Below are 115,078 nucleotides of genomic sequence, written 5' to 3'. Positions count from 1 at the left end.
GCTATTCGCGGTACTGAGTCGGGGTCGGCGGTGTGCCACGCCGTCTGACGGTGGCCCGCAATCACAACTGTTAAACGCGACGGTGGCTTGCCTCAAAATGCGGGCCGGTGGGGTAGCTTGGTATCCTTCGGCCTTCGGGTGGCCGTAACCTCAGTTCGAATCTGAGCCGGCCCATATTCTCCCCACCTTTCACAACCCACGAGCGATAGCGAGTGGTCTGTGGTCGGAGATGGTGCTCGGAAGTGTGCTAAGGGCACGCGCCTGCGGCGCGAAAAACGCAAGCTGACTCCTTCGACCGTCGCTGTTCCAAATCAAGCAAGCGAAACGTTGGTTTGACTCCAAAGGTATTTCACTCCACCACAAGGTTACTACGACAAGAAGCCGTACTAGCGGTTTGGGTTAAATAAATGGTCAGCGCTGAATTACTGCCTTTGGCCCTGCTATACGTGGATAACCAGCGCGCCATCGAAGGGATAACTCGACTTCAGAAGCTAGTTTTCTAGCACAAGAAGAGAGTTCTTTAGAAATTGGCTACGAATACGAGGCTGACAAGTACGGGCCGTTTTCAAAAGAACTCTATGGAGCCCTCGACTCTCTGGAGTCTCGGAACCTGATTAAACGTGAGGTTGAGACGACACGTAGCGGGAATGAGAAATATACGTATCTACTCACCGATCGTGGAAGAGCGGTAATTAAAGAAATACTTTCGAATGAAGAGTATGAGCACGCTCGAAAGGTGTTCGAAGAGGCGCATTCGATTAAGAAACAGCACAACCAAGAGCCGCTTGACACTTTACTTCGTTATGTCTACCGGAAATATCCCGATTATACGGAGAACAGTACGATCAAGGAAGACTTATTCTAGCTATTCTTCGTCTTCATCCTCGACGATTGAACCCGCTATGTCTCTGATCTCTTGCTGAGTCTCGGTATCAACGTCCTTCTCTTCGGTGGTAAAGTCATCAAGTTCCGATTGTATAGGGATTCCTCCGAGTATTTCTTCGAGTATGCCTTCGAGTTTTTTCGGACTCTCATAGCCTTCCGTTTGGTCGATAGGACCATTCTCTTTCTCTTCTGAAATAGCTTGAGTACGCTCTTGATCGGGATCTTCGATTGTAAATATGACCCTAGAAATCGCTTCTTCCCTTAGAAGGATGCTCCGACCAAGATCATGCTGAGTGATACGCTCACCCCCATCCTGTGAGTAGACAACCTCATACGGGTTATCTAAGAACAACTCTCTACGATTCTCGTCCCAAGCTGTTTCGTTAAACTCGCCTTGAATTACCGTTTCGTCGTTCATTACGACTTCAATCTCTTCGCCGTGACTGGGTACTTCGTTGAATGCATAATGCCAAGGTTGGCGACGGTCCAAAGAACGTCCTCGGTGGAGTATTTTATCTACGCCAAGTCCAATAAGTGCGCTTCCCCCACTTGAAATTACAACATGCAGTAGGTAGAGCGTGAGAAGAACTGGTAAAGTAAGCGCAAGTATCTGCTCTTCTGAGACGATGTTGAGATTTGTAGCGGTATCAGTCGCTAATCCATCTATGAATTCGTAGTACAGTGGGCTTGCAAAATACAGCGTAAGAAGCGAGATGATACTGACGAACGTACTGTATACTACCCACTGAATCCGGGTAAGCGATGCATTCTTTTTTGAGAGCAAATAGTAGAACTCGATACCGAGAAGGCCCGGTACTACCAGTAACAAAATAGTTAGTAGGCTTACTGGTAGTGTCCCCAGTGAGGCCATCATAACTACCGTCTGAATGGTCTCTGAAAAAGATATCCTTATTTTAGATATCTTCTTTATTGAAGATCTGTTGTGGTCTGATTTTTGCTTGCTTTGACTCCAGATGACTTCCAAAGTCGCAGAACGATGATTTTAGACTCCCCCCACCTTCGCGGTTCACACATGAACAACTCGAATACCGGGGCCTAAAGCTTTGGAGAGCTCAAATACTAGATCCCCCTCACAGCTACGGGTCTTCGGTGGTTCCTTTTGAATACTCGAAATCGTCCGGCCTTCCCACTCCCAATACATTAGGCCAGCCTAAACAAGCGGGAGAAAAGTATCGACGGCCCACTGTCGTCCGAGAACCGAAGCAATTATCTATTTTAGGCGGGCCTAAAAACTATGGAGCACGACGAGACGCCACGGACGGGACTGACGCGGCGCGACTACGTGAAGTACGGCGGCGCGGCGGTCGGCGGCGGGCTGCTCGCCGGCTGTACCGGGGGAAGCAATTCGGAATCGACGGCGGACGGCGAGACCGACGCCCCGACGCAGACCGCGACCGAAGCGGCCACCGAAACGGGGACCGAATCGCCCGCGGACGCGTCGTACTCAGTGACGATGTCGCCGGTCGGCACCGTCGAGTTCGACGAGCCGCCCCAGACCATCTTCACGCGGCTTTCCCACCACGCGGGGATGGCGTTCGCGCTCGGCCGCGGCGACGACGTCAACGCGGTCAACGGGCCGGCGTACTACGACGCGACGTGGAAGCAGTTCACGGCGCGGCTCCCCGGCATCGAAGTCGACTGGGCCGACCTGTACCCCTCGTGGGAGACGAGCAAGGAGAAGCTCTACGAACTCGACAGCGACGTGCATCTGGCCGACCCCGCGTCGGTCGTCCAACTCGAACAGTGGGACATGGGCGACATCGAGGAGGTCGCCGAGAACATCTCGCCGTGGTTCGGGAACTCGCTGAGCGCCCGTCACGCGTCGCCGACGGACGAGTGGACCGGCGACTACGAGTACTACACGCTGTGGGAGCAGTTCGAGAAGGTCGCGCAGGTGCTCGGAGAGGAGGAGCGCTACGAGGCGCTTGCGGCCGTCCACGACGACGTGCTCGCCACCATCGAGGCGGGGCTGCCGCCGGAAGACGAGCGCCCGAGCGTCGTGTTGCTCACCGCATCCGACATCGAAAAGCAGGTGTGGGCGTACACGGTCGGCAACCCCGGCTTTATGACCTCGCACATCCGGCCGCTCGCACCGCACGACGCGTTCGAGGGCTCCACCGAGTCGGGGTCGACCGTCGATTTCGAGGCGCTGTTGGAGGCCGATCCCGACGTTCTGCTCTTCCTGAGCGGGATGCAGCCGAGCGTCAGCATGAATGACCTCCGGGCGACGCTCGAAGCCGACCCCGTCGCCGCGGAGATTTCGGCGGTCCGGAACGGTCGGGTCTACCCGCAGGGCGCGCGCTATCAGGGGCCGATTCTCAACCTCTTCCAGCTTGAGATGAGCGCCAAGCAGTTCTATCCCGAGGCGTTCGGGGAGTGGCCGACCTCGGACGGCGGCCCGTACCCCGAAATCCCGGAAGACGAACAGCTGTTCGACCGCCAGCACGTCGCCGACATCATCAACGGCGAGTTCTGAGGGGTCTCGCCGCCGCTTTTTCGGCCAGCGACCGGCCCCGAACCCGCCGGCATCCCCGCCCGGCACAAGAGATTTGGTCCGTCCTCGACTCCACCAGCTAGACAGATGACGGACCGACCCGCGGTCGACAGACGGGCGTTCCTCGCCGCGCTCGGGAGCGCCGGCGTCGGATCGCTCGCCGGCTGTTCGGCCCTCGGCAGCGACGCGACCGAAACCACCAGCACCGCCGCTCCGACCGCGAGCGTCGATGACCACGTCGCCCGCGACCTCGCCGCGCGGTTCGCGCCGACGCTCTATTTCGACGCCGACGAGACGTGGTTCCCGACGGACCCGCGGTCGTACGCGAGCGACCGGGACGGCGAGACGGTCGTCGACGGCTTCGACGCGCTCGACGGCTACCACGCGACCCGGCGGGAGACCGGCGAGCGAGCGCCGGAACCGACGGTGTTCTACAACGTGGTCGGCTACGAGGACTCGTCGCTGACGGCGGTGCAGTACTGGTTCTACTCGGTGTTCGACCAGTTCACGACGAACTTCCATTGGCACGACTGGGAGGTGTTGCACGTCTTCGTCGATACGGCGGGCGACGAGCCGGTCCCCCAGCTGTACGTCGCGAGTTCGCACTCGCGGTCGGTGCCGAACAACGAGTTTCTCGACCCGGACCCGGCGCGCCCGCCGCGGGTGCTGTCGGAACTCGGGTCGCACTCCAGCGCGCTGTCGCTCAACGACCGCGCCGACCGGTTCCAGCGACTCCCGACCGGCGGGACGTTCGCGGACATCACGAACCGAGCGCTCGACCGCATCGAGGACGCCGCGGAGATACCCATCGCCTACGGGCTTCCGCGAGACGAGGGCGCGCGCCTGCCCTACGTCGTTCCGGAACTCGACGGCGCACCGGTGTACGAAGACGAGCGACTCCCGTCGGTCACTCGCGAGTCTCTGGTCGGCGAGGCGCTCACGGTGCGGTCGTTCGACGCGCTGTCGTCGCCGCCGACGGACCTCCCGGCGCGGGCGACGGGGCTGGTGTTCGCCACCGAGACGGCGGACGCCGCCACCGACGCGGGCGCGGACACGACCGCCGACGCGGACGCCGCCACCGACGCAGACATCGAGTACGCGCTCGTCCCCGCGGGTGAGGTCGAGCACATTACTGAGTTCACCGGGCCGCAACTGAGCTTCGAGTTCGCGGTCCCGGGCTTCGTCGAGGACGCGATTGCGAGCCACCTCACGACGACGAGCGCGCCGTGGAGTCAGCCGCGCTACGCCGACCCCGCGGCCGACATCACCGACCCGACCCACCGGAGCGAACTCGCGGACCGATACGACGCCGTCGACGACCCCTCGACGCTCAACACGCTGTTCGTCCGGGTGACGGAGGCCGTCACCGACGCGGACGCGCCGGACGGCGAGGGCGTGACGACCCGCGAGTCCGGCGTCGAGTCCGTCCTCCTCTTAGAGAGCGACCCGGAGGCCGCGCCGACGTTCGGCGGTCTCGGCGTCCTTCGGGACGTGCCCGCGGGCGAGCACCGACTCACGGTCAACGGCGCGGGGTCGGCACCACACAGCGAGTCGGTTCGGGTCGGTGACGCGGGTTCCGGTTCTGCGTCCGCATCGGAGCCCGAACCGTCACCCGGCGGCGGCGATGCGGGCGAAACAGTCGTCACGGCCGGTGTTGACGGCGAAATCCCGCTCGTCGCGCGGGAGTCCGCGACGAAAGTCGAGGTCGACACCGACGGGACGGACCGCGACCTGACGGCGCTCGCGCTCGAAGACGATTTCGGCGGCCGACTGTACGACGCGCCGCTGTCCGGGCCGGACGCCGTCTACGTCCACCGCGGCGGCGCGTACACCGTCGAGGTCCGCGACAGCGACGACGAACTCGGCGCGTTCCGGGTGAATCCCGACCCCGACCCCGACCCCGGTCCTGACTCGGATGGGTCGGATGCGGATTCGAACGGCGACCCCGCGCCCGCGTCGATTCCGAGCGTCCGCATCGACGAACCCCGAACCGGGAAAGCGTCGCTTGCGACATTCCTCGCGGACATCTCCGCGGAGACGGCCGCGGCGGTGGCGGCGGCCGACGGTGGGGGCGACGACAGCGACAGCGACGATTCGGACGACTCGGCGGACACGACCACCTCGGACGGCGCGACCCGAACGCCGACGGGTGGCGGGCAGGCGAACGCGGTTCGCGGGCTGGCGCAGGCGCTCGAATCGGTCGCGGAGGCCGCGCGCCGGGCCGCCGAACGCGCCGAGTCGGGCGACCGCGGGCGGGCGGACGAGAGTCTCGACACCGTCGCCGCGCGACTCGAACGCGTGGCCGAGCGGTTGGCCGAGGCTCGCGGAGAGCTTCCGGGGTCGCTCTCGCGGGCGACGGACCGCCGGCTCGAACAGGCGCGCCGTCGCTCCGAGCAGGCCCGCGCGGCCGACACGCTCTGAGTGGCTCGGGTCCGTGGTTACCTGACCGCGAACGCGTCGCTCGCCGGTCGAATATACGCAAAATGTAAGTTATCGTTCTGCCGCGAAACGCGGCGTACTAAATTAGTTTAAAGGCGCGTGAGGTTCGTCGCGCGGGGGCCCTTGGGGGCCTGCTCGATGTCGAACTCCACATCCGTGCCTTCTTCGAGGTCCGGGCCGCCGATGTCTTCCATGTGGAAGAACACGTCGTCGTCAGCATCGTCCGTCGAAATGAAACCGTAGCCGCCAGTGTCGTTGAAGAAATCAACGTTTCCTTTCGCCATTGCTTTTGAACACACACGCCCTTTACGGATAAGACTTGTGAGGGTCGTGTTGTCACGGGGTTATTTTATTGAATATATTTCTGAATCGTAGATGTTTGTAGACAAATGTTCTGGTATGTCGGTTCTCGACGCGCTCACCTAGTGGTTCGACGGCGATTGCGGGATTACCTGTGGTATCGACAGTTCTGTTCTCCGAGACAGTCGGGCGCGGCCGACGAGGCTTTACGCGTGGCCGGACGGTCTCCGACACCGTGGATGCTAACGACGTTCGTCGGAAGTGGGCAGACCGGTCGGGAGAGTTCTCGCCGGAGTACTACGCGTACTACGGGCCGAACGAGACGAGCGAGGCGATTCGGCGGGTGTTCGACGAGCGACTCGACGCCTCGGCGTCGATTCTCGAACTCGGTTGCGGACCCGGCCGACACCTCTCGCACCTCCGCGAACACGGCTTCGAGAACCTCCACGGCGTCGACATCAACCCCGACTGCTTCGAGGTGATGGCCGACGCCTACCCCGACCTCGACGACTGCGGGACGTTCCACGCCGCCGCCATCGAGGAGGTCGTCGAGGCGTTCTCTCCGGGGCAGTTCGACGCCGTCTACTCCGTCGAGACGCTCCAGCACGTCCACCCCGACGACGCGTGGGTGTTCGAGGCGGTCGCTCGGAGCGCGAGCGACTACGTCGTCACCGTCGAAAACGAGGGCGACCGGTCGGTGCCGCCCGAGGACCGCGGCGTCAACGACGAGGAGTACGACTTCCCGCTGTACTACCGCGACTGGGCGGCCGTGTTCGAGCCGTTCGGGTTCGAACAGGTCGCCTGCGAACACGGCGACCGCGACACCCGCCGCGTGTTCCGCCGGGTCGACTGAGCCCGCGAGCGCGGCCGCCCCGCGTTCACCTCAGAAGCCCCCGTAGCGGAGGTACACCATGTCGGCGATGAGGACGAGTTGGAACACACCCTGCACGCCGCCGAGCATGGCGTTCTGTTTTCCGATGGCCGAGATGACGCCGGGGTCCGGGTTCTCGGAGGTCATCTCGAAGTACATCCGTATTTCGCCGGGCATCAGGAAGCCGAAGCCCTGCACCGAGAGAATCGTGACGACCACGAGCGCGACGACGATGGCCGGAGTCGTCATCCGGAAGTCGCTGATGGTGGTTGCGACCCACGCGAGCGACCCGACGGTGGCGACGGCGAAGGCGACCTGCCAGCGCCGGTCGCGCCACGCGTTCAGCCGGCGACCGAGCAGGAGGCAAATCGGAATCAGGTTCGCGGCGGTGAACAGCGCGAGCCACGGTTCGGCGTGGGGAAACACGCCGAGTCGCTGGGCGAGCGTGATGCCGCCCGCGATGGTGACGAGCGCCATCGACGGGAGGAAAAACGAGGTCTTCGGCGTGAGGCGCTCGAACACCGCGGCGCTCTGTTCGTCGCTCAGGCCGCCGATGACCGGCCCGAGAATCGCTCCCATGAACAGGTCGGTGCCCGTCCAGAGCAGCCCCGCCATGACGTGGACGAACGTGTGTTGCTGGAGCGACCCGACCGTCACCGCGTAGGCGAGCGCGACCACCGAGACGGCGACGATGCCGCCCGCAAAGGCCGGGTTCGCCCGTCGTGCCATCCCACCGATCGTCCCACCGATCGATGCCCTGTGTTGGCTCATCACATTCGAGACGCGTATCACCGATGATAAATCCGGCGACGGACGCACTTATCCCCTCCAATCACCACCGTCCGACCATGACTGACGCCCTCTCGTTCGATATCGCGAGCGTCGACGACGTTGCGGCCAACCGCGACGAGGTCGTCGCCGCGGTCGAGGCCCACGCGGGCACCATCGCGCGCGAACTCGCCATCCTCCAGGGCGGCGACTACGGCCAAGAGACGTTCAAGACGCGCCGCGGGACGTGGACGCTCAAGTACGAGGCGGGCGCGCTCCAGTATCTCCGGTTCAAGGGGAAGTCGGGCGGCGAGACCTACGTCGTCTCGACCAAACAGCCGCCGGAGCCGAAGGCGCTCGCGACGGCGATGCAGGACTACCCGGCGTTCGTGGAGGCGTACAACGACCACGTCGAGTCGCTCGACGGCGTCCTCGACGACGTGCCGACGGCGTTCCCCGCGGTGACGACGACCGAGGAAATCGTCGCACAGCGGGACCAACTCGTCTCGACCATCCGCGAGGTGGCCGACACCATGGCGGGCGAACTCAACCGCTTCGACGGCGAGTACGGCACCTTCACCCAGCGGGTCGGCGGCACGCGCTGGGAGCTGAAGTGGGACGGCCCGCAGGCGTCGTACCTCCGCGTCGGCGGCGAGGGCGGCATCTACCTGCTGTCGCAGTACGAACCGCCCGCCGCGCCCGACGTGCGCGAACTCGCCGGCGACTTCGCCGCGTTCGTGGAGGCGTACAACGAGTACGTCGACGACCTCGAAGCCGACCTCGCGACCGTCTCGTTCGACGACGCGGGGTAGCGGGGTATCGCGACGCTTTTGGAAACGCCGCCGTCACCTGATGCTATGAGCGACGACGACCTCGCGTGGGAGACCACCGACACGCGCATCGACTACTCGTGTCCCGGCTTCGACATCCGCATGGACGACGTTCGGCTCCCCGACGGGACCGAGACGGACTTCCACTACGTCGACGAGCCGGCGGCGGTCGTCGTCCTCCCCTTCACCCCCGACGGCGACGTGGTCGTCATCGACGAGTGGCGACAGGCCGTCGACCGGACGAACCGCGGCCTCCCCGCCGGCGGCACCGAACCGGACGACGACGACTACGCCGCGGCCGCCCGGCGCGAACTCGCAGAGGAGACCGGCCACGAGGCCGAGACGGTCGAACCGCTCGTGACCGTCGAGCCGGCCAACGGCATCGCCAACTCCGTCCACCACTACTTCGTCGCGCGCGGATGCGAGCCGAGCGCCGACCGGAACCTCGACTTCAACGAGAGCATCCGCCCGACGACGGTCGGCTACGACGACCTCAAGGGGGCCGTCCTCGCGGGCGAGGTCCGCGACGCTAGGACGGTCCTCGGCGTTCTCTACTACGAACTCGCCGGCGAGTAGCGCGGTCACTCGCGCGCCCGCGTTCGCCCCTCGAACCCCGTTCCGAGGCGAGAAGGATTTTGACGCCGGCGCTCCAACTGGTCGCCTGTGTCTACTACGACGCGTTTCCCCGACCTCGCTCGGTCCTTCCTCGCAGCTATCGCCCTCGGCGGCGGCGGTCTCGTCGTCGGCACGATACTCGTCTTTATCACGCAGTTCGCGGCGGCGAGCGCGGGCGTCGAACTGACGCCCCTCGCGCTCGTCGTCACGTCGCTCATCCTCTTGCAGGGCATCGCCTTCGGCGGGGTCGCCCTCGTCTACACCAGATACCGCGGCCTCGACCGCTCGTACTTCGGCGTCTCGATGCCGTCGCTCCGCGACCTCGTCGCGGTCGTCCTCGGCTACGTAACCGCGCTCGTCGCGGCGTTCGTCGGCGCGTTCCTCGTCTCGACGTTCGGCGTCCAAGCGGGGTCGAACCAAGTGACCGAAATCGCCGCACAGGACCCCGAAGTGCTGTTGCTCCTCGTCCCGGCGTCGTTCCTCCTCATCGGCCCCGGCGAGGAACTGCTGTTCCGCGGGGTCGTCCAGAACCGCATCCGCGAGTCGTTCGGCCCGGTGCCGGGCATCGCCCTCGCCAGCGCCATCTTCGCGGCGATTCACTACGTCGCGCTCACGGGCGGCGCGGGCGGCCGCCTCGTCACAATCGGCATCCTGTTCCTCCCGAGCGTCGTCTTCGGCACGGCGTACGAACTGACCGACAACATCGCCGTCCCGGCACTCATCCACGGCGCGTACAACGCGACGCTGTTCTCGCTCGCGTACCTCGTGTTCAAGCTCACCGAGATGAGCCCCGGCGGGGTTCCGACCGAACTGCTGTTCTGAACCGTCGCCGATACCAGCCTTTTTCCTTCGCTATCCCCTCCGTCAGACGTGTTCTTCTCCACACTCGTGTCGGCCGTCCAGGGGCTTGTTCCGGCGGCCGTCACGGTGGATATGCTCGTCGTCTTCGCGCTCATCCTCCTCTCTCTCGTCTTGTTCGCCACCGAGTGGCTCCCCATCGACGTGACCGCCATCGTCGTGATGGTCCTCCTGATGGTGCTGGAGCCGTGGACGCAAATCACCCCGCAGGAGGGGCTCTCGGGCTTCGCCAGCCCCGCAACCATCACCGTATTGGCGATGCTCATCTTGAGCACTGGCGTCAACCGAACCGGCATCGTCCAACACATCGGACGAAAGATGGCCGCGTTCGCCGGCAACAGCCAAACGAAACAGCTCGCCGCGACGATTAGCGTCACCGGCCCGGTGTCGGGGTTCATCAACAACACGCCGGTCGTGGCCATCCTCGTCCCGGTCGTCGCGGACCTCGCGCACAAGGGCAAGACCTCGCCGTCGAAGCTCCTCATGCCGCTTTCGTTCGCCTCGATGCTCGGCGGCACCCTGACGGTCATCGGCACATCGACGAACATTCTCGCCAGCGACATCGCGGCCCAACTCGGGCGGGAGTCGCCCGGCCTCGGCCTCCACGCCTTCGGCATGTTCGAGTTCACCAAACTCGGCGTCATCGTCTTCGCGGTCGGCTCGGTCTACCTCATGACGGTCGGCGTTCGTCTGCTCCCGAAGCGGGTTCCCGCCGAGGACGACCTCGTCGAGGAGTACGCGCTCCAGGAGTATCTCGCCGACGTGGTCGTCCCCGCCGATTCGTCGCTCATCGGCCAGACCGTCCAAGAGGCCCTCGGGAACGACGACCTCGATATCGACGTGTTACAGCTCATCCGCTACGGCGAGCAGTTCTTGGAGCCACTGGCCCGCAAGGAGATTCACGAGAACGACACGCTTCGGCTCCGCACGAACCGGGAGACGCTCGAACGAATCATGCGCTCGGAGGGGCTCACGTTCGTCGGCGGCCCCCGCTCGGAGAGCGAGCTCCACCCGGGCGAAGAAGAGCCGGTCATGGTCGAAGTCGTCATCCCCTCGGGTTCGTTTCTCGTCGGCGAGAGCCTCGCCAGTTCGACGTTCCGCCAGCGCTACGACGCGAACGTCCTCGCCTTCCGGACCCGCGGGAAGGTCGTCCGCGACCGGTTCGAGGACATCGATATCCGCGTCGGCGACACGTTACTCGTGCAGGCACCGCCCGACAGCCTCACGCGGCTCGTCCAAAACGAGGATTTCATCGTCGCCCACGAGTTCGACGACGCCGACTACCGAACCGAGAAGACGCCGTTCGCCGTCGCCATCATCGCCGGCGTCGTCGCGCTCCCGGCGTTCAACGTCCTTCCCATCGTCGTCTCGGCGCTCGGGGGCGTGGTCGCGATGATTCTCACCGGCGTCCTCAAGCCGAACGAACTGTACAAATCGGTCGAGTGGAACGTCATCTTCCTGCTGGCGGGCGTCATCCCGCTCGGCGTCGCGCTCCAACAGACGGGTGCCGCGGCGCTCCTCGGTGACGCCGTCGCCTCGACGGCGACGTTCCTCCCTGCAATCGGCGTGCTGTGGGTGTTCTACCTCGCGACCGGACTGCTCACGAGCGTCATCTCGAACAACGCGAGCGTCGTGCTCATGATTCCGGTCGCCGCCAGCGCCGCCCAATCAATCGGGGCCAACGCGTTCTCGTTCGTCCTCGCCGTGACGTTCGCGGCGTCGACGGCCTTCATGACTCCCGTCGGCTACCAGACGAACCTGTTCGTCTACGGCCCCGGCGGCTACACGTTCTCCGACTTCCTCCGCGTCGGCGCGCCCTTGCAGTTGCTCCTGTCGGTCGTCACCGTGGCCGGCATCGCCTTCTTCTGGGGCGTCGGCGCGTAGGCGCGTAGGTGCGTGACCCTCGTTGTGCGAGTCGGCGGAAAAACATCGGGGCGCTCGCGCGTGCGCCGGTCGTCGGTCAGTTCGGTCGGTCGTCGCCGGCCCCGTCGGCCCGCATCGCTCGGTTCGGGGCCGAAGCCGCGGGCGTCGCTGTCTCGCCGCCCGGTGCGCCGCCCGTCGCTCGCCCGGAGTCGAACTGCGAGACGAGCGATTTGAGCTGTTGTGCGCGCTCCGAGAGCGACGAGGACGACGCCGCGATTTGCTGGGTCGCCGCCGTCTGCTCTTCGGCCGCGGCGGAGACGTTCTGCGCCTCGGACGCCGTCTGGTCGCTGAGGTTCGTTATCTCGTCCATCATCGTGACGACCTCCTGGGTCGACTGCGCCTGCTCGTCGGTGGCGCTGCTGATGGACTGGATGGAGTCGTTGCTGTCTTCGATTTTGTGGACGATTTCCTCGAGCACCTCGACCGTCTCGCCGACGGTCTCGCGGCTGGATTCGACCTCGGATTGCGTCTCGAAGGTGTCCTCGGCGACGTTCTCGGTCGACTGCTCGATGTCGCGGATGAGCGAGTCGACCTCTTGGGTCGCCTCGGCGGTCTCCTCGGCGAGCGTCTTCACCTCGCTTGCGACGACGGCGAAGCCCTCGCCCGCGTCGCCCGCGCCCGCCGCCTCGATGGAGGCGTTGAGCGCGAGGATGCTCGTCTTCTCCGCGATGTCGTCGATGAGGTCGACGACCTCGCTAATCTGCGTGACCGACTGCTGGAGTTCCTCGACCTCGTCTACGGTCTCGGTCGACCGCGACTCCAACTGCTCCATCTTCTCGATGGTCGAACTGGCGGCCTCCTGGCTCTCCTTGGCGCGCCCGACGGTCTGTTGGGACTGTCGCGCGATTTCCTCGGACGAGGAGGCAATTTCCTCGATGGTCGCAGAGAGGTTGCTCAGTTCGGACTCCGCGGCGTTGAGGTTCCGGTGTTGGGTCTCGTTGCCCGCCGAAATCTCCTCGATGCTGTTGGCGACGTCCGTGCTCGTCGTCTTCACGGCGTTCGCGCTCGCGGTGACTTCGGAGCTTTCGTCGTCGACCTGCTCGGCGAACGTCTGAATCTGGACGATGACCGAGTCGATGGCTTCCAACATCTCGTTGAAGCCTCGGCCGATGCGGCGCATCGCGTCGTTCTGGCTCTCGGCGTCGACGCGGACGGTAAGGTCGCCGTCGGCGGCCGTCTGCATCGCGTCGCCGTAGTTCTCCGCCTGTCGTTCGAGGTCCGTCGTGAGCGCGTCGAGTTCGCGCCGCCGTTCGTCGGCGTCGTCGACGAGTTCCTTCATGTCCGCGACGATGGCGAGCGTCGCGGTGCCGCCGATGGCGAAGACGGCGACCGTGGCGGTCATGAGCGGCGAGGTCACGAGGTTGAATATCTCGGTGTAGAACCCGAGTTTCTCCATCGTGAGGCTGAACATCCACAGAATCGCCAGCACGGAGGCGAACGCGTACGTCAGCCAGAACGACGCTTCCGCGTCGGTGTCGCGGTAGTTGAGCCACGCTAGCACCGCCGCGCCGATGAACCCGAGGGTCCCGATAGCGTCGAACAGCGCGTCGATTATCACGAGGCGTCACCGCCCTTGATGACGTTTTTCCGACGGAGGTACGCCGCCGCGAAGAAGGTGACTCCCGCGAGGCCGATGCCGAACGCGTGCTCGACGAAGTTGAGCACCGACCCGAGGAACAGCGCCTCGAGGTTCGTCGCGACCATCCCGACCACGAGCAGGACGTACCCCGCGGCGAACAGTTTGGTCTCCTCTCTGTACTGCGTGATAACCGGTATCAGCCCGACGAGGGCGACGGCGAGCGCGGTTACTTCGAGTGGTGATAAATCGGCTAACATCTATCTTCTCGGTTGAATCAATCTCTTTGTAAACTGTTCGCCTAAAAAATCACGTTTGATATCCCTCCTGTCTATTTTTCTAGAATATTTTGATGAATGAACCGGTATGTCGTCGTACGTCTATTTTTCACCCCGGCGACCGGCCCGCGAACGCAACTCTTACCGCCGCCCTCGGGAAACGACAGTCCATGCGCGACCATTTCGAACTCCGCGACGGGGACCTCGCCGGGCGCATCGGCCGGCTTTCGGTCCCGCGTGCGGGGGTCACCGTCGAGACGCCGGCGCTCCTGCCGGTCGTCAACCCCAACATCGACACGATTTCGCCCGCGCGACTGGCGTCCGAGTTCGGCGCGGACATCCTCATCACCAACTCCTACATCATCAAGACGAACGAGCACCTCCGCGAGGAGGCGCTGGACGTGGGCCTCCACGAGATGCTCGACTTCGACGGGGCCATCATGACCGACTCGGGGTCGTTCCAGCTCGCCGAGTACGGCGAAATCGACACGACGACCGAGGAGATTCTGCAGTTCCAGCGCGACATCGGTACCGACATCGCCACCCCGGTCGACATCCCGACGCCGCCGGACGTGGCCCGCGAGCAGGCCGAAACGGACCTCGAACTCACGAGGCAGGCCCTCGCCGACGCCGAGGCCGCCGACACGGGCGAGATGCTCGTCAACGCCCCCGTTCAGGGGTCGACCTATCCGGACCTCCGCGAGGAGGCCGGCCGCCACGCCGACGCGACCGACCTCGACGTGTTCCCCGTCGGCGCGGTCGTGCCGATGATGAACGCCTACCGCTACGACGACATGGTCGACGCCGTCGCGGCCGCCAAGCGCGGCCTCGGCGTCGACGCCCCGGTTCACCTGTTCGGCGCGGGCCACCCGATGATGCTCGCGCTCGCCGTCGCGCTCGGTTGCGACCTGTTCGACTCCGCCGCCTACGCCCTCTACGCCCGCGACGGGCGGTATCTCACCGTCCGCGGGACCGAACACCTCGAAGACCTCGACTACCTCCCGTGTACCTGTCCCATCTGCACGGAGTACTCGCCGGACGACCTCCGCGAGAAAGGGTCGAAACGACAGGAACAGCTGCTCGCCGAGCACAACCTCCACGTCACGTTCGCGGAACTCCGCCGCATCAAGCAGGCCATCCGCGACGGCGACCTGATGGAACTCGTCGAGGAGCGCGCCCGCTCGCACCCGGCGATGCTCGACGGCTACCGCGCGCTTCTCGACCACGTCGACCAGCTCGAACGCGAGGACCCCGCCTCGAAGGGCGCGTTCTTCTACGCCTCCAACGAGAGCGCCCACCGGCCCGAGGTCGCGCGCCACCACGACCGCATGGACCGCCTGACCGCCGAGGGTCACGTCCTCCTCACCGAGGGCGGCATCCCCTCCGGCGACGACTTCGACGCGACGTGGCGGGTCGTCCCGCCGTTCGGTCCGTTCCCGCGGTCGCTCTCCGAGACGTACCCGCTCACCGCCGAGGTCCCCGAGCGCCTCGACCGCGACGCCTACGAGCAGGCCGCCCGCGGCGTCTCGCGACTGGTCGAGGAGAACCCCGACGCGGCGTTCACGCTGGCGCACGACGACTGGCCCGAGTCGGCACTCGCCCGCGTGCCCGAGTCGGTCGAGTTGGAGTCGCTGTCGGCGGTTTCGGAGCGATTGGGCGACGAGGCGTCGGAGGCTGACGACGAGAGCGGCGTGGATGACGGCAACGACGCGAGCGACGACGGGCGCGTCGAGGGCGACGCCGCCGGACTGTCGGACGAGTAGCGCCGACCCGGTCGGTCGCGTCCGTGCCTGTCGGTCGATGCTCTTAGGTTCACCCGACGTATCAACGAACACGATGGAGGCTGTCCTCTGGTACGTGCTCACGGGAACCCGCGGGGGCGAAAACCGTGTGCGTATTCTCAAGACCGTAGAGGAGCAGCCGCGAAACGCCAACCAACTGGCCGAGACGCTCGACCTCGACTACAAGACCGTCCGGCACCACCTCGACGTGCTCATGGACAACGACGTGGTCCAGCGAAGCGGCGACGACTACGGCGCGGTCTACCTCCCGTCGCCGCGGTGTCGCGCCAACTGGGAGACCGTCGAGACCATCGTCGAGCGGATGGACTGAGCATGCGAGTCACGGACGCGGTGATTATGGAAAGATTTGGGAAAGCGTATATCAGGATGACGGGGAAAGGAGAGAACGAATGAGTATCTGGGTGGACGTCGCGACGGTCTCCTCGGGCGTCAACGTCGTCGTGCTTCTCGCACTGTCGGCGGTGTGGGCCCGAAACTACCTGACCTTCAGGTCCAAACACGCCGTCGGTCTCCTCGTGTTCGGCCTGTTCCTCCTCGCCGAGAACGCGCTGGCGTTCTACATGTACATCCTCGACCCGACGCTCTCGGGGTGGTTCAGCACCGACGTGCCCGTCATCGCCTGGCGGCTGATGATGCTGTTGCACGTCTTCGAGACGTTCGGCCTCGTGTTCCTCGCGTGGATCACGTTCGACTGAGGCCTCGCACTCCCGGTTGCTTTCCTTCTCGCCTCCGCCTGCTCCGCCCGCTCAGTCGCGGTGTTTCCGCTCGTGAGTCGGATGTTCCGAGATGTAGACGCTCGTGTGGTCCGGCACGTCTTCTGTGACCCACGAGTTCGCGCCGATGCTCACGTGGTCGCCGACGGAGACCGCGCCGAGCACTTTGGTCCCCGCGCCGATGACGACGCTGTCACCGATGTCCGGATGGCGTTTGTACCCCTTCTTGAGCGAGTGTTCGTCGTCTTCGTCCTCCTCGAAGTGGAGCGCACCGAGCGTCACGTCCTGATAGATGCGCGCCCACTCGCCGATGGTCGTCGTCTCGCCGATGACGACGCCGGTGCCGTGGTCGATGAAGAAGTAGTCGTCGATGGTCGCGCCGGGGTGGATGTCGATTCCCGACTCCATCTTCGCGTACTCGGTGAGTTCGCGGGCGTACGCGGGCGCGCCGGCCTCGTAGAAGGCGTGTGCGACGCGGTGGACGACAATCGCCTGTACGCCCGGATACGACCGGATGATTTCGACGTAGCTGCGCGCGGCGGGGTCGCCTTTGTACGCCGCCTCCACGTCTTTCTTCAGCCGCTCGCGGATATCGGGGAGTCGCCTGACGACTTCGTCCACGATGGGCGCGGGGTCCTCGTCTATGTAGGGGTCGATACCGGAGTAACAGAGCGCGCCGAAGTTGGCGACGCCGTCGCGGAGGAGTTCCTCGTCGCCGACCCACGGCCCCGCGTTCCAACACCGGGGAAACAGGAGGCGCTTGATGAGGTCGACGTCCTCTCGCAGGTGGTTCCGGCGCGGGAACGAAAGCGACGTGTCCGTGGGGAAGGGGTCGTCGTCGGCGCGGTAGGACGCCGCGAGCCCGAGATGCGCGTCGCCCGTGTAGCTGTAAGACATCCGATAGCGATAGTTGGTGGACGAGCGGTATTTAACCCCGTCTCATCGGGCCCGATTCGCCGCCTTCGAGTCGCGGATCGTGTGTTCGAACTGGCGCTCGACAGCCGGCGCGTTCGCTCTGCCGACCCGGCGTGAGCCAACCGCCGGATAAGGATTCTGGCCGCCGAAATCGGGCGACTGGGGACACATCGGGGAGAGATTTGGGTGACAGTTCGGAAAATCTTCTTTTAAATATTCCTCCCCCTCTGAGACATGCGACGCACACTCGCAGTGTTGATGACACTCGTCGTGGTCGTCGGGGGCATCCCGGCGGCCGCAGCGGCACAACAGGAGACCACGGCCGTCTCCTTCGAGAACCAAGCGACCGGCGGCACGACCGTCACGGTCGACTCCGTCACGCTCCCCGAGGGCGGCTTCGTGACGATTCACGACGCCTCCGTCACGGACGGCAACGTCCTCGGGAGCGTCGTCGGGTCGTCGGCGTACCTCGACGCCGGCACCCACGAGGACGTGACCGTCCGCCTCGACGACCCCGTCGACGAGTCCGGCACGTTCGTCGCCATGCCCCACATGGACTCCGACGGCGACCGCGTCTACTCGTTCGTCGCGGCCAACGGCGAGGCCGACGGCCCGTACACGGCCGACGGGAGCGCCGTCGTCGACACCGCGACGGTCAACGCGAGCGCGACCGTCTCGATGTCCGACCAGCCCACGACCGGCGACTCGGTCGTGGTCGACCGGGTCGAACTCTCGCAGGGCGGCTTCGTGACGATTCACGACGGCACTGTCACCGAGGGCGCGGTGTTCGAGAGCATCCGCGGCACCTCCGCGTACCTGCCCGCCGGCGTCCACGAGAACGTCCGCGTCGAGCTGGACGCGCCCGTGACCGAGAACACGACGCTCGTCCCGATGGCGCACATGGACACCGACGGCGACGAGACCTACACCTTCCCCGAGTCGGAAGGCGAGACCGACGGCCCGTACACGGCTGACGGCAGCCCCGTCGTCGACACCGCGATGGCCATGCCGTCGGACACCGCGAGCGTGAACTACACCGCGCAGGCCACCGGCGGCTACTCCGTCGTCGTCGACTCGGCGTACCTGCCAGAGGGCGGCTTCGTGACGATTCACGACGCGACGGTCACGGAAGGACAGGTGTTCGAGAGCATCCGCGGCACCTCGATGTACCTCGAACCCGGCCTGCACCGCGACGTGCGGGTCACCCTCGACTCGCCGCTGAACGAGACGACCACCGTCGTCCCGATGGCGCACATGGACACCGACGGCAACGAGACGTACACCTTCCCCGAGTCGGAGGGCGAGGCCGACGGTCCGTACACGGCTGACGGCAGCGCCGTCATCGACAGCGGCGAGGCGACCGTCTCCGCCAGCGTCGACTACACGATGAAATCGTCTGACGGCGCGACCGTCGTGGTCGACCGGGTCGAACTCTCCGAGGGCGGCTTCGTGACGATTCACGACCCGTCGCTGTCGGGCGGCGCGGTGTTCGACAGCGTGGTCGGTACCTCGATGTACCTGCCCGCCGGCGTCCACGAGAACGTCGCAGTCACCCTCGACGAGCCGATTCGCTCCTCGCAGGTGCTCACCCCCATGGCGCACATGGACTCCAACGACAACGAGGCCTACGACTTCGTGACCAGCGAGGGCGAGTCCGACGGTCCGTTCACCGCTGACGGCGGCGCGGTCGTCGCCAGCGCCCACACCTCGGTCAACGCGGTCGTGACCGCGATGGACCAGTCCGGCGACGGCGCGACCGTCACCGTCGAGTCCGTCACGCTCCACGACGGCGGCTTCGTGACGGTCCACGACGCGACGGTCACGGAAGGACAGGTCTTCGAGAGCGTCCGCGGCACCTCCGCGTACCTCGAACCCGGCACCCACGAGAACGTCGAAATCAGCCTCGACGCGCCGCTCGAGGAGTCCGGAACCGTCGTCCCGATGGTGCACATGGACACCAACGGCAACGAGGCCTACGACTTCGTGACTGGCGAGGGCGAAAACGACGGGCCCTACGTGGCCGCCGGCGGCGCGGTCCTCACGACGGCCGACTACACGGTCGACGGTACGATGACCGAGACCGCGACCGACGAACCGACCGAGACGATGACCGACGAACCGACCGACTCGATGACCGACGAACCCACGACCGAGATGACGGACGAGTCGATGGAGACGACGACCGAGTCGTCAACCGACGCGCCCGGCTTCGGTCTCGTCGTGGCCCTCGTCGCGCTCGTCGCGGCGGCGCTCGTCGCCGCCCGGCGTCGGTAATCCCGCTGACGACGCACCGGCCACCTACCACACAGAGGCACCCTTTTTCGTACGCCGCGCGGGCCAGAAAAGCCACCCCCGCGCGGCACGCGCCCCGCTTTGGGGTTATTTTGCGCTGTCACACGTCAGAGAGCGTCCGCGTTCTGTCTAGCTAACAGATAGCTCTCCCTTTGTCTGCAAGACAGCCGCTGTGTTCTGGTGAGCCTCATTCAACTACGTCGGTTCGTCGTTGCACCCCAAAACGCATACGAGACGAAGAGCGAAATTACGTCGATGCGACTGCCCTCCCGCAGAGTCGTTCTCGCCGGTCTCTTGGCCGGTCTCGTGCTGGTCGCCGGTTGTACGTCACCGCTCTCCGACGATGAGTCACAGATTCTCATCGAGAACGAACGAGAATCAAGCTACTCGGTTACGGTCTTCCAAAGCGCCCACGAGACCCCCGAGAACCTTCGCTTCGACGTTACCACGGGGGACGGTCGCCAGAAACTCGTTCGGGGAGCGGAACTACGGACCGAGGCGAACTACACCAACGTCACTCTCCACGACCCGGTCCGTTCAGACCGTGTGCCGACCGTTCCGAATGGCAACAGTACGGTGTTTGTCGACGATTGGAACGAAAGCCAGACGACTGTTTACGTGGTCGAAACACACCAAAACGAACTGTTGGAGGTTCACCTCATGCAGTGTGGTCTCGACATGGCACTCACGTTCACGGCCACGCCGGACGGGGAGTTTAGAACCACTTCGCGCTGCGTTCAGGATGTCCACGGGTGATTACCACGCGCAAGTCCCGACTGCTTGACTGGCCCCGACTGCATACACACTGTATTGGCCGCACAGCGTCCGGTCACGTTATCTTCTGAGGTTTCAACGGATCCTCCGATTTCGCTACGCAATCAGTAACCGGGGAGTTCACTAGCACCGACTACTCCGACGAACGCATCCGCGCCGCGTAGTCCCACGTATGCAGCCGCTCGGGCCGAATCCGAATCACGACCTCGTCGCGCTCGGGCGAGAGCAACCGCTTCGCCAGTTCCGAGTCGGTGTCGCCGAGATACCGGACGATGAGTCGCCGCAGCACGTCCTTTTCGGCGTCGGGTTCGACGGTCGCGGCCCCCCGGCCGCGGACGCCCCGGTACGGCGGGTCGTTGGTCGAGATTTCGAACGCCACGTCGTCGCGGGCGCGGAGGAACCGCACCACGTCGGCGTCGGCCGAAGTGGCACACCGGAGTTCGGACGCTTCGGGGTCCCACTCGTACCACAGCGAGAGCATCCAGAGGTCGTCCGACGGGGTGCGACACGAGAGCCGGACCGGGACGGTCGACGCGGCGAGGAAGTCGTCGACGCGGTCGCGCGACCACGGGCCGGTGGGGTCGGAGGCGTTCATAGTGGCTGTTCGGGCGGGACGGGCTAAACTCGGTAGGCTCGGTGGAAGTAGAGCGGTCGAACTGGTGGGCTCGGTCGCCGCCGAGTTCGCCGTGCCACCAGACATACGAGTGTCTGGACACAACTGCCCGCGATGACGGACACAGACCTCGGCACGGCGGTAATCGTCTACGACGACCCCGACGAGGGAACCGTCGAGAAACGCGTCGAAAACGAGAACATCGCCTACTTTCAGGACCACTGGATCGTCAAACTCGACGAGGACGCCGGCGGCAACGACGTCGTCCGCCGGGTTCCGATTCAGCGAGTCCACTACGTCGAGCGCTCCGTCGAGGAGTTCGAGACGGAGGTCAAGACGCTCCGAAACCAGGTCGAGTCGTTCGCGAAGAACCTGCAATCGTCGCTCCTGGGCGACCGTGACGACGCCGACGCCGACGCGCGAACCGAAGAACCCCAGCGCATCGAAGTCGAAGACGGTCGGTCAAACGAGTAGTCCGTTCGGTTCCGCTGTTTTTCGCGTGACTCGCCGTTTGCGAAGGCCCCCTGCGTCCCACCGGTTTCGGCGCGCCCGCAGAAGACAAGTTAATTGCCTATCGGGGGCCGAAAGCGGGTATGACCGACTACTTCGAGGTTCACGCCCGCGACGGCGCCGCCCGAATCGGGGAGTTGCGGCTCTCCGACTCGGTGACGACGCCGGCGGTCGTGGACGACGTGCTCGCGGACGCCGGCAGTCTCTGGGCGGCCGAGCGCGAGCTTCCCGACGGCTCCGACGACGTGCTGACCGTGCTCCCCCACCGCTCGCTTCCCGCCGGGAGCGCCGACGAAGTCCGCGAGTCCTTTTCGGTGGCCTACCCCGACGTGGACTTCCCCTCGGCCGCCGTCGTCACCGCCGACACGGCCGACGATTTCGGCGCTGACGCCTACATCCTCTCGGACGCGCAGGGCTTCGTCGGCCACGCGCGCGCCTTCCGCGACAACGTCATCGAGGCGAAGGAGAACCTCCCCGCCGACACGGCGCTCATGCTCTCGGGCGCCGCCACGCCTCGGAACGTCTCGCTTCTCGTCTACGCCGGCGTCGACCTCGTCGACGAGAAACTCGCCCGCGCCCGCGGGCTGGAGGGCTTCTACCTCACGAGCGACGGCGAGTACTTCCTCGAAGACCTCGACGAACTCCCCTGCGCCTGCGAGGCCTGCCGCAAACCAGCCTCCGAGTTCACCCGCGCCGACGCGGCCGACCACAACGCGAACGCACTTCGCGCCGAACTCGCTCGCGTCCGGCGTCGCGTCCGCGACGGGCGGCTTCGGGACTACGTCGAGGGGCAGGCCCGCCACGACCAGTGGTTGACCGCCCTGTTCCGCCGGTTCGACCAGCAGTACAGCTTCATGGAACAGCGGGTTCCCGTCATCCGCGACTCGGAACTCACCGCGGCGTCCGAGGAGTCAATCGACCGCGTGGAGATTCAGCGGTTCGCCGACCGCGTGACCAAGCGCTACCGCAACCGCTTCGACAACCCGCTCGTGCTCCTGCCGTGTTCGGCCAAAAAGCCGTACAGCGAGTCACAGAGCCACCGACAGTTCCAGGAGGCCGTCCAGTACCGCGCGCACATGGTGTCGATGACCTCGCCCATCGGCGTCGTCCCGCAGGAACTCGAACTCACCTACCCCGCCCAGCACTACGACTCGGTCGTCACGGGCGACTGGTCGGAAGACGAGAAGTCGTTCGTCGCCGAGGTGCTCCGGCGCTATCTGGAGCGCAACGACTACCCGCGAATCATCGCGCACGTCCCGCCGGGCGCGTACACGGACATCGTCGAGCGCGTCGCCGGCGACTTAGACCTCGACGTGGAGTTCACCGTCTCCGAACACCCGACGACGACGGAGTCCATCGGCAACCTGATGCGGACGCTCGACGACGAACCCAAGTTCACCCGCGAGGAGCGCGAGCACAACGTCGTGAAGGCCCTCGCGGACTACCAACTCGGTCCGGACGCGGGCGACGCGCTCTTTTCGGACGTGGCGTTGGAGATGACGAGTCGGTACCCCAAACTTCAGGTGTGGAACGACGCGGGCGTGCAGTTGGCGACGATGGTCCCGCAGTACGGCGTGCTCTCCTTTACGCTCGAAGGCGCGAAGGTGTGGCGCGACAGCGACGCGCCGACGAAGACGGTCGAAATCGACGGGTTCGTCCCGCACGGGTCGGTCCTCGCGCCGGGCGTCGTCGACGCCGACGCGGACATCCGTCCGGGCGACGAAGTCGTCGTCGAGGGACCGAAGGCGTTCGCCATCGGTCGCGCGGAGATGGGCGGCCGCGAACTGGTCGAATCCACGCGCGGCATCGGCGTCGAAATCCGCCACGTCGAAGAGCGGTAATTCGGCCCCGGTTTGGGCGAGAGGTCTCCGACTCGACCGAACCCAAAACCGTCTGACACGTCGAGGCAATTCTCAAAACAACACTTCACTGACATTTTGATTCGTTGTGGTTAATCAGCCTTTGAATGCCGATAAATGGACCGTTACTCGGTTTTCTATACACCGGTCTATGGCGGAAATATCACGCCACTACAACTTTAAGTAGCATCACGGCCCAAGGTGGGCAATGATGGCAGAACGACAGGAGGGAGAACGACCTGAGTTCGACGAGCTTCCCGACGAGGGGGCGGTAGACTGGACGATTACCCATGCGCTGTTGGCGGCGAGCGATTCGACCTCGCGGGCCTTAGAATCGCATCTGTTGCAGTCGCAGTACCACGGTGACGCCGGTTTCGACACGGCGGTGACGGCGCGTCACATCGACGACGCAATCGACCGACACACGCGAATTCTCGAGGATTTACGCCTCGCGCGCGACGCGCTCGACCACCGGTAACTCGACCCGAGACCGCCGCGTCGTTGTCCCTCGCCGCGCGAACCTGACCGGACGCCCTCCCACATAAGTTGTTTATTTAACAGCGGCTACGAACACCCGTGTATGAAGTTGGCCGTCCCAACTGACTTCGACATCCTCGAAGCGCTTTCAGATCGGAGGCGAAACACCGCCGTGAACCTCTCGTATATCCTCGATAAGAACCGCTCGTACATCAACACGCGACTGCCGATTCTCGCGGACTACGGTCTGTTGGCGCGAGTCGGGCCCGCGCCGAACTCCGGGCTGTACGAAATCACCGACAAGGGGCTGGTCGTCCTCGACAACCGCGACCAGTACCGAGCCGACGGCGTCGACTTCGACGCGCTCGTCGAGTCCGAACTCAGGGCGCGGACCGACGAGGCGAACGCCTAACAGGGAGCGACGCGCCGCAACCGAAGGTCGGGACGGCCTTCGGAGGCACCCCGGCGCGCTGTTCCTCGCGCGGAGTGGCAACGCCGCTCAGCTCCGCGTTGTCGACGGGACCGTGGCGTCGGGAGTCACCGCGCTGTGCTGCGACCGTCGCCGCCTTTTTGCCGCTTTGCCGCCCAGTTCGAGGTATGGCTATCGAACCACTCTCACTCGGCGTTCCGAAGCCCATCATCGACTCGCTGCCGGAGGCGGACGGCACGGCGGCACAGGACATGCAGCGCGCCGTCGAGGGACTCGAAACGCGACTGAACCGCGCAATCGAGGACGCCGACACGGAATCCGAGGCCGCCGGCTACGTCGTCGACGCGCTCGAACGGCTGGAAGGCCACTACGAGCGCTACGACGAGTTCATCCCCGAACTCCGCGCGTGGGGGCAGTCGCCCATCTACGCCATCGCGTGGCGGAACCTCCAAGCGGACCTCATCCTCCAAATCGAGGAGTACGACTGGCTGAAACCCCACATCGACCGCGAACGGAACCTCAGACTGGTCGAAGACGGCATCAGGTACGGCAAGTAGGTACGTCGCCCGCGGCGTCGACTGGGTGCCGTTTCCGGAACGAACGCTTGTTCAGTTCTAGTAGACGTGTGGATAAAATACACTATTGTGGTTAAATCCACCACATATAGAATTTATTTACTAAATATAAATACTTGTATTTTGATTATAATAGTAGATTACATTCTACTATGGCCATATAAATCGAATGATGTCGTGGATATCGGCAGATAAATCTCCATCTTGATATTCTTGACTTGGTTCCTGTTCTTCGATAGTATTGTCTATTTAAAACACTATTATCTCCCGAAATTCGCCCTCTCACCTGTGTTCTCTCGTTCGGCGGTGGCGGCGGGCTCGACCCGACCCGTCCGAGTGATTCATATGACAGCTATCCGGGACGACTTCCGTCGGAGTCGAAGCACCTCGTTCGCGCCCGTCCGTTCGACGTCACCGACGCTCTCTGGAGAGACACAACAGCACAGTCGCTAGTGAGAGTCAGTAGTCGCGCCCCGTAAAGGGGTGACCGAACCTAATGGGGAAGGGGGGAAGGGGGGATGAGTTCGGTCATGTGGATGCGTCCGAGGGGTTACTCTGTACGGTGTTGCATCCAATTGAGTACAACCACTTCGGATATATAAATCATTCTGATTGTCAGTCCAGGGGACAGTATTGGGGTTGGTATAATAGGTGTAATAGTGTTATACACGATGAAACGGCCATGGTGCTCGGTGACGTAGCCAGACACGGCGGAATCTTCTTCCACCCATCGTTAACGACACCTTCGACGGGGCCACCGCTCACGTCGACCGCGCCGAAGAGCTCCTGTGGGAGTGCGTTCGCGGCGTCCCTTCGAGTTCCCAACGACCGACGACTGACCGCGGTTCGCCTTCGGGCGGGTTCGCCGGACTGGGGTTCGCTACGCTGCCTGCTTCTCTAACCACTCGCTCGCGTCGACGACGAGGTCGGACAGCGCCTCCTCGACGGACTCGTCGCCCGCGAGGCCGACGCTCCAGGTGACCTGCGACTGTATCGCTTGCAGGCTGAGCATCGTGTTTTGGACCCGCGACGCCAGCACCACCGGCACTGTCGCGTCGAACCGACGGATACCTTTGACCGCTTCGATGCCCTCGAACGCCGGCGGGGCGTGGAGGCAGATAACCAGATGCACCGGTCTCTCGGTCAATCGCTCGAACAACTCCCGACTCGACCCTACGAACTCGACGTTCACGTCGCGCTCTCCCGCCCCCAACCCCTCGGGCTGTGGGCCGTAGGCGAGAATGCGCGGCGTCGCCGCTATGCTAGTCTCGGACACGCATTCGACTGTTCGTCGAGAGGGTATTTGACAGTTTCTCCGACCCGAGTCCACGCCGGACGCCGACGGCGGTCGCACTCGGCGTCGGACCGCGGGACCGGCGGGGGCTATCGTCGAGGCGGTCGGGTCAGAAAAGCGAGTCGAGGCGGTCGTCGACGACGGCCTCCGTTCCGTCTTCGCGGTCGGCGGCGTCGCTCGCGCTCCGTTCGCGGCGGTTCTGCTCGGCCTCGACGGCGGTCGACCGAATCTCGGCCACGCGGTCGCTCCGCGACACGTCGCCGAGGAGGACGAGCACGCCGACGTGGTTCGACTCCGACAGCGGGTAGTCGCCCCCGCGGACCTCCATGCTCCCGGTCTGTTCTTCGACCCACGTCCGACTCCGCTCGACGGCCTTCCGGTTGAGCCACTCGGGCGGGCCGCTGACGACGACCAGCCCGCGGGAGGCGGAGTCGACGTCGCACGGGAGGGTGAGCTGTCCGAGCACGGCCTTCCGCGTCTGGGTCGTGATGCGGTTGATGGAGTCGAGTTCGTCCGTCGACGACGAGTCCCCGCCCAAGAGCCCCTTGATGCTGAACCCGCCGCCGCCGTCGCTCTCGGGGAGTTCGCTCGCCGCGTAGCCGATCGTCGAGATGCCGCCGCCGCGGAGGGTGTTGATGACCTCCGAAGAGTCGACGACGCTCTCGGCGACCGTCCCCGACTCGGCCACTTCGCCCGAGGCGAAGAGGATGCCGAGGCGTCGCACGAGCTCCTCGTTCATCGTGTCGTGGGCCTGCGCGACGTCTTCGCCGCTTTCGGCCCACGCCCCGTTGTCGAACGCGAAGACGTGGTCGGTCACGTCTACGAACGCCCTGAGCGACCTCGCGGCGTTGCGCGAGTACAGCGCGCCCTCGTCGGCGGCGGGGAGGATGCCGACGCCGTAGATGGGCTGTTCGTAGATGCGGTTGAGATGCTTTGCGAGTACGGGGGCCGCGCCGCTGCCCGTCCCGCCGCCGAGACCCGCGAAGATGAGAAACGCGTCGGCCGTGGAGGTCGGCGCGCCGTCGGTGCCCCGCAGAAGCTGTCGGCTGTCGCGCTCGGCGAGTTCGGCGGCGAGTTCATTGTCCGCGCCGACGCCGTGACCGCTCACCTCGTCCGCGCCGAAGAGAATGCGGTTTTCCTCGGGAACGAGGTCGAGGCCGCGGAGGTCCGCCGACGCGGTGTTGTACGCGACCGCGTCGACGACGTAATCGGCGTTCGTGCGCTGTTCGTACCGGAGGAGGGCGTCGAGGACGTTCCCACCCGCTTGTCCCATTCCGAAGCAAAGGACCTTCATCGTCTCTCTTTGACACGTCATCAGTGGTGAATCTTCTGTTAGTTGCCTGCCACACCGAGTCGAACGCGTCGCCGGGGACGGGGTAGTTCTATACGACCCGGGCGAGAATCATCGGCAAACTGCATGACTTGTCCGCGGTGTTCACAGCCACTCTCGACGCTCTCGTTCGACGGTCGCGCGGCGCGCTACTGCGAGCGCTGCGGCTTCGTCGGCGTCGAGACCGTCCACGAGCGCGACGCGCCGAGCCGAGAGTCGTGGGACGACGCCATCGCTCGCTTCCACGAGCGGGCGCTCCGCGAGGCGCGCGAGCGGGACGACGGCGCGGGCGGTACCGGCGGAGCCGACAGCGGCGAGGCAACCGACGGCGACACCGCGGTCGAAGCCGAGCGCAACGAGGCCGGCGCGGAGGACGATGAGACGCACCCAGCGGACGATGCGACCGACACGGCGGACGACGCCGAAGCCGAACACGGGAGCGGCGACACGACTGAAGACGTGGCTGCTGCCGGTGACGACGAGGGCGACGACGAAGCCACCGACCGCGAACCCAGTGACTCGCAACTGAAAAACGGGGAGGACGGCGACCGCGGGGACCGCGCTGACCGCGCGGGCGACGAGTGACGCGCGCTCGCGCGTCGCCGGCGGCGCGTCGACCTCGGTCGTGACGTACTGTCCGGCCGGTGTGTCAGCTCGGGCCGGCGCTCAGTTCGATTCCGGCGCGGCTTCAGCTTCCGGTTCGGGGTCGGAGGCGCTCCCGTCGGATTCCTCTTCGGAGCGGGCGGCGACGAGCGACCCGCGGGCGACGCTGTACAGGGGGCGGTCGATGCTCCGGACCTCGTTGACCGAGAACGGAATCGTCGAGTCTTCGAGGTGGTGTTCGAACAGCTCCTCGAAGCCCTCGGGGCTGGAGGTGCCGCCGGTGACGACGACGGGCACGTCGAGGCCCTCCTCGATGTCTTCCTCGTCGACCTCGCGCTCGATGTTCTCGATGACGTAGTCGAGGAGGTTCTCGTAGTAAATCGACAGCGCGCCCTCGACGCCGCCGACGTCCGTGCGGAAGTCGAGCTGGAAGTCGTCTTCCTTGATGGACGTGACCTTGTCGACGGCCGTGCCGGTGGCCTGGGCGGTCTGCTGGTCGATCCAGTCGCCGCCGCGGGCGATGGAGAACTGCATGACCGGCACCGCGTAGTACGCCAGGCAGATGTTCGTCATGCCCGCGCCGAACGAGACGCCGAGGCCGGTGAAGTTGTTGTCGGCGAGTTCGCTGTAAATGACCGCCATCCCCTCGTTGATGGGTTCGGGGTCGTAGCCCATGTCGCCGAGCATCGATTCGAGCGTCTTGTCGTGATACAGCGTCGAGAGGTCGGAGTCGATGGGGTCCGCCGGACTCGAATAGAACAGGCGCTCGTTCGGCCGGGAGGGCGAGCCGACGACCTGCTCGATGATGAGCTTGATCATCGGAATCGCGGAGGACTCCTCGCTGGAGAGGATGCCGTGTTGCATCGGCCGTCGCGTCTCCTTGCCGAAGATGTTCGCGAAGTTGAGCGCGTCGTCGCCGACGACGTACACCTTGTCGTCCTTGCGGATGTGGAGCACGTCGCTGCGCGAGAGCATCTGCTCCGCCATGTCGCTGTAGTCGATTTCGACGAACGAGTTGCGCTGCTGGACAAATACGGTCTCACTCCCATCCTGACTCGCGGACAGGATGTTCATGGTTCCTACGTCAAGGCCTTTCGCCATACCTCACGCGTCGTAGGGCTGTCGCATAAATCTGTATGCGCGTTTGCGATTCGGTTCGGCCGGGACCGACGCCGAGCCACCGTCGCGTCACTCCCTGACCGACGCCGCGTCAGTCCCCGCCCGCCGGCCCGCGACGGCTCAGGAGAACAGCCCGCGAATCCGGTCGACCAGCCCCTCGGCGTCCTCGCGTTCGGCCTCCGCCTGCTGTTGTTTCCGTAACTCGGCCAGCGCGGCGGTCTGGTCGTCCGTGCTGTCACCGACCGCCGTGTCCTTCTTCCCGCCGCGAAGCCCCTGGAGCCCCGCGACCGCGTCGTCGACGCCGCCACCGCGCGTCTCGGTCGCCTTCGCGTTCTCGAAGCTCGCGCGGTCCGCGTCGTCGACGGCGGAGGTGTCGAGCTTCAGGCGGGTGGTCTCGGTCTTGCGGACGCCGCCCCACGAGAGTTCGGTGTTCGACAGCGCCTCGTCCATGTCGCGGCGAACCTGCGCGGAGACGGCCTCCTCGTCTTCCTCGTCGGTCGCGTCGGCTTCTGCGTCGCTCCCGGCGGCGGCGGGGGCGCTCGTCCTCGCGCGGGCGAGTTGGAAGCCGACGAGCGACGTGCCGCTCGCGGCGACGACCGCCACCGCGCCGAGCGAGTAGATACCGACGATGCGGCCGCTCCGGTCGGCGTTCGCGGCGACGTTCCAGTTGTGGGGATACGCGCCGACGAACTGGACGACGGCGACCGCACAGACGAGCAGCCCCGCGCCCGCGAGGAGCTTCGGAAACCGGTACTGCGAGGGAAGCAAGACCACGACTGAGGCGAGGAGGAGGGGAATCCCGAGCGCACCGGTGACGCCCGCGACCTCGCGGAGTTCGTACTTGAAGATGTTCTCGGGCGGGATGCCGCCGCTCCACACGACCGCCGCGAGCGCGACGGCGAGCAGTCCGATAGCCGTAAAGAACAGTGCGAAGCCCGCGTAGACGGTCGTCTCGTCGGGGTCGGCGTCGACGTACCGTCGGTAGAGGGCGATGAGGGTGTTCTGCCCGTCACTCGACATACCTCAGACCATTCCCCCGCGCGACATATAATGTTCGCCGGACTCGGGTCGAACCGCGGCCGGGCGTTCGACTCGACTCGACTCGCCCCGCCCCGACCCACGTCACGAGCCGCCGGCGGGCTCGACGGAGATGTCGTAGGCCGCGACCGTGTCGCCGAGGGCCGCCTCGGTGAGCGAGGGGTCCGCGTCGAACCGGGCGCTCGTGAATCGGGCGGGTCCGTGGACGACGGTGTCACCGAAGGCCGCGGCGTCGGTCACGTGCGTGTACGCGAAATCCAGTCGCCCCTCGATTTCGACGCCGAACGTGAGCGTCCCGACGGTACAGTCGGAGAAGTCAACGTCGCGTCCGACGCGGACGCCGGAGCAGAATAGCTCGTCACCGAAGCGCGCGTGGTCGCAGATGACGCTCCCGTCGACCGTGGTTTCGACCAGTCGAACGGGCGAGTCGGCCGAACAGACCGCGTCGGAGAGGTCGAACTCCCCGTCGACGGTCGCGTGGACGAACGACGCCGGTCCCGACTCGAACCGGGCGTTCCGGAAGCGGAGCGCTCGGCCTTCGACGGTCGCGTTGTCGAAGTAGACCGGCCCGTCGAACGCGCTGTGCGTGAAGTCGACGGGGCCGTCGCGGGCGGTCAGTCCACCGCAGTCGACCCGGCCGCCGAAGGCGGCGGTCGTCGCGTCGATACCGCCGCCAACCGTGAGCCGAGTCGCGTTGAGTTCGCCGTCGACGACCACGTGTTCGAGCGAGAGTCCGCCCTTGACGGTCGCCGACGCGGCCACGACGCCCCCGCGGATGCGGCAGTGCGCCAGCGAGAGCCGGTGGTCGCACGCGGCGTTTCCGAGGTCGAGGCGGCCGCCCAGTCGAGTGTGGGAGAACCACGCCGGCCCGCCGAACCTCGATTTCGCGAGCGACACGTCGTCGTCGACGACGCCTTTCCTGAACGTCGCTCCGCCCTCGAAGCGCGCCTCGGTCGCCACGACGGACCCCGCACTGAAGCCGGTCGCGTCGAAGCGCTCGCCCAGTTCGGCCTCGCAGAGCACCCAGCGGTCACCGACTTGCAGGTGGCGACAGGTGACCGCTCCGGTGGCGTCGAAGCGCTGCATGCACACCGCGCCGCCGACCGAGACGCGGTCGAGCCGGAGCGCGCCGTCGAGCGTCGCATCCCGGAGGTCGATATCCGATTTCACCATCGCGCCGCGGAAGTCCAGCGGCGCGTCGGACGGGAGCGTCATCCCCGTGAGGTCGATGCGTTCGAACGTCGCGCCGACGAACGCCGAGGGTCGCCCGTCGTCGGTGACCGCCTCGCGGAGCGCCTCGGTGACGGCCGCGGGTCGCGTTTCTTCGACGGGGCGGTGGAACAGACAGCGGGTGGACCCGTCGCTCGCGGGATGCGGACACCGCCACACCGACGACGACTCGTCGGCACCCGTCTCGTCGGCGGCGTCGAAGACGTGCTCGTAGGCACAGCGACTGTGTTCCACGTCACCTGACCATTCATTGTCTTAACATAAATAGGTTGTCACTAAATCGGATGTCGTCGTCATTCTCCTCACACCTCCCGTCTCGTCGCGTCGCTCGAATCAGTCTCCGGCGAGCGGTGCGCCGACTTCGGCGTCTCCGACGACGGCCGAAAACGTCGCCGCGAACTCGAAGTCGCGGGCGGGAAGCGTGATCAGTCGAACCGTCTCGCCGGTGCTGTCGTGGAAGCCGACGATGGTCCGCTCCGGTTCGAGTTCGACGGAACAGCCGGCGAAGACGGGGCGGTTGAGCTGTATCGTCCGTACCTCCCGGACCTCCTCGGGGTTCGCCTGCCCGCCGTCGTGTCGAATCTGGACGAGTCGCGTCTCGGTCAGGAGCACCGTCATCTCCTCGTAGTGGCTCACCGACCGGAGCGTCTCGCGCTCGCCGACGAACTGATGAATCGACTCGTAGAGACTCATACGCCGCCTACTCGGTCCACTCGTATCAACGTATCTACAACAGTTTTCCGCGACCGCCTCGCGGCGTCCCCGCGGACTGCGTGTTCACAGCCCGCGGTCGAATCGCCGGACCGTCGACCGCCCGTCAGAGGCAACCGGGCGGGACGGATAGGCGTGATTGGGCAATCGTGCTGTCCACATCCTGACTAACTCGACTGCCCGCCGTACAGTCGGCGTTCGGAGTATATCAACGTTGTCCGACGGAGCGGCCAGTCGAGAGCGAAGTCGCCGCGGTCAGTCGGCGGCTTCGAGCGCCGGATCACCCGTCAGGACGACGATGTCGGCCATCCCCCGTATCCACTTGAACGGCACTCGGACGCCGCGCGGGCCGACTTCCAACCCCTCCGGGGGGTCTTCGACGGAGACGAGAAGCGCGGTCACGCGGTCGGCGTCGAGGTCGACACAGAGGTCGACCGCCTCGCCCAACCGCTCGCCCGAGGCGGTGTACACGGGGCGGCCTTCGATACTCGGAATCGGTTCGATGCCCGTCGGTGACTGGGGGACCATACCTCCGGTATCGGACGTGTCAATAAAAAATACCTCGGTCGGCGCAGGCCGTGTCGGCTCCGCGGTTTCGACGCCTACGGTGCGCTCGGTCCGGACGCGGTTTCCAGTTTCGGCGTGCGCCACCGTGACTGAAACGCCGTTTTAGGCGCTCGTGGAGCCGTGAACGGCGAATATCCACAATTTCCGATACGTATTTAGGCTCACCTAACAGATATCTATCTGGTCAGGATAGCTGGGCCTCGGTGTTCCTTCCGTAGACCCACCACCACTACCGGGGCCTCTGGCCACATTCCGGTCTCCGAAGTCGCCCGCGAGCGCTTTTTTCGGGCATCTGTTGGCCGTCGCGGCGGCCGTCAGCGGTGCCGTACCCTCTCGGGTTTCGTCGCTCTCGACTCCGTGCTCGACGCGGTCACCGTCTGGAATTATCCGGCCGCGGTCGGCGTGATGGTCGTCTGCGCGGTCGTCAGTTGGCTGACCGACCTCCCCGGTATCCCGTCGAGCGAGTTCGGAGGCAGCGGGCGGCAAACCGCCCGGAACCGACCTCGGAAACGCGACTCGCCTCCGTCCGACTGCGCTGCGGTCAGTCGTCGTCTCGCTTCTCGTCGGTCGTAATCATCGACTCGCGGATGTCCTGTAACCGTTCGGTGCCGCGGAGTTCGGACATGTTCACGCCGAGGGCGTCCTCGTCCTCGTCGGTGGCGACGCCGCTCGTGAGGATGCTCCGGATGCCCTCCTCGACGGTCATGTCGATGTCGTACACGTCGTCGGCGGGGATGTAGGTGAGCAAGCCGCCGGTGACGGGGTTCGGTGCGAGCGGGAGGAACATCGAGACCATCTCCTTGTGGCCGGTCGACTGTTCGATGGTCGCTGGCGACCCCCCCGTCTGGAAGCCCAGCACGTACACGTCGTCGTCGAAACACTGGACGAGTTTCACGTCCTGGAACTCGTCTGCCCCCTCGTCGAGAACCACGTCACCCATGCGGCGGAAGCTCTTGTACACCGTTCCGACGCCCGGAATCGACGAGATTACGAGGTCGAACACGCCGATTATCTTCTCGCCGTACTGGTTGCGACCGACGGTTCCCACGACTGCGACGATTGCGAAGAGGACCAACAGCGCGACCAACTCGGTGAAGAAGTCGACGACGAACGAGTAGACGCCGAGGTCGATGAGGAGGCTGATGAACTCGACGCTCTCGAAGCGGCTGATGACACCCGCCCAGCGCAGGAGTTCGATGAACGGTTCGAGAGCGTTTCTGACGAAGTCGATGCCGACGCGCAGGACGTACAGCGTGATGACGATGGGAATCATAATCGCCACGCCCGTCAGCAGGGTGTTGTACGCCCGTTCGTACAGCGACTGACCGGTTTCCTTAGCGCTCACGGCGAGTGTACCCGGCGAGCGCGGAGGGTCTGCGGAGGACACGCCCGGAGATTCCCGTGGGCGGTAAAAATAGTACTGGCAGTCGAACTGTCTGTGTTTCAGGCGCGTGTCGGCGCGGACGCTCTGCGAGCGTCCGGCGAGAAGCGAGTCCGGCGAGCGCGACGAAGACGGGGGCCACAAGCGGGCCGAGAAGATGCGGGTACGGTAACCGTGAGCGACGACGGAAGGCGAGACGGCGGCCCGTGCCGTCCCGAACGCGGAGTCAGGAGACGACTTCGAACCGTCCGACCGAGAGGTCGACCGCGAGCTGTTCGCGCGGGTAGACGAACTCCTCGTCGTCGTACATCGTCCGGACGGTCTCGTCTTCGATCTCCACCACCGTCTGTTCCGTACACAGCGTCGAATGCCGGATGGTCGACCCCTCCGTGATTACGTGCGGGGCGACCTCGAGTGCTTGCGTCATCGTTTCACTAACGGGCGGTGAATAGTATAATTCTTTCGCAGGTACCGGTGTCTGGTATCCAAATGTAGCTATATAGTGGTATTGTCGGGTGGATTGTGCACTTTCTGTTGCGGTCGCCTTCACACCGATACGAGTCACTCTGACGGACTCGTAGTCGGATGATGACGGCAGTCGGGAGCGTCAGACGCGCAGCTATCGGGGGCGTCACCACTCGCGGACGGGACTCGCATGACTCGACTCGCACCGCGCCTCGGCGGTTCTTCCCGGCGCGCTACTCGCCGTCGAACGGGTCGCGCTCGGGGAGTTCGTCGTCGAGGACGGCCGCCACGGCGTCGACGAACGGCTCGTGGGCCGACAGCGCCTCGCGGAGCGCCTCGTAGTAGGCGACGGTGTCGCCCGCGAGGAACTGCGAGTCGACCCGCCAGAGCGTCCGCCCGGTGCCGAACTCGCCGGTCGGGAGGTCGTCGTGTTCGTCGCGCGCCTCGTCGAGCGCCGCGACGAGTCGGTCGCGGAGCGCCGCGTACGGCGAGTCGCCCGAGAAGTCGGCGTCGCCGTGGATACCGTCTTCGAGGTGGAGTTCGAGCCGGAACTGCCCGCGCTGGAGGGCGCGCGGCGTCGGGTAGTGCTCGAAGTGGAGGTCGTAGCCGCGGTCGCGGCCGCGGTCCCACGCCGCGGGCGTGACGCGACCCCACGGCTTGCCAGAGTCGAGGGCGTGCCACGCGTGGGTGCCCCCCGGGGACGACGCGCGGAGGTAGTCGGCCCACTCGTACTGGAGGACCTCACGAGCGAGCTTCGCTACGGCGTCGCGGGTCGCATCGACCTGTAGCTCGTAGTCGAAATAGAAGCTCGTTTCGTCCGCGGTGTCCGGGCCGTTCATACCTCCCTGCCTAGACGCCCACACGGATAAAGATTCGACACGGACCCCCGAGCCCCCGTGTTCGTTCAGTTCTCGCGCCGTACTCGGCGTCCGACCCCGAACAGGAGCGCCGCGATGGCGACGACCGCGGAAGCGACGCCGAAGCCGGGGACGCCGGTCGCCGTGGTCCGGGACTCAGTCGTCTCGGTCGCGGTTGCGGACTGCGAGGGCGACTGCTGCGTGGTTTCGGCGCCGTCAGTCGTCGGATTTGGCGACGCGGTAGACGTGGGCGGCTCTGCCACCCCGTCGTCGAGGTCGGCGTTCAGCACCGCCGACTCGAAGTTCTCGTACTGGCTCGAATACGCGCTGTCGGTGTAGGCGACGTAGAGGTCGACGCCCGACCCCGATGCGGTCACCGGCGTCTCGAAGGCGTCGAGGTCGCCCGTCGGAACCGAGACGGTGACGGTGCCGCTCGCGTCGTCGTAGGCGACGGTCGTCGTCTCGACGTAGCCGCCGTTCCGGTCGGCGAAGGCGGCGGTTCCGCTCACGCCGGTCACGCGCGATGGCGCGTCGATGGTGACCGTCGTCCGGCCGTCGTCGCTCGTCACGTCGACCGCGTCAGTGTCCACCGCCGTATCGACCCGACGCATCCGGTCGTCGGATTCGGTGTCGACCTCGGCGGCCGCGATGGTCGAGCGGTTTTGCAAGTAGGCGACGACGCCGTCGGCCATCGTCGTCTCGTTGTAGACCGTCACGCGCGGCTTGTCGGCCAGCGGGTAGCCGCTGCCGCCGCCGGCGATGTAGGAGTTGGTCGCCAGCGTGTACGTCGCCGAGTCGTTGACGGGTTCGCCGTTCACCGTCAGGTCGCGGATGGTCCCGTCGCCCTCCTCGGGCGACGAGCTATCGCTGTGGGGTACCCACTCGAAGGTGGCTCCGCTCACCTGCTGTTGTGTCTGGGTGCCGTACTGGTTGTCCATCCCTAACGGCGTTATCTGGCTCTTGACGACCTCGCGGAGCTCCGCGCCGGTCACCTCGACCACGACGATGTGGTTGCCGAACGAGAGGGTCGAGGTCACCATTCCCCGGGTGACGGTGAACTCCTCGCCCGCGGCGTGGTCGCTCGGGTAGAGCGTGTCGCGGATGCCGCCGGCGTTCGTCACGGCCACGTCGGCACCGGTGTAGCCGCGGACGCCGTCGGTGACGAGGTGGCCGGTCGCGGAGTCGTCGGTGTAGCTGGAGCCGACGCCCGTGTGCTCGGGCATGACCGCCGTCGCGAGCTCCGTGCTGAGGTACTCCTCGCGGAGCGGGTTGATGTACGTCTGCCACGAGTCGTTTCGGGGCACGTCGGTCGTCACGTTGACCAACTCGCCGGAGGCGTCGGTGACGTTCCCGTCGTCGACGGTCAGCTCCATCCGAATGATGGCGTTTGCCTTCCCGGTGGTCTCACCGATGAGGACGCCGTTCGTCGTCTGTGGCGGGTAGCGCTGTTGGTCGTCGCCCGAGATGAGCGCGTCGATGCCGTCGACGTTCCGCGCGAGGTTCTTCGAGTCCGGAATGCCGACCGGAGCCAGCGCGACGACCACGTCGACATCCTCCTCGGTACGGAGCGTGTCGACGGTCCGCCGGGCGGCGGTCGTCGGGTCGACGACGGTGTAGCCGTTGCGCTCGATGACGCCGTCCGACTTGGCGTTGATGGCTTCGTCGGTCAGCCCGAAGAAGCCGACCCTGACGCCGCCGCGTTCGACGACGGTGTAGTTCTGCGTCCCGGGGAGGTTCTCGCCCGTCTCCTCGTCGACGACGTTGGCGAGGAGCCACGGGTAGGTCGATTCGTTGGCGACGGCCTCGAAGACGGCGAAGTCGTTCGTCCCCGCGTCCTCGTCGTAGTCGAGTTCGTGGTTCTGGACGACCTCGGCGTCGGGGTCGATGAGGTTCATCGCCGTCACCGGTGGCTCGTAGCCGTGCTCCGAGCCGTCGTAGTTGCGGAGGGCGTGGGGGCTGAGTTCGTCGCCGCCGCCGGCCACGAAGACGGGGCCGGAGGCGTTGGCGCGCTCGCGGTCGATGAGCGTAATCATCCGGCCGAGCTTGTCGTCGCCGGAGCCGGCGGCCGCCTTGCCGATGTCGTTGAAGCCGACGAGCGTGACGTTCGTTCCGTTCGCGCTCGCGGTGTCGTTACCGGCGTCGCCGTCGGCCTCGTCCGACTGGAGGGTGGCGGCGGTCACGTCCGGCGAGGCGGACGCCTTCGCCGCCGACTGGACGCTCGCATCGAGTGCGCTCGCGTCCCCCTCAACCGCGACGCCCGCCGCACCGGTTGGGAGCGTCGCGGTCGTGAGTACTAACACTAGTACAACCGTTATAGTACGCCTGAAACGTGTTCGTGGTGTCATGTGCGGAAACACAACAACTCGCACTAGGGTGGCTGTGATAATCGCTGGTAAGACCTATATGTAGATAAATATATTACTATATACTGACGTGTGTGGCGTAATACGACCCGACGTGAAGACGGGAAACGCTCACCGAACTCGGGCGGAAGTCGCGTCTCGAATTTTAGCACAAATCTGATAATAGCTCAAAATTACCCAATATACGATAGTTAGTCGAAGCGGTTAGCCGGGGACCAACTGAACCAGATGGTGCAGACGCCGGCGCTCGCCCGAGAACCCCCAAGAGACGCCCGGCGTCGAGTGTAGGTGTCGCGCCGTCGGCGGGCGGTCAACGATGCTGGGCTTCGTTCTCAGAACCCCGTCATTCCGCCACTTGACCGTGGAGACCCGCGAAGACGGGCGGAGATGTTCCGCGATGACCTCGGGAACGGCGGCGAGAGATGGAGGCTCTCGTAGGCCGTATCGGCCACCGCGAACTGTCCGTGCGAGTCGCGCGTCGCGTTGTTCGAGTCGCGTGCCGTTCGCATCGCATGCTCGTGGGTCCGGGCGGCACGCGGCCGACTGTCGAACGTTCTGGCTGGCCCGGCCGGACGTGTCTCCCGGGCGCGCTCACTGACATCGGTGAGCGCGTTTCCGGCCGAGTTGCGGCGGACACCACGGCCGCATACGCAGTAAATATACTATTTCAATCATACTTTGAAATCAAAGATGTTCCGTCGTCGCTCCCGGTGGGGCGGCGTCTCTACCGGCGTCTCTCGTCGCGCCGAGACTCGTCCGGCCGAGTCACTCGGCGTTCTCATCGAGCGCGGCGCACACTCGGGTTCGAACGTCAGCGGGACTCGCCGCCGACGCGTCGCGCCGGGCCATCCGTCCGGTGACGAGGTCGAGGAGGTCCAGCGCGGTCAGCGCCTCACGGACCTCGGCGCGGTCGAGTCCGAGGCGACGCTCGACTTCGTACAGCGTCTTCGCGCCTGCGACGGCCGCACACACGTCCGCCGTCGAGCAGTCGAGCGAGGACAGCGACGCGGGAAGCGACGGGAGGTCGGTCGCGGTCGGCGGCTCCTCGGTCGCCCCGCTCGTCTCGTTGGCGTCGACCGCGACCGACTCGGCGTCCGCGTCGGCGTCCGGGGCCGCGTTCGATTCCGATTTGGGAGACGGTTCGGGAGCCGGTTCGGACTCGGTCGTGTCCTCCGCGTCGGCAACGCTCGGCTCCGAGTTCCGCGCCTCGCCGTCGCTCGTTCCGCCCGAAGACGCCGGTTCGGACGACGGGCCGTAGCTATCCGGCTCGTGAATCCCGCGTTGAATCATCTGGTTGCGGACGGTCTGTGGGGTCACGTCGACGCCGAGGGCGTCGGTCATCTCCTTGAACGTCTCGCAGGTCTCGTAGGCCTCCCGAAGCCGAACCGGGTCGTGATGGGCCGGTACCGTCTCGGGTTCAGTCTTCGCGTCCGCGTCCGTGCCCGTCGCTGTCTTTCGGCTGGCGACCGCGTCCGCCCCCGCGTCCGCCTCGACGGCGTCGTCAGCCGATTCCGCTGCGCCCCGGTCGCGCTCCGGCGCTCCGTCTCTCACCGTCGGGACCGCGGACTCCATCGTCGGCGGCGACGCGCCGGGGGTGACGGGTGGGTCGACCGACGAGTTGCGCGTCCCGGAGCCGTCGGTTCGGGCGACCGGCGACGCGGTCGGTTCGGGGTCGTCCTCGCCGGCGCGTCCGGACGGCATCGGTTCCGGTTCGGCGGCCCCGCTTCCCGGGGGCGCGAGCGTCACGTCGAGTTCGAGTCGAAACAGGCCGTCGGTAACCGCCGCCGCGGGCGACGACACGCGGAGTCGGTTCGGGTCCACCGCGCACTCGGATGCGAGGTCGTACTCGACGGTGACGGAAGCCGAGACGCCCGCCGCAGTCGAATCGCCTCCGCTCGCCAGTTCAACCCCGGCAACCGCGCCCGTCATCTCCGTCAACTGTTCGAGAACCGCCGTGAGTTCTCGGACGTTTCTGACCACTTCCATATGTGAGTGTCAACTGTCCCACATCGGATATAATTTCTTGCCGCCTACATCATCTAGTAATATATATTCTATACAGGTGTCTATTCCCCCGATTCCCGGTGTCGCGGGCGGTCTGTGGCCCGCCGTCGCCGCGTTCGGCCGCCGCCGTAGCTGTTTTTATCGTTGTGCCGTGATTCCACGGATGTAATGGACGTGTCTCCGCTCCACGGCGTCGCTCCGTTCAGCACGGGACAGCGTGCGATGCGAATTCTGCTGGTCGACGATGACGAAGCGATGGTGGACCTGTCCGCGACCTTCCTCGAACGCGAACTCGACGATGCCGAGACGGAGACGTACACCGAGCCGGGGCCGGCGCTCGACGAACTCACAGACGGAGAGTACGACTGCGTCGTGAGCGACTACGACATGCCGGGGATGGACGGGCTCGAACTGCTGACGGCGGCGCGCGAGCGGTCCATCGAGATTCCCTTCGTCCTCTTTACCGGCAAGGGGAGCGAGGAGATTGCGAGCCGCGCCATCTCCGCCGGCGTCGACGAGTACCTCCAGAAAGGCGGTCCCGAGGAGTACCCGGTGTTGGCGAACAAGGTCTCGAACCTCGTCGAGAAGTACTGGGCCGAGACGCACATGCGACGCGGCTTTCTCGCCATCGAATCTGCCGAGGAGGGAATCGGCATCATCGACGACGACGGCGTCTACCAGTACCTCAACGAGGCGTACGCCGCGCTCTACAACCGCGACCGGTCCGAACTCATCGGCGAGCACTGGGACATCCTCTACCCGGCCGACGAGGCGCGACGCTTCCACGACGAAATCCTCCCGCAGCTCGAATCGGAGGGGTCGTGGCGGGGGCTTTCGACCGGTATCACCAAAGACGGCGAAGCCGTCCCCGAGCGCCTCGTTCTGACGCAGATGGACGACGGGGGCCACGTCTGCATCGTCCAAGAGCTCACCGAGGTCGACGCGCTGCGGGCGGAAGCCGAGCTGAAAGGCCGGGTACTCGACGCCGTCGAAGTCGCCATCGTCGTCATCGACCCTTCGCGGCCCGACAACCCCATCGTCTATCTCAACGCGGCGTTCGAGACGCTCACGGGCTACGACGCCGAGTCGGTGACGGGGCGCAACTACCGGTTCCTCTGTGGTCCCGAGACGGACCCGGAGACGGTCGCCGAGGTTCGGCGGGCCGTCGACGCCGGCGAGTCGATTTCGACCGAGATTCGCAACTACGACGCCCACGGCGACCCCTTCGTGAGCCGCCTCGATATCCGTCCCGTCCGGGACGACAACGGTGCGCTCGACTGTTCGATCTGCTTTCATCGCCCGGCCGACCGCGACGGCGACGGCGACGGCGACGCCGACGACGCGGGGTCGTCCTGACGCGGCGGCCGACGGCTGTCGGCACCCAGATACTGGAAACGGTGGGGTGTCCGTCCCCGGTGTGAGTAAGAACTATGTTCGCGGCGGGTATCAGCCGCGACCGTGTCGGCCCACGTTCGACTCTATCAGGTCCTCGCCCTCTCCGCGTTCGGCTTCGCGACGTACCGGTGGTTCGATGACTCGCCGCTCGTCGCGGCCGGCTGGACCGCCGTCGGGCTGTGGTATCTGTACGTGCTCCGGTTCGGACCAGACCGCATCGACGAGTATGCCGTGGATACGTAACAAAAAGACGGACCGGCTGCGTCCGGTCTGTTATTCGTCCGAAGCGCGCTTGAAGAACGCCAGCGCCGCGCCGAACAGCGTCAGGTTCTGGAGGAACGACGTGAGCTCCTCGTCGCGGGCGTCGTCGTCGACGGCCCAGAAGTCGTGCATCGTCGGCGTGACGCCGGCGAAGAACGCCGCGATGCTCGCGGAGGCGAGCCGGGGAAGCTTCCAGAACCCGACGCCGAGACTCCCGCCGAGAAGCAGGCCGGTCGCCGCGGGAACGAGTCGGTCCGCCTCGGGGACGCCTTTCGCCTCCGCGTAGGCGATGCGGCCGTCGAGGTCGGTCAGGTTGCGAATCGCCAGAATCGCGAGGCCGCTCGCGAAGAGGGCGCGGGCGAGCCGAGATGGCGTGCTGCGTTCGGATTCGTCGGTGTCTGTCATCACCGTTTGAAAGCGGATTGCTAATTATAAGCGCTCTGGTTACAGACCGCCCGGTATGCTTTTCATCGTTCGGCGCTCAGTCCGCCGACTTCGGCCGCTCTCGCGTCGCGGACACCGCGAGCGCGCACGGCTGCGTCGGCTTCGCCCGGCACCACCATTATGTTCTCTTGGCGTTATCTACCATCGCGTATGGACTCATCTCGTGACGTGCCGCGTTCACTCTCGAAACCGGCGTCTATCGCCGTTCTCTACGTCGGCGGCGGTTGCGATTTCGCGGCGCGCTTGGAACGCGAGCGCGAGCGCTTTACGGTCCATACCGAGTCGGACCCGCGGGCCGCACTCGATCGGATTCGGGGCGGTGACGCGGCGTTCGACTGCGTCGTCTGCGACTACGATCTGCCCGCCCTCGGCGGCCTCGACGTGCTGGACCGCGTCCGCGCCGAGTTCCCCGAACTGCCGTTTATCCTCGTTACCGAACAGAGCGACGACGAGGTCGCGAACGAGGCGATTTCGGCGGGCGCGACCGACCACTTTCGCAAGCGCGACGATGCGGCCCGACACCAACTCCTCGCCGCCCGCATCGAGAACGCCGCCGAGCGCGCCCGAACCTCGCGGGCGCTCGAATGGGGGCTCACGGCCGTCGAGACCGCGCGCGACGCCGTCTGCATCCTCGACGAAGACGGGACGGTTGAGTACGCGAACGCGGCCTCTGCGACGCTGTTGGGCTCCGACCGCGAGGGCCTCGTCGGTCGCAGGTGGGAGTCGTTCGTCCCCGACGACGAACTGCAACCGACCTGCGACGCGATACTGTCCGAAGCCCGCGAGGGGCGCTGGTCGGGCCGGTCGTCGCTCGTCCGCGGGGACGGCGACCGGATCGAGGTGGAGCACACGCTCACGTCCACGAGCGACGGGGCACTCGTCTGGACGGCGTCGCGCAGCGACACGCTCGAAGAGCGCCTGTCGCGTCGGGTGCGGGCGATGGACGAAGCGCCAATCGGCATCGTGCTCACCGACCCCAACCAAACCGACAACCCCATCGTCTACGTCAACGACGAGTTCACCAGCCTCACCGGGTACAGCCGCGACGAGGTCCTCGGGCGGAACTGTCGGTTCTTGCAGGGCGAAGCGACCGACGAGGACGCCGTCGCTGAACTGCGGGCGGCGGTCGACGAGCGCGAGGCCGTGACGACCGAGCTACTGAACTACCGCAAGGACGGCACCGAGTTCTGGAACCGCGTGCGCATCGCGCCCCTGTTCGACGACGACGGCGTAATCGACTTCTTCGTCGGCTTTCAGGACGACATCACGCCGCGGAAGACGTACGAGGAGCTCCTGCGGTCGAACACCGCGCGGCTCGAAGCCCTGTTCGAACACTCACCAGACCTCGTCGTCGTCCACACCGACGACGGCAGCATCCGAGACGTGAACCAACGGATGTGCGAGGAGTTGGGGTACAGCGAGGCGGAGCTCGTCGGCAAGACCGTCTGGGAGCTCGACCCCACGTCCGACCCGGAGCGGTCGCGGTCGTTCTGGGCTGGCCTGCCGCCGAACGAACCCACCCGGTTCGAAGGTGCGCTCGAACGCCGCGACGGCACGACGTTCCCGACCGAAGTGCATCTCATCGAACTCAACGTCGACGGCGAGGACCTGTTCGTCGCGATGATTCGAGACATCAGCGAGCAGAAGCAACGGGAGGCCGAGCTCATCGAGCAAAACGAGCGACTCGACCGCTTTGCGAGCGTCGTGAGCCACGACCTCCGCAACCCGCTGCAAGTCGCGATGGGTCGGCTCGAACTGCTCGCAGACGACTGCGACAGCGACCACATCGACGATATCGACCGGGCGCTGGACCGCATGGATGACCTCATCAGCGACCTGCTCGTCCTCGCCCACGACGGAAACGATGCCATGGATATCCAATCGGTCGCGCTGTCCGACCTCGCGCGGACGTGTTGGCAGAACGTGATGACCGGCGACGCCACGCTCACCGTCGAGACCGAACTGGTCCTCGACGCCAACCCCGAGCAACTCCAACAACTCCTCGAAAATCTGTTTCGGAACGCGGTCGAGCACGGCTCGACGGGCAGCCGGACTGCGTCTGGTGACGCCGTGGAACACGGTTCCACAGGCAGTCGGATGCCATCCGACGACGCCGCCGAACGCGGCTCCGGCGACGGCGGCGTGGCCGTCACCGTCGGTGAGACCGACCGCGGGTTCTACGTCGAAGACGACGGTGTGGGCATCGACCCGGCGGACCGCGACACCGTGTTCGAGGCCGGCTACACCACGTCGGCGCAGGGGACCGGCTTCGGCCTGAACATCGTCTCGCAGGTCGCGGCCGCACACGACTGGGAGGTGCGGGTCACGGAGGGCACCGAGGGCGGTGCGCGGTTCGAGTTCCGCGTCGAGTGAGCGACTGACTTAGGCGTCGTCGTCCCCGAGGTCGAACTGCTCGTTCTCGGAGACCGCGTTGAGGACAACGCTCGTGTTCGACTCGCGAATCGGTGCCTCGCTCAACAGCGCCTTGATTTGGCGGTTCATGTCGTCGGTGTTCTTGAACTTCCCGACCGCGAGCACGTCGTAGTCGCCGGTGACCTCGTACACCGAGACCATCTGCGGTTCGTCTGCGAGCAGTTCGGTGACTTCCGCGAGGGCGCTGCCCTCGACTTTGAGGTGCATGACCGCGGTCACGTCGTAGCCGAGCGCGTCGTAGTCGACGCGGGGCGTGTAGCCCTCGATGATGCCCTCGTCTTCGAGGTCTCGCAGGTGGTTCGAGACGGTCGTCACCGATACGTCGAGCTCTTCGGCGAGGCTCCGAAGGCTGCGTCGCCCGTCTTCGAGGAGTGCGTTGATGAGGTCGGAATCGAGGTTCTCGTAGGTCATCTCCGGAACTTTTGCGTGTGATTGTCATTAATCTCCCGGTCTAAATTGACGATTCGGTGAATCAACGCCCAGTGGCGTCCGGAAACTAGGTCGAACGTGACGGTCGAATTGCGTTTGTCGTGCGCCCGCCTCGTCGCACCCGGCCGTTTTCCAGCGGACGTGCGATAAACGAATATCTCACACTTTCCTCTCACCCGTTCACAATACGAAAATAGCGAATAATTATTTATGTTACTCAGGACTGAGTGAGTCTGAGGAAACACAATGGCAGCAAGGGACACTGGAAACGGAGATGCGGCAGACGAGACGACTCGGGAGACACGACGCGGCATCGAGCGGCGCGACGTTCTCAAATCGGGAATCAGCCTCGCGGCGATAGCTGGGGTCGCGGGCTGTCTCGGGGGCGAGTCGGACGACGAGACCACCACGACGACCGCCGCGGACGACGGCGGCGGCGACTCGGAGACCACCGGCGAGACGACCGAAAGCGGCGGGTCGGAGGGTGAGACGACGAACGTCGCAATCGTCTCCAGTCCGGCCGGCTTCGGCGACCAAGCGTTCAACGACCTCGCGCTGCAAGGGCTTCAGACGGCGGCCGAGGAGTACGACATCGATATTCAGCAGGTCGAGGAGACGAACCAGTCGAACTACCAGACGGTTCAGTCTCGACTCGCCGAGAGTACGAACCCCGACTACGACCTCGTCGTACTGGTCAGCTACAACCACACGCAGGCGCTCCAGACGAACGCCGAGGCGTACCCGGACCAGAACTGGATGTTGATTAACGACTCCATCGACCAGCCGAACGTCGCGGGGTACACGTGGGCGAACCACCAGATGTCGTTCCAGGCGGGCGTGCTGGCGGGGACGATGACGACTCGCGAACTCTCCTACGAGGGGAACTCGCTCGACCCGGACTCGTCGACCGTCGGGTTCGTCGGCGGCGTCGACGGCTCGCTCATCAACGCCTTCGAGCGCTCCTACCGGGCGGGCGTCGAGTGGGTCGACGAGAACCTCGACGTCACCGTCGGCTACATCGGGAACTACACGGACACGCAGACCGCCAACAACATCGCCACCTCGCAGTACGACGCCGGGGCGGACATCGTCTACCACGCCGCGGCGGCGGCGGGACAGGGCGTCTTCCAGGCGGCGCAGGACGCAAATCGCTTCGCCATCGGCGTCGACGCGGACCAGTCCGTCACGCTCCCCGAGTACCAAGACGTCATCATGGGCTCTGCGGTGAAATACATCAACGAGGGGACCTACGAGGTCGCGGAGGCCACCGTGCAGGACAACTGGTCGGCGGTGCAGGGCTCGAACATCCTCGGTCTCGAAGAGGAGGCCGTCCGCGTCGTCTTAGGGCAGGCGGTCGGCGGCGAGCTTCCGGACGTGGTCACGGAGAACCTCGAAGCGGCGAGAGAGGCCATCATCAACGGCGACGTCACCGTGCCGTGTAGCGCCAGCGGCTGCTAGCGACGCAGCCATGGCACCACCTCGCAGGCTTTTTCCAGATAGCGTAGACACCAACCCATGACAGACACGACCGCACCAGCAGTTCAGCTCACGGACATCACGAAACGCTTCGGCGACGTCGTCGCCAACGACAGCGTCGACCTCACCCTCGACCGCGGGTCGATTCACGCCGTCATCGGTGAGAACGGCGCGGGCAAGACGACGCTGATGAACGTCCTGTACGGCCTGTACGACCCGAACGAGGGGACCATCGCCATCGACGGCGAACCCCGTTCGTTCGACTCGCCCAGAGACGCCATCGCGGCGGGCATCGGGATGATTCACCAGCACTTCCAGCTCGTCGACAACATGACCGTCCTCCAGAACATCGTGCTCGGTCACGAGCCCTCGACGCGGGGCCTCGTCGACGAGCAGGCGGCCCGTCGTCGCATCACCGACATCTGCGACACCTACGGCTTCTCCGTCGACGAGCATCTCGACACGCCAATCGAAGAGCTCGGACTCGGCATCCAACAGCACGTCGAAATCGTCAAGAGCCTCTATCGAGGTGCCGACACGCTCATCCTCGACGAGCCGACGGCCGTGTTGACGCCCCAAGAAGTCGAGGGGCTGTTCGACGTGATGGAGGCGCTCACCGCCGACGGGCGGTCGCTCATCTTCATCACCCACAAGCTGGACGAGGCGATGCACGCCGCCGACGACATCACCGTCCTCAGAGACGGGAGCGCCGTCGGGACGGTCGACGCGGCGGCGACCTCGCAGAACGAACTCGCCCGCATGATGGTCGGCCGCGAGGTGCTGTTCGACGTCGACTCGCGGGGCGGAACCCCCGGCGAGGTCGCGCTCACCGTCGACGGCGTGACCGTGCGCGACGAGCGCGGGCTCGAACAGGTCCGCGACGTGAGCCTCTCGGTTCGCGAAGGGGAGATTCTCGGCATCGCCGGCGTCGAGGGCAACGGCCAACAGGAGCTCATCGAGGCCATCACCGGGATGCGAACCCCCGAGCGGGGCACGGTCTCACTCCAAGGGCGCGACATCACCGAGCTGTCCCGTCGCCGCCGCATCGAAGACGGCATCTCGTACGTCCCCGGCGACCGGCTCGAAGAAGGCCTCGTCCAGGACTACTCGCTCGTCAGGAACGCGCTTTTGAGCAATCAGACGATGGACGCCTTTTCGGACGGGCTCTTCCTCGACTGGGGGCGAATCGGTGACCACGCCGACGAGATAATCGACGCGTACGACGTGCGCCCGCGGAACCCCGAGGCGACCGCGAAATCGCTCTCCGGCGGCAACCAACAGAAGTTCATCGTCGGCCGCGAACTCGAACGCGACCCGTCGGTGCTCGTCGCGGCCCATCCGACCCGCGGCGTCGACATCGGCTCTATCGAGTTCATCCACCAGCGGTTCCAGGACATGCGGGCGGAGGGCGTCGCCATCCTCCTCGTCTCGTCGAAGCTCGACGAGGTTCAGAAGCTCTCTGACCGCACGGCAGTCATGTACGAGGGGTCGGTCGTCGACACCGTCGACCCCGACGACGTGACCGAAGAGGAACTCGGCCTGCTGATGGCGGGCCGGGCTCGGGACGGCACCGACCGCGCGGCTCGCGGCGCGGAGGGTGACGCGTGAGCGACGCTGCGACCGGCGTCCGGTCTCTCGCGGACCGCATCGCCGCCCGGATGCTCGACGCCTCGGTGCTCGAACGCGTCGTCATCGCGCTCGTCGCGACCGCGCTCGCGTTGCTCATCGGCGCGGTCATCGTCGCCGCCTCGGGGTACGACGCCGTCGAGTTCGTCTCGTCGCTCGTCTACGGCGCGGTCGGGAACGTCTCGAACCTCGCGTTCATGCTCCGGCAGTCGTCGATGCTGATTCTGACGGGCGTCGCGGTCGCGGTCGCGTTCCGCGCGGGCGTGTTCAACATCGGCGTGCAGGGCCAGTTCGTCGTCGGCGGCTTCGCGGCCACCCTCGGCATCCTGTTCGCCGCGCCGCTGCTCCCGAATTCGCCGGTCTCCGCGATTCCGCTGTTGGCGCTGGCCACGCTGTTGGCGCTGGCGGCCGGCGGCGCGTACGGGGCGCTCCCGGGCGTGATGAAGGCGTACGCCGGTGCGAACGAGGTCATCACGACCATCATGCTGAACTTCATCGCCTCGGGGGTCGTCTACTTCCTGCTCGACGCGTATCTCCGCCCGGAAGGGGCGGCCGCGCCGAACACCGAACAGTTCCCCGACTACGTCGGACTGCCCGGACTCGTCTTCGAGAGCCCGTCGTTTTCGATTCTCGGACTCGGCGTGGCGCTCCTGACGGTCGTCGTCGTCTATCTGGTGATGGACCGGACCGGTTTCGGCTACGACCTCGTCACGAGCGGCTACCAAGAGCCGGCGGCCAAATACTCCGGCGTCGATCCCAAGCGGATGATCGTCCGGACGATGACCATCTCCGGGATGATCGCCGGTCTCGCCGGCGCACTGTTTGCGATTATGATTCTCGGCTATTACAGCGACCCCAACACGTTCCCCACGTTCGGCTTCGACGCCATCGCCGTGAGCCTCCTCGCGGCGAACAACCCGCTCGGCGTGATTCCCGCCGGCCTGCTGTTCGGCGGCCTCGACGCCGGCGGCCAGTACATCGGCTTCACGCTCGACGTGCCGAGCGAACTCGTCGACGGCGTCATCGGCCTCATCGTCCTGTTCGTCGCCGCACCGGAGCTGTTCCGCGCGGCGGGGCAGTACACCTCGCTCGGAGGTGATCGCGAATGAGCACCGCTCGCGCGCTTCTCGACGACCGCCGGACGCTATTGGGCGTCCTCGGCGCGCTCGTCGCCGTCATCGCGCTCCTGCTTTTCGTCGACCTTCCGGGGTCTGACCTCGTGACGGTCGGCGCGCTCGAACGCGCCTTGCAGGCGGCGACGCCCATCGCGCTCGCGGCCATCGGCGGCCTGTACGCCGAGAAAAGCGGCGTGTTCAACATCGGGCTGGAGGGGTTCATGATATTCGGCGCGCTCGTCGGTGCCGCGGTCGCGTGGCTCCTCGCCGGCGACGGGAGTATCACGCAGGCACACCTCTGGGTGGCCTTCGTCGCGGTCGCGGTCGTCTCCGGCGTGCTGGCGACGCTGTTTGCCGTCCTGTTGATTCGGTACGAGGCCAACCAAATCGTCGCCGGCCTCGCCGTCTGGTTCATCGGCCTCGGCTTCGGGCCGTTCGCCGCCACCGTGCTGTGGGGCGGCGTCTCCAGCCCCTCGCTGCCGAACGTCGACGCGGTGTCCGTCCCCGTCCTCGCAGAGATTCCGGTCCTCGGACGGCTGTTCTTCGACGCCTCGCCGCTGGTCTTGCTGACCATCGTGGTCGCCGTCGCGGCCTGGGTCGTCCTGTTCCGCACGCGCTACGGCTACTGGGTCCAGGCGGCCGGCGAGAACCCGGAGGCGCTCGACACCGCCGGCATCGACGTCAACCGCGTCCGCTACGCGACCGTTATCTTCTCCGGCGTCATGGCCGGCTTGGGCGGCGCGGTCCTGTCAATCGGCATCGGCAGCGGGTTCACCGGCACCGGCGTGACGATGGTCGACGGCCGCGGCTGGATTGCCATCGTCGCGTATCTCTTCGGCAACTACAACCCCCTCGGGACGTACGGCGCGTCGCTCCTGTTCGGGGCGATGGACATGCTCCAGATTCAACTGCAAACCATCGGCATCTCGCTGCCGGGGAGCATCACCGGACTGTTCCCCTACGTCGCCGTGCTCGTGGTCCTCGTCGGCGTCGGCTACACGCGCGTGCCGTCGGCGGTCGGCGAGTCCTACGACACCGAAGAATGACATCCTCCCCGGCGCGAACGCCGGGGTTTCCTCTCGCTGGGGGTATCGCTTACCGACCCACGGAGGCAACTTGCGGGTTCGTGCGCTCCTCGTTGGAACAAGAGCGTGGTGACTCTGACCAGTCGTGGTCGTTCCACTTGAGGCGCACGGGCCGTGCCATCGGCCGTGCTACGTCGGCCTGCCGTTGACGAGACACAGCGTGTCTCGTTCGCCAATCAGAACGTTCTGAGTTCCGATGACGTCTCAGGAACGTTTCGGATGCTGTGAGGTCTGCGTGGCCCTCGAAACCGCACGGGCACGTCAGCGTGTCGCGGTGGCGTGTCGTCCGATCTGTTGAACCGCAGTTCGGACACCCTTGAGAGGTCCATGCTTCCGAACGAACCTCCACCAAGATACTATACTCCTCGGCGGTACAGGCGAGTCGGTCGATGAACTGCTGGAACGCCCAAAAGTTGTGCGTCTTCGCGTTCGCTTCGACCGACCAATGCGTGTCGAGTACGTCTGTGAGTGCCCCGACGTACACCGTGGAGACGCCTTCGTCGTGCAACCGTTCTATGAGGTCACGTGCGAGTGCGTCTTGGGCGTGGTCGCGTCGGCGCGTCCGACGGCGGTACAACGAGCGTATCCGATGACTGCTGTACCTGCCGTCGTCCAAGAGCGATTGGAGACGAGCGATTTCTCGCGTCGTCTCGCGGAACCGCTCGAACAGGTCGCACCCCTCGTACAGCAGTTGCGTGCCGGTCGTGGTCGTGCAGGCGACGAGGTTGTTCGCACCAATATCCGGAGCGGCGGTTTCGTCCGCCAGTGGGTGTGCCAGCCGAGAATTGTCTACGGTGACTGGCTGAAAGGCTCTGAACGTCTGTGCAGTCTCGTCCCAGAACAACTCCAACCGGCCTTGCTTGTCGTACTCTTTCCAGTTGGGTTCGCCCCGAACTTCGAGCCGAAGCCTCTCGCGGTATCCAAGACCGTACTCCTCTTTCAGCTCTTGGCCGACGAGGATTTCGAGCCGGGAGTATTCGCCCCACTCGACAGAGTACGACGTGTTCCGAATGTACGTTCGGAGTTCGCGGCCGTCCTCGGCGTTGCCCCAGTATCTGGGCTTGCCGTTTGCTTCGCCCTTCTTTTGGAGCGCGAAGAACGACCGCCACGCTTCGCGGTTCTTCCGTTCGATTTGCTGAACGGTCGAAGCCCCGAGCGTGCCGCCGTAGCGCCCGCGATACTCGCTGATGTCCCATACGTCCGCGTCGGAGTCGGCGTAGTGTTCGCGGCGCTCGTAGTTGATCTCGTTCCAGAGAGCGGCAGAAGCGTCCAATAGGCGTCGAAGCAACACCTCGTCCGCGTCGGACAGAGGAACCACCTCGAAGGTGTTGGTCCGCTTCATCAACTTCTGGTTCGTGCGCCACATTGATAAACCAATGGTTAATCAATGGTGACATGGCAACGACGGTTCAAATCGAGATAGAGGATGACGAACAGTACGAGCGGTTACGGGCGATTAAGCGGCACAACGGGCTGACGTGGAAGGGGATGTTGCTCCACGCGGCGGAGAACTTGGATACCCCGGACTGAGCATTGTCGGCGGTTGTGTCCCTGTTGTCGGATTCACGCCCGCCGTGAACGGCGGGACCCTCTCCTTGATTCAGGTAGGGTAGCCTCCCTCGCGGGACCGCGTTCGAACCGACGCCGCCGGCCGCGTCGCTCGTAGTCCTGTCGCCAACGAACAGTTCAATTATCGTTCGCCTCGAAAGGCGGGGTAGTGACCATTGATGAACCAACCGTCCGCGAACGGCTGAAAACGTTCGGCTTCTCCGACAAAGAGGCCGACACCTACATCGCGCTCTTGGGACAGGGCGAGGCCAAGGCGAGCGAACTCGCCCAGCGGGCCGGCGTGTCCAAGCGCTACGTCTACAACGTTCTCGGAAGCTTCGAGGACCGCGGTCTCGTCGAGGTCAACGACCACGAGACGCCGACGACGATTCGCGCCGTCGACCCCGCGGTCGTCATCAGACGGCTCTCCGACCAGCTGTCCTCGCTCGAAACGCAGCTCGAATCCATCCACAACCCCGACCCCGGCGAGGACCGACGCTACGAGGTCATCAAGTCAAAATCCACCGTGAAAAAGCGCATCGCGTCGCTGGTTCGACAGGCCGAAAACGAGGTCAACGTGTCGGTGCCGGCGTCGCTGCTGCCGGACCTCGCACCCGAGTTGGAGGCCGCCGTCGACCGGGGGGTGCTCACGCTCGTCCTCGCCAACGGCCACGGCGACGAGGCCGTCTCGGAGTCGACGCTGAAGGGACTCGGCAGCGTCGTCCGCTACTGGGCCGACGGCGGCCCGATGCTCGTTTGCGTCGACCGGCGACACGGGCTGTTCTCCCCGCCGGAGTTCGTCATGGGGCGGGGGTCGGACCACCAGGCGATCAGCTTCACCGAAGACCGCCTCTCCCCCGCGCTCGTGGGGTCGTTTCTCGGTAACTACTGGCCGCTCGCCGAGGAGATTTATCTCCACGAACCGGACGAGCTTCCGGCGACGTACGACCGCTTCCGACACGCGATTTTCGCGGCGACCCGCTATCTGAAACGCGGCTACACGCTCGTCGCGGAAATCGAACTCAGACCGGCGGACTCGAACGAGGCGTTCGAAACCCGGTTCGGGACGATTACCGACGTCACCCAGGGGCTCGTGAAACCGACGACGAACTCGATTCCCATCGAGAACGCGTTCCTCATCGACGACGGCACCGAACAGTTGAGCGTCGGCGGCCCCGGCGCGATTGTCGAGCCCTACGAGGCCAGACGCGTGACGCTCGACGTCGTCGAATCGTCCGGCCAGTCGGTCCCGGAACTCATCGCCCGCTCTGACGCCCTCAACCGATGACGGTCGCCGTCCGCCGCTTGCCCCTCAGTACGTCGAATTTACAAGCGCTCTCCCCGAACTCCGCGCATGGTCTGTGACCCGTTTCTGAGCGTCGAGATGAAGACGACGCTCGCGTTCATGTTCCTCGGGCTCACGTCGTGGTACTTGGCGCAGCGATATCTGAACAACGGGTTCGTCGAACTCGTCGCGCTGTTCGGTGTGGGGGTCGTGCTTCCCACGCTGATCAACGAACTGCGTCAGCGGTCGCGGACAGAGTGAGTCGCGTCTGAAAACATTCGTATCATGATAAAAGACGCCTCAAATACGGACACGAACACCGATTCGTGAGCGTGACGTAATTAGCAGAAATCAGATAGTTACATAGATAGGTGTCGAAAACGAACGCGTTGCATCTCAAGCGAGCGCCTGAACTATCGGTTTTTATTTCAGAAAAGGTTAAATTCGGTATGCAGATTTAGCTATATAGATTCCATCAGATTCAAATAACGAACCGTACATGAATTCGAACACCCCGACTCACTGCTCTCGGCGTTTCGCCGCCGAGAAACTGTCTGTTTCCGGTGAGTTAAACGGGGATGTCTGCGTGCGTTGCGGTCTATCCCCACTCCAGGTTCAACGTGGCCGCCCGGTTTGCGAACTCCTCGTCGTCGATTTCGCCGCGCGCGTACTGCGTCCGGAGGTCCTGCATGGCGCTGTCGGCTTCCTTCGGTGGCGTCGTCTCGGTACTCGCCGCCCGGACGCGACTGACGTACACGAGACTCACTCCTGCGAGTGCGAGAAGCAGGAGGACTCCGGCCGCGAGCCACCACAGCCCCATGCCGCCGGTGGCTGTCGCGCCCCCCGCGGCGACCCCGTGGCCGCCGTGGGGACCCATCGGCCCGTGTCCACCCCACTGGAGTACGACGGTCGCCATTTCGCTCATCTTTCTCACCTCTATGTAGTAGTTCACTCACGGACCGTATCAACTCACGCCGTGATTATCGCTCGCTGGGAACGCCCCCGTCCGGCCGTCCGAATCGCTGTCGAACAGGCACCCCCTGTCGCGCCCTCCCGTTTCGTGCGCTGTGAATCAGCCGTCGACGACGTTCTCAAGGACGACCGCTCCGGCGAGGTACACCGGAAGCAGATACAGAATCGCCATCACGGGGAGCACGATGAACATCGGCGTGTGGCCGTCGCCCGTCTCGTACACCTGTGCGGCCAACAGAACGACTATCAATCCGAGGAACAGGTCCGTCCGGTCCATGTGTACCCGTGGGCGAGCAGTCTGTTAGTTGTGGTGTGTCCGAGACCGCTGTGTTCCGAGACACGCGTCAAACCGCAAGTCTAGACTTCGTTCGAGGGATGAGCGAGTCGTTATCGGGACATTCGAATTTGCAGATATATTCCACTGAAAAAGCAGACCATTGACACAAGTAACAGACCGCCGCTCAGCACGTCTCGAAGGCCGCCAGACACGCCCGGGTTCGTCACCAGTCCGAAGGCACCTTCGAACACGACCGACTGACTGACCAGCGCCAACCCCCCAATCGACATCAGTAGGTGCGGCACGCGTGCGCTCGCGTCTGTACTCATGTTTCGGGGGTCATCGGCGTCGCTCATGAACGCTGCGTATTCTTTCGTCGCTTGGTGAGCTCCGCCGCTCAGTGTTACGCCGAGGCTATCCACCACCTCGGCGTTCGACTACGGTTGCAAGTCCCCGTTGATGATGTCAGCCACGCGCTGTCGGTCGAACAGTCGCTCGGCTTCCGGAACGTCGGGATACGGGCCGCCTTCGTAGGTCGGCCACGCGCCGAACTGCTCGGGATACAACTGCTTGGCGATCATCTCCAACTGGAACAGGTTCATGAGCGGGCCGCCGTAGCGAACTCCAATCGGGAAGACGCGGTCGTTTGCGACCGCCGAGAGGCCCTGCGCAGTCGGCTCGTCGTACAGTTCCTGTTTGGTCGTCGTCCAGTCCGGGCCGAGGCCACCGTCGACGAGGATGACGTCCGGGTCGGCTTCGACGAGCGCTTCCATGTCGATTTGCGTCCCGCTCGGCACGTCGGCGAGTGCGTCTTCGGCGTCGAACACGCGCGTGTGGGCTCGGACCGTCCCGGGGCCGTTGAGTGGGTACACCCAGATGCCGCCTCGCCACAGGAACCGCGCCGTCGACGGCCGGGCCTCCGTCTCTTCGAGGCCGGCCGTAATCGTCGATAGGAGGTCGCCGTGGATTTCCGCCAGCGCCTCGTACCGCGCCCGTGCTTGGAACACCGCCGCTACCCGCTCGAAAATCTCCCAGAGCGTGTGATACCGGTACTGGTCCGCCCACCTCGCCGGCGGCTCGCTGTGGTTTCGGCTCAGCGAGTTCCCGAACCACGGGGCGACTTCCGTCCCAATCTCCGCAACGTCGTCGGGCTCCCACGCCTCCATCGTCGCCATCAACGCCGGGTCTTCGAGATGGATATCGCTGTCGAGTTCGTAGAGCTCCTCCTTGTCGGGATTCCAGGTATCCACCAGCCCTGACCAATCGACCGAGACGCCGGGGAGTCGCTCGAATAGCAGGTCGTACAACTGCCCGAACCCCTCCGGGTTGTACATCCCGTTGAGCGACTCGCCCTGCCCGAGTGCGACCGCCATATCTGCGTGGTGAAGCAGGACGGTAAACACGTTCTCCGGGGGCTCGGTGAACTCCACACGACCGGCCGGCGAGAGAGTGGCTGCGTAACGCTCGTCGTCCGTTGGTGTCGCCGTCGTGTTCGCTTCGGTTGTCGGTGGGTCGGACGCCGACTGTCCGCCACAGCCGGCGAGTGCGGCCGTCGCTGCCGCAGCCCCGTACTTCACGTAATCCCGTCGCGTGAGTCGTTTGTACTTGTTCACCATGATTTTAGGCTAGCCTAAAACCAGATAACGGCTTCGGTTTTTAGGCAAGCCAAAACACGGTGCGCTGTCGAAGTGTTTACTCTGGTTGGCCGGAGTCTCAGCATTCTGTGTGGGTTTGGTAGCGCCACGCTGTGGCACCGATACGGCTGTTATACCTCACGCCGGGCGACCGTTGGTTCCCTCGGTCGTCCCCCCTCGAACGCGTCCCACGTCGCGTTCACACTCCGCTTCGGCGTGAACGACGCCGTGCAGCGACAGTCGCCTGCGGGGAGACGGTTACCCAGTAGAGACTGAATCCCAAGCGGGGAGTTACTCCGTTCGCCCGCCGGTCTCTTCTATCGCCTTCGGCCGTAGAACCATTACGAGGCCCAGCATTGCGACAACAATCGCGCTGCCGATGTCCTCGCCAGTGAACACGGTGAGCTCTAAGCCGGCCATCAGTAGTGCGACGACACAGAGGAGCGCGCCGAACCATCTCGTCGACACCGAAATCCACGGTGAGACGATGAACGCAGTAGCGAGCACCCCCAACGCAGCAAACGCCGCGATAGTCCCGCGGTCAGCGAACGCGCTCGGCGCAACAAGCAGTGTGAGACCGGCGACGAGTCCGCCAACGAACAACAACAGCACTCCACTGGCTTGCTCATCGAGCCGATGTGAGACGAACCGATAACCGAACAACAGCGCCAGTATCGTCACCCCACCGAACGCCCGAACCACGTCGGCTGAAGTCGTCGCGTCAACGAGGTTCCGAAGCAGTAGCCCCACGAGAATGAGCGCAATCGCAATCGCTCCGGCGGTCTCTGCCAAATCGAAGTCCCAGCGTGTCCGTCCCACAGTCGAACGAGCGAGAGTGGCTACTTAGTACCGGGAGTGTCGGCCCGCTGGCGTAGCTATGCGGATTTCACCGTCGTACGGACCGGGGCGTACGGTTCACGGTACACAGCAGTACGTCTATCCACGTGCAGTCGGTCCGGCTCTCCTCGCGGAACCGTATCGCTCAAAGCGTGGTGCGGGTCGCGCGGTGACGCAACCGACCCAGCGCCGACGGACACGAGACGAACCCACGCAGATTGCACCACCGCGGGCGATACGTTCTTGTCACTCGGTGAGAGCTTCGGTGTATGGACGGCAAACGAGTCCTCGTTACTGGCGGTGCCGGATTCATCGGCTCGAATCTCGCGAACCATCTCGCCGAAGACAACGACGTGATTGCGATTGACGACCTCTATCTCGGAACGCCCGAGAATCTCGACGACGCCGTGGAGTTCCACGACACGACGGTCCTCGACGACGACCTCCCGACCGAGGGCGTCGACGTGGTATTCCACCTGGCGGCGCTGTCGTCGTACAAGATGCACGAGGAGAACCCGACGAAGGGTGCCCGCGTCAACATCGAAGGCTTCGTCAACACGGTCGAACAGGCTCGCAAGGACGGCTGCGATACCGTGGTGTACGCGACGACATCGTCGATTTACGGGTCGCGAACCGAGCCCTCGCCCGAGGATATGCCCGTCGAGTCCCGGACGGGCTACGAGGCGTCGAAACTGGGCCGCGAGCGCTACGCGGAGTACTTCCACCACCACTACGATATGCAGTTGGCCGGGATGCGCTTTTTCTCGGTGTACCAGGGCTTCGGCGGCGCGGAAGAACACAAAGGGGAGTTCGCGAATACGGTCGCGCAGTTCACCGACAAAATCGCGAACGGCGAGTCGCCGGAGCTGTTCGGCGACGGCACTCAGACCCGCGATTTTACCCACGTCGACGATATCGTCCGCGGGCTGGAGCTCGCGGCTGACGAGCGGTTGCAGGGTATCTACAACCTGGGGACCGGCGAGAGCTACTCGTTCAACGAGATGGTCGAGATGATAAACGAGGTGCTCGGGACGGACGTCGACCCCGTGTACGTCGAAAACCCCTTCGAGGTGTACGTCCACGACACGAAAGCCGACTACTCGAAAATGCACGAAGATACTGGCTGGGAGCCCGAGGTCTCGTTCGAGGAGGGTGTCGAACGAGTCTGTCAGCCGTATCTCGACGGCTAACGCGCACCTCTCGCGGGAGTGTGTTTCGACCGAGGGGTTGCGTTCACTCTCCGACGCGTGGGGTCGACAGTCGAACCCCCTGGACGGGTCACGCGTCAAACTGCGGTTGTCGCCCGACACGGCGTCGTCGACGCTTCCGGAGACTGCCCCTCCGAGAACGTGTTCGAGAACGATTGACCTCCGTTTCACTTGGCGTTCGTCATTCGATTGCGCCCCCTATCTCGGCACAGTTCCGACCACACGCTCCCCGAGGGGTCCAACAGAGCCATCGCAGTGTGAAGCACTTTGGCGGTGGAGCCCCTCCGTTCTCGAGCGATGGGTCGAACGGTTTCACTCTCCGGGACGTGGTTCAGCTATCTGCTGTACGCGTTCCAACTGACTGCGCTCGCGTTGGTGCTCGTGTTCGTCGTGCCCGCGCTCCAGTACCCGGTCAATCTCTTCTTGGGCGGACTGTTCGCCGCGGTCGTCTTCGCGTCGGGAGTCGCGCTGTGGCGGCGCGCGACCGGACGGGACGAAGGAAGTCGGCTCGGAACCGCCGAAGACATCACCTACGACCCGTTTGCGGACCCCGGGCAGGCCGCCCGCGACCGGTGGGAACGGGCCGTTCGACGGCTTCCCGGTTCGGACGACGAGGAGTGAACTCCCGAAGGTGTGAGGGCGGTCGGTGGCTCACGAACGACCTCCTCCGTCGGTCTGCCGCCTCCACCGAGTGATACGAACGAACTGCTCAGTACCAGTCCACGAATACGGTCGCATCTCCCACCGAACTGCGGTCGCAACGACGTGCAAGCGTACGGTCTCGGTCGGCGTCAGGTGCGGGCTTGTCACGAGTCGCTCGATAGCCTCCGGCCTCGCGAGCCGCTTGGGTCGGTAGGAAAAAACACGGAGCGAGTCAAAGTGACTACCCACCTAAGCCGATGGCTACGCCATCTCGGGAACGGGGAAGTCGAACAGTTCCGCTCGGAGCTGATCGGGTGATTCGGTCATCCCCCACTGGATGAGTTTGCCCACTAACTCCGGGTCAGAGAAATCGACGTGCCGTGCACGCTCGTCTCCCCAGGCGTAGACATGCTTCGGAAGCCAGTCGGCCCGCCGAAGCTCCGCGAACAACAGTCCGGCTGCCTCGCCAGCACTCGCGTCTCCGTCCCTGTAGACATCCAGTACCTCTGCCATCCGCTGGTGTATCTCGGTCTTCTGCGGGACAAAGGGCGCGCCGTCGCCTGGCGACGACTCCGCGAGGAGCGAGTCGAACTCGGCGGGTCGCCCCGTTGCGAGATAGTTGAAGCAGTGCCGCTGAACGTACAGGTCGTGGAACAGGACCTGCCCCAGCCACATCTGCGTCCACGCGTTCCAGAGCCGGAAGTCACCCATCGACTTGTAAGCGTTGCTGATGACCCGGTCGTTGGTCGCAAGCTGACGGCGGTGCATCTCGTCGATTGGCGCGAAGCGCGCCACCGAGAACTCGCCGTCTTCGAACGCGTCCAAAAGCAGGTTGGTCGACACAAAAACGGATTCGAGGGTGTTCACCAGGCCAACCGCGTACAGCGGGTCGACGAACCCATACGTGTTGTTGGTCAGATAATGGCGGTGTCCCGAGGACTGACTGGCGGTCCGTTGAAGCCTCCCGGTTCGAACCCACGGCCGCACCGGCACCGCTGATTCGAGGTGTCGTTCGATGTCGGGGAACTCGGCGATGATTCGTCGGGCCTCTTGCTCGGCGCTGACCGACTCGTCAACGGGGTACTGCGTTCGGTCGAGGACTACCCCGACGCTCGCCTTGTTCGCCTCCGAGCGCTCGAAGTTGTCGAAGGGGATAATCCACATCCAGCCCCCGTCGAACACGTGGTGGAGCGTCCCGTCGTGGAGGCGGTTGGACTGTCCGGGGCGGGCAGCCTCGTCGAGCACCTCGTCGAACGGGGCGAGCCCTTCGACGTGCGTGAAGATGGCGCGCGAATCCGTCTCCAACGCCGGTGCGTCCTCGCGGTACCCCATCTCCTCGGCGAGGACGGAGTTTCCCCCGGTCCCGTCGACGTAGAACGCCGCCTCGATGTCGCCGCGTCCGGTCGTCACGGTCACCCCGTCGCGGCCGATGTCCACGCCGGTGATTTCGGTCTCGTCGAGGTACTCGACGCCGTACCGCTGGGCGGCCTCAACCAGATACCGGTCGATCTCTGAGCGCAGGAGGTGGCTCTCGCTGTAAAACGGGAGGTCCGGCGGAATCAATTGGTGGCTGTGGTCCGGCGCGACCCTCCGCCCGGGTTCGTGGTAGGCGAAGCCGATGGAGTGTTTGATGCCGCACGACGACGTGACGTTGTCGACGATGTCGTCCGTGTCGCTGAGGTACTGAATCTCCGGGATTCCGTGGTACTCCCCGAGAATCCACATCCACATCGAACTCTGCGGGAGCATCGCCTCGCCGACGGCGAACCGCGGATGCGACCCGGCTTCCAGCATCACCACGTCGAGGCCGTGTTTTCCCAGAATCATCGCCGTGAGAGACGCCGACATCCCGGAACCACCGACAACAACGTCGTAGGAACCCGTCGGTGCTGATTCTACGGCGTCCCAGTTGTCTCGTCGCCTGTGCTGTCGATCGCCGCCGTCCTCCTCGGTCTGCCCTGTCCGTTCCATAATCCGTTCGACGGAAAGCTCAGGATTATAGTCATTCCCTGAGACGGCATCTCAGTTCGTGAGACACAGTTCGATCAGTACACAGATTTCACGCGTAGAGTCGCTACTTCTTGGTGCTCATCTGAGTCACGTTGAGCCTGTCCGCGTCGCGTTTGTAGCGTCGATAGAGGTCGACGGCCCACTTGCGAGCCTCGGGGTCGTCGGTTGTGACCGAAGCAATCGGGAGGGATGTCTCGTCGTCGAAACCGCCGACGATGACAACGTCGTCGATGATACCCATGGTGAACGGCAGTCCGGGGTGAGTGTATAGCGCGGGTGCTTCAGCCGACGCGATGGTGTCGAACGCGTTCTTCGAAGCGTTCCGGTCCGCTTCGAGCGCCAGCGGCGTACAGATAGCCTCGAAGTCCACGTCGTTTCGGGCGTGTTCAATACCCTGTTCTGTGACCTTCGGTGGACACCCTGCGACGACTAGACTCCGCGAGTGCTCGAACGACGCGAAGTGTTCGAGCCACGGTTCGACGGGCGCGTTCGGATTCTGCGGCGTGGCGACGTGGAGGTCGGCGTCGGCGAATAGGTGGACATGACGCGTGAACTCCGGTGCCGAAATCTGAGCGAGGAGGGGTTCTAATCGGCCGGCCGCTGCGACCGACCGCTCGAACCGTGACACGGCATCGGCCACGGCACAGCCCGCTCCGGTCGTCCGGTATCCCGTGGGCGTCTGCTCGAGCAAACTCTCGTCGGTGAGTGAGGATGTCCATCGGTAGGCCGTTGCACGCGAGATGTTAAGTTCGTCTTGGAGCGTCGACCGGTCGAGCGGCCCATCTCGGGTCGCATCCAGCAGCGGTGCTTGGTCCAGTAACTGGTGTGTGTCCGGTTCGTGGTGAGCCATGTCCTCGGAACGGACTTGGAAACCCTAAGTGTACCTCCGGCAAGCGGCTGAAGGTTGCCGCCCCCGCTGACGTCGCTTTCGAACACGTCACCGAATCCACTCGTACAGCTCGAGGAAGCCGAGCGACCACACGAGTCCCCCGATACACCGCTCTGTTTTCACGGTTCGATGTGATCCCGGATAAGTGGTTGGTCGCGCACCTTGATGTGGCCCAACAGCCAAGACTCAGCGAGCATTCGATTTGATTTTCATGTCGAGCTCGTCAATCAACTCCTCAATTCCCGTCGTCATCTTTCGGAGAACCTTCTGTTCCGACCCATAAGTCCAGTTGAAAATCCCGCTCGCTCCCCCACCGACGACGATCTTTAGGAACCAGGTCGTCCTAGTCATCTCTTCGAGGATAATCGTTACCTGCATATTCGAGTTCGTCCGCCAAAATTCGTATTTCTCAATCAGTAACACCGCGAACCCATCTCCTGTGTGAGATTCCTCCGGAGAAAATCGCTCAGTTAGTGCGTCTATGAGGTCCGAAAATTGCCCACCTGTGACAGTATAGTTCACGACTCTCATACCGGTTCATTTCAACGAGGGTACAAAACTTGTGGACTTCATCAGCTCCGCACACTCTTAATTGATCACGCCACGAATTCACGTGAGAGGGAACGCCAGACACGAGAGCACGAACTCAACTGGGCCAGCCCAGCGGACACAAGAAAGAATCGCCGTCTGTCCGAGTGTCGTGGAATCTCAATAGTCGCGCCGCGTGAATTCAGATACCTGTTCCAGCAGTCGTTTGAGCTGCGGGGATTGCCGATACCGGATACACCCGCTTCGTCTGTTGTGTTCGATGACGCCCGCGTTGAGTTTCGGCAGCGAGGTGTGATGTAGACACCGTTCGATTCATGTTTCTTCGTCATCGCCCACTTGGGCTTGTGGTTGAACGCCAATATACCGGGGCGTCCGTTTCTCCATCGGCCACTCATAACGGGAATTCGACTCTCGAGACTGAGCGGGGGCGGGCGGCCTCGGACCCACACACCGCCCCGAGGCTAATCGACGCGCTCCCATCCACCGTGGCTGGCAGGTCGTGGCGCTCGGGACGGGTTTGGTGGCTGGGTTGTCGTTGCGGTGAGTTGCAGTCGGTGTGTTGGTGAGTCGGTGGGTTACCATACCTCTGCTTCGATTGGAATACACCCACCGTCTGTCCCGCAACAATAGACTTCACCGAAGCGGTGTGTGGCCGTATCTTCCTCAATGAACAAGCGAGATCGTTCGAACGATCGAAAACCTTCGTGATAACGAGGCATTCGGTGTCTCGAACTACGAGTTCGTCGAGAGCAAGTGCGTTCGATTCGAGAGCGAACACCTGTCATGACACATCTGGGACCGTGGCCTCGTTCAACTCGGACAGACGTACCCAAAGGGACACCACCATCTTCTGAGGCTACTGTGTACAATGGTCCTCGGATGGCACAGGCCACAGTCAACTGGCCTTCCTCGTCAGGGCACAACGACTGGGGCGTAACGCGACGTGGTTCCCACGAGTTAGAACGCGAGCACACCAACATCACAGCGCCACTGCTGGACCGACCTGCCAGCAAAACACGTCCAAAGGTACGTGCAAGCATCTACTGGAAGCCACGTCACCCTCACGCAACCCACTTGGTTCGAAGGGAAGAGAGTTGAAACTAACTGACCGTTCTCGATTTCGTCGCGTCCACGTTTGAGACCACCGTCAGAACCCCCTCTTCAAGTCGAGGCGAACACACCAGTACCACGTCAACGGGTCCCAAAAGCGAGAGTTCGGCGTGTTCGACTCTCTGCTTGGAACGCGACGATGACCAGTACTGAGCAGGCATCAACCCCGACCAACGACGCCAACCGAGAATTTGAAAACCGCCCATACACCACCTCTCTGACGTGGTGTACTGGAGAATAGCGGATTCGAGTATACCTGAACACAGGCGGATGGGTGGTGACTTTCGATACAACGGTGGTTCTCCTTCAATACGAATCGCACATCTGAGCGGCCCTAGACGCCAACACCAAAAGATTCGTTCGAGGTTCATTCCCTCTTGAGGCTGTGGTCCTCGCCTGTATCTACACCCAAGTAAGCCACAACTCACATACACCCATACGGGAAATCGGCGTGGATGTACACCCCTGAAAAATGGGGCTGTAGAGGGTGTATTGACGAATCACTCACTTCCGCCCCAGTGTAGAAATCGAGGGAATCGACCCACCGGTGTAGCAGCACGAAATAGCTATCTATGTGTCCACGAGACCATCGAGTACCCAATGACCCCACCCCTACCCACACGTGATACACTCCCCGATACTCTCCTCGAACGAGACCACTGGGTGGGCTGGCGTAAACAGACACGTGGTGGAGACGAAACGAAGGTGCCTGTCTCGGTGAACGGCGGCTATGCCTCTGCAACCGATGCGGTGACGTGGACGACCTTCGACGAAGCGCTCGCGTATGCAAGGGGTGGCGCGGCAGATGGTGTTGGCTTCGTGTTCAGTACTGACGACCCATATGTCGGTATTGACCTCGACAAATGCCGCACTCGCGAAACGGGCGAGACAGAAGCATGGGCCACAGAGATCATCGACCAGCTTGCGTCGTATACAGAAATCAGTCCGTCAGGGACGGGCTATCACATCATCGTCCGTGGATCATTGCCGCCAGGAGGCAACCGAACAGGGAACCTCGAACTCTACGAACACGCGCGGTTCTTTACGATGACTGGCGACCACGTCGACGAGACGCCCACGACGGTTGCCGACCGAACAGACGAACTCACCGCAATCCACGGTGCGTACTTCGAGACACAACACACCCAGAGTGGCACACAAACATCGAACACCCCGAATATCACTACGACATCGAGCACTGTCGACACGCCAGGAAACGACCTCACCGACGAGGATGTCGTTGAACGGGCATCGAACGCAGCCAACGGGCCGAAGTTCAGCCGACTGTGGAAAGGCGATACGAGTGCGTATGACAGCCACTCAGAAGCCGATATGGCGCTGTGTTCGATCCTCGCATTTTGGACTGGCGGAGACACAGCACAGATTGATCGACTGCTCCGAGACTCTGGACTGTATCGCAAGAAATGGGACGAAACGCATTTCGCCGATGGGTCGACGTACGGCGAAAAGACCATCGAGCGATCGGTTTCGGGGACGTCCGATTTTTATGACCCCTCACAGTGGTCGACCGAAGTCCGTCGGTCATCGTCGCGCACAGACACCACCCGGACTGGACGTGCGGACCACCAGACACCACACGATCCGACGTCGGTCACACCAACCGACAGTACAAAGACAGCCACTCCCCGCGATACCGACACTCTCGAACGGCTCAAAGACCTGCAGAGCCATCTCGAATCGGTACTCGAAGAGAACGAACGACTACACGCGGAGTTAGAAACCGAACGCGAACGGCGACGTGAACTGGAAGCAGCGGTCGCTGCAGGAGACGAGACAGACGAAAGTGATCGTGGGTGGTCGCTATTTGGGTGGTTCAGACGGTAGTCACGTCACCGATCCTCACGAGTGCGAAGCATCTGACTGTAACTCTTGGAGGGTGTGCATCTCGGTGAATCCAGGTTGGTGAATCTGGAACGACGATGGCGGTGAATTCGAACTATAGGTCTTTTCGACGCGTGGGTACCCCTCGTTTGGCTCGTTGAGGGCACGAAGAATCTCATGTGCATCGCTTCGATTCTTCACGACCCACACTGCGGCTTCGGGATCGCACGCAGCCATCTTGTCATAGTCTTCGGGGACCGCAGTCAAGATATCGTGATTCGCTCGTTCAGCTTCAAGTGTGACGACGATGTTTCCATCCTCATCGAGACAGACCGCATCGAGACGCGAGCCTTCGTGTTCGAAGTATGAAACGGCCTCGACAGCCGCGGAGTCATCGTCTTCGACGAACTCTGTTTCGAGATATCGTCGGCCAAGTTCCACCATGACGACGTGGAGACTCGACTCACTGAGATCGCCTCGGCCGTGGCCGTGGGCAATACCTTCGCGGTGGCGAACTGCAATCGCACGGCGGCCTTTTGGGGTGACTGTATAGAGTTTGTGTGGATACGTACAATCGACCGACAGCGACCCACCATCGATGAGTTCTTGAACTTCCTGATATCTGATGCCGGTGTATTCTTGGAGGCGAACCATGCTGTCATACAAAAGGTCGTACTCGAACTCGGGATCGAATCGACGTTGATGTGCAGAGTAGACCGCTTGGAGAAAGCGCAGTTGGGCGTCGGTAAACGCGCTACTGCCGCGTTCGACGGCTGAGAGTTTGAGTGGGAGTTGTGAGAGTGGGATTTCGTCGCGGTCGACTGCTTCGAGGCTGTGACAGCATTGGACGGCGTTTTTGATGCCCGTGAGTGTTGGGTCGTATCGAGTCGAACACTCCTCACAGACGACGACGTGAACTTCGGGGTCATACCCCACCATTGGGGGAAGACGCGACGTGTAGGGCAGCGCAGAGTTGATACGCGCATCGGGAGTCGGCGCATTCCGATCTGGGTATGGGTCTGGTGGTGCGTCTTCGGCTGGCGTGTGTGCGGACGTGGGAGTCGCGCGGTGTGTCGACGCTGCAGAATCATCGAGCGGTGCTGCTTCGCGGTGGCCCAGCGGCGTGTGTGTCTCTTCTGTGGTGGTCCGGCTGCCAATCCCCGAGACGTTGAGACCAGACGCTTGGGCGGTCCGAGCAGTACGCAACTCGAGTGCAGCCGCGTATGCTGTCTCACGAGCGGGCGAAAACGGGTCATCACTTTCTGGGTGGCCAACTGGAAGCGGTGGGCTCTGGAGGACGAACGGCTGTGGCTCTGGTTGTCCAAACTCTGCCGGGAGCGTCGCGAGCCACTGGCCACGGCGAAGCGCGCGGAGTCGATTTTGTACTTCCGTTGCGGGACGGTCGGCTGTTGTAAATCGCCGGCTGAACTCGGGGTCGACTGCGACGTTCCCCGTGATAATCGTCGAGACGTTATTGAGGACTTCACGATAGGCCTCTGGATTGGCCTCTTTGAGTTGTGCAGGAAACTGCATCGCCAAGGTAATCGAGAGGCCGAACGAACGAGACTGGGCAAGGAGATCTGACAAGAGCGATGATGTCGATAACTGCGCAGCTTCTTCGAGATACAGATTCACGAGTGGGTGGTCTGTCTCGTCGTCGCCCTGCTGGGTCCGGCGTCGAAGGGCGGTCCACAACGCCGACAGAAGGACGAGCGTGATGACGCGCTGTGAAGCCGGCCTGAGGCCCCCTGTCTCGATAATAATGACTGCGTCTTCATCGATGAGCCTCCGAAGGTCGAATTCCGGATCGTCGCTATCATCGTCTGGAGTATGATTGAATACCTGTGCAAGTCGGGCATCGATTGGAATCTTCTCGATGCGGTTTGCAACCCCTTGCATGAGCTCGTCGAACGAGCGCTTGGAGTTAGCAGCGACACCAGCGAGCATCGCCTGGAGGTCTTCATCAACGACTGGTGGTGGGTCGCGTGTTTCGTGTAATCTGGCGACGGCCGTCTGGAACTCACGATGGCTAAACGCGTTCGAGCCGTGGATCGGATCAAACATCGCTTTGAGCACGTAGCGAATGATGTCGGGTGACCGAACCGCCTGTTCGAATCTGTCACGACCCATGATACCGATCAGGATATCGATATAGTGGTCGACGACGTCCTCGACGGCGGTCGTGCGGTCGATACCTGCATCGAGTTGATCACGAATGTCGAAAAACGACAGTGCGGGGAGTGTCTCTGTGCAATCGAAATAATAGACATCGTCGAGAGAGCCGTATTTCGCATAATGTGCCTTGAGATAGTCGTCGGCCATCCCGTCGCCTTTGGGGTCGATGAAGATATCAGCGCCATCGGTTGCTGCGTGATTTGCGAGAAGCGCCGCAACGAGAGTCGATGATTTGCCAGAGCCGGTCCGGCCGAACATACCGAGATGGAGTGGCTGGAGTGCGGGCGGCAGTGAGATAGGGACGGCTTCGGCATCGCCGTCGGCCGTCTGTGCATGGCCAAGTGTGAGCCCTGCTGTTCGATACCGCTCAATCCGATCACGCGGTGGGCGTGGCAGACCGTGTTCGTCTGTCGGTGTGGGCGCGAGCCCACGGTGGGCTTCTGTCGGGAGGGTGGCCGCATCGACGAGACACAGCAACGGGAGTTCACACCCATCCATGACGAGTCCACGACTGGCATGGTCGGTCCACGGAAGTCTCGCAGTGAGCTTCGCGTGTTCTGGGTCAACCACGACGCGATTGCGTAGTGATTCGTAGATTGATTTTGCGCGATCGCCGTCGTGTATGCGACCTTCGATTCGGTAGTGGTCGCCATTGAGATGCGAAAACGCAGTCGATACTGGGGTGCAGTCGGGCAGTTGTGCACGCTGGTCGATCGTTGCCGCAACTGCCCGAGCGGTGACTACAAAACTGTGTTGTGCGTCTTTTTCGTCGAGTGCATCCACTCGCGAGCGGACCCTTGGATCAGAGACGTTGTTTTCGGAGTCTGTAGACAAAACCCAGTCCTCGAAGAACCGCTGGAAGGCTGTCTCTCGACCCTGCTTGAGCCGTTGTTTTCTGTCAAGGGCGTGGTGTCGCCAGTCTGGATACGGCCGCACGAGTATCTGGACGGCCATCGGCACGGACGCGTCCGCAAGCGCGCTCACCACCGTTGCGAGTGGCAGACGGCTCTGTTTGTCGGTGAACTCATCGTATCGAGTGAGCGTGGTTTGCCAGTCTTCACGCCGGTCTGTGACGCCCACGAACTCGACCGCTCGGTATCGTGGTGGTGCATACGATTCGAGGGCCCTATCGTCTGGGTCGGCGTCAGCGTCAGCAGGCGAGAGACAACGCAGTGGGTCTGTCATTGTCGTCGAAATATCGAACGAATTCGGAACGAGCTCTCGACACCACGCTTCGATCGTCGATGCGAGGGCAGTGTCGACGCTCAGGACGTACTCGATGGGTCCTGTGTCTGACCCATCAGTGACGAGTACCCATTCGAGGGTGGACGGAGTTTTGGTCGACGCTAAGAGGTAGTACAATCGAGTAAACTGTGCGGTGACAGTCGACGGGGTAAACGTATCCGCAGTTGGCGAGAGGTGGATGAAGGCTCGGTCGGTGGTGGACGAAATAATACATTTCACTCTCACTCAGTAGGCATAATCTCTTCTATATCTGTGTTTTCAGAAATAAAACTAGATAGAATTGCATTAATGTTTGATAATTGTGCTGCTACTCGACTTCTCATTGACACCGTCACTGGGTTTGTGACTCAGTTGGCGTCTTTTTCACGCTTGATCGCTTCTCACCCCAGCACTGGCGGCTTGGCGAGGTCCCCAACGTAGTCACCCGTCGTTGTTAGCTTTCGTTGCTTTTCGATCGAAATGAGTGTGTCGTGCCACATCGTGAGTGCTATCTCTGGACCCAGGATATCGATGACACCGTCAGTGAGGAATCCACGAAAGCCCCCGAACGCTCGACGGCCGCGACTCGCTGCGCGCCTCGTTCCTGCGGTGCTTGCGTCGTCGGGGCACGCCGAGCGTCCGGCCCCTTTCAATCCCACCCCTAGGCTGTTGTGTGGCTGACGATGGCTGTCGGTAGCCCGGTGTGGTACGAACGGCACGCCCCGCTCGCCGCCCTGTGCCCGCCGTACTCACTCCTCACGTCGTTCGTGACGAGTTGCTCCTTGCAGTCGCACTCGCATCGCTCGCACCCTTCCGGTGCGCCAGCACCAAGCGCGCTGTCGGTCACGACGCCCTCGCTGGCTCGGTCGTCAGACACGAAACCGGCTTGTGTGCTGGCCGCTCGCGGCGGCCAGGCCATCGGGTCGCTCACGATGTTCGCGCCCCGAGTCTCACCTCACTGCGTTCGGTAAGCTGGCGCGCGGTGCTGGCTGTGTGTCCGTCGTCGCGCGCACGCCTTCCGCGCCCTGCGGGCGCGATGAAGGCGCGAAAGGCGTGCGCAGAGCCAGTTGGGCGAACGAGAGAGCCGCGGCTGGAGAGTCGTGGTGTCGGAAGAAGACGCCGAGTGAGCGCCTTTCAGGTAACAGCAATGAGTAGTAAGAAGCAGTTCAGTACTAAAGTTTCGCACTCCGAACTCCCCCGAGCGGTCGACGACGACGTGGTTGGTGAGACGCCAGCGCTCCATCCCACGGTTGAACTCGAGATTCAAGCCAAAGTTGACCTGAACAATCCTGAAGCGGTTAGTCGGGGACTGACCCTCGCGGAAGAAGAGCGGCTGGCTGCACGTGAGTGGGAAATCGAACAGACGCGTGAACGGTGGGACCGGAGACAGATGTCGAGTCGGGAAGCACGGACGGCGACGGCGGTCGAACAGTCGAGTATCGAGGCAACGCGTGCGTTCAAGAAGCGTGCGGGGTGTGTGAATCGGTGGGCCGACCCCGAGGAGGTGGATCCGCGTGAGCAACTGACGGCTGAACAGTTGGGCGTTGTGAACAGGGAGGCGGCACGGATGCAGTCGAAACTCGATGCGTGGTCGCGGGCGGCAATCAGCCGGCGTCTGGCCGAAGTAGTCGCAGACGGGAACTCGATGATGAGCGCGGTCGTGGGTGTGTTCGAAGCGTTGCAACAGGCACCAGGGCGGGTGATTCCGATTGCAGCGGTCAGTGAGGTCAGTCATCGAGAGGTGTCAATCGAGGGAACGATTACGCAGTTGTGGGAGTCGTCGAACGCGGCGATTCAGCAGGTGGGCCTCATCGAGGACGATACGGGACGAACGAAGGTGACTGTCTGGGAGAAATCGAGGCAACCGGCTGTGAGAGAAGGCGAGCGGGTGACGCTGCGGAACGTCGCAAAGAGCTGGTACGGTGGGCGCGTGTCGGTGGCTGTGACGGGGTGGTCCGACATCAGCTTCCCAGAGCGCGAGGCGTGGTGGGAATAGCCAGTCATCGCACCCTTCTTTTTTGCTATGTGCCCGGCCGACCCAGACCCCACCTCCCCACCCACCGCTCCGTGCTCGCACCTGCGGTGCTGCGCGCGCAGCCACAACCTCACGACGGATTTTCGGCTGTGTTTAGTGCGTCGAACGAGGCCGTTTCGTACGCTCGACGCCAGAGTTGATGCACCGCTCGTGCAACGAGCATTGGCTCTGTTGTCACGATATAGGACTGCTCTACGTCGCCCGAATTTGCTTCGGGTGGCGTATGAAAGTGCTTCTCTGGTGCATCCGGTTTGGGACGGTAATCGTAGCGGAACTGTACACCACATTCATCGAGACAATGGAAACTGTAGTACTGACGCTGGAACCAGCGAATATCGAACCGACACCACGTCGCCTCGGCAATCTCATCTCGGAAGTGAATCTGTAGCTTCGTTGGGTCAAGGCGACTATCGAATCCGGCATCTTCGACGAGACCATCAGCACGTGTGCAGACTGTGCGAATCTCTTCAAGTGTGACATCATCGATTGAGCCAACAGGGCCCTCAATGTCCGCCTCGTCTGCCATCTATGCAGTCGATTGAGATTCGTCGTCCTGTAGTGCACCCCGGCTGCGGATCGTGTTTTCACGATCGGATAGCCGAGCTGCTGCAGATCGGCTATCATCTGGGTCGAAATCGTAGAGCGTCAGCGCAGCTTGGGCGATCTCAAGATTCTGCTCAATTTGCTGCCACCGAGTGAGGTCTGCCCACCCGTCAGCACCGGACTCCAATTCCAAGGTCAGCTCGTCGACGGTCGTCGCGTCGTACTGTTCTTGGATCGCTTGACGTTCATCTTTCAGTTCTCGGATTCCCTGTCGAATCTCGTCTTTCGTGTGCTCGCGGTGAATGTCGGCGATCCGCCGCATCGCCAGCATCTGTGGTGCGCGCATGTAGCGAGTGGCATCACCGGCTGCAATTCTTTTGACACGACCGGTCTCAGCGAGCGCTGAGAGGTGCTTCCGTGCAGTTGGTTCACTCATATGGGCACGTTCAGCAATTTCGCTGGCAGTTTGTGGATTCGTTGTAACGTCGATTACCTGCCGAATACGTTCGAACGTCGTGGTATCTGCTTTCCAGTCATCAATGACTGTCTCGTTGACGTCACCTTGCCACGGTGTTGTGGGGGAGCCTGCTCCGGTCACTGGTCGTCGTACGAGCGCAGTAAGTAAAATAGATTTGCTGGAAATTAGTAATTTTAGCTGCTTGCGCCCGAATCTGGTTAGTAAATCACGATTAGTAAAATCACAATTAAGATAATCAGAACGACTATCATCTACCAAGCCAAACACAGACTATGTCTCGGCCTTCCTTCGTCAACCGCGACGACGAACTCTCGTTTCTTCGATCCCGGTTCGACCGTGATACGGCGGAGTTGCTCGTCATCTATGGCCGGCGGCGGCTTGGAAAGAGTGCGCTCGTCCGTGAAGCAATTCGTGACCGAGACGATGCGGTGTACTGGCAGGCGACCGAAGAGACTCCGGACGTACAGCTCGCAAGCTTCGTTGAGACCGCTCGCGACACGTACCCAGTCGTTGACGATATCAAGCGTGACTGGGAGACGATTCTCAAGACGCTTGGACGGCAGGACGCAGTCGTTGTTATCGACGAGTTTCCGTACTTGATCGAATCCGACGATGCAGTTCCCTCGAAGATACAGCGGGTCTGGGACCTCCATCTCGAACAGACGGCGGCGTCGTTGGTACTCGTCGGGTCGTCGATCAGCGTTATGGAAGAGAAAGTGCTCGGAGGCGGGAGCCCGCTGTACGGACGTCGGACCGGAACTATCGACCTCCCACCACTTGCGTTGGCCGACGCACGACAGCTGTACCCCACAGACGACCCAGAGACAACGATTGAGACGTGGAGCGTCTTCGGTGGGACGCCGTACTACCTTCAGGCGCTCACCCCAACGGCATCGCTCGCGGAGAACATCCAGACACACGTCCTCTCCGAACACGGTGTGCTCCACAACGAGCCAGAGTTCCTCCTCCGGACAGAGTTTGGGATTCGAGAGCCACAGACCTACTACACAGTCCTCCGCGCGATTGCGACAGGAAAGCGCGAGGCGAGTGAGATTGCTAACTTCGCCGGTATCGATTCGAACGCACTCGGATCGTATCTCGCGAAGCTCCGTCGACTGCGACTGGTCACACGGGATATCCCGGTCACGGCGAATCCCAATGCGACGCGAAAGAGCCGATACCGACTGAATGAACCGCTGTTTCGGTTCTGGTTCCGTTATGTGTACGGTCAAGAAGGGAAGCTCGCCCAGCTCGGTGACAATGCTTTCGAGGAGTTGGTCACACCTTCGTTCTCGGAGTACATGGGCTCGATGTTCGAACTCGTCTGTCAGAATGCGCTCCCGTCGTTAGTTCCCAATACCTACCACGGGATTGGCTATTGGTGGCACAAGCATCATGAACTGGACGTTGTCGGCCTTGCGAGTGACGGCACACTCGTCGCTGGGGAATGCAAGTACACGCAGCGAGAAATGAACGAAGGCGACCTTGCCGACCTAGAGCGGAGTGCTGCGCAGGTCGACTGGACGCCACCGGAGGGTGGTGATCCGGTGTACCACTACTGTTGCTTCGCTCGTTCAGGATTCTCTGACGGCCTGCGAGCGGTTGCTGACGAGCGTTCGGATGTCTCTCTGTTCACGCCCAACGATATCGTGGAGTGCGAGTAACCTGCGACTGACGTAGTGTGGCCCCTCCGTCACCTCTGTGAGATATGTGTCGGTGGTGAGATTTTGGCTGTTTTGTCACCCCCTGACGGGTGCGGGGCGTACTCAGTGTCCCGCGGGATTTAGATGGCAACGAGAGAACCAACCCAGAGAGAAGCATCGTTTACTGACCAGTCTACTCGCGACGACGAAATGCATCTCGTCGTCGACGAGTGGTTAGCGGACCTCCTTGCCGACGTTGAACAGGCACGAGAAAGCGAGGTGTTCCAAGATTGGTTAGACGTCCAGAGTCGGTTCCACGACTACTCGGCTCGCAATAGCCTCCTCATCGCACTCCAATGCCCGGAGGCGACTCGTGTGGCCGGATACCGAACGTGGCAAGACGACTTCGACAGACAGGTATCGAAAGGGGAGTCGGCAATCTGGATCTGGGCTCCGATCACGGCGAAGACGTGTCTAGTGTGTGGAGAGACGAAAGCCAGACACGACGAGGACTGTGGGAGCGGCGGAGTCCAATACGAGGAGTGGACCACACAACTGCTCAGGTTTAAGCCAGTACCAGTGTTCGACATCTCGCAGACTGACGGCGAGTCCCTTCCAGTGTTGGAAACAGCATCGTACGGTGCGGCTGCTGACTTGGTTGTGTCACTGTGCTCGGCTGCAGACTCGCTTGCACTTTCGGTCAGTCTCGTCCATCCATCAGACTGGGTGCACGGCACTGCACGTGGCATCTGTGAGTACTCCACGCGTGGTCGGCCTCATATTGAGGTTCGAGAACGGTCGAATGACGCTGACATGGCGACGACACTCATCCACGAGTTTGCTCACGGATTGCTGCACGCGGATCAATCGAATCTGCCTGAACGAGCAAGGCGAGAGGTCGAAGCAGAAGCAGTTGCGTATCTTGTCGGTCGATACGTTGGCCTTGATATGAGTAACTCTGCGTTCTATCTCGCAGCGTGGGCTGGAGAGGATGCAGACTCGGTTTTCGAGCGCCTGAATCGGATTTGGTCGGTTGCGAAGTCGATTCTCGGTGCGATACGAGCGGATTAGTACAACCTCAGTCAGGACCAACGCGATTCTGCGCTTTTTATCGCCCCCTGACGGGTGCGGGGGCACTCAGATGCGCTCGATGAACACAGATGACAGTCTCAAACGACCACGAGCGACGCACAACAACCAGCAGTCCAGCCCACGGTCACGACCTCGTCCGCGTCACCGAATGGGTGCCTGGAAGCGAGCCAACCGATTACGAAATCGAACTCTCTGACCTCGATGGCTACCGGACAATATTTTGGCGCTGCCGGAAGTGTGGCCAAGAGCGGACCCGTCAACGGGAGTTCCGCGAACCCTGCACAGTCATCGATGGACAGACACTCCTCAGTGACGGTGGCTACTCTCTCGACGACTCCCGGACGTGGAAAGCGCTCACCGAAGAGATGGACATTCGGTTCGGTGATGTTGGCCCCATCTATGAGGTTGACTCGTCGAGCGGAAAGACGTACGAGGTTGACGTTGAAGCGGGGACGTGTTCGTGTCCAGATCACCGGAAACGTGGTGCCGAGTGCAAACATCTCCGGCGCGTTCTATTCGAAATCCGGACGCGAGTGCTGCCCCAGCCGACTGGCCGCTTCGCAACGTGCGAGCAGGAGACGAGGCGACTTCGCAATTCAATATAATCGGTGAAAATTAACATTGGGGCCGGGAGTTCCCCCGTAATTCTACTTTTAGCGAGAAATTTTGTCACCCTCGAATGGGTGCGGGGCGGTATGCCTCGCTGATTCGAATGCGTACTAACACAACCCAACGAGTCGGGAGTATCGTCGAGCGGACTGAACAGGGCCACGGACTCGTCGTCGTCACTGAGTGGCGAGCAGCGACCGATACGTCACTGACTGCCCTCGCATCGTTCGACCAAGACCGACGTCGATTCTGGCGGTGTACGGAATGCGGACAGGAACACGCCTCCAGAACGGCGTTCGAGTCGGCGTGTATCACAGACCGGTCGGCCGACACGACTCTCGACTAACCTCGAAACAGACTGACCGCAGTTTTATCTCCCCCACAGGGGTGCGGGGGGTGCCGAAGAAGCGCCTCACAGAGAACCCATGGCACTGAGAGACATCTACGAGCGAACATTCGACGAATCGTGCGGAAAAACTATTGATGCGACTGACTGTCCCGAGTGCGACGGCACGCTCACAACGGAGGGTGGCGAAACGGGGTGTGACGAGTGTGGCCTCATCGTCAACCAGTACTACATCGACCACACCCACGGCCCGCGTGTGTTCGATGACGACCCAGAACCGATGCGGCGGACAGGAAGTCGGCTCACACCTGCCCGACACGACTACGGTGTGTCTGCAGAAATCGGTTACAAGCGTGATGCGAACGGGAATCGTGTTTCATCGAAAAAACAGTGGCAACTTCACCGACTTCGTCGTGAACACCGCCGGGCACGCTACGGGTCGAAAGCAGAGCGAAATCTTGCACACGCCCTTCAGGAAATCGCACGGATGTCGAGCGCGCTCGACCTCCCACGAAGTGTGGTCGAAGAAGCAAGTCAGGTCTACCGACAGGCGCAACATCGTGATCTCATCCGTGGGCGGTCGATCGAAATGATGACCGCAGGCAGTCTGTATGCGGCGTGTCGTTGCCGTGGGCTTCAGCGGCGGCCAGGCGAGATTGGCTCGGTTGCTCGGTGTACTGCTGACCAGTTGCGAACTGGCTATCGCGCACTCAAAGTCGACATGGAAATCGAACCACAGATTGTGACGGCACGAACGTACGTCCCGCGGCTTGCGTCGGACTGCCGTGTGACCTCAGAAGTCAACGCACGTGCGTACGAACTCGCCGACCTCGCAGACCGTGAACGGATAACGAACGGACGAAACCCCGCGGGCGTGGCCGCAGCGTGTCTGTACCTCGCTGGGAACGAACGAGGAAGTGCGAAGACACAGGCGGAGTTCGCAGCAGCAGCCAACGTGACGGTATCGACGCTTCGGGCACGGTACTACGAACTGCGAGAGCGGGCCTGAGGCGGAATGCTCTCGGCTACTCTTCGTTGTGGTGGCCGGCGTGAGAGGCTCTCGAACCGAGATTGTGCTGTGTCCATTCTGTCTGCTGTTTCATCGGGCTCGTACGTTCCGTTCTCATAGTCTCCATTGGAGATTGTAACAGTCAGGACAGCGTTTTGTTTCCTCGCACGCCATGGTAATCACCGTCTTCATCCGCGGCAGTGCGATGACACCTGCTGTATTTATAGACACTTCCCAGTCGTTCACGCATTATGTCTCAAATATATGCAAAACACAAAGATATATTGAAGTAAAGCGCTTACACCAACGTATGACTGGATTCGACCCTTCACCTGACTCTGCTTCCGCTCAGAGAAGGTGGCAAGAGGGAACAGACACGTTTGACCGTGTCTATGATGTTGCGTTGGGTGTTACGTCGCCCACGGCGTACACTGACATCGCAGAGTTAGCGGACTGCTCACCTAACGCTGCGAAAAAACATCTTGAACGACTCGCTGAGATGGGAATTCTCCAAGCAGACAGGGACAGTCGACCGGCTCAGTATGAGCGGAATGAGGGGTATCTGGAGTGGCAAGACGCCAGTCGAATTGCAAATGAACTCTCTGTCGAAGAGATCATTGAGCGTGTGAAGGAGCTCGAAGAACGACGACGGGAGTACGAGACACAATTCGAGAGCACAGATCCCAAAGAGGTCTCAGTGTTCGACTACGGTGACCACGACACGATTCACGACCGCATGACCGCGGTCAGTGAGTGGCAGGGAGTGATCCGGGATATTCGGCTCTACGAGCTTGCACGCCAGCTCTCCCAGAATGACGGGCACCTCATTCCAGCCTAAATGAGCACACCACCTGAAGACCCAGAACCGAATTCAACTGGGCCTCCAGACCGTCAGACTCTACGATTGCTTGAGCGACACCTCACGTCGGATTCGCTCGTGGTTGAGACAGAGTTTGACCCGGACTCCTACGAACCACGACTCCTCCACGTATTGCTTGATGCTGGCCGATACCCCGAATCGATAGAAACGGCACGACTAGATGTTCGGTGGTTCACGACTGGTGATCTTTCGATTCACTATATCGAAGCGCATGACGACGGATCCCAATGGGAGTGCCGCTGGGACCGACATCCAAACAATCACAACGCACGGTTGCATTTTCACCAGCCCCCAGATGCAGCGGAGGTCACTGACCTTTCCCTGTCTTCACTCCATCCTCTCGAAGTGTACTCGACTGTTCTCACAGCAGTTGACCAGCGACTTGAATCTCTATGATCGAATCAGTGATGACCTCGTAGATGAATTGGGTTCGCTCCTCGGTTAGTACTCTGCACCGATGCTTTGTGGTGAGTTTCGGGTGGTAGTGTAGGGATCGTGTGCTTGGAGTTCTGCCACACGATGTGTAAGTGTACCACACCGTTTCGAAGAGTGGGGTTCACAGACGGCCTTTCCGACAAACTCGATGCGTCGTGGACACTCTTTGACCTGCAAAAATAGACGCTCTGACAAGTTCACCAAACTGACGCCGAGCGGTGGTCGCTCACTGACGCAGGGGACCTCCCGCCTCAATTCAGTTACGAACGTCTGTACGCTTGATGAGTGGTCTCACCACCGGGTAGCGAACCAGTAGCCGACTCCGTTGGATCGAAGTCAATGACCCGCTTTTCTTTGGGCATCGCCTCAACGCGAATCCCACGCCACTCACCGTCGACGCCAACGAGCGCTTCGGAGTACCCCGCATCCTCATTTCCCGGAATCGCATCTTGGACGAATCGCATCTGCGCGTAGTTCAGCCCAAACTCTGTGGCCCACGTTTCGTCCATTCCGTCAAGGTGGTGGAACTGCTTGACTGCACACTGGTCTAAGATTGCTTCGGACTCTGTGTGTTCGAAGAACTCGTCGACGGTCTGTGTGACGAGTCGAATCGAAAGATCGTGGTGGCGGTGATGACGGAACACCGTCTCCAAGAACGCCAGACTCGCGGCGTCCTGCATAATATACCGTGCTTCGTCAATGACGAACACGACTTCTTTGTCTGTTTCCTTGGCACGCTCGTACACCAAGGAGATGAGAAGCTGCATCGTCAGCGCGGTACTACTGCTGACGCTGCCTTCTTGCTGCGCGAGGTCGAGGTAGATGACCTTCTCGTCGCGGATGTTGAATTCGGATGCCCGCCCGAGGTTTGCATACCGTCCTCCCTCTTCGAACAGCCGAAGTTGTCCAAGGAGCCACGTCGCATCCTCGCGGAGTTTGTCCGCTTCAGCGTTCGTCCGTACGACAAACTCGCTTGGTGACGCAACCATGTCTTCGAAGACGTCCATCATATCTCGAATCGTCGGACTCCGATTGCCATGCGTATCGATCTCGTCTGTGATCCCTTGGCGTTCGTAGGCCTGTTGGAGTCCAAGTTCAAGGGTGGTCCGGCGGTCGCCAAGTGAGATGCCGCGGAGCGCGAAGTAGTTGGTCAAGAAGCTCATTGCGTCGTCGAGTTTCTCGTTGAACGGGCTTGCGTCCTCACCCAGTGCTCGCTGGACGTGTTCGGGTGTCTGGCGGATCTCTAAGGGATTCAACCCGAGCGTCCCACCAACGGTGATGCGCTTGGCGTCCAAGGCTTCGGCGACGCCAGCCCAATTGTTGAGTGGTTCGAGAATGATGCCGATTCGGTCTGTGCTTTGTTCGATCGACCGGATGAAGTTCTGTTTCGAGCCAAATGACTTCCCAGAGCCGGTATCGCCGACGGTGAACATCGCATAGCCGTTTTCGCGAGCGAACGGGTCGATGACGACCGGGCTGTGGGTGTCTTTGTGGATGCCGAATTCGACGCCTCCTTCTTCGAGGATTGTTGCGTTGTGTGGCGACGCAAGGAGTGCGCCAACGGCCCCACCAAGCGCGATTGCGTTGTGACCGATGACGTTCTCTCCAATCGGTGCTGCAGATTGGAGTGCGAGGTCTTGGTTGCAAATCGCTGTCTTCGGTGTGAGACTCGCCGGCTCATCGCGAAGCGTGCTTTTGACGCTTTGGACGGCATCGTGAAGGTCGCCGCGTGTGTCGGCACGGACGGTGACGAACAGTGCTTGGTCGAAGACACGAGTCCCACTCTCGACAGCATTGTACGTCGCCGCAGCCTGGTGTGCCCGCTGTTGGAGATACCCACTTCGAACGCTCCTATCGAGGTCGGCATCGACCTGGAGGTCATCAGCGATCTCTTGGAGTTCGCTTCGAGCACGCATCTGATTCTTCGGTCGAATGTGGGCTGTGAGGTCGAATTCGATGTCTGTTAGCTGAAACAGATCACTGAGGTAGCCATCGCTCGGGTAATCTGGGTAGTCGGTGATCGTGAGTGTGGAGGTCCACTGCTCGCCAACGCGGGCTGCACGCGTCTCCCATTCGATGGCTGGCGGTGCAATCGTCGTCTTGTGTGATTCTGCGATGTCATCGAGAAGTTGCCCCTCAGTGTGTCCTGTTTGGATTGTGTCTTCGTCGAGGACGTCCGAAAAGTCGACTTCAGGCTCGTGATCTTCGTCGACAGCGCGGCGTTTCCACACACCGATCGCTCCGAGCGCAATCACGAGTGCTCCTGCAGCATAGAGTGACGCACCTTCCAGTGACGTTGGCTGTTGGAGCCACCCGACGAGTTGGCGAGTGACTTCGGTCTCTATTTGGAGGCTAAGACTACGCATCGAGATCATCCTCTCGCCGAGACCGTCCGATGATGGGATGGTCACGGATGACCCGTCGTGGATTGTCATAGTCGTGTTCGTGGCCGTTCCAGAAGTCCATCGTCAACACGAACAGTTCGACTGTGCTCAATCGACGAGCAGACCACCCCGACGCCTGTTGGATGAATCCAGACTCGATGTTCGTGATTCGGGTCTCTAATCGCTCGAATAGCCGCCCACGCTCTTCGGCTTTCGAGAGGTCTTCGCGGCGCGTGACGAACGGGTTGAACAGGAAGCCAAGACCAGGGATTTCAGTTAGCTTCTCTGCGGGTGTTTGTTCGTCGCGGAAGCGGTCATAGACTTCGAGTGGCGAGACTTCGACGCCAATGAAGAACCGAATCTGTTGGGTTCCACGGTTTCGCATCGCTTGTGGGCGCGTCTCGCGGTACTCTTCGAGGAGTTCACGGAAGACCAGGTTTTGGGTGACGTCGTCATCCGACAGCCGCTGTTCGATGTTCGCTGTGAGCTGTTCGACCGGGAACGACCGCGTCGTTGCGTGGAACTTCAGCTTTGAATCGAGTTCCTTGTTTGCGAATTCAGCGCCGGCCGCGTGGAGACTCGCCCACTCATCTGACATGGCGAAGTCCATATTCCCTGGGTTGACTTCGATGAACGCCTCCATCACCCCGTCCGACCGCTGGATCGCACCCACGCCGGGCCACGCACGCTCAATGTTGGTGAGGTCCTGTGTTCGTTCATCTGGTTTGAACGGTGTGTAGTTCGCAAGGCCACCCTCGTTTCGGACTGCCCCTTGGGTGACTGTTGCGGTGGGAGCGCTGAACGTTCGGCGCGGTCGCATTGCAAAGCGAGACACGTCTTTGGCCCATGCCCATGCAGTGCGGTGGTCCGGTGCGACATAGACCACGGCCGCACCCAGTCCGACACCCCCTGCGATGAGAGGGACTGCGAGTGAGTCGAGTCCGGTGAGTCCGGCGATGAACAATCCAAGAAGTGGGAACGCAATCAGGACACCAACGTCCCCTTCTTCGATATTGAGCCCTGGGATGCGACTTGCTTCTCCGAATTCGTCCATGATACGGCGTTCTGCAGCGTCTGAATCTGTCGACATGATGAACTAGCGATTGGCGTTGTGTGGGTCGTTCTCGGTCCGGCGGTACGAGGCAGTGTCGTGCGTACTGGGGTTTTCAGCTCGGGCGGCGGCTTTCTGGGCGATTACTTGGCCAGCAGCGGCTTTGGGTCCCCAGCGGGCAGCGGTCGTAGCGACGCCTGCACCACCCATGGACGCGCCTGCGGCGACACTTCCGACGATGACTGCGCCTTTGCTGGCCGACCCGATGGCCTTCGCAGTGAGTGGGGTTGCGTAGGCGAAGGTCTTCCACGTCAGATAGAGTGCGATGACGGGCAGTGAGACGGCGACGAGATATTGGAGGAAGGCAGTTGGTGGGGAGAACGTCCCGCTGGCGAAGAGCAGGTCGTAGCCTTTGAACACGACTGCTGCGGGGAGTGGGAGGACGACTAAGGGAACGAATCGCTTTGCGAATCCAGTTGCGATGTCTGAGAGGACGGGAATGTTTCCATAGCCGAGTGCGATGGCAATCGGCATCCCATAGACGTAGACGTACAGCAAGATTTCGCGGATGAAAAAGAGGGCTTGAATTGCCCACATCGAAATCCCGCCGAGCGCTGCGAGTAGGAGCCCGAGAAGGGGGTTGAAAGTGATTGTGTTCAGGAATCCACCGAGTACCCTTGACAGGCTAGAAAGAGATGGAACGAGGGCGATGGCAAATCCATCTACAAGATACAGAGAGACTGCACCAATCCAATACCACGAGATGATGAAAACAGCACCAGTCCATGCGTTTTTCTTTGTTTTCCGGGCCTCATACGTACTCCCCATGTTGAAAATACGAATCACATGCCGACCTTGGACACTCATCACGAGGAGCAACAGTGCTATGAGCATGATTTCGCCACCAACGAGCGCGTCCCGAATTTGAATCCAAGGACTGTTCGATGGGGTGCCGAACACAAACGTCCCGTTTGTCTGTGGGATAGGTGTACCGAGTAGCTCAGCAGAGAGTGCAGTATAACCAGACTGGATTCCATCAGTGAACGAATCTGTGAGCCATTCAATGACCTGTTTGAATCCTTCTAGAACAACGTCTATGAGGTCAACCATGGTCAGATCACACTGATTTTGACTTCACAGTCGGTCATCGTTTCCGAGCCAGAGTAGCTGACTCCGAAGTTCTCCGCAATCTCAGTACCAGAAACTCGTGTTCCAACATGGACAGAGAACTCACTGGAGTCCATGTCCACACTACAACCCATACCCTCGTCGCCAGTCTGTGCACTAAATGGTAGAGAACTACTGTAGACATCTCTAACCCCGCCAGCTGGGATGACTACCTCATCAGCTTCATAGATTCCTTCGTTCCGTGGATTCTCAGCCGGATTAGGAACATCACTCAAGAACCGGAGTGAGGTTGCTGCATCAGGACCCGTTCCAGAATTACGGATTGACACAAACGCTTCACTGTCTTTTCTTCGGTTTGTCTCACTCTCTCCATAGACCTCATCCCACGGCTTGTCTGGGTTGTTTCTGAAGAGCCCGACATCGACGATTTCGAGTTGCGGTCGAATTTTCACACTCGTCTCGGCCACCGTCTCTTCGCCGTGAACTGCGATCACCCAATATTCACCAGGGTCGTACGCAGTCCCAATCTCGAATGAGACCTGCTGAACGCCGGCCGCAACCTCCCGTGTCCCGAATAACTCGCCATTCGGCTGGATGAGGTTGACACGGTCGACGTCAGCCTCAGAGCCAAGTTCTACACCAAGCTCGGTTCCCTCAACAGCGACCTGACGCAGGACACCCTGTTCGTCAGAATCGTCATTCGGGGTGGTAGTCCCATCACCGGTCTCAGTACTCCCGTTGAGACAGCCAGCGAGACCAGCGGAGAGCACTGCTGCTGTTCGGAGCACGGTACGTCTATCGAACGTCGATTGATCGTGTTTCATGGATATCGTTCAGAAGCATCTCGTGGCCCGAAGAATCGGAGAACCTGCCTCCCTGCATAGAACACTACAACAAATGGAATGAATTGCCAGCCAACCTCAATGAGTAACCCAATCCACCCATCGAGGGTTCCGAGTGGATGCCATCGGACAGTCGCCGTGTCCGAAACATAGGCTGGTGTTGCGACCAGCCACGTTCCCGGATGATAGCGTGCCGTGTAGACCCCGGGTTGGTCGATAGTGACGACCGCGACGCCGGACTCGTTCGTCCGAACACGCTGGTCGGCGATGGCGATATACCCTCCACCGGATTCGCCATTGAGCGAGACGTGGCGTTCGTCGGCAGTGAGGTCGATCGGAGAGCCAGTCGCGGTATCGCGAAGTTCGATGTGGACAGTCGCCTGCTCGTTCGTCTGCGAGACCACTTCGGCGGTGAGTCGACTCTCGCGAAGTTCGCGATCAGGCCCACTGCTCACCGTTGACGTGATGGGTGTCGCGTCGACGCCGCGGACGATACCGCTCACACTGAGTGCATCACGGTCGAGGTTGTCTGTGCGGACCGCAAGTCCGTAGGTGGGCGTATACGCTCGGTCTACGACCTCGACAGAAACCGTCTCTGGGAGTGTCGCGTGTGGTGAGGTACGTTCTCTCCCCCACGAGTCGAGTATCGTCGGGCCATCACGAATTGGTTCGGCTCGCGGCCCGATGCGTGATGGGTAGGCATGAACGTACACCGGGAGTGCCTCGGAGTGAATCTCGGTCTCGGCTGTCGCCGTTGCTTGGGTGAGCCGGTCCCAGCGTGGGTCACGAGCCGTGTAAAACCGCCAGACACCGCGAACGCGTGAGTCGCCATCCTCGGTGAGCGTGTAGCCTTGCCACGGCCGAGACTGGAAGATCGCAACCCCGGTGTCGCCATTGGGATACGCTGCGTCGTAGGCAGACGCGTGGAGATTGTACACCTCAACATCGAGTGAATCCGCGACGGTGATCGTCTCGGTTCGATACGCGACTTCTGTCTGGGTACGATTCCCGATTGTGGTTGTCGTCGTCTGCTTGAGTCGGACATTGATGTCGGCTTCGAGGGTGAGCGTCGTACGCCACGTCTCGTCGAGTTGGTACGCAAGGACTGGTGTATGGCTCCCTCCTGTGCGGACGATAACGTCGTCATCAGACTTCAGGCGGACCGCTGAGATTTCGTCGTTGACGAGTGTCCACGTGATAGACGACCGATTGGAGTGATGGCCATCTGGAATCCGAACACGATAATCCACAAATCCGCGAACGCTCCCATTGGGTGCGACGTACAGTGGAGTCTCACCTGCTTCGAGATGGCCTCGTGTCGATGGATGGACGGCGAAGACTGTCGCGTGTGCATCGTCGATGAAGCGTCCACTTGTGAGAGACGCGTGGTCGGGATACAGCGATGTCTGTGAATTGCCTGCGCTCAGGTCACGGAAGTCATTGCGTGTCCACGTTGCCGCGGTCGCCGGTGGACGGGTGAACGTGATGTCTGTCCCATTGGCGAGTTGCTGGATCGGGGTTCGGCTTTCGCCGTAGCGCTGGCGATACGCCGTCTCGTTTAGGTACGCATCTGCGTCACGAGACCACAAGGTTGCGGTCTCGTTTTCGGTCAAGCCATTGTCTTCTGTCCCCGGGCGTGGTGGCGTGGCTGTGACGAGACCGGCGAGACCACTCGTGAGAAGGAGGCAAACGAAGACGACAGACCACGCGGGAGTGCGCATACGGGAAGGCAATGTGAGTCTCTCGACCAGTTTACCAGGGGGAGAGATCGACACACTGCGCAAGTGGCAGTCCCATCAACGACCCCGCAACGGTGTAGAGGGGACCGAGTACGAGCAGGGTGACCGCAGACTTCAGCGCCACCCGCATGTGTTCTTTCAGTTTGGCTTTCTGCTCGTGATTCGTCGTAAACATCTGGAAGAGCGAATCGCCTTGCCAGACAACGATGAGACCGATCAGTCCGAGCGCCGTGGTTAATTGGAAGAAGCCTTCGAGCATCTGCGGCAGTTTGCTTGTACTGCAGATGACTCCATCTTGAGCTGCAACAGGCTGTGTGAGGACGGCGAGTCCAATGAGGGCAGTTATCGCGAGGATACGGCCGGACGAAACAACTCGAATTGAATCGTGAACTGGATTGACTACTGTATTGGTTGGGCTGTCTTTTTCGTTCGACATGTGGGTTGCTTGTGAATTGTGCCGGGGAGCTACAATTCCTATACATTCAACTTTCAGGCGATAATTAAGTTCTTTTGATTGCTGAATGTGTGGTTTGAGTGCTATTATCTGTTAATTATCTAGATTTCAATGGTAGTTCATCATTTCACGACTGTCTTGTATACGAGGAGTTTACTGCAGATTTCAACCCAAGGTCACACCACGAACGATCCTGCTGTTTGTGCGTGAGTGGCCGAACGTGCGTTCACTGCCACTCAGTGTGGGGGGCCCTGCCAGTACTGTCGCTGCATTGCTCACTCGGTGTGCGGTGTGTCTTCTTTCGAGAACGAAAGGCGAATACACAACACACGCGACCACTACCACATACCACCCCAGCCAGGAGAAGAGCGTGTGATTGATGCAGTCTATCCAGATGATCCGAATGACGTGCTTCGGATGGTTCTTGAGAGTATCGAGAAGCGAATCAACGATATCTGGGCGTCAACAGATCTGGTTTTTCCGTCGGAATACGAATTCGAGCAGGAGGACGGCGCAGACTATCTCGTCGGCAATTGACTAATTGATTGGTCTTCAAGACGGAAACCCGCAACTTCAGATTGAATGTCGGCAACCCGGCGGACTAGTCTCGATGAGTTGAACTGGCCACTTCCCTTCTCCACGATATGATGACCAACGAACTCGACTCCTTGCTTGAATGGTTCGAGTTGAAGGACGAACTTCGGACGGGATGGGTGCTTCGGAATATCGACTCGCCTGAATCGGTCGCAGCCCACACGTGGGGGACAGCGTCGCTTTGTCTGCTCTATGCCGACCAGCAAGAGGTTGACCGTCAGAAAGCAGTGACGATGGCACTCATTCACGACCTCGGCGAAGCTCGAACGGGTGATATCGCAACCCGCGCGGAGGACGGACGCCAGACCATCCCCACGTCCGAGAAGGAGTCGGCTGAACGGAGCGCAGTAACCGATCTCGTCGGACCGTTCGCGGACACCGAACTGCTGTCGCTTTGGGAAGAGTACGAAGCTCGTGACACCCCGACAGCACAGTTCGTCAAGGACATGGATCTGATTGATAATTGCCTCCAGGCGCTCAAGTACGAGCGCCAAGGTCGGTACGACGACGCTGAAGCGAACGACCACTTTGCCGAGTTCGAGAATCTGGACGAGTTCTTTGCTACCGCCGCGCCTCGTTTCCAGACAGAAGTCGGCCAGGACTTGTTCGAGCAAATTAAATCGCAGTACGAACGAGAACTCGGGCGACCCTGCCAGCTCTGAATACATCTTTCAGTCGCAACTCCCCTGCTCGGTGTAACTCCTGTATTGACCACGACTGGGTCAGAATATCTCATTTTCTGAGGATTTCAACAGAGCCCTTTCGACAGATTCCCACATCGGTCCGTACTGACTGCCTTCCGCCCGAAGCGCTTATCAGTATGAATATGATACGAATATGTATGAGTAAGGGTGAACGCCGGAAAGTCGGGGAGCGGGGCCAGGTAACGATCCCCAAAGAGCTCCGCGAACGCTTCGGAATAAAGGGAGGAGATGACGTCGTGATCCACGAAGAGGCGGGCAAGCTCGTTATCGAGCGGTCAATCACTCGTGAAGAGTTGGCCGCAGGGTACCGCCAGCGTGCCCAACGGACCCGCGAACTCGCTAACGAACTGGAGGGTGTCTCGACGGAGGCTGATGAACACCTGGGCGATGCCCCAGAGTGGTAGCGAATGGCCACGTCTGTCCGTCGAGGAGACGTCGTTATTGTTGAACTCAATCCGACGCAGGGATCCGAACAACGGGGAACGCGTCCGTGTCTTGTCGTGCAGAATAACGTCGGGAATGCAAACGCACCGACAACGATCGTTGTTCCGTTCACTACCTCATTCGGAGAGCAGCTCTACCCGTTCGAAGTGCTCGTCCCAGCCGAAGAGTGTGCGCTTCGAGAGGATTCTGTCGCGCTCTGTAGCCAGGTTCGAACCGTCTCCGTAGAGCACCGTATCACCGAGAACATCGGCTCGATTCCGCAAGAGCGGATGGACGAGGTCGATACCGCACTCGAATACAGTCTCGGCCTCACCGAGGTCTGAGAGGGATTGGCAAACGTTCTCGTGTTCTCAGTCGTCTAAGGCCTGTAATAGGGGGTTTCGCATGGTGATGAGCAAGATTTGGGTGCATGGATACTCGTTCGATGCGATGCAGTTGTCTGGCGGGAGACGCCTGTATTCGTCAGTCTATCACTCGGTTCGAGGGGTGGGAGACAGCCGCATCATCCTGTCTGCGTCATCTGCTCAAAGGCAACAAGGGACTCATCGAGCACCCTGAGTACGCCGCGTTATTGCGTGAAGTCGGGCAGGCCGCGGTTCTCGAACTCATCGGAGTTGAGGCCAAGTTCTTCGAGGTCATCGTCGGTGAGGGGTTCACCACCTCCCTCGTGGAGAACAAGAACCTCCGCAAGTTGCGAGAGTGCTTCCGCCCGGGTGTCGCCATCACGTGCGAGATTGGTCTCGGTGTCGTAGGCGGTGATGCTCCCATCATCTTCGCGGACGAACTCAACTCCGTTGGGGTCACCGTCCCGGGTCGCACTTGCCATACTGAACTCGAATCAATCTCAGACGATAAGCGTTCGGACGGTGAAGAGTCCCGTGCAGACCCTTCCTCAATCCCGTTCCCAGGGGGCAGGCGTGAATATCTAACTTTCGAGATTCTACAGTCGGCTCACCCCCAGTCGTGATCTTTGATCCCTTCGTAGTGTTTCAGACGAGTCTCAATCTCCCACGTTTCCCAGCGACATTCATGGTAAAGGACATCAGCAAGCTTGTCGAAATTACTTTTGTCGAGTTCGATACCACGATTTCCACGGTGAGTGATATAGGGCTCGCTCCGAAGATCGGCGTAGACCTCACGTGCGACTGGGTAGTCATTGCCGATAGCCGAGAGGCTGAGGAGGTCTTCTTCGGTAATCGGTGTCCCCCACTTGTGTTTCGCGATCATTGTTGCTAAGAGGGCGCATTTCACCGACGGCTTCTCCATGATCGAAGAATCAAGTCGGCCGCATATAAATACTGTTAATGGCCGTTAACACTAGTGGAAACGTTTATACACGCAGAATGGGTGAATCTCTGTATGAGCAGTATAGAGCACGCGGCTGATCGAGGAGACAAAAAGGAACTCCGAAAGGAGCACCCGAGTGGATGGCTCTATCTCACGCAACACGACGCCATCCCGATTCTCGTAGACGCATTGCTCGATCTTCCGCCAAACCGTGAGTTCAACAAAACAGAGTTCGCAGACCACGCCGGCGTCACACGCCAGACTGTCGGCAATTACACGGACCTCTTGATTGAGGTTGAACTCATCGAAGAAGTACCGGACACGTCACCGCGCCGGTACCGGGTCACAGACAGCACCGTCGTCCGAGAACTCTTTGAACTGAACAGCGCGCTCAATAGCGTCGGTCGCGAGTGAACAGTCGGTCGTGGACTCGGCGTCTCGGTTGTGGTCACGGGGATACCGTATTCAAACGTGGTAACCCACACCCCTCGTACCGAGTGACAGACTGGTGAGTGACGGCGTTGTGACGCCTGAAGTCGTAGAACAGCACACACAACAGGACCAACGAAGAGCGTATCGCTGGCCATGCAAGAACGCCTGTGACTGTAGCTCCTGACGATGCATACAAAGACCACCCTCCAATGTGTTCCGTGTTCTGTCTCTTTATGTCCTCTCTCACACCGGTTTGCAAGTGTTCTCGTCACGTCGTGGGAAGTCGAAGGCATTCGACTACGACGGTGTCACGGAGGGGGACCCACACCGTGATCGAAGTAAGCTCCCACGCCCCGAAGAGCGTGGCATTCAGCGTGGACTCCCGTTCTAACTGCTGAGAGCAGTAGGCGAATATTCGCCATTCACGTTCAACATCCCGCTGTTCAAGCGCACGCCTACGGGTGCGCCTCCACGTCCAGACTTTTGCTGGTCGCGGAGATACTTCAAGCCGATATTCTTCGCCGCGTTGTAATCTGCGTGAACATCGTATCCACACTTCAGACAACCAACTTCGTCTTGACCGTTGGTGTGTGGCCGGTTATCCTCGTGGGTGAACCCACACTTTGAGCAACGTTGGCTCGTGTACGTTGGATTAATCTGCTTCACCACAAGTCCTGCAGACTCGGCTTTGTACGTGACGTACTCGAACAAGCGGTGGAACGCCCACCTGTGCTTACGACCGTGTACGCGCTGCTGCTCGGTGTGACCTACGAACTCACTCGGAATCTTGTGCTCGTGGGCTTGTTCCACGGAACGTTCGACCTCAACCCGCTGTTCGTCGTCAGCGAGACGGGTGCGCCAGTCGAGGACCTGACGCTCCTCGTCTTGCCGGTGGCACTCGTCGTCTTCTGGGGCTATCGACGGTGGGCCAAGACACAGCGGCCGACCGACTTCAAACCACAGACGACCGTCGTCGAGTGAACAGGCAGTCGTTCTGAACGCACATCAGTTGTCGACGACGTTTTCGATGATGACTGAGACATCGGTTGTACCGACTTACTCAAACCGGTCTTAAGCTGATTTAGATAGTGGCGCGATCTGGGCCACTTAGTCAAATTTGGAGCGAGTTTACTGGGTCTGGATGACGCCATCGGTACCGAGGGCCTCTGCCTTCTCGACCACTTCGCTCACGTGTCTGTGAGATACGGCAGCTCGTACTGTCATTCAAATTCATCGCCCCACGAGTACCGAGACGTCGTCGTATCGAGGCCGATTTTCGCACCGACGACGAGTGTTGGGTCTGGTTCGCTCTCGCTGTACCCCTGCGTGTCGAACACGTCGTTGAACGCGTCGCTCCGAACCCACGACAGCCACGTTGTTTCAGCATTTTCTCCAAAGAGTGCAAGCACTCGGTCATCGACCAGCCACTCGACCGCCTGCTCGGCGTCAGTGTCCGTCTCATCGGGGAGAACGAGCAGGTCGGCTGTGGGATTCGCTCACCGTCTCGATGTCTGCAGGGATTGAGAGGTCCAGTCCATCGGCGACGTACACCGGCGTCACGTCGAGCCGCTCGTAGGTCGGCCGCTCTGCGTCCGAAGCGTCCGTTGGGAGGGCCGAACACCAAGCGAGAGAACTGAGAGCGACAATGCCGCACGCATGGAGGGTATTCCGGCGGGTGTAGTGTTGCATGGAACCGAGTCAGTCGGCGGGACTGGAAAAGTATCTATGAGATAATTAGTTCCAATTGGTTCCAGCTGGTAAACCGTGGTCGTCTCTCGTCTGGTGAACGATTACCACCCGCTGTCTGGGTCACACAGTTCTGTGGAGTTCCACGACATGACGGTCCTCGACGACGACCTCCCGACCGAGGGCGTCGACGTGGTATTCCACCTGGCGGCGCTGTCGTCGTACAAGATGCACGAGGAGAACCCGACGAAGGGTGCCCGCGTCAACATCGAAGGCTTCGTCAACACGGTCGAACAGGCTCGCAAGGACGGCTGTGATACCGTCGTGTACGCGACGACCTCTTCGATTTACGGGTCGCGGACGGAACCGTCGCCCGAGGATATGCCGGTCGAGTCGCGGACGGGCTACGAAGCGTCGAAACTCGGCCGTGAGCGCTACGCGGAGTACTTCCACCATCACTATGACATGCAGCTCGCGGGGATGCGTTTCTTCTCGGTGTACCAGGGCTTCGGTGGCGCAGAGGAACACAAAGGCGAGTTCGCGAATACGGTCGCGCAGTTCACCGACAAAATCGCCAACGGCGAGTCGCCGGAGCTGTTCGGCGACGGCTCGCAGACGCGTGACTTCACCCACGTGGATGATATCGTTCGGGGGTCGAACTCGCCGCAGAGGAGCGTCTGCAGGGCATCTACAATCTCGGGACTGCCGAGAGCTACTCGTTCAACGAGATGGTCGAGATGATCAACGAGGTGCTCGGGACAGATGTGGAGCCTGAGTACGTGGAGAATCCGTTCGAGGTGTACGTCCACGACACGAAAGCCGACTACTCGAAGATCCACGAGGCGACTGGCTGGGAGCCCGAGGTTTCGTTCGAGGAGGGTGTCGAGCGGGTTTGTGAGCCGTATCTCGACTGACGACGACACTCGCGGTTGTGTTTCAACCGGGCGTTTTGGTTCACAGAGATGCAAGGAGGAAGCCCACGGCTTCAGCCGTGGGAGGAATCCGACAAACCACTCCACCAACCACGAGCAATAGCAGTCTGACTCCCCCACACCGGTCGTAGAAATTATAAAACACCACTCCGTATGTGAAGTTACAGATGGAGGTTAAGCGAACCGTTCCGGTCAAACTCTCGGTTCCCGACGACCGAGTGGACGACCTCCATCAGACCATCGAGCAGTTCAACCACGCCTGCAACTACACCGTCCAGAACGGTAGGAACGACGACGGCTACCTCATCCTCAACAAGTCGAAGATACACGACGAAGTGTACCACGACTTGCGAGACGAGACAGACCTCCCCGCGAACCTCTGTATTCGGGCGTACTCGAAAGCCGTCGAAGCGATGAAGTCCACCGTTGCCGACTGGAAGAAGGGCAACAGCCGACCACTCCCGCGATTCAACGAGCCGTCCGCCGTCTACGACAAACGAACGCTGACTATCAAAGACAGGTCGGCCACGCTTTCGACTATCAACGGCAGAGTCGCCGTTGAGTATGTACTCGGGGACTACCAGAAGTCCTACCTCGATGATGACGACTACGAGAGGCGGATGGGGACGCTCCACTACCGCGAAGACGACGACGCGTTCTACCTCCATATCGTCATCAAGAAAGAGGTAGAAGAACGCGACGGTGACAAGATACTGGGCGTGGACTTGAACCTGAAGAACGTCGCCGTGACCAGCACGGGGTCGTTCTACGATGGTGGCGAACTGTTGTGGGGTCAGAACCACTACTTCCGCGTGCGTCGAAGCCTTCAGCACAAAGGCACTCGCTCCGCCAAGCAGGCACTCCGGCAATTGTCGGGGCGAGAAAACCGCTTCGTGCTGAACCGCCTGCACACGATTTCTCGACGCATCGTGGAGGAAGCCGACGTCCACGGCTGCTCGTACATCGCCGTCGAACGCCTGACCCATATCCGCGAGCGGATGAACAACGGGAACGACCAAGTGAAGCGTCAGATGCACAACTGGGCGTTCCGCGAACTCCAAGAGATGCTCGCGTACAAGGCCGCCGAGTACGGTATCCGCGTTGAGGATATACCGCCCGCGTTTACGAGTCAAACCTGTTCTCGGTGCGGGCATCAGTCCAGCACGAACCGTAACTCGGACGGTTGGTTCGAGTGTAACGACTGTGGGTACTCGGTTGACGGTGACTACAACGCGAGCAAGAACATCGGTTTCAAGTTGCTAACTTTACCATCGGGCAAACGTCCCGATGGGTTGGGCGACGGTCATCTCGCCCTCAAGTCTGGGACGCTGAACGGGAACGGCGAGTACACCGCCTACTCCACGTCGGAGGCAGACCGGGAGTCCACGGACAAGCCCACGACTTCAGTCGTGGGTTGATGACACCTTGGTCAATCGCTACCCGAGCATAGGGTCCACCAGCGTCACTTATCGCAGTGTTTCTCCGCACCCTTTCGAACCGCATCTCTGTGCTTCTGGGCAATTGGGTCGGCCTTTTCGATACGCGGCGTCGTCTCTTCTCGCTTTGAAGACGTTTCCTCAATAAGTTGCTCCATGCGGGCGAGAATTTCTTTGGGGTCGTCTTCCGAGTCAACCATGGCTATACTCCTACAAAGAGTGGGAATAAGTATATCCGATTTGGTCAGTCGACCTCGTTCATCCCTAAGCAATACGTCTACAGAAAACACGCGGGTATGCGATCGCACTATGTATCAACGCAGAGTGCCTCGGGCTTGTCCCTGTGGTACTTCACTATGGCGTCTTGACGCGTGACTTTGGCTACGCACACGGCCTACTTTCTGACCCCGCGTCGGTCCGTGGAGTATGCATACAAATAGGTACACACGAGAATCGCCGCGCCAAGGCCGACCATATTCTGCAGCAGGTCTGTGACCGTCACGACGAACATGAGCGAGAACACGCCGTAACACGCCAGCCCGCCAAAGAGACACATCGTGAATCGCTTTCGAACCCAGTACAGTTCGTGTTCGCGTTTCTGTGGGAGGCCATCGACCACCGGCCAGTACGACCCTGCGACAAAGCCGACGGCGATTGCACACACGAACAGTAACAACAGCGTTTGTCCACTCCAATGCAGGAGTTCACTCGGCGTCCAGTGGGTGACGGCACTCACGACGAGGATTGACGCACTTCCGACCGTTGGAGATGCGATGGAGGCAATCCCAGCACCCTGGCAGGCGGCCATGAATCGAGTCAGCGGGTCTGGATGAGTGGGACCGTACGATTCGACCGACATCGTGAGCGGGTCCACTCGCGGCTCGTAGTTGGCTATTACGGCAGGCAGTCGTCGTTGCCAGAGAATGGCCAATCAATACTACTCGGCTCTGTTGAAATCCTCAGCTACTAACAGCTTGCAGCGGCCGTGCTGAATACAGCGCGCGAGTCGGTCACTTGACCTTGCTGGTCTCGATGGTATGTATAGTGAAGACGACACCAACGCTGGCTAGTTCTAAGGTCATAGCGCCTAGCTCAGAACTGAGCGCAACGTCAACAACGTGCGGTAAGTAGTCGAGCATTTTGATGAGTACCCCCTGAGATAACCTTCGGCCGAGGTAGTGGTAATAATTCTTCTGAATTGACCAATCATTGTACAGACATTGATCAGACTGTCCCGTTCAGCGTTCCTACCCAAGGGTTGTTCCACCACTGAGGGAGTCAAATAAACGATACCGTTTGCTGAACTCATCCTCTAAGTTCAGCACGCGATATCTGACAACAGTGATAGAGGTAGAAATAGGAATTCGTCCGTACAGCTCAATCGATTAGTTCTTCGGGTGCAACACCACCGTGATCAAGCAGCTCTCCGTCGAAGGTAACCATGGTCGCATCAACGTCGTTCGCTAATGCGAGCAGCACACAATCCATTGTATAGAGGAGATTGTCTCGCTGTAATTCGTATGCTGCAATTTGGTCGCTGATTTCGGGCGCGTAAATATCTACGCTACTGTAGATATCCGATAACACCGCCTCGACTCGGTCTTGCTCAACGCGCTTTTTCTTCGTCATCACTGACCGAATCTCCATGAGATTTAGAATAGAGGTACAGAACTCGTGGTCTTCGTTGAGTAACTGTGTCGCAATCTCACCGCGACCAGGTTCATCAGTCAAACTAGCGATGAAGACGTTTGTATCGACGAAGACCTTCATTCTCTCTTTCGTTCATCACGTACTGCTTCGACCGAGTCAACGTCTACGTCCGCAAGTCGGCCCGAAAGCAGATCTCCGAGTCGTGGCCGAGGTTGGTCGTCGTCCGACGACTCATCAGTCCAATTCGGTGGTGTTGCGTAGCTACCCATTATCGGTAATTGCAGACGTGCGTGTAAATCGCTTTCTCTGTCTGAGAACTCGTTCCACCAGTCACATCAAGACTGACATCCGTCTGCTGAACTCACCCTCTGTCTGTGTCACACAGGTTCTATCAGGTTCTACGGCATTCAACAGATCCTACTAATCACACCTGTTGTGATTTGTCTCGATGGACTCACCACCACAAACTCGTTTTATTCACTCACACTACCGTTGTCCACAGAGGAGCTTTCTTCAGTGCCGCTGCTAGAACGAGCGTCTGTACCCGCGGTGGGTGTCGACGACCTGTGGCGTGCGTCCGACTATCGATCGTTGATCACACGGTCGCTAGCGCCACCTCATCACAACGTCCGTGATCCCACTTCCACCCGCGGACGCAGATGACGTCTCCGCGAGTTCCGAGACAGCGTGCTCGGTGAAGATGACGCGTTTGGTCCCGCGGCGTTTCACGATCTTCACGCCCTCTTTGCCGAGATCATCCAGAAAGTCCATGACACGACTGACGGTTTGGGTGTGGGGCGTTCGGCCTTCCTTTGCGTGGAGGACGGTGCGAATGGTACTCGAATCGAGTGCGAAGCCCGCGGGGACGTTCGTGGCGTACTCTCTGATGTCCTTGGCGATGAACCGAGCGCGTTCTTGGTTGGCGGTGAGTTTCGAGAGCGCTTGAGAGGGGAGTCGAATGAGTTGTTGGAGGGGAGAGCGACGTGTGTTGGGCTCGTCGGTTGGGGTGTCAGCGGATTCCACAGCGTAGAGGCGCTGTTGAAGATGCTTGCGGTGGTCCGATGCGGCGTCGAGTTTGGCTTCGAGGTCGTCGGAACGGGTTTCGTATTGGGTGAGGGCTTCGCGTTGGGACGCGATTGTCTGTGCTTGGGCGTCGACTGTCTCTTCGAGTTGTTGGGTGTCGGTTTCGAGTTCGTCGACGCGATCTTCGAGTTCGTCGATCCGGGCGGCGAGGTCTTCGATGGAGGTCATTCGTGGCCCTCCGTACGGGCTGGCTGTGCGACGAGACCTTTTTGCGTGGGTGGTGTGTTCGGAGACATGCGGTTTGGTCCAACCAACCGCCGGGGGTCCGTGTCTTCAGCACGGGTCCTTTCTACCAGGACAGTATCCCGAAGCGATTGCTCTGTTGAATCCGCAGAAGGCGGCGGGATAGCGTCGCTCTGAAGGTGGAAGCGAAGCGGAAGAGCCGAATGTGCCTAAACTACTCTTCCGCTTCGTTAAGCAAGCCGCGTCGCTGGCTCAAAAGCGCTGTGCCGCCAGTCCAACGGCGGTGAGTGATCCGACTGGCAACGGATTTCCCGGTTGGAAGCATGTCACGCTCCACTTTTTGCGGGTTCACATGAATGCGACGTACCGCGAGATCGTCGATTGGGCGAGTGAGATGGATCGGGTTCGTGGGCTGTTACAACTCGCTCGAACGGCATTTCCCGCACCCTCAACGCTGTACCGGTCGTTTGAGAGGGTGCCCATGTCTGTGTGGCGCGGCTTCCTTCGTGAGTCAGCGACCCTCTGCGATCCGGGCTCGCACGGTGCCATTGATGCCACATTCTTCGACCGCGAAACGGCATCGAGACACTACCAACATCGCTCGGATCGCCACATACGCACGCTCAAAACGACGACGCTCGTCGATACAGACTCGTGTGCCATCCTCGATATTCACTGCTCGGCACACTGGCCGCACGACACCCAAACTGGCCGTCGAGTTGCCCTGCGCAACACCGAGAAAATTGAGAGTCTCGCCGGCGACAAAGGCTATGACGACCAATCTCTCCGGGACGCCCTCCGATCAGAGGGCGTCCGGCCCCTGCTGCGTCATCGGTTGTTCGCTGCGTACGATCACGCACACAACGCACGGTTGGACAGCGAATTATACGGCCAACGCTGGATGGCCGAGACTGCCTTTTCGGCCATCAAGCGTCGGTTCGGCCCCGCTGTCCACCCTCGCGCGTGGTACCGCGAGTTCCGCGAACTCGTGGTGACCGCCGCAGTTTACAACCTCGAACAGGCTCTCAAACAGTGACCCCGACGCCGTCATCGGATTCAACAAAGCAGAAGCGATTGTTATCCGCGAATAGACTCTCGGGTATTATAATGCTTAGCATATTTGAGCTACAATATTAGTCTAATTATGCCAATCTAGGAACTCATCGGCCGTACTATTGTAACAGAACAACCTGCTAGGAAAAATGCGACCGCGCCCAGAATGGATGTCACTGAAAGATGGGCTCATACTTGAATTTCTTGCGGAGCATAATTTGGAACTGCCACCAAAGCCGCTTTACCGAAATCTCAATCGACATGGACATGAGATCGGATATTCGACAGTACGCCTTCGCATGAGTGAACTTGAGAAACATGGATTAGTGAGCGAAGTCGGTAGTGGTGGCTATTACGAAGTCTCTGAGGTTGGTCAGAGATACTTACGGGGAGACATAGAGCCAGAGGAAATCGAAGACTAGCTATCCTCTCTCCACCACACGACTGCACGGGCACCGACGCTCATTTTTCCTACGTCGCCATCTTCGTATAGAGCCTGCAACTTCAGCCGAGCGGCCTCACTAGAACATCCGAGCGCTGCTGCAACTTGTTTCGCTGTCAATACTGGCGTTTCTGCCTCGGACAGAACCTCCAGTACCCTATCTGGTGTGATCTGTGTCGAGTATCGGCCTTGGTCATCGCGTTCGCGGTCCATGTTGTTCTGTTTAACTCACGGATGATAATCCTGTTGCTAGGTGGCAATTGGGTAGATTTATATCGTCTTGTCACGTGGCAATTGGTGAGGAAGACAGGTCTCTCTGGGGCATGGGAATGCCCGCGTGCAGGAACACGCGGGACCGGTCTTCCGAATGGATGCCAGAAGACCAATGTCAACTACGCACACCGCGACACAAGAGCGTACCGTATCGCTAGCCGACCAACTCATCAACGCCCTCGCACGCTCGTTCACCCTTGGTATCGACACCGAGGGATTCACACACCACTACTTCCGTCCTGCCGACGCCGTCGTCGTTTTCGATGGTCGGACCCTCGATCACTACGAACCACTTGATGGCCGGCCGCTTCGCGAGTGGAAGGCATTCGTCTCCCAGAAGCGTGGATGGGCTTCGATGGGCCAACTTGCATCCATCGGACTCCAGGTGGATTCCGAGCGTAAGGAGACTCCCCGCGCATGAGTGCTCACGAAGAGCTACAGATGCATCTCACCCAAGCACTGACGCGAACCTCCGAACCCGACGTGCAAGCGCATCTGCACGCCGCGTTGGAATTCTGTCAGGAGTTACCGACGACGGCCGTGGCGTGTCCTGTGTGTGGGGTGGTGGGTCTGCCAGAACGGATTGAGATACACGACTGTCGACGTCGATAAGGGTGCCTCAAATACTCTCCGAGCAACTGATATTTTAACGCCCAACTACCAACTTCTTTGGTATTATGTATATATGGTATATCTGGGTTGGATCTGTTGGTATCTGGTTCTTCAGACGGACGTGTCTTTCCCAGCCGATCAGTCGAGTTCTGCGAATGCACGAATCGGCATTGCAGCCGTCTGTGATGCCTTAATTGGGACCGCAAACAACCGGAAGGACTCTCCGTGGAGTGCGTCCAATCCGGTCAGATTCTCTACGATGAAGATCTCCTCGTCGAGCAAGCGCGAATGAGCAGGCCGTGACGGATTGCGGTGGTCATCGGCATTGATCGTATCAACACCGACCAGACCCACGTTTTCGTCGATGAGTCTGTCGATCAGTGCATCTGAAATATACGGATACGACCGATACTGCTCTGTATCCCAGTGCTCATCCCACCCGAAATTGAACAAGACTGCTCGGTTTGTGAGCTCTCGATCGCTGGGTACCACCTCAACACCGAGTTCCTCATACGGTTCTAGTCCCCTGGCGTCGACGACGACACCCGGTAACACGAGTTCGTCAATATCCAGATCACCAATGTCACGACCGCTTGTAGCGATGATACGGCGAGTCCAAGTACGTGCCAATCGAGGTTTGAAACCTGATCTCTGTGATCTCGAATGCAGACTCTCCATCGTAGAATGATTCGGATTCGTCGTGGGTAAAAAACGGCTCTATCTCTGCGGTATACTCAGTGACTGTTCCGTCTTCGGCTTCCATACGGAAGCCCGGCATCCCATCTTCGAACGAATGGCTGAGATCGACAAAGCTCATAGACGCACGAACGAGCGTCTCGAAGTAAATGGTAGAGGTTTGAACAGTCTAGTGTGTTCGCTCACGCTCAGTACTGCTGGTTAACTGAGTTATAGTGAATCCGTCTCTGACACTGAACAGCGGCTGAATGAGTCGAATTTGCATCCCTCCAACCCAAACTCTGCATAATCTATTTAGCCAACAAATGCAATGGTATCAAAAATGGCTATTTCTATTTTTAGACAGTAATCACTCACTTTTGGTCCTCACGGAAAATCCACACAACACGTTATTGTGGCCACCAGTGTTCCACAAGCAACGCTGTAGGTGGTGACGCTTTGAACAAGCGCACCTTGGGCTATGTCCGACTCGTGGTGTACCGGACATATGGATGTTATACCTCTCGGCCCCGCTGTTGTCCACGCTGTCTCGTTACTACTCGGCGTAACCCGTTCGACGACTCGATCACAACAATGCGACAGACACAATCACTAACTCAATTGACGTTGGATACTGTTAGCTGTGTCCCCAATCTCACACCTGTGGTCCGGCGTGTCCCTCCAAACACCTCCCTTTCCCGTCGGTGTGCGCGAAACGCATGTGACCGGGGTCGTGGTGCTCATCGGGCTCATCTTCGGCGGGATGTATCTGTACACTCGCTGGCGTCAGTATCTTCGGTAGACACAGCGACGGACCGCGTTGCACCCTCCCGACGAACAATACCACCGTCGAACTGACGGCCGAATCAGAGAGTACAGTTCGTACGCTCTCCTCTCTGCTGCCTCGTGCTTTCAACGACGAACGGAAGCATACGAAATGCACTCTATCCCGTCCTGCTTAGGCCATCGCGTTCGACGTTAGAGAGTACATTTCGTATGCTTTCCACGTCGGTGTCTGCCGTTTTTGGACACAGATTCGAGCATACGAAATGGACTCTGCGCTTCTCGTTATGACGACTAGGTCTAGACTTTGTCTGTTGTCGAACTGAAACCCGAGTAAGAGAGTGTATTTCGTATGCTATCGTCTGCACCGTCTTGCGGTTTCAAACTAGAAACGAAGCATACGAAATTGCACTCTATCCCGTCCTGATTAGGCCATCGCGTTCGACGTTAGAGAATACATTTCGTATGCTTTCCTCAATATGAAGCGTTCTACGAGGGGGGAGGGTGTGGTGTTTTGAATGTATCGTGTTGTACAGGTCACTGCAGATGCGATGACGACATGACGGTTCCTCGGGGAGTACCGTTTCGAGTGTATCTCCACGACTTCGAGTGTATCTGATCTCGTGTCCTTCGCATCGGCCTCGGAGTCTCTGTTGCCGATTTCGTGTGTACCACTTCCTGAGACGCATCTAAACAGATGAAGTCGTGGGGGTCAGATTTTCGTCCCGGATTCTCAGAACGATTTCTTTGCAGTCTATTTCCTTCGTCTCCGGTATACGAACTGGTTCAGTTTACAGTTTGGTTGTCACCCCCCCATCGCTTCATGTGTTCTTGTGGTTCGTCTCTATCCACAGCAGCGCTGCACTACCACCGGAATCTCCGTCTCGAACTGGCTTCGACTCGAAGATATTGGCATCTTGAACCCCTGTATGGCTGCTAAACAGATGAAGTGGTGGGGGTAGAACGATTACCAACTCCTCTCGGCTACCTGAACAGCCATGACCAACAATGTTGGAGACTCTCCCACCCCACCACTTCATCTGTTCTGATTATCTGCACTGTTTCTGTGTGGTTTGGGGCTCAATAGTTCGGGTGGTCGCTGGCTCTTAACCATCATTGTCAGTCGTAGACAGATCACACAGCATAGAACAGATGAAGCCACGGTGTTCTTCACTTATATATTCGGAGAACAGATGAAACAGATGAACCGGTGGATATATGTGGTATACAGGTCTGCAACACGTATGGGATCCTTCGAGTTCTCACAATCAAATCAGATCTTCAAAAATCGGGATGTGCTACGTGAGGATTATACCCCCGAAGAACTCGTTGGCCGGGATGAAGAACTGAGTGAGTATCACTCCGCTCTCCAGCCGGTAATCAACAACGAACTCCCGTCGAACATCTTTCTGTACGGCAAGTCTGGTGTCGGGAAAACAGCCGCAACACGATTCTTACTGGATCGGCTCCAAGACGCCGCTCGATCGATTCACGACCTTGACTTGCACGCGGTACGGATCAACTGTGACGGACTCAACACGAGCTATCAAGTCGCCGTAACGATCATTAACCGTCTGCGTAGTCCGGAAAATCAGATTCCCATGACCGGCTATCCACAGTCGAAGGTGTACCAGTTCCTGTGGGAAGAACTCGATCAGTACGGGACCATACTCATCATCCTCGACGAGGTCGACCACGTCAACGACGACTCACTTCTGTATCAGATTCCGCGCGCACGAGACAACGGTTACGTCACGTCAGCGAAGATTGGGCTGATCGGTATTTCGAACGATCTGTCGTACCGAGAAGGGCTTTCGGCAAAGGTCCAATCGAGTCTGTGCGAAAAAGAGGTCTATTTCCCACCGTACGATGCGGGAGAACTCCGTAAAGTGCTCGAACAACGAACCCAAGTCGCCTTCCGTGATGACGCTCTCTCGGAGGACGTCATCCCGCTTTGTGCCGCCTATGGTGCGAAGGATTCGGGTGACGCTCGACAGGCGATTAATCTCCTGTTGGAGGCGGGGGATATCGCACGGAACGAGAACGCACCACAGGTAACGAAACCGCACGTCGACCAAGCCAAACGAAAGCTCGAATCCGACCAAATCACGACTGGGGTGTCGAAGCTCACAGAGCACGCCCGACTGACGCTGTACGCACTTACGACGTTCGCCGCAGACGGTGAGACTCCAGTCACTTCACCGACAATCCGTGAACGCTACCTCGCACTCTGCAGTTCGAGTGGCATCGACCCGCTTTCACATCGGCAGATGCAAAGTCATCTCTCCGAGCTGAAGATGATGGGTGTCATTACGGGCAAAGAGCGGAATCTGGGTCGTCGCGGCGGAAAGAAGGTGCTGTACGGACTCAACTACGACCTTGGGTTAATTACGGAAACCCTCGCCGACACGATCGATGAAATCGGCGTCCACCGCTCGATTCAATCGTTCGCCAAGAACTGCTCGGAGCAGTAACCCACAGAACAGATGAAGTGACGGGGTGTGGGTGGTCATGACTCCGTTCTGTCTCTCGAAAAAACAGATGAAGTGGTGGCGTGCCCCGGTCCTCAACTGCCGTCTCACGCGACGTCTGCCTTCCTACCCGAAACCGGTGTTTGGTCGTCTCGTCTCGCGCCGCGAGGGTTGCGTGCAGACCGTCAGGACCCAGTCCCGAAACCGGTGTCTGTTCGGCTCGTCTGCTTCTGCGATCGACGCCTGACCCCCATAGCCCCCGAATGCGATGCCCACACGGATGTTTCTGACTCGGAAGCACGCGAAATGCCCACTCTGTATCAGATCGTCTCAGTCTCTCAGTGGTTCTATCTGCTGCTGAAAGACAGTACATCTTGTGTGCCTTTCCCGACTGCATTGGCTTCGATTGGTCGACGAGTCACCCCATGCCGATATTGAAAGAACAGATGAAGTCATGGGGGGAGGGAGGACCGGATCGGACCGTTCTGTGTGGCTCATTCGACGGCGCGGTTACGGTGATACCACGGACACAATCAACTAACTAAATCGATGCTCGCACCGTTATTCGCGTCTCGCACTCTCCCCCCGTGGTCTGGCGTGTCGCTCGGTCCCCAACGAACATCACCACCGACCGTCGATAGCGCGCTCGTACGCCTTCTCCGCTTGGTCGGCAACGCTGTCCCAATCGTACCGCTCGGCGCGTTTCGTCGGTTCGGTCGGCGGCGTCTCGCCCCCGAGCGCTCGGGCTAACGACTCAGTGACTGAATCGACAGTCGGCTCAGCGAGATAGCCCGCGTCACCGATGACCTCACTCGCCGCCGATTCGGGGTGTTGAACGCCGATAACCGTGCAGTCGGCGGCCATCGCCTCGGCGTAGGTGATGCCGAACCCCTCTCTCGTACTGGGCGATGCGAACACGTCCGCGGCGCGCATCTGACCCAACACGTCTTCGTACTCGTCGAGGAATCCAAGCAGGCTCACGCGGTCGGCGTGGTCCAACTCACTCGCCTGTCGTTCGAGGCGGTCGGCCTCCGGGCCGTCGCCGACGACGCCCAGCGTCACGTCGTCGTAGTCGTCGGCCACGCGGTCGAACGCGTCGAGGAGGACGGAGACGTTCTTGTCGGCGATGAGTCGCCCGGCGAACAGCACGTCGAACGAGTCGCCGTCATCGGGGAGCGGTGCGTTTCGAATCTGGTCGACGTCGATGCCGTTCGGGACGACCTCGATGGTGTCCCTGTCCCGGCCGGTATCGGCGAGGCGGTCGGCGGTGATGCCCGAGACGGCGATTGGGTGTTGGGGGACTCTGACGGTGAGGTGTTCGGTGAACTTCCCGAAGGGGGCGAGCACGCCGAGGTAGTCGTCCCAGTAGTCGCCCCACACCTCGTGCCAGGTCGTGACGACGGGCACGTCGGTTCCGAGGGCGGCGAGCTTCGAGGAGAGGACGGGAAAGTACGGAAAGACGGAGGCGACGACGAGGTCGTGGTTCTCGTCGTGGAGTCGTTTGGCGAGCGGGTAGGCGAGTCGGGCCGCGAAGTCGAGCGCTTCGGTGATGGAGCGGCGGTCGTCGGTGTAGAGTTCTGTTTCGGGGGCGACCGCGCGGAGGGTGACGCCCTCGTGGGTGGTCTCTTCCGGGCCGTCCCAGAAGTGGCGGCCGTAGATGGTCACGTCGTGGCCTCGTTGTGCGAGTCGGGTTGCGATTTCGTGGATGCGCTTTTCTGCGCCACCGGTCACGAACGGAAATATAACATTACTGACAAACGCTACATCCATTATGCGTGTCATCTTCTCCGCGGGTAAATGCCCTTTCGGTTGGGGCACTCTACCTCCGTGCCACGTGTCCTACCAAGTCAGGCCTCCATACGTGAGGTCTTCCGACGCCTCGATAACGTGCCTGCCGTCGACGATGACCTGTTGTTCCATCTGGTCGAATTCCTCGTCAACACCGCGAACTCGTCCCAGTTAGTACCCTTCACCCGTATGCGCCGAAACGAGTTCCGACATGGCCGCTCCCGATGACGGAAAGTTGCATTACTACGTGTGTCCCACTCAGGTCATATCAAATACTCGGAGGAAACGGAGAGACGGATGCGACGGACAGAGAAAAACTGATTTCGCTTACTGTGCTTCGGCGACTTCGCCGCTCAGTCGCTCTTCAGCTTCGTCGCGGTCTTCGGGGTAGCCGATGTCGAGCCGCCAGCCATCGAGCCTGATTGCGTCGATCGTCCGTCCGCTGTGGATGAGCAGGTCGATCGCCTCACTAATTTCGTACTCGTTGCGGTTCGACGGTTGGACAAGGTGACATGCGTGGAAGATTTCGGGTGTGAACGTGTAGAAGCCCGTCATCACTAAGTTGGACGGCGGATCGTCTGGCTTCTCGACGACGTCGGTGATCTCGCCGTATTTGTTCGTGTCACAGACACCGTACCGGCTTGCTTTGTCCCACGGAACTTCTTCGACGAGGAAGGCCGCGTCAGCTCGTTGTTCCTGTTGACGGTTGACAACATCTGCGAGATTAGCGTCGAAGATATTGTCACCGAGCATCAGCATGAAATCGTCGTCGATGTGCTCTTCGACTTCCAGAAGAGCATGAGCAAGACCCTTCTGTTCTTGTTGGTGAGTGTAGGTGATGGGTAGCCCCTGGAATTCATCGCCGTAGTACTCGATGATTCGTTCTTTCAGGTAGCCGACGACGACGACGAGTTCGTCAGCGCCGAGTTCAGCGAGTTGCTCGAAACAATGTGTGAGGATTGGTTTATCATTGACTTCGACCATCCCCTTCGGTTTGTCTTCCGTAAGTGGTCGGAGTCTGGTTCCCTCGCCACCGGCTAGGACGACTGCTTTCATAGTAGATGTTGTGTCACTGTCCTGTATAGTTCTTGTTGCTCAGTTTGAAGGTACACCTCTAAGCCACACTATTCCTCATCCTACAATACGCATCTGTCTTAATCACCCCACACGAGGTTGAATTTAACGCTAGTAATATAACGCTGGTTCAACATCTACGCAGTAGATGACTACCGACTGGGACAATATCATCCTCCTGTCAGCTGATGCCCTTCGGGCTGACCACCTCTCGTGTTACGGCTACGAGCGAGAGACTTCCCCGGTGCTGGATGACCTCGCAGCCGAGTCGCTTCACTTCATGAACGCCTACAGCGCGAGTTCACATACGCGTGAGGCGGTCCCGGCGCTGTTGACTGGCGAGTATCCGGACACCGCAATCGACGCGAAGTACCGACTCGCGACCGACACTGTCGCCAAGACGCTTTCTGACGAGGGCTTCGCGACGGCCGGCTTCCACTCGAACCCGTTCGTCTCGCGAGCCTACGGGTTCGACCAAGGGTTCGACACATTCGACGACGACCTGCACTTTGGGAAGCACAAGGTCATCGCGCTGGCTCAGCGAGCGCTAGACAAACTTCGGAATCGTCACTATGCCCGCGCCGAAGAGATCAACGAACGCTCGTTAGAGTGGCTTGATTCGTTGGACGGTGACGAGCCGTTCTTCCTCTGGAACCACTACATGGATACCCACGGCCCGTACGAGCCGCCGGGTGAGTACGCGACGCTCTACACCGACGAGACGGTTTCCGGGCGGAACGCTCAGTCGCTGTACCAGCGGGCCATCAAGGATCCCGAGTCCATTACGGACGACGAGCGGCAGTTGTTGATCGACCTGTACGACGCCGAGATTCGCTACAACGATGAGCGAATTGGTGAGTTCCTTGATGCGCTTCGTGAGCGTGACTTGTTAGAGAACTCGCTAGTCGTCTTTACTGCCGACCACGGTGACGCCTTCGACGAGCATGGGTATTACGAGCACCCGCGTTATCTCCACGACGAGATTACGCACGTGCCGCTCATCGTTCGACAGCCAAACGGTGAATCTGGTGTCGTAGAGACGCCTGCGAGTACGTTGGATATCGTATCCACGATTGAATCGTCGGTCGGTGGCGAGACGGAGTTCTCACTTGTTGCACCGGAGATGGATGCAGACCGACGCGTGTTCTCGCAGGCACGCGGCGAGAACGAGGACAGTCACCTTCGGCGGTACGCGATTCGGACTGTCGAGGACGTGTGTTTCTGCGAATGGGATCGAGAGTCCGGGGAAATTGAGTTCTCTGACGTGACTGGGTCGGAGCTTCGGACGGAGCTGCGTGAACACGTCGAGGCTCGGGTCGCCGTTGAGAACGGCGAGTCCGCGGGTGACGACGAGGACGTTGACGAGGAGATTGAGCGGCGACTGGAAGCGTTGGGGTACAAGTAGGAATGAAGATCGGGATTAACGCTAGAACTTTTTCGGTTGACGAGCCTGGTGGTGCAGTGCAGGCATCAATTCGATTGACTAGAGAATTAATCAATAACCCAGAGCATGAAGTTGTTCTATTCGGGTCACACACACTAGACTCTGATTTTGATGTGGACATCTACTCAACAGGGTTTTACGAAAATCAGATGTTTGGGTTGTTGTGGGAGCGTACCATTCTCCCGCGTCTTGTCCGTAAGGCGGGCGTTGAGGTTCTATATTGTCCAAATGGTAATGGTCCTCTGCATGAACTTAGTATCCCGGTTGTGATGTGTATCCACGATGTAAATGCACAAAAGGGAATGTCAGATGGATTTCACCAACTTTATCGAAGACTCACCGTTCCCGTCGCTGCACGTGCTTGCGACAAAGTTGTTACTGTCTCTAAATTCTCAAGAAGCGAGATATCTGCCGAATTGGGAATTGATGAAGATGATGTGACTGTGATATACAATGGTGTAGATGATTTTTATTTCGAAGATAGTAGTTCGTCGTTTGATCTCCCCGACAGATATCTATTGTTTGTCGGTTCTCTCAACCCTCGGAAAAATATTAGTGGGTTATTACAATCTTTCAGCAAAATACGGGATGAGTATGGTGTTGAGTTAGTATTAATTGGTCCATCGAACAAAGAGATATTCAAGACGCTTGAACTTGACCCAGTTGACGGAATTCACTTTTGTGGATACCTTGATAGACGGGAGGTGAAATATGCGTACGAAAATGCTGAAGCTTTGATATTTCCGTCGTTCTATGAGGGGTTTGGTTTACCCCCACTTGAAGCGTTCGCGTGTGGAACACCTGTTGTTGCTAGTAATCGGGGAGCACTACCCGAGATTCTAGGCGATTATGCGATATTTGTTGATCCCGACGCTATCTCTGATATTAGCGATGGGATGATGGAAGTTCTCGATAACGAACCTCCAAGCGACTCTATATTGATTGAATGGGCAAAAGAATTCACTTGGCCGTCCGTAGCAGATCGGTTGTTGTCGGTGTTTGAGGAACAAGTGAAATAAGATTTCGAATAGAGAGTCGAAGATTACTTGCATTCTATACGTTTCGTATAGTTTTCAAATTTGCTCAATTAAACAATACAATTATATTATCTCATATCTTGTACGGATGTATGAGACTGTTGGTTATCTCTCGCGAGTTCCCTCCATACGTTGCTGGCGGGATTTCTTACCACCTACATCATCTGTATTCAGAAATTGCTGATTTAGGCCATGATGTTACTATCTTAGCGGGACGTCCGAGAACTGTATCAAAACAAGGCTCAATTGAAGTTGATGAAAAATTGGATATTCAGTGGGTAGATTTCTACTCATTAACTGGATACCACCTGCAGTTTTCCCTTTCACTTCGAAAAAAATTGAATAGTGTCGATATAGGTGGTTATGATGTCGCGCTCACCCATACTGAGGTTCCTTTCTCACTAGGTATTCCAACAATCCACAAGGTACATGATGCAAAGCACATTGAGAGGTCTTTCAGTCGGGAACAGATGGGAGTTATTTCGAAGGTAATGGACTCAACTTTGGCGGCATCTCGACGCTTGATGACACAAAGAGCACTCAACTGTGCAGATACATTAATATTCAATAGTGATTTAACACAAGATGTGTGGAACAATGGGTATGACATAACTGCACCTTCAACTACGATCTATAATGGTGTTGATCGGAATATCTTTCATCCTCGTGATGTAGTGCAGGAGAATTTCGTATTATTCGTGGGAAATAGTCCAAGGAAGGGACTCCCACAGGTCGAGTCGTATGCTGAAAATTCACCATATCCTATTTACGTTATTGGTGATGCTCAGGGTGTTGACAACGTTCAAAGCTTAGGACGGCTAACTCAGGAAGAGCTTGCTGAATATTATAGTTCAGCAATTGCCACTATTCACCCCGCAAACTTTGAAGCCTTTGGGAATGTGGTATTAGAATCATTAGCTTGTGGGACACCAGTTGTAGTTAGTGATCAGTGTGGTGCGTCTGAAATCATCGATCATACTTGTGGCCGGGTCACTACTGATCTTGATTCAGGTATTGAGGAGGTCAAGAATCTTGACCCAGACGATTGTGTGAGGGTTGCATCCCAATTTGATTGGTCCCAAGTTGCTGCTGAGACAACCTCTCTAATTAGACAAACGATTTGAACGGATGTCAAATTGTAAACAGTTTAGGGGGTTAAGTCTGTTATTGAGTTGATTTAGATGAGGTTCATTGTCTTGTATAGTAATCTTCATAAGTAAGAGACTGCTGTGAGACTAACCGATTCATGACAATTCCACGGTGATGCCGATGAGTGGTCAATCTACAGTTGTGAATTGTAGACCTTTTCTACGGAATTCACCTATATGATCCCGGAACGGTGGTCTCTCACGTTGATCGACCGTTGAGAACTATCCGTGAGCTAAGTCCAAAACCAAGGCAACTGGACTCTTGCGTTCCCGACTAAGTTGGTGGTTTGGATCAGACCGTTTAAGAATGACTTTTAGCACCTGCCAAGCGTTATATTTCCAGCTGAGTAAATAATATTATCCCCAACTGGTCTTTTCCATTCGTCAACTCCCAAATAATCGGAACGGTGTACCGAGTAGGCAGTACAGTTTGGGGCCCCAGTTAGTCTATCTACATTATCGTATTGATTGGCAGTCCAGAAGCGGGGATGCTGATCCACAACTAGCATTTCCTGTCCATGCATCTTCATCCAATCAAGTGTTGCATATTCTGAGGAAGTGTAGTGAGCCTCTGGATAGACCATCTGTGACGGATTTGTATCGATGCGATACGCTGGGACCAGAGTAAGCTGCGTGATGATTAGGGCCATAACCAGTACCGCGGCAACAGTCTTCGGTCGGGGTACGGTGACACGCTTGTTGGCTACCATCACAACCGTGACTGGGACTAAGAATAGAATCATGAAACCTAAAAAACGGCCCGCAGACAGTGGGACAATCTTGCCTGCGACAGTAGTCCCAATGAAACCAATAGCGAAAATCCCGGACGGAACTGCCCATGCGAGCTCCCAGTCAGCAGTTTTACCCTTTGAGAGCACGCCTGCGGCTGTGATGGTGCTCATCACCAGATATACGACTAATGAGGACCGGACTAATAGTCGCCTTAACGAACTTGGTTGGGCAAGAGAACCAGTGAGTGACGGTGGTTCAGCCCCGGTTATTAAATTGATAGTAACGAAACGGGTGAATGATTCATATGCGAATAAGAACACGGACACCAACACCAAGGTTGTGATAATACCGTAGAGAACAGTTGGGGTATATCCAGTGGAAATCGTATCAAATCGCGATGGAAGGGGTAGATGGTTAATAATAGCCCACAACAAGAAAATCAGCGCTCCGACTGCGGCGATATAGTGGTGGACAAACCCAATAACTCCCATCGCAGGGATTACAACTAGTACTTGCTTTCGTTGGTCATTAACGATAAAAATTGCAGCAATTGAGAAGAATAACATTACCATTGCGAAAGGTTCCTCAATGAATTTCACCTGAAACATTAGCAGTTTTTGTGAGGACGCTACTCCCATCCCGGCCAAGAAGGCGGCATCGTCGTCAACGACACGAGATAGTCCACGGAAGAGGAAAAACGGAACTGTAGCAACGACTAACGGTAGGTACTTACCAGCAGTCTCTACATTGAGACCAGTTACTTCAACGATGACTGATATTAAGGCGGGGAGACCAGGCCAGTGTCCCAACCAGGACGTTATTTGGTCCCACCCGTTCTGAAAAAGTTCGTAAGCCATCATGGTGTGGTTGTTCGGATCATACCCGTAGAACCCTGCTTCGTGAGGGCCAATGATTGCGAGCATCGTGATGAAGGGGGTTGCAAAAACGAAGATTGATAATACCCATCTGGGGACATCGAATTTTAGTGCTATGAAAATTGGGAACGCGAATATCGCAAGTAAAGCAGCATAGTTCACTTCGACATAAACGGAAGTGTTTGGGACGATCGAGAGGTAAGTGAAGACTGCAAATACGAAAAAGTAACCGGCTATCCAGAGTTTACGCCAATCATATTGAGCGTTATCCATTACCTACACGTAATGAACAATCTGATGCTACTTGATGCTTTGTATACCTAATCCGAATGTTTGAACACGCGATTATTTGATATGTAGTCCAAGCATACAAATATGAGAAAGATAATATATCCCATATGGCAAAAACGGTGCTGTTATCTATTGATGCAATCCGTGCTGATCGGCTTTCACAGGATTATTTTCCCTATTGCTGGGAAATAATCCAGAACGATTTTTGTACCTTCACTAATTCGTATTCGCACGGAACCGCAACACCATTAGCATTTCCAGGGCTAATTACTGGGAAAACAGCCGAAGGTCAGGGAACTCTATCAAAAGATACGCCTACACTTGCCGAAATGCATTCTGGACAGTCTGTTGCCATACCAAATAACCCTCATCTAAGTGAACAGCGAGGGTACTTACGTGGAATCTCTAGTGATATGCAAAAAGATAGTGGTTATTCACTTATCTCAAAGCTAATGGATCTTGGCTCCAATTTTGAGATTGCTCGCTCTGTCTTTTTCCGTGTTCAAGATTTACTCCCCCTTGATTTAGAATCCCCTCCGTATACTCCTGCTGAAGAACTTTCGTCGGAACTCATAGATGCGATTGATTTGGAACCCGATTTTTTATGGGGACATTTCATGGATCCTCATACGCCACACACAGATTTCACGATTACCGATGGGAAAGATAAAAGTATTGATGTTGATGATTATCAATCACTCAATGATCGCTTTCACGATGGTCTGTCCACAGGTGAAGAATTAGATACCCTTCGAGAGTTATACGATGAACACATCAGATATCTCGACAGACATCTTTCATCAGTTTTGGAACATTTGCGGTCAAAGCCTTGGTGGGATAACGCACTGGTGATTCTTGTAGGTGATCATGGTGAAGCGTTTGGTGAGATGGGGCAAATGGTTCACCCCTGGGATGAAGACCCGATAAAAGAAGTGATTAAAACTCCATTAGCTGTAAAATTCCCGGGTGGATATCGGTCAGGAAAGACTTGTGACTACATTGTTCAACATGTAGATGTGTATGACGAAGTTGTATCACACACCGACTCAGATGTTGACTCAGCGGGGCCTGGATTGGATTGTGATGATCCCAGAATTGTTATATCCAAATCGAATAGTGCGATTCGTGCGACGGCAGAATCTGGCTTCTTAGTAAAGCGTAGAGACGGGACAGAAGTTGAAAAAGGCGATATCACACCGAATATGATATCCGCCGTTGAATCTGAGGAGTTCACAAAAATTCCCCTTCTAAATGGAGAGATTAAAGGAGTAGATGTTGACGAATCTTTAGCTGAACATTTAGAGGCGTTGGGATATCGATAGAATTTTTCGCTACCATACCAACTACTAATCAATGAAAGTACTACTAGTAACACCCGACTACCCACCACCACCTGGTGGAATTCAAACTGTTGTCAAAAACCTCGAACGCGGGCTAAATCTGACGGGACATGAACCGATTGTCCTTCAAGTGGATCCCACTGACTACGAGTCAAAAACCAGGGATAGGCTACCTAGCAAGATATCTATTCAAACGGTAGCCTCGTTTAAGCCCCATTTACATACCTACTTTAATGCAGTCTATCGTGAATCACTGAGAGCGATTAGTGAACACAACCCAGATATTGTTCACGCAGTTCATATACGAGAATGGCCTGCATTATTTGCAGCCCAGAAAGAGGGAATTCCAACTGTTGTCTCTACGCACGCATTAGAGCTGCGTGAAAAACATCTCTCCTCAATCGCATTTAGTAACGCAGATGCAGTCCATTCTGTTAGCAAATTCACATCTTCGATCGTGCAACGGGATCATGACCTCACTCCAGATAGAGTAATTCCACCATCAATCAACATTGGACAGTATGAGCAGTCCACTGATACAGTGACTAAGAATAATGACTCAACTGTCTTTTCAATCTCCAGAATGGTTGAGCGCAAAAATATGGGCACAATTGTGGATGCATGGAAAAAGCTTGATCCAAATGTTCGAGGAGAGTACCAACTTGAGCTTGCAGGTACCGGCCCTTTACGTGACTCAATAGTTGAGGAATCTACCGGTCTGGAAGATGTACATCTCCTTGGTCGGATCAGTGAGACTGAAAAGCAGCATCGACTCCAAAACGCGGACTTATTTGTTCTTCCTGCCGGTGGGTCTGGTTATGACGTTGAGGGGTTTGGAATCGTATTCCTTGAAGCTCAAGCAACTGGAACTCCTGTAATTGGTTCTTCAACTGGTGGTGTACCAGAAGCAGTCGGTGATGCTGGACTGCTTCTGGAAGATGAACAAGATTCAGATGAGTTAGCAACAAAGATGAATAGAATGCTGACGGATCCAACTGTTCGGAACCGGTGTTTGGCTGCTGCTAATCAACGTATTGATGAATTTGATTTGATTCCAATCGCAGACCGATACATTGAATTATACACTGAGCTATTGGATGATAGTCAATAAAGACAATAGATGTATCTAATATGTAGAACTATGAGTTGAAGTTTCAGTCGACGGTTCTTGCGTGTCGAAATAGTCTAAGGACTCGTTGTCTATTTTAACTTTACTACGGCATCTGTCGACCGTCAATAACTTGGAGGTGGTGTAAAAGCGCAGCATAAATGATGCTTCAATAGTTTCGTCTCATGAGTGTACAAAATTGATAGTATTGTCTTGGATAAAATATTGATTAGCGTACTCTGTATATTTTCAGTTTCGGTTAGCGTTCTATCGTTTTGATAGCCAATTTAAAATTATCTTTCGATTGGTTTCTAAGATTATCTATGTTATGTATGCTCGAAAACTGGACTGGGATCTCTCCATGTGGAGCGAATGATTCAATATTCATTCTATCACATAGTGAGCTCACTTTAGGAGCGTAAGCAATCGGTAGTATCGGTTTTCCGCAGACTGCTGCAAAGATAAGAGAGTGGTAGCGCATTGTAACCATCTTGTTGACTTTACTTACTCGATCTAACGTCTTTGAAACGGAATTCACATACGGGTATATCTCTATGTCAAGGTGTTGTCTGGCAAAGTCTTCATCCGATTTATGAAATGGGATAAAAACGGGATTCTCTACAGTCTCACAGATTCTTTTTGCATTATTTATATATTGTATTTTGGCAGCATTCACGTCTAAATTCTTGTCATAATCAAAATAATATGATAGGTCTTCTTTTGATCGATTATACCATGGCCTGAAATTCACACCTGTTCGGTTATTAGTTTCACACTCTGGATCCTGATATAGGAACGCTGGACACGCTGTCTTGATGATCTCAGCATCACAGAATCGTTCCAATATATCTTTTGACCTTTGATCTCTAACAGTAATTAGATGGTTCTTAGGTAATATTGTGTTGACCAGGTTTCGTGCTTCTTCAGAACGTAATCCAGGGACGCCAACTCCGATGATACACCCGTCTTCTGAAATGTAGTCTAACCTCTTCTTCAGGTGTTCTGTCCCATAAAAATCATGTATTACCCCACCACCTCCTAGAATCGTCTTCTTCGCATTGCTATCGGTGACATTTTTGTTAAATATATGTGTTCTATAACCCTTCTTTGTCAATTCACTCTGGAATATCTCACCTAACGCCTTGTCACCGATATTTCCGGTCTTATAACTTCCATGGACACCAATATCATGTGGACGATGGATTTTATATAAGCGTGATAACTGCTCTTGAACTAATTTTGGATTTCGCAGTCCTCTCTTGATCTCCTGAACTGTATACATTACTCATCTCTAATCTCGCTGATATGGTATAACCACCGGTTCTTTTCTATTTTTTTGACTTTGATCTAACCATCGAAGTTTGATATTTCGGCTCTGTTGTCTGTCTGAATCTCGGTTTAGTCCTGTAATCTGTTAAAGTGTCAGGGAATGATTTCTTTGCCAATCAACTAACTCCGTATTGAATGTATTCTCAGTACATTAAACGATAAAAGTATAATATCGCTGGGGACTAAATTGCTTTAGTTAATGACTGGACTAACCCGGTAATATTATAGCCCATCCATTTGTCTATTGACAACATTATCACGATATAACTTGATATCCCGGTGATGACTAACAATATTAACTTTCCACCACCACCAATTACTGTGACCTCCTCTCTTAAGCCAACAACAATTAGATACATTAGTGTACTCCCGATTGTAGGGTAAATGAGATAGTGTCCAAGACGTGAGTACGTCCCTTCCACAATTGATAAGACAATGTGATATAATACCGGCATTGTCAACAGTGCGCTCCCAATCAATACATAAATCACACCGTTGGGGCCATACATTTCTGCTGCTGGGTATATGAATATTAGAATAAATATGACCTTGATTATCTGAATCTTTGTGTCAAAATCTGGTCGACCAACAGCCTTTAGTACTGGTCCTATATTCGCTCCGATCGCTCTTATCCCTCCCCAGAGTGCTAATAGTTGGATTAGCGGGATTGATGAGGTCCATTGATCTCCTAGAACTGTAGTGACAAAGATAGGGGCGATCGCGATAATCCCTCCAACCATAGGAAAAGCAATTAGTGACGATAGCTGCACGGCACGGTAGTATCCCTGCCGAAGCCTGCTTTTATCGTCTTGCACCTTTGAATATACAGGGAAGGTTACACGTGAAATCACATGCGTAATCTCAGTAGCTGGTGCATTTGAGAATCTGTATGCTATCTGGTACACACCGAGTGTTGTCGCTCCAAAGAACCAACCGACGAAGGCATCATCTCCTTGTCCATAGAGGAAAATTAGAATACTTGATGCAAGTAACCATTTTCCGAAGCCGAACATCTCTTTTGCATATTCGACGTTGAAAGTTAGACCCGGACGGTAATTATGGATGACAAATGAGATTATAGTCTTTGAGACATTACTAGCAACCAACCCAGCTGCTAATGCCCATACATTCCTAAAGACAATGGCAAAGGCTATTGCAATCATCGCATCAACCAATCTTGCAATTATCTGGTATGCAAATTCTTTATGGAAGTCTAGGTCCTTGCGGAAATAAACCACCCCAGGGTTTTGGATACCAA

Annotated in this window: 104 protein-coding genes, 1 tRNA gene and 3 pseudogenes (2 of these 108 only partly in view); 57 read left to right on the top strand and 51 right to left on the bottom strand. The window is 59.8% G+C overall.

What is annotated here, in order from left to right; genetic code table 11:
* The 3 genes from trmY to ACSR87_RS05935 form a co-directional block, all read left to right on the top strand.
* Positions 1-17 carry the final stretch of a tRNA (pseudouridine(54)-N(1))-methyltransferase TrmY gene (gene trmY / locus ACSR87_RS05945; protein ID WP_498529813.1) on the top strand. Its footprint begins 580 nt before the window's first position, so 17 of the gene's 597 nt are visible here — the last part of the coding sequence; the start codon falls outside the window, past its left edge; the stop codon is at positions 15-17.
* A gap of 84 nt (positions 18-101) precedes the next feature.
* Positions 102-174 (top strand) — tRNA-Pro (locus ACSR87_RS05940).
* A gap of 352 nt (positions 175-526) precedes the next feature.
* Complete coding sequence (locus ACSR87_RS05935; protein ID WP_498531042.1) at positions 527-865, top strand: helix-turn-helix transcriptional regulator; 339 nt, start codon at positions 527-529, stop codon at positions 863-865.
* Here ACSR87_RS05935 and ACSR87_RS05930 read toward each other — a convergent pair whose 3' ends face one another.
* Positions 866-1,759 (bottom strand): DUF6338 family protein, encoded by an 894-nt coding sequence (locus ACSR87_RS05930; protein ID WP_498529812.1) that lies wholly within the window; start codon positions 1,757-1,759, stop codon positions 866-868.
* Positions 1,760-2,140: 381 nt separating this feature from the next.
* Here ACSR87_RS05930 and ACSR87_RS05925 point away from each other — a divergent pair, with 381 nt between their 5' ends.
* Complete coding sequence (locus ACSR87_RS05925) at positions 2,141-3,382, top strand: ABC transporter substrate-binding protein (protein ID WP_498529811.1); 1,242 nt, start codon at positions 2,141-2,143, stop codon at positions 3,380-3,382.
* Positions 3,383-3,487: 105 nt separating this feature from the next.
* A complete protein-coding gene (locus ACSR87_RS05920) occupies positions 3,488-5,821 on the top strand; it encodes a hypothetical protein (RefSeq protein WP_498529810.1) in 2,334 nt (777 codons plus the stop codon).
* Between the two features lie 107 nt (positions 5,822-5,928).
* Here ACSR87_RS05920 and ACSR87_RS05915 read toward each other — a convergent pair whose 3' ends face one another.
* The gene (locus ACSR87_RS05915) at positions 5,929-6,123 is read right to left on the bottom strand and encodes a cold-shock protein (protein ID WP_004041873.1); all 195 of its coding nucleotides are present in this window, start codon (positions 6,121-6,123) and stop codon (positions 5,929-5,931) included.
* A 251-nt stretch (positions 6,124-6,374) separates the two neighbouring features.
* Here ACSR87_RS05915 and ACSR87_RS05910 point away from each other — a divergent pair, with 251 nt between their 5' ends.
* Complete coding sequence (locus ACSR87_RS05910; RefSeq protein ID WP_498529809.1) at positions 6,375-6,992, top strand: class I SAM-dependent methyltransferase; 618 nt, start codon at positions 6,375-6,377, stop codon at positions 6,990-6,992.
* 30 nt (positions 6,993-7,022) lie between these two features.
* Here ACSR87_RS05910 and ACSR87_RS05905 read toward each other — a convergent pair whose 3' ends face one another.
* A complete protein-coding gene (locus tag ACSR87_RS05905; RefSeq protein ID WP_498529808.1) occupies positions 7,023-7,739 on the bottom strand; it encodes a hypothetical protein in 717 nt (238 codons plus the stop codon).
* A gap of 119 nt (positions 7,740-7,858) precedes the next feature.
* Between ACSR87_RS05905 and ACSR87_RS05900 the strand changes: the two genes are divergently transcribed.
* From ACSR87_RS05900 to ACSR87_RS05885, 4 genes are all read left to right on the top strand, one after another.
* Complete coding sequence (locus ACSR87_RS05900) at positions 7,859-8,590, top strand: profilin-fold protein (RefSeq protein WP_498529807.1); 732 nt, start codon at positions 7,859-7,861, stop codon at positions 8,588-8,590.
* 45 nt (positions 8,591-8,635) lie between these two features.
* On the top strand, positions 8,636-9,184 hold the full coding sequence (locus tag ACSR87_RS05895) for an NUDIX domain-containing protein (RefSeq protein WP_498529806.1): 549 nt from the start codon (positions 8,636-8,638) through the stop codon (positions 9,182-9,184).
* Between the two features lie 87 nt (positions 9,185-9,271).
* Entirely contained in the window at positions 9,272-10,045 is a 774-nt protein-coding gene (locus tag ACSR87_RS05890) for a CPBP family intramembrane glutamic endopeptidase (RefSeq protein ID WP_498529805.1), read from the top strand.
* Between the two features lie 48 nt (positions 10,046-10,093).
* Positions 10,094-11,965, top strand: a complete 1,872-nt coding sequence (locus ACSR87_RS05885) for an SLC13 family permease (protein ID WP_498529804.1) — start codon at positions 10,094-10,096, stop codon at positions 11,963-11,965.
* A 76-nt stretch (positions 11,966-12,041) separates the two neighbouring features.
* Here the strand turns inward: ACSR87_RS05885 and ACSR87_RS05880 are convergent, their stop codons facing one another.
* A complete protein-coding gene (locus ACSR87_RS05880) occupies positions 12,042-13,562 on the bottom strand; it encodes a methyl-accepting chemotaxis protein (protein WP_498529803.1) in 1,521 nt (506 codons plus the stop codon).
* Entirely contained in the window at positions 13,559-13,840 is a 282-nt protein-coding gene (locus ACSR87_RS05875; protein ID WP_008575053.1) for a DUF8530 family protein, read from the bottom strand. The genes ACSR87_RS05880 and ACSR87_RS05875 overlap by 4 nt, the downstream gene beginning before the upstream one ends.
* A gap of 188 nt (positions 13,841-14,028) precedes the next feature.
* Between ACSR87_RS05875 and tgtA the strand changes: the two genes are divergently transcribed.
* The 3 genes from tgtA (at position 14,029) to ACSR87_RS05860 (ending at position 16,355) form a co-directional block, all read left to right on the top strand.
* Positions 14,029-15,621, top strand: coding sequence for a tRNA guanosine(15) transglycosylase TgtA (gene tgtA, locus ACSR87_RS05870; protein ID WP_498529802.1), 1,593 nt, complete (start codon positions 14,029-14,031; stop codon positions 15,619-15,621).
* 73 nt (positions 15,622-15,694) lie between these two features.
* Positions 15,695-15,970 carry a winged helix-turn-helix domain-containing protein gene (locus tag ACSR87_RS05865; protein ID WP_004041883.1) on the top strand — a complete coding sequence of 92 codons (276 nt, stop codon included), beginning with the start codon at positions 15,695-15,697 and terminating at the stop codon, positions 15,968-15,970.
* Between the two features lie 79 nt (positions 15,971-16,049).
* On the top strand, positions 16,050-16,355 hold the full coding sequence (locus tag ACSR87_RS05860) for a DUF8036 family membrane protein (RefSeq protein ID WP_498529801.1): 306 nt from the start codon (positions 16,050-16,052) through the stop codon (positions 16,353-16,355).
* Between the two features lie 51 nt (positions 16,356-16,406).
* Here ACSR87_RS05860 and epsC read toward each other — a convergent pair whose 3' ends face one another.
* Positions 16,407-17,270, bottom strand: coding sequence for a serine O-acetyltransferase EpsC (epsC, locus tag ACSR87_RS05855; protein WP_498529800.1), 864 nt, complete (start codon positions 17,268-17,270; stop codon positions 16,407-16,409).
* 276 nt (positions 17,271-17,546) lie between these two features.
* Between epsC and ACSR87_RS05850 the strand changes: the two genes are divergently transcribed.
* Together ACSR87_RS05850 and ACSR87_RS05845 are read left to right on the top strand one after the other, a co-directional pair.
* Positions 17,547-19,562: a DUF7282 domain-containing protein gene (locus tag ACSR87_RS05850; RefSeq protein WP_498531041.1), complete on the top strand. Its 2,016-nt coding sequence runs from the start codon at positions 17,547-17,549 to the stop codon at positions 19,560-19,562.
* Between the two features lie 273 nt (positions 19,563-19,835).
* Positions 19,836-20,336: a hypothetical protein gene (locus ACSR87_RS05845; protein ID WP_498531040.1), complete on the top strand. Its 501-nt coding sequence runs from the start codon at positions 19,836-19,838 to the stop codon at positions 20,334-20,336.
* A 151-nt stretch (positions 20,337-20,487) separates the two neighbouring features.
* Here the strand turns inward: ACSR87_RS05845 and ACSR87_RS05840 are convergent, their stop codons facing one another.
* Positions 20,488-20,949, bottom strand: a complete 462-nt coding sequence (locus tag ACSR87_RS05840) for a pyridoxamine 5'-phosphate oxidase family protein (RefSeq protein ID WP_498529799.1) — start codon at positions 20,947-20,949, stop codon at positions 20,488-20,490.
* 132 nt (positions 20,950-21,081) lie between these two features.
* Between ACSR87_RS05840 and ACSR87_RS05835 the strand changes: the two genes are divergently transcribed.
* The 5 genes from ACSR87_RS05835 to ACSR87_RS05815 all read left to right on the top strand — a co-directional run bounded on the left by ACSR87_RS05835 (position 21,082) and on the right by ACSR87_RS05815 (position 24,800).
* Entirely contained in the window at positions 21,082-21,441 is a 360-nt protein-coding gene (locus ACSR87_RS05835) for a hypothetical protein (protein WP_498529798.1), read from the top strand.
* A gap of 119 nt (positions 21,442-21,560) precedes the next feature.
* Entirely contained in the window at positions 21,561-23,318 is a 1,758-nt protein-coding gene (gene arcS / locus ACSR87_RS05830; protein WP_498529797.1) for an archaeosine synthase, read from the top strand.
* 226 nt (positions 23,319-23,544) lie between these two features.
* Positions 23,545-23,814, top strand: coding sequence for a DUF8103 family protein (locus ACSR87_RS05825; RefSeq protein ID WP_498529796.1), 270 nt, complete (start codon positions 23,545-23,547; stop codon positions 23,812-23,814).
* Between the two features lie 102 nt (positions 23,815-23,916).
* On the top strand, positions 23,917-24,225 hold the full coding sequence (locus ACSR87_RS05820) for a helix-turn-helix domain-containing protein (protein WP_004041894.1): 309 nt from the start codon (positions 23,917-23,919) through the stop codon (positions 24,223-24,225).
* A 185-nt stretch (positions 24,226-24,410) separates the two neighbouring features.
* Positions 24,411-24,800 carry a DUF7971 family protein gene (locus tag ACSR87_RS05815; protein WP_004041895.1) on the top strand — a complete coding sequence of 130 codons (390 nt, stop codon included), beginning with the start codon at positions 24,411-24,413 and terminating at the stop codon, positions 24,798-24,800.
* 898 nt (positions 24,801-25,698) lie between these two features.
* On the opposite strand, the gene ACSR87_RS05810 is transcribed toward ACSR87_RS05815, so the two are convergent.
* Together ACSR87_RS05810 and ACSR87_RS05805 are read right to left on the bottom strand one after the other, a co-directional pair.
* Positions 25,699-26,094: a histidine kinase gene (locus tag ACSR87_RS05810; RefSeq protein WP_498529795.1), complete on the bottom strand. Its 396-nt coding sequence runs from the start codon at positions 26,092-26,094 to the stop codon at positions 25,699-25,701.
* A 127-nt stretch (positions 26,095-26,221) separates the two neighbouring features.
* On the bottom strand, positions 26,222-27,406 hold the full coding sequence (locus tag ACSR87_RS05805) for a tubulin/FtsZ family protein (protein ID WP_049896240.1): 1,185 nt from the start codon (positions 27,404-27,406) through the stop codon (positions 26,222-26,224).
* Positions 27,407-27,529: 123 nt separating this feature from the next.
* Here ACSR87_RS05805 and ACSR87_RS05800 point away from each other — a divergent pair, with 123 nt between their 5' ends.
* A complete protein-coding gene (locus tag ACSR87_RS05800; RefSeq protein WP_498529794.1) occupies positions 27,530-28,027 on the top strand; it encodes a zinc finger domain-containing protein in 498 nt (165 codons plus the stop codon).
* A gap of 81 nt (positions 28,028-28,108) precedes the next feature.
* Here the strand turns inward: ACSR87_RS05800 and ACSR87_RS05795 are convergent, their stop codons facing one another.
* The 10 genes from ACSR87_RS05795 to ACSR87_RS05750 all read right to left on the bottom strand — a co-directional run bounded on the left by ACSR87_RS05795 (position 28,109) and on the right by ACSR87_RS05750 (position 39,762).
* Positions 28,109-29,146, bottom strand: a complete 1,038-nt coding sequence (locus tag ACSR87_RS05795; RefSeq protein ID WP_449271606.1) for a disk-shape morphogenesis protein volactin — start codon at positions 29,144-29,146, stop codon at positions 28,109-28,111.
* 138 nt (positions 29,147-29,284) lie between these two features.
* Positions 29,285-30,184 carry a cell division protein CdpA domain-containing protein gene (locus ACSR87_RS05790; RefSeq protein WP_008575076.1) on the bottom strand — a complete coding sequence of 300 codons (900 nt, stop codon included), beginning with the start codon at positions 30,182-30,184 and terminating at the stop codon, positions 29,285-29,287.
* Positions 30,185-30,286: 102 nt separating this feature from the next.
* Positions 30,287-31,666, bottom strand: a complete 1,380-nt coding sequence (locus tag ACSR87_RS05785) for a pentapeptide repeat-containing protein (protein WP_498529793.1) — start codon at positions 31,664-31,666, stop codon at positions 30,287-30,289.
* A gap of 99 nt (positions 31,667-31,765) precedes the next feature.
* Positions 31,766-32,125 (bottom strand): hypothetical protein, encoded by a 360-nt coding sequence (locus tag ACSR87_RS05780; RefSeq protein ID WP_498529792.1) that lies wholly within the window; start codon positions 32,123-32,125, stop codon positions 31,766-31,768.
* Positions 32,126-32,398: 273 nt separating this feature from the next.
* A complete protein-coding gene (locus ACSR87_RS05775; protein WP_004041903.1) occupies positions 32,399-32,671 on the bottom strand; it encodes a PRC-barrel domain-containing protein in 273 nt (90 codons plus the stop codon).
* A 580-nt stretch (positions 32,672-33,251) separates the two neighbouring features.
* Complete coding sequence (locus ACSR87_RS05770; protein ID WP_008575079.1) at positions 33,252-34,055, bottom strand: DUF502 domain-containing protein; 804 nt, start codon at positions 34,053-34,055, stop codon at positions 33,252-33,254.
* 262 nt (positions 34,056-34,317) lie between these two features.
* Positions 34,318-34,518, bottom strand: coding sequence for a hypothetical protein (locus ACSR87_RS05765; protein ID WP_008575080.1), 201 nt, complete (start codon positions 34,516-34,518; stop codon positions 34,318-34,320).
* Between the two features lie 271 nt (positions 34,519-34,789).
* Positions 34,790-35,395, bottom strand: coding sequence for an acetyltransferase (locus ACSR87_RS05760; RefSeq protein ID WP_498529791.1), 606 nt, complete (start codon positions 35,393-35,395; stop codon positions 34,790-34,792).
* Positions 35,396-35,460: 65 nt separating this feature from the next.
* Positions 35,461-37,713, bottom strand: coding sequence for a bifunctional metallophosphatase/5'-nucleotidase (locus tag ACSR87_RS05755; protein ID WP_498529790.1), 2,253 nt, complete (start codon positions 37,711-37,713; stop codon positions 35,461-35,463).
* An 828-nt stretch (positions 37,714-38,541) separates the two neighbouring features.
* Positions 38,542-39,762, bottom strand: a complete 1,221-nt coding sequence (locus ACSR87_RS05750; RefSeq protein WP_498529789.1) for a DUF8073 domain-containing protein — start codon at positions 39,760-39,762, stop codon at positions 38,542-38,544.
* 186 nt (positions 39,763-39,948) lie between these two features.
* Between ACSR87_RS05750 and ACSR87_RS05745 the strand changes: the two genes are divergently transcribed.
* Both ACSR87_RS05745 and ACSR87_RS05740 read left to right on the top strand, forming a co-directional pair.
* Positions 39,949-41,136 carry a PAS domain-containing protein gene (locus ACSR87_RS05745; RefSeq protein WP_498529788.1) on the top strand — a complete coding sequence of 396 codons (1,188 nt, stop codon included), beginning with the start codon at positions 39,949-39,951 and terminating at the stop codon, positions 41,134-41,136.
* A 102-nt stretch (positions 41,137-41,238) separates the two neighbouring features.
* Positions 41,239-41,418, top strand: a complete 180-nt coding sequence (locus ACSR87_RS05740) for a hypothetical protein (RefSeq protein ID WP_008575085.1) — start codon at positions 41,239-41,241, stop codon at positions 41,416-41,418.
* Positions 41,419-41,448: 30 nt separating this feature from the next.
* On the opposite strand, the gene ACSR87_RS05735 is transcribed toward ACSR87_RS05740, so the two are convergent.
* Entirely contained in the window at positions 41,449-41,841 is a 393-nt protein-coding gene (locus ACSR87_RS05735) for a DoxX family membrane protein (RefSeq protein WP_004041912.1), read from the bottom strand.
* 189 nt (positions 41,842-42,030) lie between these two features.
* On the opposite strand from ACSR87_RS05735, the gene ACSR87_RS05730 reads away from it, so the two are divergent.
* Complete coding sequence (locus ACSR87_RS05730; protein ID WP_498529787.1) at positions 42,031-44,253, top strand: PAS domain S-box protein; 2,223 nt, start codon at positions 42,031-42,033, stop codon at positions 44,251-44,253.
* 9 nt (positions 44,254-44,262) lie between these two features.
* On the opposite strand, the gene lrp is transcribed toward ACSR87_RS05730, so the two are convergent.
* Positions 44,263-44,724, bottom strand: a complete 462-nt coding sequence (lrp, locus tag ACSR87_RS05725; protein ID WP_004041915.1) for an HTH-type transcriptional regulator Lrp — start codon at positions 44,722-44,724, stop codon at positions 44,263-44,265.
* 264 nt (positions 44,725-44,988) lie between these two features.
* Here lrp and ACSR87_RS05720 point away from each other — a divergent pair, with 264 nt between their 5' ends.
* From ACSR87_RS05720 to ACSR87_RS05705, 4 genes are read left to right on the top strand one after another with little or no spacing between them, the layout of a single operon-like run.
* The gene (locus ACSR87_RS05720) at positions 44,989-46,200 is read left to right on the top strand and encodes a BMP family lipoprotein (protein ID WP_498529786.1); all 1,212 of its coding nucleotides are present in this window, start codon (positions 44,989-44,991) and stop codon (positions 46,198-46,200) included.
* Between the two features lie 57 nt (positions 46,201-46,257).
* A complete protein-coding gene (locus ACSR87_RS05715; protein ID WP_498529785.1) occupies positions 46,258-47,826 on the top strand; it encodes an ABC transporter ATP-binding protein in 1,569 nt (522 codons plus the stop codon).
* Complete coding sequence (locus ACSR87_RS05710) at positions 47,823-48,953, top strand: ABC transporter permease (RefSeq protein WP_008575087.1); 1,131 nt, start codon at positions 47,823-47,825, stop codon at positions 48,951-48,953. The genes ACSR87_RS05715 and ACSR87_RS05710 overlap by 4 nt, the downstream gene beginning before the upstream one ends.
* Positions 48,950-50,005, top strand: a complete 1,056-nt coding sequence (locus ACSR87_RS05705; protein WP_008575088.1) for an ABC transporter permease — start codon at positions 48,950-48,952, stop codon at positions 50,003-50,005. Before ACSR87_RS05710 ends, ACSR87_RS05705 begins: the two co-directional genes overlap by 4 nt.
* 49 nt (positions 50,006-50,054) lie before the next feature.
* Here ACSR87_RS05705 and ACSR87_RS05700 read toward each other — a convergent pair whose 3' ends face one another.
* A complete protein-coding gene (locus ACSR87_RS05700; protein ID WP_498529784.1) occupies positions 50,055-51,386 on the bottom strand; it encodes an RNA-guided endonuclease InsQ/TnpB family protein in 1,332 nt (443 codons plus the stop codon).
* A gap of 53 nt (positions 51,387-51,439) precedes the next feature.
* Between ACSR87_RS05700 and ACSR87_RS05695 the strand changes: the two genes are divergently transcribed.
* The 3 genes from ACSR87_RS05695 to ACSR87_RS05685 all read left to right on the top strand — a co-directional run bounded on the left by ACSR87_RS05695 (position 51,440) and on the right by ACSR87_RS05685 (position 53,138).
* Entirely contained in the window at positions 51,440-51,574 is a 135-nt protein-coding gene (locus tag ACSR87_RS05695) for a hypothetical protein (protein ID WP_007276028.1), read from the top strand.
* A 187-nt stretch (positions 51,575-51,761) separates the two neighbouring features.
* Positions 51,762-52,880: a TrmB family transcriptional regulator gene (locus ACSR87_RS05690; RefSeq protein WP_498529783.1), complete on the top strand. Its 1,119-nt coding sequence runs from the start codon at positions 51,762-51,764 to the stop codon at positions 52,878-52,880.
* Between the two features lie 66 nt (positions 52,881-52,946).
* Positions 52,947-53,138 (top strand): DUF7987 family protein, encoded by a 192-nt coding sequence (locus tag ACSR87_RS05685; RefSeq protein ID WP_008575097.1) that lies wholly within the window; start codon positions 52,947-52,949, stop codon positions 53,136-53,138.
* A 337-nt stretch (positions 53,139-53,475) separates the two neighbouring features.
* Here ACSR87_RS05685 and ACSR87_RS05680 read toward each other — a convergent pair whose 3' ends face one another.
* From ACSR87_RS05680 to ACSR87_RS05665, 4 genes are all read right to left on the bottom strand, one after another.
* Positions 53,476-53,802, bottom strand: a complete 327-nt coding sequence (locus ACSR87_RS05680) for an SHOCT domain-containing protein (RefSeq protein WP_206043018.1) — start codon at positions 53,800-53,802, stop codon at positions 53,476-53,478.
* 147 nt (positions 53,803-53,949) lie between these two features.
* The gene (locus tag ACSR87_RS05675; RefSeq protein ID WP_004041923.1) at positions 53,950-54,126 is read right to left on the bottom strand and encodes a hypothetical protein; all 177 of its coding nucleotides are present in this window, start codon (positions 54,124-54,126) and stop codon (positions 53,950-53,952) included.
* A gap of 437 nt (positions 54,127-54,563) precedes the next feature.
* Complete coding sequence (locus ACSR87_RS05670) at positions 54,564-55,742, bottom strand: ABC transporter substrate-binding protein (protein WP_115803174.1); 1,179 nt, start codon at positions 55,740-55,742, stop codon at positions 54,564-54,566.
* A 309-nt stretch (positions 55,743-56,051) separates the two neighbouring features.
* Positions 56,052-56,552 carry a hypothetical protein gene (locus ACSR87_RS05665; protein ID WP_206043019.1) on the bottom strand — a complete coding sequence of 167 codons (501 nt, stop codon included), beginning with the start codon at positions 56,550-56,552 and terminating at the stop codon, positions 56,052-56,054.
* 314 nt (positions 56,553-56,866) lie between these two features.
* On the opposite strand from ACSR87_RS05665, the gene ACSR87_RS05660 reads away from it, so the two are divergent.
* A complete protein-coding gene (locus ACSR87_RS05660) occupies positions 56,867-57,787 on the top strand; it encodes an NAD-dependent epimerase/dehydratase family protein (protein ID WP_006601183.1) in 921 nt (306 codons plus the stop codon).
* Between the two features lie 315 nt (positions 57,788-58,102).
* Positions 58,103-58,426: a DUF8000 family membrane protein gene (locus tag ACSR87_RS05655; RefSeq protein ID WP_006601184.1), complete on the top strand. Its 324-nt coding sequence runs from the start codon at positions 58,103-58,105 to the stop codon at positions 58,424-58,426.
* 282 nt (positions 58,427-58,708) lie between these two features.
* Here the strand turns inward: ACSR87_RS05655 and ACSR87_RS05650 are convergent, their stop codons facing one another.
* The 3 genes from ACSR87_RS05650 to ACSR87_RS05640 form a co-directional block, all read right to left on the bottom strand.
* Positions 58,709-60,418 (bottom strand): NAD(P)/FAD-dependent oxidoreductase, encoded by a 1,710-nt coding sequence (locus tag ACSR87_RS05650; RefSeq protein WP_115803170.1) that lies wholly within the window; start codon positions 60,416-60,418, stop codon positions 58,709-58,711.
* Positions 60,419-60,521: 103 nt separating this feature from the next.
* The gene (locus tag ACSR87_RS05645) at positions 60,522-61,307 is read right to left on the bottom strand and encodes a helix-turn-helix transcriptional regulator (protein ID WP_498529782.1); all 786 of its coding nucleotides are present in this window, start codon (positions 61,305-61,307) and stop codon (positions 60,522-60,524) included.
* Between the two features lie 225 nt (positions 61,308-61,532).
* Positions 61,533-61,877, bottom strand: coding sequence for a hypothetical protein (locus tag ACSR87_RS05640; protein WP_223173912.1), 345 nt, complete (start codon positions 61,875-61,877; stop codon positions 61,533-61,535).
* Positions 61,878-63,605: 1,728 nt separating this feature from the next.
* On the opposite strand from ACSR87_RS05640, the gene ACSR87_RS05635 reads away from it, so the two are divergent.
* Positions 63,606-64,850: a phage NrS-1 polymerase family protein gene (locus ACSR87_RS05635; protein ID WP_006601188.1), complete on the top strand. Its 1,245-nt coding sequence runs from the start codon at positions 63,606-63,608 to the stop codon at positions 64,848-64,850.
* Between the two features lie 15 nt (positions 64,851-64,865).
* On the opposite strand, the gene ACSR87_RS05630 is transcribed toward ACSR87_RS05635, so the two are convergent.
* Positions 64,866-67,280, bottom strand: a complete 2,415-nt coding sequence (locus tag ACSR87_RS05630) for a TraM recognition domain-containing protein (RefSeq protein ID WP_394354812.1) — start codon at positions 67,278-67,280, stop codon at positions 64,866-64,868.
* Positions 67,281-69,393: 2,113 nt separating this feature from the next.
* Between ACSR87_RS05630 and ACSR87_RS05625 the strand changes: the two genes are divergently transcribed.
* A complete protein-coding gene (locus tag ACSR87_RS05625) occupies positions 69,394-70,242 on the top strand; it encodes a DNA-binding protein (RefSeq protein WP_498531039.1) in 849 nt (282 codons plus the stop codon).
* Between the two features lie 109 nt (positions 70,243-70,351).
* Here ACSR87_RS05625 and ACSR87_RS05620 read toward each other — a convergent pair whose 3' ends face one another.
* Both ACSR87_RS05620 and ACSR87_RS05615 read right to left on the bottom strand, forming a co-directional pair.
* Positions 70,352-70,807 (bottom strand): toxin-antitoxin system TumE family protein, encoded by a 456-nt coding sequence (locus ACSR87_RS05620; protein WP_188148448.1) that lies wholly within the window; start codon positions 70,805-70,807, stop codon positions 70,352-70,354.
* Positions 70,808-71,422, bottom strand: coding sequence for a winged helix-turn-helix domain-containing protein (locus ACSR87_RS05615; RefSeq protein WP_115861112.1), 615 nt, complete (start codon positions 71,420-71,422; stop codon positions 70,808-70,810).
* 152 nt (positions 71,423-71,574) lie between these two features.
* On the opposite strand from ACSR87_RS05615, the gene ACSR87_RS05610 reads away from it, so the two are divergent.
* The 6 genes from ACSR87_RS05610 (at position 71,575) to ACSR87_RS05585 (ending at position 77,277) form a co-directional block, all read left to right on the top strand.
* A complete protein-coding gene (locus ACSR87_RS05610; RefSeq protein ID WP_004062858.1) occupies positions 71,575-72,966 on the top strand; it encodes an ATP-binding protein in 1,392 nt (463 codons plus the stop codon).
* 189 nt (positions 72,967-73,155) lie between these two features.
* Positions 73,156-74,016 carry an ArdC-like ssDNA-binding domain-containing protein gene (locus ACSR87_RS05605; RefSeq protein WP_115861110.1) on the top strand — a complete coding sequence of 287 codons (861 nt, stop codon included), beginning with the start codon at positions 73,156-73,158 and terminating at the stop codon, positions 74,014-74,016.
* 89 nt (positions 74,017-74,105) lie between these two features.
* The gene (locus tag ACSR87_RS05600) at positions 74,106-74,642 is read left to right on the top strand and encodes a hypothetical protein (protein ID WP_233506068.1); all 537 of its coding nucleotides are present in this window, start codon (positions 74,106-74,108) and stop codon (positions 74,640-74,642) included.
* A gap of 429 nt (positions 74,643-75,071) precedes the next feature.
* Positions 75,072-76,001, top strand: coding sequence for a transcription initiation factor IIB (locus ACSR87_RS05595; RefSeq protein ID WP_004062856.1), 930 nt, complete (start codon positions 75,072-75,074; stop codon positions 75,999-76,001).
* A 310-nt stretch (positions 76,002-76,311) separates the two neighbouring features.
* Positions 76,312-76,839: a winged helix-turn-helix domain-containing protein gene (locus ACSR87_RS05590; RefSeq protein ID WP_424020119.1), complete on the top strand. Its 528-nt coding sequence runs from the start codon at positions 76,312-76,314 to the stop codon at positions 76,837-76,839.
* The gene (locus tag ACSR87_RS05585) at positions 76,840-77,277 is read left to right on the top strand and encodes a toxin-antitoxin system TumE family protein (protein WP_424020118.1); all 438 of its coding nucleotides are present in this window, start codon (positions 76,840-76,842) and stop codon (positions 77,275-77,277) included.
* Between the two features lie 299 nt (positions 77,278-77,576).
* On the opposite strand, the gene ACSR87_RS05580 is transcribed toward ACSR87_RS05585, so the two are convergent.
* The 6 genes from ACSR87_RS05580 to ACSR87_RS05555 are packed head-to-tail and all read right to left on the bottom strand — an operon-like array spanning position 77,577 to position 84,896.
* The gene (locus tag ACSR87_RS05580) at positions 77,577-79,682 is read right to left on the bottom strand and encodes a VirB4 family type IV secretion system protein (RefSeq protein WP_424020181.1); all 2,106 of its coding nucleotides are present in this window, start codon (positions 79,680-79,682) and stop codon (positions 77,577-77,579) included.
* The gene (locus ACSR87_RS05575; RefSeq protein WP_424020117.1) at positions 79,675-80,790 is read right to left on the bottom strand and encodes a TraC-like domain-containing protein; all 1,116 of its coding nucleotides are present in this window, start codon (positions 80,788-80,790) and stop codon (positions 79,675-79,677) included. The genes ACSR87_RS05580 and ACSR87_RS05575 overlap by 8 nt, the downstream gene beginning before the upstream one ends.
* A gap of 6 nt (positions 80,791-80,796) precedes the next feature.
* Positions 80,797-81,861: a TrbL/VirB6 family protein gene (locus ACSR87_RS05570; protein ID WP_498529781.1), complete on the bottom strand. Its 1,065-nt coding sequence runs from the start codon at positions 81,859-81,861 to the stop codon at positions 80,797-80,799.
* 2 nt (positions 81,862-81,863) lie between these two features.
* A complete protein-coding gene (locus ACSR87_RS05565) occupies positions 81,864-82,703 on the bottom strand; it encodes a hypothetical protein (RefSeq protein WP_498529780.1) in 840 nt (279 codons plus the stop codon).
* On the bottom strand, positions 82,700-84,442 hold the full coding sequence (locus ACSR87_RS05560; RefSeq protein ID WP_498529779.1) for a DUF8186 domain-containing protein: 1,743 nt from the start codon (positions 84,440-84,442) through the stop codon (positions 82,700-82,702). Before ACSR87_RS05560 ends, ACSR87_RS05565 begins: the two co-directional genes overlap by 4 nt.
* Positions 84,443-84,473: 31 nt before the next feature.
* Entirely contained in the window at positions 84,474-84,896 is a 423-nt protein-coding gene (locus ACSR87_RS05555) for a DUF7985 family protein (RefSeq protein ID WP_233506066.1), read from the bottom strand.
* A gap of 390 nt (positions 84,897-85,286) precedes the next feature.
* Here ACSR87_RS05555 and ACSR87_RS05550 point away from each other — a divergent pair, with 390 nt between their 5' ends.
* From ACSR87_RS05550 to ACSR87_RS05535, 4 genes are all read left to right on the top strand, one after another.
* Entirely contained in the window at positions 85,287-85,451 is a 165-nt protein-coding gene (locus ACSR87_RS05550; RefSeq protein WP_229722465.1) for a hypothetical protein, read from the top strand.
* A gap of 107 nt (positions 85,452-85,558) precedes the next feature.
* Positions 85,559-86,170 carry an HD domain-containing protein gene (locus tag ACSR87_RS05545; RefSeq protein ID WP_115891412.1) on the top strand — a complete coding sequence of 204 codons (612 nt, stop codon included), beginning with the start codon at positions 85,559-85,561 and terminating at the stop codon, positions 86,168-86,170.
* A gap of 179 nt (positions 86,171-86,349) precedes the next feature.
* Positions 86,350-86,616, top strand: coding sequence for an AbrB/MazE/SpoVT family DNA-binding domain-containing protein (locus ACSR87_RS05540; RefSeq protein WP_006601197.1), 267 nt, complete (start codon positions 86,350-86,352; stop codon positions 86,614-86,616).
* Between the two features lie 3 nt (positions 86,617-86,619).
* A complete protein-coding gene (locus tag ACSR87_RS05535; protein WP_115803140.1) occupies positions 86,620-86,979 on the top strand; it encodes a type II toxin-antitoxin system PemK/MazF family toxin in 360 nt (119 codons plus the stop codon).
* 245 nt (positions 86,980-87,224) lie between these two features.
* Here the strand turns inward: ACSR87_RS05535 and ACSR87_RS05530 are convergent, their stop codons facing one another.
* Together ACSR87_RS05530 and ACSR87_RS05525 are read right to left on the bottom strand one after the other, a co-directional pair.
* Entirely contained in the window at positions 87,225-87,482 is a 258-nt protein-coding gene (locus tag ACSR87_RS05530) for a type II toxin-antitoxin system HicB family antitoxin (RefSeq protein WP_004062845.1), read from the bottom strand.
* A 125-nt stretch (positions 87,483-87,607) separates the two neighbouring features.
* Positions 87,608-87,922: a hypothetical protein gene (locus ACSR87_RS05525; protein WP_049916507.1), complete on the bottom strand. Its 315-nt coding sequence runs from the start codon at positions 87,920-87,922 to the stop codon at positions 87,608-87,610.
* 93 nt (positions 87,923-88,015) lie between these two features.
* Here ACSR87_RS05525 and ACSR87_RS05520 point away from each other — a divergent pair, with 93 nt between their 5' ends.
* On the top strand, positions 88,016-88,357 hold the full coding sequence (locus ACSR87_RS05520; RefSeq protein ID WP_004062843.1) for a hypothetical protein: 342 nt from the start codon (positions 88,016-88,018) through the stop codon (positions 88,355-88,357).
* Between the two features lie 405 nt (positions 88,358-88,762).
* On the opposite strand, the pseudogene ACSR87_RS05515 reads toward ACSR87_RS05520, so the two are convergent.
* A pseudogene (locus ACSR87_RS05515) lies at positions 88,763-89,107 on the bottom strand (zinc ribbon domain-containing protein); the annotation flags it as partial.
* Between ACSR87_RS05515 and ACSR87_RS05510 the strand changes: the two are divergent.
* From ACSR87_RS05510 to ACSR87_RS05500, 3 genes and pseudogenes are all read left to right on the top strand, one after another.
* Positions 89,090-89,356: a hypothetical protein gene (locus ACSR87_RS05510; RefSeq protein ID WP_233509309.1), complete on the top strand. Its 267-nt coding sequence runs from the start codon at positions 89,090-89,092 to the stop codon at positions 89,354-89,356. The pseudogene ACSR87_RS05515 and the gene ACSR87_RS05510 overlap by 18 nt on opposite strands.
* An 837-nt stretch (positions 89,357-90,193) precedes the next feature.
* Positions 90,194-90,975, top strand: a pseudogene (locus tag ACSR87_RS05505) (NAD-dependent epimerase/dehydratase family protein); the annotation flags it as partial.
* 185 nt (positions 90,976-91,160) lie between these two features.
* The gene (locus ACSR87_RS05500; protein ID WP_115803138.1) at positions 91,161-92,411 is read left to right on the top strand and encodes an RNA-guided endonuclease InsQ/TnpB family protein; all 1,251 of its coding nucleotides are present in this window, start codon (positions 91,161-91,163) and stop codon (positions 92,409-92,411) included.
* A gap of 44 nt (positions 92,412-92,455) precedes the next feature.
* Here the strand turns inward: ACSR87_RS05500 and ACSR87_RS05495 are convergent, their stop codons facing one another.
* The 4 genes from ACSR87_RS05495 to ACSR87_RS05480 all read right to left on the bottom strand — a co-directional run bounded on the left by ACSR87_RS05495 (position 92,456) and on the right by ACSR87_RS05480 (position 95,330).
* Entirely contained in the window at positions 92,456-92,629 is a 174-nt protein-coding gene (locus tag ACSR87_RS05495; RefSeq protein ID WP_158547224.1) for a transcriptional regulator, read from the bottom strand.
* Between the two features lie 194 nt (positions 92,630-92,823).
* Positions 92,824-93,288: a hypothetical protein gene (locus ACSR87_RS05490; protein WP_498529778.1), complete on the bottom strand. Its 465-nt coding sequence runs from the start codon at positions 93,286-93,288 to the stop codon at positions 92,824-92,826.
* A 518-nt stretch (positions 93,289-93,806) separates the two neighbouring features.
* Positions 93,807-94,199, bottom strand: a complete 393-nt coding sequence (locus tag ACSR87_RS05485) for a putative toxin-antitoxin system toxin component, PIN family (protein WP_004062835.1) — start codon at positions 94,197-94,199, stop codon at positions 93,807-93,809.
* Between the two features lie 486 nt (positions 94,200-94,685).
* A complete protein-coding gene (locus tag ACSR87_RS05480) occupies positions 94,686-95,330 on the bottom strand; it encodes a hypothetical protein (protein ID WP_498529777.1) in 645 nt (214 codons plus the stop codon).
* A 220-nt stretch (positions 95,331-95,550) separates the two neighbouring features.
* Here ACSR87_RS05480 and ACSR87_RS05475 point away from each other — a divergent pair, with 220 nt between their 5' ends.
* Both ACSR87_RS05475 and ACSR87_RS05470 read left to right on the top strand, forming a co-directional pair.
* A complete protein-coding gene (locus ACSR87_RS05475) occupies positions 95,551-96,381 on the top strand; it encodes an IS5 family transposase (RefSeq protein ID WP_498529776.1) in 831 nt (276 codons plus the stop codon).
* Between the two features lie 166 nt (positions 96,382-96,547).
* Positions 96,548-96,820 (top strand): winged helix-turn-helix domain-containing protein, encoded by a 273-nt coding sequence (locus ACSR87_RS05470; RefSeq protein WP_006601203.1) that lies wholly within the window; start codon positions 96,548-96,550, stop codon positions 96,818-96,820.
* Between the two features lie 1,043 nt (positions 96,821-97,863).
* On the opposite strand, the pseudogene ACSR87_RS05465 reads toward ACSR87_RS05470, so the two are convergent.
* Positions 97,864-98,488: pseudogene (locus ACSR87_RS05465) on the bottom strand (cyclase family protein).
* 1,939 nt (positions 98,489-100,427) lie between these two features.
* Here ACSR87_RS05465 and ACSR87_RS05460 point away from each other — a divergent pair.
* Positions 100,428-101,657, top strand: a complete 1,230-nt coding sequence (locus tag ACSR87_RS05460; RefSeq protein ID WP_049896250.1) for an orc1/cdc6 family replication initiation protein — start codon at positions 100,428-100,430, stop codon at positions 101,655-101,657.
* 618 nt (positions 101,658-102,275) lie between these two features.
* On the opposite strand, the gene ACSR87_RS05455 is transcribed toward ACSR87_RS05460, so the two are convergent.
* Positions 102,276-103,424 (bottom strand): glycosyltransferase family 4 protein, encoded by a 1,149-nt coding sequence (locus ACSR87_RS05455; protein WP_498529775.1) that lies wholly within the window; start codon positions 103,422-103,424, stop codon positions 102,276-102,278.
* A gap of 345 nt (positions 103,425-103,769) precedes the next feature.
* On the bottom strand, positions 103,770-104,498 hold the full coding sequence (gene aglF, locus ACSR87_RS05450) for a UTP--glucose-1-phosphate uridylyltransferase AglF (protein ID WP_405001802.1): 729 nt from the start codon (positions 104,496-104,498) through the stop codon (positions 103,770-103,772).
* Between the two features lie 166 nt (positions 104,499-104,664).
* On the opposite strand from aglF, the gene ACSR87_RS05445 reads away from it, so the two are divergent.
* The 3 genes from ACSR87_RS05445 (at position 104,665) to ACSR87_RS05435 (ending at position 108,121) form a co-directional block, all read left to right on the top strand.
* Positions 104,665-105,921 carry a sulfatase gene (locus ACSR87_RS05445; protein ID WP_498529774.1) on the top strand — a complete coding sequence of 419 codons (1,257 nt, stop codon included), beginning with the start codon at positions 104,665-104,667 and terminating at the stop codon, positions 105,919-105,921.
* A 56-nt stretch (positions 105,922-105,977) separates the two neighbouring features.
* Complete coding sequence (locus ACSR87_RS05440) at positions 105,978-106,979, top strand: glycosyltransferase family 4 protein (RefSeq protein WP_498529773.1); 1,002 nt, start codon at positions 105,978-105,980, stop codon at positions 106,977-106,979.
* 110 nt (positions 106,980-107,089) lie between these two features.
* A complete protein-coding gene (locus ACSR87_RS05435) occupies positions 107,090-108,121 on the top strand; it encodes a glycosyltransferase family 4 protein (protein ID WP_498529772.1) in 1,032 nt (343 codons plus the stop codon).
* A 338-nt stretch (positions 108,122-108,459) separates the two neighbouring features.
* Here ACSR87_RS05435 and ACSR87_RS05430 read toward each other — a convergent pair whose 3' ends face one another.
* Complete coding sequence (locus ACSR87_RS05430) at positions 108,460-110,025, bottom strand: hypothetical protein (protein ID WP_498529771.1); 1,566 nt, start codon at positions 110,023-110,025, stop codon at positions 108,460-108,462.
* A gap of 125 nt (positions 110,026-110,150) precedes the next feature.
* On the opposite strand from ACSR87_RS05430, the gene ACSR87_RS05425 reads away from it, so the two are divergent.
* Together ACSR87_RS05425 and ACSR87_RS05420 are read left to right on the top strand one after the other, a co-directional pair.
* Entirely contained in the window at positions 110,151-111,365 is a 1,215-nt protein-coding gene (locus ACSR87_RS05425; protein ID WP_498529770.1) for a sulfatase-like hydrolase/transferase, read from the top strand.
* 31 nt (positions 111,366-111,396) lie between these two features.
* Complete coding sequence (locus ACSR87_RS05420) at positions 111,397-112,494, top strand: glycosyltransferase family 4 protein (protein ID WP_498529769.1); 1,098 nt, start codon at positions 111,397-111,399, stop codon at positions 112,492-112,494.
* Positions 112,495-112,750: 256 nt separating this feature from the next.
* On the opposite strand, the gene ACSR87_RS05415 is transcribed toward ACSR87_RS05420, so the two are convergent.
* Together ACSR87_RS05415 and ACSR87_RS05410 are read right to left on the bottom strand one after the other, a co-directional pair.
* Positions 112,751-113,773 carry a polysaccharide pyruvyl transferase family protein gene (locus ACSR87_RS05415; protein WP_498529768.1) on the bottom strand — a complete coding sequence of 341 codons (1,023 nt, stop codon included), beginning with the start codon at positions 113,771-113,773 and terminating at the stop codon, positions 112,751-112,753.
* 229 nt (positions 113,774-114,002) lie between these two features.
* Positions 114,003-115,078: the 3' portion of a lipopolysaccharide biosynthesis protein gene (locus ACSR87_RS05410; RefSeq protein WP_498529767.1), read on the bottom strand. It continues 412 nt past the right edge of the window; the window shows 1,076 of its 1,488 coding nt (coding positions 413-1,488); its start codon lies beyond the right edge, outside the window; the stop codon is at positions 114,003-114,005.

Source organism: Haloferax sp. SDI50, assembly GCF_059802635.1.
This window is presented reverse-complemented; position numbering and strand designations above follow the sequence as displayed.

Bases quoted from the DNA above. Each gene is read 5' to 3' on its own strand.
- ACSR87_RS05525 (WP_049916507.1), bottom strand. From the start codon at position 87,922: ATGGAGAAGCCGTCGGTGAAATGCGCCCTCTTAGCAACAATGATCGCG.
- ACSR87_RS05420 (WP_498529769.1), top strand. From the start codon at position 111,397: ATGAAAGTACTACTAGTAACACCCGACTACCCACCACCACCTGGTGGA.
- ACSR87_RS05800 (WP_498529794.1), top strand. From the start codon at position 27,530: ATGACTTGTCCGCGGTGTTCACAGCCACTCTCGACGCTCTCGTTCGAC.
- ACSR87_RS05555 (WP_233506066.1), bottom strand. From the start codon at position 84,896: ATGTCGAACGAAAAAGACAGCCCAACCAATACAGTAGTCAATCCAGTT.
- ACSR87_RS05780 (WP_498529792.1), bottom strand. From the start codon at position 32,125: ATGAGTCTCTACGAGTCGATTCATCAGTTCGTCGGCGAGCGCGAGACG.
- ACSR87_RS05735 (WP_004041912.1), bottom strand. From the start codon at position 41,841: ATGACAGACACCGACGAATCCGAACGCAGCACGCCATCTCGGCTCGCC.
- ACSR87_RS05760 (WP_498529791.1), bottom strand. From the start codon at position 35,395: ATGAACGGCCCGGACACCGCGGACGAAACGAGCTTCTATTTCGACTAC.
- ACSR87_RS05925 (WP_498529811.1), top strand. From the start codon at position 2,141: ATGGAGCACGACGAGACGCCACGGACGGGACTGACGCGGCGCGACTAC.
- ACSR87_RS05865 (WP_004041883.1), top strand. From the start codon at position 15,695: ATGGAGGCTGTCCTCTGGTACGTGCTCACGGGAACCCGCGGGGGCGAA.
- ACSR87_RS05565 (WP_498529780.1), bottom strand. From the start codon at position 82,703: ATGAAACACGATCAATCGACGTTCGATAGACGTACCGTGCTCCGAACA.
- ACSR87_RS05920 (WP_498529810.1), top strand. From the start codon at position 3,488: ATGACGGACCGACCCGCGGTCGACAGACGGGCGTTCCTCGCCGCGCTC.
- aglF (WP_405001802.1), bottom strand. From the start codon at position 104,498: ATGAAAGCAGTCGTCCTAGCCGGTGGCGAGGGAACCAGACTCCGACCA.
- ACSR87_RS05445 (WP_498529774.1), top strand. From the start codon at position 104,665: ATGACTACCGACTGGGACAATATCATCCTCCTGTCAGCTGATGCCCTT.
- ACSR87_RS05435 (WP_498529772.1), top strand. From the start codon at position 107,090: ATGAGACTGTTGGTTATCTCTCGCGAGTTCCCTCCATACGTTGCTGGC.
- ACSR87_RS05650 (WP_115803170.1), bottom strand. From the start codon at position 60,418: ATGGAACGGACAGGGCAGACCGAGGAGGACGGCGGCGATCGACAGCAC.
- ACSR87_RS05610 (WP_004062858.1), top strand. From the start codon at position 71,575: ATGTCTCGGCCTTCCTTCGTCAACCGCGACGACGAACTCTCGTTTCTT.
- ACSR87_RS05860 (WP_498529801.1), top strand. From the start codon at position 16,050: ATGAGTATCTGGGTGGACGTCGCGACGGTCTCCTCGGGCGTCAACGTC.
- ACSR87_RS05685 (WP_008575097.1), top strand. From the start codon at position 52,947: ATGGTCTGTGACCCGTTTCTGAGCGTCGAGATGAAGACGACGCTCGCG.
- ACSR87_RS05625 (WP_498531039.1), top strand. From the start codon at position 69,394: ATGAGTAGTAAGAAGCAGTTCAGTACTAAAGTTTCGCACTCCGAACTC.
- ACSR87_RS05455 (WP_498529775.1), bottom strand. From the start codon at position 103,424: ATGGATGTAGCGTTTGTCAGTAATGTTATATTTCCGTTCGTGACCGGT.
- ACSR87_RS05560 (WP_498529779.1), bottom strand. From the start codon at position 84,442: ATGCGCACTCCCGCGTGGTCTGTCGTCTTCGTTTGCCTCCTTCTCACG.
- ACSR87_RS05900 (WP_498529807.1), top strand. From the start codon at position 7,859: ATGACTGACGCCCTCTCGTTCGATATCGCGAGCGTCGACGACGTTGCG.
- ACSR87_RS05850 (WP_498531041.1), top strand. From the start codon at position 17,547: ATGACACTCGTCGTGGTCGTCGGGGGCATCCCGGCGGCCGCAGCGGCA.
- ACSR87_RS05820 (WP_004041894.1), top strand. From the start codon at position 23,917: ATGAAGTTGGCCGTCCCAACTGACTTCGACATCCTCGAAGCGCTTTCA.
- ACSR87_RS05700 (WP_498529784.1), bottom strand. From the start codon at position 51,386: ATGAAGCGGACCAACACCTTCGAGGTGGTTCCTCTGTCCGACGCGGAC.
- ACSR87_RS05745 (WP_498529788.1), top strand. From the start codon at position 39,949: ATGGACGTGTCTCCGCTCCACGGCGTCGCTCCGTTCAGCACGGGACAG.
- ACSR87_RS05600 (WP_233506068.1), top strand. From the start codon at position 74,106: ATGACAGTCTCAAACGACCACGAGCGACGCACAACAACCAGCAGTCCA.
- ACSR87_RS05645 (WP_498529782.1), bottom strand. From the start codon at position 61,307: ATGGCTCACCACGAACCGGACACACACCAGTTACTGGACCAAGCACCG.
- ACSR87_RS05630 (WP_394354812.1), bottom strand. From the start codon at position 67,280: ATGTTCGGCCGGACCGGCTCTGGCAAATCATCGACTCTCGTTGCGGCG.
- ACSR87_RS05795 (WP_449271606.1), bottom strand. From the start codon at position 29,146: ATGGCGAAAGGCCTTGACGTAGGAACCATGAACATCCTGTCCGCGAGT.
- ACSR87_RS05875 (WP_008575053.1), bottom strand. From the start codon at position 13,840: ATGTTAGCCGATTTATCACCACTCGAAGTAACCGCGCTCGCCGTCGCC.
- lrp (WP_004041915.1), bottom strand. From the start codon at position 44,724: ATGACCTACGAGAACCTCGATTCCGACCTCATCAACGCACTCCTCGAA.
- ACSR87_RS05695 (WP_007276028.1), top strand. From the start codon at position 51,440: ATGGCAACGACGGTTCAAATCGAGATAGAGGATGACGAACAGTACGAG.
- ACSR87_RS05425 (WP_498529770.1), top strand. From the start codon at position 110,151: ATGGCAAAAACGGTGCTGTTATCTATTGATGCAATCCGTGCTGATCGG.
- ACSR87_RS05485 (WP_004062835.1), bottom strand. From the start codon at position 94,199: ATGAAGGTCTTCGTCGATACAAACGTCTTCATCGCTAGTTTGACTGAT.
- ACSR87_RS05845 (WP_498531040.1), top strand. From the start codon at position 19,836: ATGCGACTGCCCTCCCGCAGAGTCGTTCTCGCCGGTCTCTTGGCCGGT.
- ACSR87_RS05730 (WP_498529787.1), top strand. From the start codon at position 42,031: ATGGACTCATCTCGTGACGTGCCGCGTTCACTCTCGAAACCGGCGTCT.
- ACSR87_RS05750 (WP_498529789.1), bottom strand. From the start codon at position 39,762: ATGGAAGTGGTCAGAAACGTCCGAGAACTCACGGCGGTTCTCGAACAG.
- arcS (WP_498529797.1), top strand. From the start codon at position 21,561: ATGACCGACTACTTCGAGGTTCACGCCCGCGACGGCGCCGCCCGAATC.
- ACSR87_RS05480 (WP_498529777.1), bottom strand. From the start codon at position 95,330: ATGACCTCCATCGAAGACCTCGCCGCCCGGATCGACGAACTCGAAGAT.
- ACSR87_RS05715 (WP_498529785.1), top strand. From the start codon at position 46,258: ATGACAGACACGACCGCACCAGCAGTTCAGCTCACGGACATCACGAAA.
- ACSR87_RS05905 (WP_498529808.1), bottom strand. From the start codon at position 7,739: ATGGCACGACGGGCGAACCCGGCCTTTGCGGGCGGCATCGTCGCCGTC.
- ACSR87_RS05835 (WP_498529798.1), top strand. From the start codon at position 21,082: ATGACGGACACAGACCTCGGCACGGCGGTAATCGTCTACGACGACCCC.
- ACSR87_RS05705 (WP_008575088.1), top strand. From the start codon at position 48,950: ATGAGCACCGCTCGCGCGCTTCTCGACGACCGCCGGACGCTATTGGGC.
- epsC (WP_498529800.1), bottom strand. From the start codon at position 17,270: ATGTCTTACAGCTACACGGGCGACGCGCATCTCGGGCTCGCGGCGTCC.
- ACSR87_RS05680 (WP_206043018.1), bottom strand. From the start codon at position 53,802: ATGAGCGAAATGGCGACCGTCGTACTCCAGTGGGGTGGACACGGGCCG.
- ACSR87_RS05585 (WP_424020118.1), top strand. From the start codon at position 76,840: ATGAGCACACCACCTGAAGACCCAGAACCGAATTCAACTGGGCCTCCA.
- ACSR87_RS05815 (WP_004041895.1), top strand. From the start codon at position 24,411: ATGGCTATCGAACCACTCTCACTCGGCGTTCCGAAGCCCATCATCGAC.
- ACSR87_RS05470 (WP_006601203.1), top strand. From the start codon at position 96,548: ATGCGACCGCGCCCAGAATGGATGTCACTGAAAGATGGGCTCATACTT.
- ACSR87_RS05720 (WP_498529786.1), top strand. From the start codon at position 44,989: ATGGCAGCAAGGGACACTGGAAACGGAGATGCGGCAGACGAGACGACT.
- ACSR87_RS05655 (WP_006601184.1), top strand. From the start codon at position 58,103: ATGGGTCGAACGGTTTCACTCTCCGGGACGTGGTTCAGCTATCTGCTG.
- ACSR87_RS05535 (WP_115803140.1), top strand. From the start codon at position 86,620: ATGGCCACGTCTGTCCGTCGAGGAGACGTCGTTATTGTTGAACTCAAT.
- ACSR87_RS05415 (WP_498529768.1), bottom strand. From the start codon at position 113,773: ATGTATACAGTTCAGGAGATCAAGAGAGGACTGCGAAATCCAAAATTA.
- ACSR87_RS05500 (WP_115803138.1), top strand. From the start codon at position 91,161: ATGGAGGTTAAGCGAACCGTTCCGGTCAAACTCTCGGTTCCCGACGAC.
- ACSR87_RS05635 (WP_006601188.1), top strand. From the start codon at position 63,606: ATGACCCCACCCCTACCCACACGTGATACACTCCCCGATACTCTCCTC.
- ACSR87_RS05765 (WP_008575080.1), bottom strand. From the start codon at position 34,518: ATGACGCAAGCACTCGAGGTCGCCCCGCACGTAATCACGGAGGGGTCG.
- ACSR87_RS05590 (WP_424020119.1), top strand. From the start codon at position 76,312: ATGACTGGATTCGACCCTTCACCTGACTCTGCTTCCGCTCAGAGAAGG.
- ACSR87_RS05460 (WP_049896250.1), top strand. From the start codon at position 100,428: ATGGGATCCTTCGAGTTCTCACAATCAAATCAGATCTTCAAAAATCGG.
- ACSR87_RS05790 (WP_008575076.1), bottom strand. From the start codon at position 30,184: ATGTCGAGTGACGGGCAGAACACCCTCATCGCCCTCTACCGACGGTAC.
- ACSR87_RS05575 (WP_424020117.1), bottom strand. From the start codon at position 80,790: ATGTCGACAGATTCAGACGCTGCAGAACGCCGTATCATGGACGAATTC.
- ACSR87_RS05640 (WP_223173912.1), bottom strand. From the start codon at position 61,877: ATGAGAGTCGTGAACTATACTGTCACAGGTGGGCAATTTTCGGACCTC.
- ACSR87_RS05545 (WP_115891412.1), top strand. From the start codon at position 85,559: ATGATGACCAACGAACTCGACTCCTTGCTTGAATGGTTCGAGTTGAAG.
- ACSR87_RS05775 (WP_004041903.1), bottom strand. From the start codon at position 32,671: ATGGTCCCCCAGTCACCGACGGGCATCGAACCGATTCCGAGTATCGAA.
- ACSR87_RS05605 (WP_115861110.1), top strand. From the start codon at position 73,156: ATGCATCTCGTCGTCGACGAGTGGTTAGCGGACCTCCTTGCCGACGTT.
- ACSR87_RS05930 (WP_498529812.1), bottom strand. From the start codon at position 1,759: ATGATGGCCTCACTGGGGACACTACCAGTAAGCCTACTAACTATTTTG.
- ACSR87_RS05530 (WP_004062845.1), bottom strand. From the start codon at position 87,482: ATGGCAAGTGCGACCCGGGACGGTGACCCCAACGGAGTTGAGTTCGTC.
- ACSR87_RS05495 (WP_158547224.1), bottom strand. From the start codon at position 92,629: ATGGTTGACTCGGAAGACGACCCCAAAGAAATTCTCGCCCGCATGGAG.
- ACSR87_RS05805 (WP_049896240.1), bottom strand. From the start codon at position 27,406: ATGAAGGTCCTTTGCTTCGGAATGGGACAAGCGGGTGGGAACGTCCTC.
- ACSR87_RS05620 (WP_188148448.1), bottom strand. From the start codon at position 70,807: ATGGCAGACGAGGCGGACATTGAGGGCCCTGTTGGCTCAATCGATGAT.
- ACSR87_RS05675 (WP_004041923.1), bottom strand. From the start codon at position 54,126: ATGGACCGGACGGACCTGTTCCTCGGATTGATAGTCGTTCTGTTGGCC.
- ACSR87_RS05825 (WP_498529796.1), top strand. From the start codon at position 23,545: ATGATGGCAGAACGACAGGAGGGAGAACGACCTGAGTTCGACGAGCTT.
- ACSR87_RS05660 (WP_006601183.1), top strand. From the start codon at position 56,867: ATGGACGGCAAACGAGTCCTCGTTACTGGCGGTGCCGGATTCATCGGC.
- ACSR87_RS05840 (WP_498529799.1), bottom strand. From the start codon at position 20,949: ATGAACGCCTCCGACCCCACCGGCCCGTGGTCGCGCGACCGCGTCGAC.
- ACSR87_RS05895 (WP_498529806.1), top strand. From the start codon at position 8,636: ATGAGCGACGACGACCTCGCGTGGGAGACCACCGACACGCGCATCGAC.
- ACSR87_RS05520 (WP_004062843.1), top strand. From the start codon at position 88,016: ATGAGCAGTATAGAGCACGCGGCTGATCGAGGAGACAAAAAGGAACTC.
- ACSR87_RS05540 (WP_006601197.1), top strand. From the start codon at position 86,350: ATGAGTAAGGGTGAACGCCGGAAAGTCGGGGAGCGGGGCCAGGTAACG.
- ACSR87_RS05570 (WP_498529781.1), bottom strand. From the start codon at position 81,861: ATGGTTGACCTCATAGACGTTGTTCTAGAAGGATTCAAACAGGTCATT.
- ACSR87_RS05915 (WP_004041873.1), bottom strand. From the start codon at position 6,123: ATGGCGAAAGGAAACGTTGATTTCTTCAACGACACTGGCGGCTACGGT.
- tgtA (WP_498529802.1), top strand. From the start codon at position 14,029: ATGCGCGACCATTTCGAACTCCGCGACGGGGACCTCGCCGGGCGCATC.
- ACSR87_RS05430 (WP_498529771.1), bottom strand. From the start codon at position 110,025: ATGGATAACGCTCAATATGATTGGCGTAAACTCTGGATAGCCGGTTAC.
- ACSR87_RS05595 (WP_004062856.1), top strand. From the start codon at position 75,072: ATGGCACTGAGAGACATCTACGAGCGAACATTCGACGAATCGTGCGGA.
- ACSR87_RS05490 (WP_498529778.1), bottom strand. From the start codon at position 93,288: ATGTCGGTCGAATCGTACGGTCCCACTCATCCAGACCCGCTGACTCGA.
- ACSR87_RS05670 (WP_115803174.1), bottom strand. From the start codon at position 55,742: ATGGTGAACAAGTACAAACGACTCACGCGACGGGATTACGTGAAGTAC.
- ACSR87_RS05580 (WP_424020181.1), bottom strand. From the start codon at position 79,682: ATGCGTAGTCTTAGCCTCCAAATAGAGACCGAAGTCACTCGCCAACTC.